General features: G+C 60.2%; 81 protein-coding genes and 6 pseudogenes (1 of these 87 cut by a window edge). 32 read left to right on the top strand and 55 right to left on the bottom strand.

Annotated elements, in window-relative coordinates:
* Window positions 1-18 precede the first annotated feature (18 nt).
* Together BN2476_RS35930 and BN2476_RS35925 are read right to left on the bottom strand one after the other, a co-directional pair.
* Entirely contained in the window at window positions 19-1,071 is a 1,053-nt protein-coding gene (locus BN2476_RS35930; protein WP_087738939.1) for an IS110 family RNA-guided transposase, read from the bottom strand.
* Between the two features lie 386 nt (window positions 1,072-1,457).
* Window positions 1,458-2,681 carry an RNA-guided endonuclease InsQ/TnpB family protein gene (locus BN2476_RS35925; protein ID WP_087738938.1) on the bottom strand — a complete coding sequence of 408 codons (1,224 nt, stop codon included), beginning with the start codon at window positions 2,679-2,681 and terminating at the stop codon, window positions 1,458-1,460.
* 301 nt (window positions 2,682-2,982) lie between these two features.
* Here BN2476_RS35925 and BN2476_RS35920 point away from each other — a divergent pair, with 301 nt between their 5' ends.
* From BN2476_RS35920 to BN2476_RS35910, 3 genes are all read left to right on the top strand, one after another.
* The gene (locus BN2476_RS35920) at window positions 2,983-4,434 is read left to right on the top strand and encodes a PQQ-dependent sugar dehydrogenase (RefSeq protein WP_087738937.1); all 1,452 of its coding nucleotides are present in this window, start codon (window positions 2,983-2,985) and stop codon (window positions 4,432-4,434) included.
* 326 nt (window positions 4,435-4,760) lie between these two features.
* On the top strand, window positions 4,761-4,973 hold the full coding sequence (locus BN2476_RS47780) for a hypothetical protein (protein ID WP_087738936.1): 213 nt from the start codon (window positions 4,761-4,763) through the stop codon (window positions 4,971-4,973).
* A 264-nt stretch (window positions 4,974-5,237) separates the two neighbouring features.
* The gene (locus BN2476_RS35910; RefSeq protein WP_087738935.1) at window positions 5,238-6,275 is read left to right on the top strand and encodes a GSU2403 family nucleotidyltransferase fold protein; all 1,038 of its coding nucleotides are present in this window, start codon (window positions 5,238-5,240) and stop codon (window positions 6,273-6,275) included.
* Between the two features lie 196 nt (window positions 6,276-6,471).
* Here BN2476_RS35910 and waaA read toward each other — a convergent pair whose 3' ends face one another.
* The 6 genes from waaA to BN2476_RS35880 all read right to left on the bottom strand — a co-directional run bounded on the left by waaA (window position 6,472) and on the right by BN2476_RS35880 (window position 15,261).
* Window positions 6,472-7,773 (bottom strand): lipid IV(A) 3-deoxy-D-manno-octulosonic acid transferase, encoded by a 1,302-nt coding sequence (gene waaA, locus BN2476_RS35905; protein WP_087738934.1) that lies wholly within the window; start codon window positions 7,771-7,773, stop codon window positions 6,472-6,474.
* A gap of 76 nt (window positions 7,774-7,849) precedes the next feature.
* A complete protein-coding gene (kdoO, locus tag BN2476_RS35900) occupies window positions 7,850-8,734 on the bottom strand; it encodes a Kdo hydroxylase KdoO (protein ID WP_087738933.1) in 885 nt (294 codons plus the stop codon).
* 181 nt (window positions 8,735-8,915) lie between these two features.
* Window positions 8,916-9,968: a lipopolysaccharide heptosyltransferase I gene (gene waaC / locus BN2476_RS35895; RefSeq protein WP_438942926.1), complete on the bottom strand. Its 1,053-nt coding sequence runs from the start codon at window positions 9,966-9,968 to the stop codon at window positions 8,916-8,918.
* Between the two features lie 827 nt (window positions 9,969-10,795).
* The gene (locus BN2476_RS35890; RefSeq protein ID WP_087738931.1) at window positions 10,796-11,641 is read right to left on the bottom strand and encodes a polysaccharide deacetylase family protein; all 846 of its coding nucleotides are present in this window, start codon (window positions 11,639-11,641) and stop codon (window positions 10,796-10,798) included.
* A complete protein-coding gene (locus BN2476_RS35885; protein ID WP_087738930.1) occupies window positions 11,638-12,747 on the bottom strand; it encodes a glycosyltransferase family 4 protein in 1,110 nt (369 codons plus the stop codon). The genes BN2476_RS35890 and BN2476_RS35885 overlap by 4 nt, the downstream gene beginning before the upstream one ends.
* A gap of 1,119 nt (window positions 12,748-13,866) precedes the next feature.
* Window positions 13,867-15,261, bottom strand: a complete 1,395-nt coding sequence (locus BN2476_RS35880; RefSeq protein ID WP_087738929.1) for a phosphomannomutase/phosphoglucomutase — start codon at window positions 15,259-15,261, stop codon at window positions 13,867-13,869.
* A 2,215-nt stretch (window positions 15,262-17,476) separates the two neighbouring features.
* On the opposite strand from BN2476_RS35880, the gene BN2476_RS35870 reads away from it, so the two are divergent.
* From BN2476_RS35870 to BN2476_RS35860, 3 genes are all read left to right on the top strand, one after another.
* Entirely contained in the window at window positions 17,477-18,535 is a 1,059-nt protein-coding gene (locus BN2476_RS35870) for an integrase domain-containing protein (RefSeq protein ID WP_235851110.1), read from the top strand.
* Between the two features lie 61 nt (window positions 18,536-18,596).
* Window positions 18,597-19,052: a hypothetical protein gene (locus tag BN2476_RS35865; RefSeq protein WP_087738926.1), complete on the top strand. Its 456-nt coding sequence runs from the start codon at window positions 18,597-18,599 to the stop codon at window positions 19,050-19,052.
* Between the two features lie 59 nt (window positions 19,053-19,111).
* Window positions 19,112-19,918, top strand: a complete 807-nt coding sequence (locus tag BN2476_RS35860) for a hypothetical protein (protein ID WP_087738925.1) — start codon at window positions 19,112-19,114, stop codon at window positions 19,916-19,918.
* Between the two features lie 1,296 nt (window positions 19,919-21,214).
* On the opposite strand, the gene BN2476_RS35850 is transcribed toward BN2476_RS35860, so the two are convergent.
* The gene (locus tag BN2476_RS35850; RefSeq protein ID WP_235851109.1) at window positions 21,215-21,538 is read right to left on the bottom strand and encodes a hypothetical protein; all 324 of its coding nucleotides are present in this window, start codon (window positions 21,536-21,538) and stop codon (window positions 21,215-21,217) included.
* Window positions 21,539-21,842: 304 nt separating this feature from the next.
* Between BN2476_RS35850 and BN2476_RS49980 the strand changes: the two are divergent.
* From BN2476_RS49980 to BN2476_RS35835, 3 genes and pseudogenes are all read left to right on the top strand, one after another.
* Window positions 21,843-22,213, top strand: a pseudogene (locus BN2476_RS49980) (transposase); the annotation flags it as partial.
* Window positions 22,214-22,266: 53 nt separating this feature from the next.
* Window positions 22,267-22,510, top strand: a pseudogene (locus tag BN2476_RS49975) (IS5/IS1182 family transposase); the annotation flags it as partial.
* Window positions 22,511-23,896: 1,386 nt separating this feature from the next.
* Window positions 23,897-25,636 (top strand): IS1634 family transposase, encoded by a 1,740-nt coding sequence (locus BN2476_RS35835; protein ID WP_087738922.1) that lies wholly within the window; start codon window positions 23,897-23,899, stop codon window positions 25,634-25,636.
* A 70-nt stretch (window positions 25,637-25,706) separates the two neighbouring features.
* On the opposite strand, the gene BN2476_RS46760 is transcribed toward BN2476_RS35835, so the two are convergent.
* On the bottom strand, window positions 25,707-25,850 hold the full coding sequence (locus BN2476_RS46760; RefSeq protein WP_160111820.1) for a hypothetical protein: 144 nt from the start codon (window positions 25,848-25,850) through the stop codon (window positions 25,707-25,709).
* 514 nt (window positions 25,851-26,364) lie between these two features.
* Between BN2476_RS46760 and BN2476_RS35825 the strand changes: the two genes are divergently transcribed.
* The 5 genes from BN2476_RS35825 (at window position 26,365) to BN2476_RS35805 (ending at window position 32,456) form a co-directional block, all read left to right on the top strand.
* Complete coding sequence (locus tag BN2476_RS35825) at window positions 26,365-27,639, top strand: lipopolysaccharide biosynthesis protein (RefSeq protein WP_087738921.1); 1,275 nt, start codon at window positions 26,365-26,367, stop codon at window positions 27,637-27,639.
* Window positions 27,636-28,469 carry a glycosyltransferase gene (locus tag BN2476_RS35820; RefSeq protein WP_087738920.1) on the top strand — a complete coding sequence of 278 codons (834 nt, stop codon included), beginning with the start codon at window positions 27,636-27,638 and terminating at the stop codon, window positions 28,467-28,469. Before BN2476_RS35825 ends, BN2476_RS35820 begins: the two co-directional genes overlap by 4 nt.
* A 33-nt stretch (window positions 28,470-28,502) precedes the next feature.
* On the top strand, window positions 28,503-29,675 hold the full coding sequence (locus tag BN2476_RS35815) for a glycosyltransferase family 4 protein (RefSeq protein WP_087738919.1): 1,173 nt from the start codon (window positions 28,503-28,505) through the stop codon (window positions 29,673-29,675).
* 11 nt (window positions 29,676-29,686) lie between these two features.
* Complete coding sequence (galE, locus tag BN2476_RS35810) at window positions 29,687-30,709, top strand: UDP-glucose 4-epimerase GalE (protein ID WP_087738918.1); 1,023 nt, start codon at window positions 29,687-29,689, stop codon at window positions 30,707-30,709.
* Window positions 30,710-30,914: 205 nt separating this feature from the next.
* Complete coding sequence (locus BN2476_RS35805) at window positions 30,915-32,456, top strand: mannose-1-phosphate guanylyltransferase/mannose-6-phosphate isomerase (RefSeq protein WP_087738917.1); 1,542 nt, start codon at window positions 30,915-30,917, stop codon at window positions 32,454-32,456.
* A 590-nt stretch (window positions 32,457-33,046) separates the two neighbouring features.
* Here BN2476_RS35805 and BN2476_RS35800 read toward each other — a convergent pair.
* Together BN2476_RS35800 and BN2476_RS35795 are read right to left on the bottom strand one after the other, a co-directional pair.
* Window positions 33,047-33,265 (bottom strand): hypothetical protein, encoded by a 219-nt coding sequence (locus BN2476_RS35800; protein WP_235851108.1) that lies wholly within the window; start codon window positions 33,263-33,265, stop codon window positions 33,047-33,049.
* Between the two features lie 503 nt (window positions 33,266-33,768).
* Window positions 33,769-33,966, bottom strand: a pseudogene (locus BN2476_RS35795) (methyl-accepting chemotaxis protein); the annotation flags it as partial.
* A 154-nt stretch (window positions 33,967-34,120) separates the two neighbouring features.
* Between BN2476_RS35795 and BN2476_RS35790 the strand changes: the two are divergent.
* The gene (locus BN2476_RS35790; protein ID WP_087738914.1) at window positions 34,121-34,501 is read left to right on the top strand and encodes a class I SAM-dependent methyltransferase; all 381 of its coding nucleotides are present in this window, start codon (window positions 34,121-34,123) and stop codon (window positions 34,499-34,501) included.
* On the opposite strand, the gene BN2476_RS35785 is transcribed toward BN2476_RS35790, so the two are convergent.
* The 22 genes and pseudogenes from BN2476_RS35785 to BN2476_RS35685 all read right to left on the bottom strand — a co-directional run bounded on the left by BN2476_RS35785 (window position 34,493) and on the right by BN2476_RS35685 (window position 55,809).
* Window positions 34,493-35,323: a glycosyltransferase gene (locus BN2476_RS35785; RefSeq protein ID WP_268957992.1), complete on the bottom strand. Its 831-nt coding sequence runs from the start codon at window positions 35,321-35,323 to the stop codon at window positions 34,493-34,495. The genes BN2476_RS35790 and BN2476_RS35785 overlap by 9 nt on opposite strands.
* 232 nt (window positions 35,324-35,555) lie before the next feature.
* Window positions 35,556-35,957 (bottom strand): GtrA family protein, encoded by a 402-nt coding sequence (locus BN2476_RS35780; protein WP_160111819.1) that lies wholly within the window; start codon window positions 35,955-35,957, stop codon window positions 35,556-35,558.
* 131 nt (window positions 35,958-36,088) lie between these two features.
* Window positions 36,089-37,537, bottom strand: coding sequence for a hypothetical protein (locus BN2476_RS35775; protein ID WP_143811119.1), 1,449 nt, complete (start codon window positions 37,535-37,537; stop codon window positions 36,089-36,091).
* 157 nt (window positions 37,538-37,694) lie between these two features.
* On the bottom strand, window positions 37,695-38,393 hold the full coding sequence (locus BN2476_RS35770; protein ID WP_087738911.1) for a methyltransferase family protein: 699 nt from the start codon (window positions 38,391-38,393) through the stop codon (window positions 37,695-37,697).
* A gap of 68 nt (window positions 38,394-38,461) precedes the next feature.
* Window positions 38,462-38,923 carry a MarR family winged helix-turn-helix transcriptional regulator gene (locus BN2476_RS35765; RefSeq protein ID WP_087738910.1) on the bottom strand — a complete coding sequence of 154 codons (462 nt, stop codon included), beginning with the start codon at window positions 38,921-38,923 and terminating at the stop codon, window positions 38,462-38,464.
* Between the two features lie 31 nt (window positions 38,924-38,954).
* Window positions 38,955-39,923 carry a type II secretion system F family protein gene (locus BN2476_RS35760; RefSeq protein WP_087738950.1) on the bottom strand — a complete coding sequence of 323 codons (969 nt, stop codon included), beginning with the start codon at window positions 39,921-39,923 and terminating at the stop codon, window positions 38,955-38,957.
* A 26-nt stretch (window positions 39,924-39,949) separates the two neighbouring features.
* Window positions 39,950-40,927, bottom strand: a complete 978-nt coding sequence (locus tag BN2476_RS35755) for a type II secretion system F family protein (protein ID WP_087738909.1) — start codon at window positions 40,925-40,927, stop codon at window positions 39,950-39,952.
* A gap of 66 nt (window positions 40,928-40,993) precedes the next feature.
* The gene (locus BN2476_RS35750; RefSeq protein ID WP_173819702.1) at window positions 40,994-42,349 is read right to left on the bottom strand and encodes a TadA family conjugal transfer-associated ATPase; all 1,356 of its coding nucleotides are present in this window, start codon (window positions 42,347-42,349) and stop codon (window positions 40,994-40,996) included.
* Window positions 42,350-42,402: 53 nt separating this feature from the next.
* Window positions 42,403-43,584, bottom strand: a complete 1,182-nt coding sequence (locus BN2476_RS35745) for a CpaE/TadZ family protein (RefSeq protein WP_087738907.1) — start codon at window positions 43,582-43,584, stop codon at window positions 42,403-42,405.
* Between the two features lie 27 nt (window positions 43,585-43,611).
* On the bottom strand, window positions 43,612-44,061 hold the full coding sequence (locus BN2476_RS35740) for a TadE/TadG family type IV pilus assembly protein (RefSeq protein WP_087738906.1): 450 nt from the start codon (window positions 44,059-44,061) through the stop codon (window positions 43,612-43,614).
* The gene (locus tag BN2476_RS35735; RefSeq protein ID WP_087738905.1) at window positions 44,058-44,576 is read right to left on the bottom strand and encodes a TadE/TadG family type IV pilus assembly protein; all 519 of its coding nucleotides are present in this window, start codon (window positions 44,574-44,576) and stop codon (window positions 44,058-44,060) included. The genes BN2476_RS35740 and BN2476_RS35735 overlap by 4 nt, the downstream gene beginning before the upstream one ends.
* Window positions 44,577-44,586: 10 nt before the next feature.
* Window positions 44,587-45,849 (bottom strand): TadE/TadG family type IV pilus assembly protein, encoded by a 1,263-nt coding sequence (locus BN2476_RS35730; RefSeq protein WP_087738904.1) that lies wholly within the window; start codon window positions 45,847-45,849, stop codon window positions 44,587-44,589.
* A gap of 27 nt (window positions 45,850-45,876) precedes the next feature.
* Entirely contained in the window at window positions 45,877-46,179 is a 303-nt protein-coding gene (locus tag BN2476_RS35725; RefSeq protein ID WP_087738903.1) for a hypothetical protein, read from the bottom strand.
* 21 nt (window positions 46,180-46,200) lie between these two features.
* Entirely contained in the window at window positions 46,201-48,153 is a 1,953-nt protein-coding gene (locus BN2476_RS35720; protein ID WP_087738902.1) for a type II and III secretion system protein family protein, read from the bottom strand.
* A 97-nt stretch (window positions 48,154-48,250) separates the two neighbouring features.
* On the bottom strand, window positions 48,251-49,099 hold the full coding sequence (gene cpaB / locus BN2476_RS35715; protein ID WP_087738901.1) for a Flp pilus assembly protein CpaB: 849 nt from the start codon (window positions 49,097-49,099) through the stop codon (window positions 48,251-48,253).
* 63 nt (window positions 49,100-49,162) lie between these two features.
* Window positions 49,163-50,593 (bottom strand): DUF8689 domain-containing protein, encoded by a 1,431-nt coding sequence (locus tag BN2476_RS35710; protein ID WP_087738900.1) that lies wholly within the window; start codon window positions 50,591-50,593, stop codon window positions 49,163-49,165.
* 136 nt (window positions 50,594-50,729) lie between these two features.
* Entirely contained in the window at window positions 50,730-51,260 is a 531-nt protein-coding gene (locus BN2476_RS35705) for an A24 family peptidase (protein WP_087738899.1), read from the bottom strand.
* A 163-nt stretch (window positions 51,261-51,423) separates the two neighbouring features.
* Window positions 51,424-51,621 (bottom strand): Flp family type IVb pilin, encoded by a 198-nt coding sequence (locus tag BN2476_RS35700; protein ID WP_087738898.1) that lies wholly within the window; start codon window positions 51,619-51,621, stop codon window positions 51,424-51,426.
* A gap of 121 nt (window positions 51,622-51,742) precedes the next feature.
* The gene (locus BN2476_RS35695) at window positions 51,743-51,937 is read right to left on the bottom strand and encodes a Flp family type IVb pilin (protein ID WP_087738897.1); all 195 of its coding nucleotides are present in this window, start codon (window positions 51,935-51,937) and stop codon (window positions 51,743-51,745) included.
* A gap of 1,127 nt (window positions 51,938-53,064) precedes the next feature.
* Window positions 53,065-53,250, bottom strand: a pseudogene (locus tag BN2476_RS48750) (IS5/IS1182 family transposase); the annotation flags it as partial.
* A pseudogene (locus BN2476_RS35690) lies at window positions 53,168-53,640 on the bottom strand (transposase); the annotation flags it as partial. The pseudogenes BN2476_RS48750 and BN2476_RS35690, both read right to left, overlap by 83 nt.
* A gap of 603 nt (window positions 53,641-54,243) precedes the next feature.
* Window positions 54,244-55,809, bottom strand: coding sequence for a methyl-accepting chemotaxis protein (locus BN2476_RS35685; RefSeq protein ID WP_087738896.1), 1,566 nt, complete (start codon window positions 55,807-55,809; stop codon window positions 54,244-54,246).
* A gap of 888 nt (window positions 55,810-56,697) precedes the next feature.
* Between BN2476_RS35685 and BN2476_RS35675 the strand changes: the two genes are divergently transcribed.
* Window positions 56,698-57,792: an MraY family glycosyltransferase gene (locus tag BN2476_RS35675; protein WP_087738895.1), complete on the top strand. Its 1,095-nt coding sequence runs from the start codon at window positions 56,698-56,700 to the stop codon at window positions 57,790-57,792.
* Between the two features lie 2,527 nt (window positions 57,793-60,319).
* On the opposite strand, the gene BN2476_RS35670 is transcribed toward BN2476_RS35675, so the two are convergent.
* A complete protein-coding gene (locus BN2476_RS35670) occupies window positions 60,320-61,291 on the bottom strand; it encodes a hypothetical protein (RefSeq protein WP_087738894.1) in 972 nt (323 codons plus the stop codon).
* Window positions 61,292-62,599: 1,308 nt separating this feature from the next.
* Window positions 62,600-63,247 carry a hypothetical protein gene (locus BN2476_RS35665; protein WP_143811117.1) on the bottom strand — a complete coding sequence of 216 codons (648 nt, stop codon included), beginning with the start codon at window positions 63,245-63,247 and terminating at the stop codon, window positions 62,600-62,602.
* 813 nt (window positions 63,248-64,060) lie between these two features.
* On the opposite strand from BN2476_RS35665, the pseudogene BN2476_RS35660 reads away from it, so the two are divergent.
* Window positions 64,061-64,826: pseudogene (locus BN2476_RS35660) on the top strand (MraY family glycosyltransferase); the annotation flags it as partial.
* A 367-nt stretch (window positions 64,827-65,193) separates the two neighbouring features.
* Here the strand turns inward: BN2476_RS35660 and BN2476_RS35655 are convergent.
* The 4 genes from BN2476_RS35655 to BN2476_RS35640 form a co-directional block, all read right to left on the bottom strand.
* Complete coding sequence (locus BN2476_RS35655) at window positions 65,194-66,177, bottom strand: MraY family glycosyltransferase (RefSeq protein ID WP_087738892.1); 984 nt, start codon at window positions 66,175-66,177, stop codon at window positions 65,194-65,196.
* Window positions 66,174-67,133 (bottom strand): NAD-dependent epimerase/dehydratase family protein, encoded by a 960-nt coding sequence (locus tag BN2476_RS35650; RefSeq protein ID WP_087738891.1) that lies wholly within the window; start codon window positions 67,131-67,133, stop codon window positions 66,174-66,176. Before BN2476_RS35650 ends, BN2476_RS35655 begins: the two co-directional genes overlap by 4 nt.
* 75 nt (window positions 67,134-67,208) lie before the next feature.
* Window positions 67,209-68,393, bottom strand: a complete 1,185-nt coding sequence (locus BN2476_RS35645; protein WP_160111818.1) for a glycosyltransferase family 4 protein — start codon at window positions 68,391-68,393, stop codon at window positions 67,209-67,211.
* 102 nt (window positions 68,394-68,495) lie between these two features.
* The gene (locus BN2476_RS35640; RefSeq protein ID WP_087738889.1) at window positions 68,496-70,385 is read right to left on the bottom strand and encodes a polysaccharide biosynthesis protein; all 1,890 of its coding nucleotides are present in this window, start codon (window positions 70,383-70,385) and stop codon (window positions 68,496-68,498) included.
* Window positions 70,386-70,873: 488 nt separating this feature from the next.
* On the opposite strand from BN2476_RS35640, the gene BN2476_RS35635 reads away from it, so the two are divergent.
* The 12 genes from BN2476_RS35635 (at window position 70,874) to BN2476_RS35580 (ending at window position 83,732) form a co-directional block, all read left to right on the top strand.
* Window positions 70,874-72,325 carry a mannose-1-phosphate guanylyltransferase/mannose-6-phosphate isomerase gene (locus BN2476_RS35635; RefSeq protein ID WP_087738888.1) on the top strand — a complete coding sequence of 484 codons (1,452 nt, stop codon included), beginning with the start codon at window positions 70,874-70,876 and terminating at the stop codon, window positions 72,323-72,325.
* Between the two features lie 168 nt (window positions 72,326-72,493).
* On the top strand, window positions 72,494-73,567 hold the full coding sequence (locus BN2476_RS35630) for a glycosyltransferase family 4 protein (protein ID WP_328590436.1): 1,074 nt from the start codon (window positions 72,494-72,496) through the stop codon (window positions 73,565-73,567).
* 189 nt (window positions 73,568-73,756) lie between these two features.
* Window positions 73,757-74,536 (top strand): glucose-1-phosphate cytidylyltransferase, encoded by a 780-nt coding sequence (gene rfbF, locus BN2476_RS35625; RefSeq protein WP_087738886.1) that lies wholly within the window; start codon window positions 73,757-73,759, stop codon window positions 74,534-74,536.
* Window positions 74,515-75,603 (top strand): CDP-glucose 4,6-dehydratase, encoded by a 1,089-nt coding sequence (gene rfbG, locus BN2476_RS35620; RefSeq protein WP_235851107.1) that lies wholly within the window; start codon window positions 74,515-74,517, stop codon window positions 75,601-75,603. The genes rfbF and rfbG overlap by 22 nt, the downstream gene beginning before the upstream one ends.
* A gap of 39 nt (window positions 75,604-75,642) precedes the next feature.
* Window positions 75,643-76,596 (top strand): sulfotransferase family protein, encoded by a 954-nt coding sequence (locus tag BN2476_RS35615; protein WP_087738884.1) that lies wholly within the window; start codon window positions 75,643-75,645, stop codon window positions 76,594-76,596.
* 73 nt (window positions 76,597-76,669) lie between these two features.
* A complete protein-coding gene (locus BN2476_RS35610; protein ID WP_160111817.1) occupies window positions 76,670-77,476 on the top strand; it encodes an aminoglycoside phosphotransferase family protein in 807 nt (268 codons plus the stop codon).
* Between the two features lie 29 nt (window positions 77,477-77,505).
* Window positions 77,506-78,540 carry an NAD-dependent epimerase/dehydratase family protein gene (locus BN2476_RS35605; protein ID WP_087738882.1) on the top strand — a complete coding sequence of 345 codons (1,035 nt, stop codon included), beginning with the start codon at window positions 77,506-77,508 and terminating at the stop codon, window positions 78,538-78,540.
* 14 nt (window positions 78,541-78,554) lie between these two features.
* On the top strand, window positions 78,555-79,364 hold the full coding sequence (locus BN2476_RS35600) for a transketolase (protein WP_218274572.1): 810 nt from the start codon (window positions 78,555-78,557) through the stop codon (window positions 79,362-79,364).
* Window positions 79,364-80,278 (top strand): transketolase family protein, encoded by a 915-nt coding sequence (locus BN2476_RS35595; RefSeq protein WP_087738880.1) that lies wholly within the window; start codon window positions 79,364-79,366, stop codon window positions 80,276-80,278. Before BN2476_RS35600 ends, BN2476_RS35595 begins: the two co-directional genes overlap by 1 nt.
* Complete coding sequence (locus BN2476_RS35590) at window positions 80,275-80,694, top strand: GtrA family protein (protein WP_087738879.1); 420 nt, start codon at window positions 80,275-80,277, stop codon at window positions 80,692-80,694. Before BN2476_RS35595 ends, BN2476_RS35590 begins: the two co-directional genes overlap by 4 nt.
* Window positions 80,691-81,617 (top strand): glycosyltransferase family 2 protein, encoded by a 927-nt coding sequence (locus BN2476_RS35585; protein WP_087738878.1) that lies wholly within the window; start codon window positions 80,691-80,693, stop codon window positions 81,615-81,617. Before BN2476_RS35590 ends, BN2476_RS35585 begins: the two co-directional genes overlap by 4 nt.
* Before the next feature lie 249 nt (window positions 81,618-81,866).
* Window positions 81,867-83,732: a hypothetical protein gene (locus BN2476_RS35580; protein WP_087738877.1), complete on the top strand. Its 1,866-nt coding sequence runs from the start codon at window positions 81,867-81,869 to the stop codon at window positions 83,730-83,732.
* Here BN2476_RS35580 and BN2476_RS45910 read toward each other — a convergent pair.
* Window positions 83,707-84,009 carry a hypothetical protein gene (locus tag BN2476_RS45910; protein ID WP_143811116.1) on the bottom strand — a complete coding sequence of 101 codons (303 nt, stop codon included), beginning with the start codon at window positions 84,007-84,009 and terminating at the stop codon, window positions 83,707-83,709. The genes BN2476_RS35580 and BN2476_RS45910 overlap by 26 nt on opposite strands.
* Window positions 84,010-84,123: 114 nt before the next feature.
* Between BN2476_RS45910 and BN2476_RS45905 the strand changes: the two genes are divergently transcribed.
* Window positions 84,124-84,516 (top strand): hypothetical protein, encoded by a 393-nt coding sequence (locus BN2476_RS45905; protein WP_143811115.1) that lies wholly within the window; start codon window positions 84,124-84,126, stop codon window positions 84,514-84,516.
* A 676-nt stretch (window positions 84,517-85,192) separates the two neighbouring features.
* Entirely contained in the window at window positions 85,193-86,260 is a 1,068-nt protein-coding gene (locus tag BN2476_RS48745) for a hypothetical protein (RefSeq protein ID WP_235851106.1), read from the top strand.
* A 54-nt stretch (window positions 86,261-86,314) separates the two neighbouring features.
* Here the strand turns inward: BN2476_RS48745 and BN2476_RS35555 are convergent, their stop codons facing one another.
* From BN2476_RS35555 to rfbB, 11 genes are all read right to left on the bottom strand, one after another.
* The gene (locus BN2476_RS35555; RefSeq protein WP_160111816.1) at window positions 86,315-87,274 is read right to left on the bottom strand and encodes a class I SAM-dependent methyltransferase; all 960 of its coding nucleotides are present in this window, start codon (window positions 87,272-87,274) and stop codon (window positions 86,315-86,317) included.
* Between the two features lie 153 nt (window positions 87,275-87,427).
* Window positions 87,428-89,947 (bottom strand): glycosyltransferase family 4 protein, encoded by a 2,520-nt coding sequence (locus BN2476_RS35550; protein WP_160111815.1) that lies wholly within the window; start codon window positions 89,945-89,947, stop codon window positions 87,428-87,430.
* Between the two features lie 94 nt (window positions 89,948-90,041).
* Window positions 90,042-91,331 (bottom strand): class I SAM-dependent methyltransferase, encoded by a 1,290-nt coding sequence (locus tag BN2476_RS35545; RefSeq protein WP_087738871.1) that lies wholly within the window; start codon window positions 91,329-91,331, stop codon window positions 90,042-90,044.
* Between the two features lie 21 nt (window positions 91,332-91,352).
* Entirely contained in the window at window positions 91,353-92,576 is a 1,224-nt protein-coding gene (locus tag BN2476_RS35540; RefSeq protein ID WP_087738870.1) for an ABC transporter ATP-binding protein, read from the bottom strand.
* 209 nt (window positions 92,577-92,785) lie between these two features.
* A complete protein-coding gene (locus BN2476_RS35535) occupies window positions 92,786-93,664 on the bottom strand; it encodes a GDP-mannose 4,6-dehydratase (protein ID WP_235851105.1) in 879 nt (292 codons plus the stop codon).
* Window positions 93,665-93,671: 7 nt separating this feature from the next.
* Window positions 93,672-94,712, bottom strand: a complete 1,041-nt coding sequence (gene gmd / locus BN2476_RS35530) for a GDP-mannose 4,6-dehydratase (RefSeq protein ID WP_173819700.1) — start codon at window positions 94,710-94,712, stop codon at window positions 93,672-93,674.
* 120 nt (window positions 94,713-94,832) lie between these two features.
* The gene (locus BN2476_RS35525; protein ID WP_087738868.1) at window positions 94,833-95,627 is read right to left on the bottom strand and encodes an ABC transporter permease; all 795 of its coding nucleotides are present in this window, start codon (window positions 95,625-95,627) and stop codon (window positions 94,833-94,835) included.
* Window positions 95,628-95,779: 152 nt separating this feature from the next.
* Window positions 95,780-96,700 (bottom strand): dTDP-4-dehydrorhamnose reductase, encoded by a 921-nt coding sequence (gene rfbD / locus BN2476_RS35520; RefSeq protein WP_087738867.1) that lies wholly within the window; start codon window positions 96,698-96,700, stop codon window positions 95,780-95,782.
* A 176-nt stretch (window positions 96,701-96,876) separates the two neighbouring features.
* Window positions 96,877-97,428: a dTDP-4-dehydrorhamnose 3,5-epimerase gene (gene rfbC / locus BN2476_RS35515; protein WP_087738866.1), complete on the bottom strand. Its 552-nt coding sequence runs from the start codon at window positions 97,426-97,428 to the stop codon at window positions 96,877-96,879.
* On the bottom strand, window positions 97,425-98,306 hold the full coding sequence (gene rfbA / locus BN2476_RS35510) for a glucose-1-phosphate thymidylyltransferase RfbA (protein WP_087738865.1): 882 nt from the start codon (window positions 98,304-98,306) through the stop codon (window positions 97,425-97,427). The genes rfbC and rfbA overlap by 4 nt, the downstream gene beginning before the upstream one ends.
* Window positions 98,307-98,315: 9 nt before the next feature.
* Window positions 98,316-99,380: a dTDP-glucose 4,6-dehydratase gene (gene rfbB / locus BN2476_RS35505; RefSeq protein WP_087738864.1), complete on the bottom strand. Its 1,065-nt coding sequence runs from the start codon at window positions 99,378-99,380 to the stop codon at window positions 98,316-98,318.
* A gap of 199 nt (window positions 99,381-99,579) precedes the next feature.
* Here rfbB and BN2476_RS35500 point away from each other — a divergent pair, with 199 nt between their 5' ends.
* Entirely contained in the window at window positions 99,580-100,428 is an 849-nt protein-coding gene (locus BN2476_RS35500) for a symmetrical bis(5'-nucleosyl)-tetraphosphatase (RefSeq protein WP_087738863.1), read from the top strand.
* Between the two features lie 16 nt (window positions 100,429-100,444).
* On the opposite strand, the gene BN2476_RS35495 is transcribed toward BN2476_RS35500, so the two are convergent.
* The 3 genes from BN2476_RS35495 to BN2476_RS35485 all read right to left on the bottom strand — a co-directional run.
* Window positions 100,445-101,296 (bottom strand): lysophospholipid acyltransferase family protein, encoded by an 852-nt coding sequence (locus tag BN2476_RS35495; RefSeq protein ID WP_087738862.1) that lies wholly within the window; start codon window positions 101,294-101,296, stop codon window positions 100,445-100,447.
* A gap of 61 nt (window positions 101,297-101,357) precedes the next feature.
* Window positions 101,358-102,635, bottom strand: coding sequence for a dihydroorotase (locus tag BN2476_RS35490; RefSeq protein WP_087738861.1), 1,278 nt, complete (start codon window positions 102,633-102,635; stop codon window positions 101,358-101,360).
* A 56-nt stretch (window positions 102,636-102,691) separates the two neighbouring features.
* Window positions 102,692-103,183, bottom strand: partial view of an aspartate carbamoyltransferase catalytic subunit gene (locus BN2476_RS35485; RefSeq protein ID WP_087738860.1) — the 3' portion only. 549 nt of this gene lie beyond the right edge of the window; the window shows 492 of its 1,041 coding nt (coding positions 550-1,041); the start codon falls outside the window, past its right edge; it ends in the stop codon at window positions 102,692-102,694.

Genomic DNA, 103,183 nt, shown 5'->3' with positions numbered 1-103,183 from the left:
GCAAGACTGTGGTTTGACTCAAATGCTCTCGACAGACTGTGGCCCGCTTGCGCAAGGTCGCACGCTGACGTGCTGCCGGTCATACGTCTGGCCGTGCGCGAGCAGTGCCCAGGCGGTGCGGGCCATCTTGTTGGCCAGTGCGACGATAACGACGTTCACCGGGCGCCGCTTCAGGAGCTCCTCGACCCACTCAGGGCGCTGTTTCGAACGGGTCACGACGATGCGCGCGCCGTGTATGAACAGCTTGCGCAGATAGGGGTCACCACGTTTGCTGATGTGGCCCAGGCGGATCTTGCCGCCGCTGCCAGTTTGCGCAGGCACCAGGCCCAGACTGGCAGCAAAGGTTCGTCCAGAGTGGAACGCGTCGGGCGAGCCCATCACGCCAACCGTCGCGGTGGCTGTCAAGGGGCCGATACCGTTGATGGTCGCGAGGGTCTGCGCGTCGGGATTGGCTTTCATCCAGTTGAGGTTTTCGCGCTCGGCCTCGGCGATGTCCGTCTCCAGTTGCCGTAGGTGCGCCATCTGGCGCTGCAGGGCGCGCCAGATGAGCGGCGGTACCGTCTGCTCAATCTCGGCGATGCGTGCGCGCAGTTCGTTCATCAGTGCCTTGCGGCCGTAGCGGAAGTGCAGGCCGTATTCGCCGAGCAGGCCGCGGATCTGGTTGACCTGGCGCGTGCGGGTGTCGACGAGTCCGGAGCGGATCCGGTGCAGACTCAGGATGGCCTGCTGCGCTTCGCTCTTGATCGCCACAGTGCGCATGCCCGGTTGCTGGGCGGCTGTCCAGATCGCCCGTGCATCTGCTGCATCGGTCTTGTTGGTCTGGACAAAGGGGCGCACGTATTTGGCGTGTAACAGGATGGCCTGGTGCCCGAGGCTGACGATCTTGCGGGCCCACCAGTGAGCACCGCTACATGCCTCCAGTGCCACACGGCCTGGCTCCCGCTTGCCCAGAAAGCGGATGAGCTGGTCGCGGCTGAAGCGGCGGTTGAAGACCTCGCCCGATTCCGGGTCCACCCAGTAAAGCTGGAACACGGACTTTGCAATGTCCAGCCCGTATGTCGTAGCATTCATTTGGGCTCTCCTTACCTCAAGTGACTGGCTGAACTTTCACTTTGGCACGTCGATGCCGTTGGTCAAGCGGGAGCCCCGCACCAACCCCCAAGACCCGGTTCAACGGATTTTGAGATCTGGCCACTCAGATATCGATGTCGTCGCGAGAATTTCCGTTAAGGGTTGCGTCGCAGGTTGTCCACGGGCGGGCGGCGGGTCGCCTCTCTCGACCATGACGACCGCCCGACGGTGGGCAACCCGCATGGCGGGGCTATAGCGCCGGGGTCAATCCAACCTGCGCAGTGGGGCGCTCAATGTTTCCCGAAGAGAGGGGACGTGTTCATTCCATCTCCCCCCCTCGACCTTCGGTCGCCGCTTGCGCGGAAAGGGGAAGGATTCCTACGGCGCTACGCATGAGAAACCTCACGCGCAATCGCTTTGGCGGGTTCCTGCTTCGTCGAGCGGCCCAAGTGCACCGGCTCTCCACAGGCTGCGGCGCTATGTCCTCGCGCCAGAATGTTGATCGCGCCGACGACGTCGGCATGATTCTCGTAGCCGCATTCGACACAGAGAAACTCCGCCTGCGTGGTGCGGTTGTCGGCCGAGACGTGGCCGCAGCACGGGCACGTCTGGCTTGTATGCTGCGGCGGCACGGCGATGAGCCAGCCGCCCTGCCAGTCGAGCTTGTAGTCCAGCTGCCGCCGGAACTCGCACCAGCCCTGGTCGAGGATCGACTTGTTCAGGCCGGATTTGGCCCGAACGTTCCTGCCCGGCAACTCGACGCTGCCCGCCGCCGACTTCGACATGTTGCGCACCTTCAGGTCTTCGATACTCACGAACGCGTGGTTTTTGCTGATCGTGGCCGTGGCCTTGTGAAGGTAGTCGCGGCGTGCATTGGCGATGTGGGCGTGAATACGCGCGATGCGCGCTTTCTGCTTTTTCCAGTTGCTGCTGAATTTGACCTTTCGGCTCATGGAGCGCCGGGCGCGCGCCAGACGTTTCTCGTGCCGCCTGAAACTGTTGAGCGCCTCAAGGTGCGAACCGTCGGAGAACGTGGCAAAACGCGCAATGCCCACGTCGATGCCGATGGCCGACGTCGCCCGCGGAACGGGCTGCGCGATCTCGCGCCGCGTCTGGATCGAAATGAACCACTTGCCGGCCGAGTGGCTGACGGTGACGTTGCGCAGTTCGCCCGGCACGACGCGGCTCTTGCGATAGCGTATCCAGCCGAGCTTGGGCAGGAAGATCCGGCCATTACCCTGATCGAGCCTGATCTGCTTCGGATCGGGGTAGCGAAAGCTGTCGTGCTGGCCGCGCCTCCTGAACTGCGGGAACGCCGCGCGCTTCTCGAAGAAGTTGCGATACGCGCGCTCCATGTCCTTGAGGGCATGTTGCAGCGGATGGACTGGGGCATCCCGGAGCCAGGGCGTTTCATCGCCGTTGCGCCACCCGGTCAGGTGCCTTGCCATCGTCACATAGCCGATGAATTTGCCACCTGCCTCGTAGTTCTCCTTTTGCACCGTCAGTGCCTTGTTGTAGACGAAACGACACGCACCGGCAGTCCGACGCATGAAGCGCAGGTGTTCACCGTTGGGCATCAGTTCGAATTTGAAGGCCTGGAGTCGTTGCATAGAAGTAATCGTATCAGCATTGACGTGTTGTCAAGGACGCCTTCGGCGTCCGCGCTATCCTTCCTCGCCGTAAACGACGAGGTTTGCCGCGCATTTGATCAACTACTTCTTTCTTGCCGCGCCAGGTCTGACGTGCGGGTGCTGCAAAAATTTGTTCATGTAAGGGGTAAGACCTATTATGGGTTTCGGTAGACCAACGCTGGTTTCCCTCATAGCGCGCTTCCTACCCGTGGTGGGTCGCCTGCGAACGCAGGTCCTTCAATGAGTCGACTCGTCGTTCAGTCGAGAGCGGGAGGACGAGATGGTGCGCCTCACAAGAAATTCGACCGATCAGATCCAGCGTCTGCTGGGCCTCGCAATATTGCTGGTGTCCTTGATCTTCGATGTAGCGCTTGCGACTACCCCCGGGAAATCGGAGGCGCAGGTCGTGTCCGGTCCCGGTCCGACGATATCATGCAAGCCTCCTTTTATCACTCGACCGCAGCCAACGCTTCCCAAAGGCTTCACCGAACAGATTCTCTTCAGCGGCTGCCTCAACCAGCCGACCGCGCTGAGCTTCAGTGCAGACATGACACTCGCGTTCGTTGCTGAAAAGGGTGGCAAGGTCTGGAAATGCGATCTGTCGGCGTCAACGTGCACGCAACTGGCCGACCTCAGCAGTGAAGTCTGCAACGACGCGGACCGAGGGCTTCTCGGGCTCGCGGTCGACCCGCTGAACGCACAAAACGTCTACGTGCTTTATACGACGCCTTCCCCGGGGGTGGTCTGTACCGGAAACGTTGTTGCTGTTACAGGCGGGCAGCTGTCCCGCTTGTCGTCGGCAAATGGGACGGTGACTGAAACCAAAATCCTTCCGTCCAGCACGGCGTCCAGTCAGCCATGGTGCTTTTACTACACGTCTCATAGCATCGGCGGGTTGGCTTTCGGCTCCGACAATACGACGTTGTATGTCAGCGCGGGCGATGGCGCGAGTTTCAACACGGTCGACTACGGTCAACTGGATACCGCTTGCGGTGACGGCATGAACCTCCCGCAGGGTGCGTTTCGCAGTCAGCAGCTCAATGGACAACCCTACGAAGATGGAGTGATTCTCGCCGTCACTAATTTGAGCGCTGCGACTCCGAGCATAGCGGTCGTGTCAAAAGGGTTGCGCAATCCTTTCCGGTTTGCGGTCAATCCCGTCAACCACGATTTGTACATTGGCAATGTAGGCTGGAACACGTGGGAGGCTATCGATCATCTGAGCAATGCCGGGCAAAACTTTGGCTGGCCGTGCTTCGAAGGATGGGATCCGGGGACCGGCGCGGCGGCACCACAGCCGGAATATCAGAACCCGGCGAACACGGGGAACACAAGCTACTGTGCGAATATCAGCGCGTCTGCACCGTTTTTCGCGTATGCGCATGGAAGTTACGTCACGCCAGCCGACAGCAAGGCGAAGACGTGTGGCGGCAGGCCGTCGGGCGGCGGCCCGGATCAGAACGGCAGTGTCATATCGGCCATCGGGTTCACGGACGACAGCAGCACGACCTATCCGGCCATCTATAAAAACGCGCTGTACTTCGGCGATTACCTGCGCAGATGCATCTGGATGATTCAGATGCCGCCGCCGAGCAATACGTCCCTGCCACAGCCACAGGCGTTTGCGAAAGGCCTTCAGGGCGGAGCGGTGGACTTGAAGGGCGGTCCGAATGGCGATCTCTTTTACGTGGACCTGGTCACGAGCACCATTCGCAGAATCACGCATCAGTAGTTCGCGGGTACTGGGAAAACTCAGATGGAGCAAGTATCCATACCCATCCGGAAGGACGTGTACACGAAGCCGGCGCGGGGATCGATCGACAGCCATTGAACATCGCGCCGGCAACCCATATAAGTGGGCTCGCAAATGAGCCGCGCCACGCATGCCAGGCAGTGTTCCGTTCGGCTGATTTCGCGAACAAAACCTGTGTAGCTGACGCCCAGATCGCACGGATCAAAGGGGCCAGGCGCCCACTGAGACCAGTGAGCCCGTACGCGCCGGGTGGCCCCGCGCCGTTGGAACGGCTGCAATACTCCGGAATCTGACGGACGAGCTACGTGCATGATCGGCCATATCTGTGCCGCAGCTTCGTCAACACCGGAACGCTGATCCACGTGACTGGCGTCGAAATGATAAGCACATGGGTATGGGAGCGCGATCGTGAACATGGTTTCGAGGGCATGCTCGCCAAACGACTCGATTCGACATACCAGCGCGGACGTTCCCGCGACTGGTTTGGGATCATAGATGCGGATTACGACCCGACCTGAGCATCTATCGGCGGAGGTATTTCATCAGTGAACCTTGCGCCACGTGCGGCCGGGATATGTATCTGGTTCAGCTGAACAACTCCTGGCCTGGCGTGAGCTCAACGAACAGCGCCCACGACGCCAGGCGTCGTGAACCATCCTCTTGTCGCCTGAGCGATCCCGACTTCCAGGCGCCAAGGCAGCAAGTGCCTTACGAGTTCATCGAGTTTGACACACCGGGTCTTATACCCTAGGATAAAATTATAAGGTATAGGGAGCGGTGATATGGCCAACTTCCATAACGAAGCACTGCAAGCCCTGTATTCCTCTGTCACCGAACGGGCCAGTGCGCAGCCGATTATTCCGTTGCATTCTCCCGGTTCGGCAGCTCAAAAGACCGTCGACGGAAAAACCTACACCTACTGGAGGGTGTATCTCGCTTCGGGAAAGCACAGGGAAACCTCACTGGGCCGTACTGGCGAGCCGGCTGCCGACGCGGCGCTTGAGGCGAAAATGCTTGAGAGCGCGCAGATGCGCTCGCTCGCCGCCGACGCCCAGATTTTGCGTAAGGCAGGATTCGCTGCTGCCGACAATTCAGCAGCGCTAACCATCGCAACGCTCTTTAATGCCGGCATCTTCAGCCACGGCGGGGTGCTTGTCGGCTCTCACGCGTTTGGCGCGCTCCTGAACGGTCTCGGCGTTCGTCTGCCCGCGAACTACAGGACCGAGGACATCGACATCGAAAGCAGGGGCTCTATTACGATGGCGATCCCGGAAGACCGCAGCTTTCTCGACATCCTGTGTGACATCGGCATTCCCTTTCTTGAGGTGCCGGAACTGGATTCACGAAAGCCATCAACCTCGTTCAAGGCGCGAGGACAGCCCCTAAAGGTCGACCTGCTCGTGCCGGGTACCGAGGCGTATGAGACGAAAGCCCTGCCCCAGTTGCGCGCACACGCGACTGGGCTCCCCTACTTCGGGTATCTGGTCTCGAATCCGGCGCGCGGCTTCATCCTCGGGAAGGAACATGTCGTCCCGGTCATGCTGCCGGACCCCGCGAGGTTTGCTCTCCACAAGCTTGTCGTGAGCACACTTCGCGACCCGTCGCGCGCCCTTAAGGCGGAGAAGGACCAACGGCAAGCCGCAACGCTGATTGATGCACTGACGGAGCGGTTTCCAGACTGGTTGACGGCCGCTGCCAATGAACTGGAGAAGGCCGCACGTATACGCGTCAGGGCGGCGGCGGCCCAAACCCTAACTCTTGTACCCAATTTGTCAGAGCGTGCTCGGGACTTTCTGGCTGATTTGAGCGCAGAGACGTAGAACCGAAGAGGGCTCGTCAATACGCCCGTGCCATTGCGCCGATTGGCGCGCCGGACTGTGCGCCGGACGGTTCGTCTGCGGGATTCGATTTTGCCCCAAGGCGATATCGCGATGTGGTGCGCGGGCGTCAATGCGGCGAATATCGATATCGATCAGGTTGATCACCCGCGCCGGAGAACGCCCACTGCGATAGCCATCACTCCGGCAACAACGTAGTCAACACATTAACCGTCCGCGCAGTCGCGCCGCGATGTCTCGCAGCAAACGCCGATGCCGCCGCGCCCATCGCCGCGCGGCGCGGCTTGTCTTCGAACAGTTCGCGCAGCACGCGCGCGAGACCGGCGGGATCGTCGACCTGCACGCATGCACCCGCCGCCACGGCATCGGCTGTCGCCTGCGTGAAGTTGAACACGTGCGGCCCGATCAGCACGGGCACGCCGACGCCGCAAGCCTCGATCAGATTCTGCCCGCCCAACGGCAACAGGCTGCCGCCGATGAACGCCACGTCGGACGCCGCGTAATAAGCGCCCAGTTCGCCCATCGAATCGCCGAGCAGCACCTTCACGTCGCGCGGCAAGTTTTTCGCAGCGCCTTGGCCCGCAGCCACCGCCCCCTCAGGCGCCCACTCCGAACGGCGCACGCAACGCAACCCTTTCCTCTCGACGAGCGCCGCCACTTCGTTGAAGCGCTGCGGATGACGCGGCACGAGTATCAGCAGCGCGTCGTCGACACCGAGCGCCTCGAGCGCCTGCAACACCAGTTCCTCTTCGCCCTCGCGCGTGCTCGCCGCGACCCACACGGGACGCGCGCCGATGGCCGCGCGCCACGCATGTCCGCGCGCCGCGAGTTCGGGCGGCGTGTTCATGTCGAACTTCAGATTGCCGAGCACGGCCACGTTGCGCGCGCCCAGGGCGGAGAGCCGCGTCGCATCCGACGGACTCTGCGCGAGCACGCGCGCGAAGCCGCCGAACACGCCGCGCGTCGCGTTGCCGAACTTCGCCGCGCGCCGGTACGAGCGCTCCGACATTCGCGCGTTCGTCAGCACGAGCGGCACGTCCGCGCGACGGCATTCGTCGATCAGCGTCGGCCACACTTCCGTTTCCATCACGAGACCGACGGAGGGCCGCCAGGCCTTCAGAAAACGCCGCACGGCATGCGGCATGTCATACGGCAGATAGCAGCGCAGCACGCGGTCGCCGAAGATCTGCTCGCCCGTCGCGCGGCCACTCGGCGTCATGTGCGTGAGCAGGATGCGCGCATCGGGCCGCGCCTTGATGAGCGCGTCGATCAGCGGCTGCGCCGCGCGTGTCTCGCCCACCGACACGGCATGCACCCAGATCAGCGGCGTGTCGTCCTCGGGCACGCGGCCGCGCGCATAGCCGAAGCGCTCGCCGATATGCTCGCGATAGCCGCGCTCCTTGCGCGAGCGGATGAAAAGCCGCAACACCGCCAGCGGCGCGATCAGCCACCACAGCGCGTTATAGACGACCCTCAGCATCGGGCTTCCACGCGCGGCATGAACATGGCCGCGCACGAAGCGCCCGGCATCGCGTGAACGGGAGCAGGCGCGCCGTTCAAACCAGTGCCCTGCCCTTCAGGCGTTCAAGAATGCCGAGCGGCGCGCATTCCGGCTGCGCCATCGACTTGACGGGCAGGAAGAATGTCTGCTCCATCATGAACTGGCCGGACATCACCGCATGCGACGTCTGGTCCGAGAAGCACACCCACACGCTGCCGGGCGGAAACGGCATCGTCTCTTGCGGCGACGACTTCTGATACTCAAGATCGGCCTTCATTCCGTCGTGCAGGTTCAGCATCAGATGGTCGTACTCGCTGCGCGGCGACTTCGTCACGTGCACCAGATTCATCAGCCACGCGGAGCCCGGCATCTGCGGGCTGATGCGCGGCAGAAAGCGCTTCGCCATGTCCTCGAAAGGCTCGCCCACGCGCCACACGCGCGGCGTGCCGTTCGGATTGACGTTCGTGAACACGCGCAGGATGCGCTCGCCATAGTTGGGACGCGACGGGAACGCATCGACGTGCAGGCGGCTATCGTCCTTGCGCCACGACGTCTGACGCGTCTCCACCTGATGCAGGCGCAGGCTCGTCGGCGCGACGCGCAGCTTGCCGATGTACTCGGGAAAGAGTCCGTCGACGAGCGTTCGCGCATTCGACTGATAGCGCGCAATCAGCGCGCGCACGGCCGACTGCGTGACGGCGTCGCCGAGCACGCCATGCAGCGCGCCGCCGTTCGGTTCGAGGCTGATGTTCTTGCGCTTCGGATCGGCGAGCGCGGGATCGAGCAACGCTCGCTCGCCGCCGTCGATCGCAAATGCGAGGTTCGAAAAATACAGCACCTTGCCGCGCTCGACGCCGGCGAGCAGCGCCTCGCGTGGCACGGACAGGTTCTTGCCGTGCCAGTCGGCGCTTGCTACTTCGATGATCTGGGATTCGTTCATGATCGCCTTTCAAAGCGGATGGAACCGGGCGCGCGCAACGGCTAGCCACCATTGGGGCCGCGCCGTGTGCCCATGCCCTTCCTGCTGCGCATCGCGGCATCCGGCTGCCGTGCGGGACGCCCGCATGGAACGCAGGACACAACGGAGACGGTACGCGGCCACCAGGCATCGCCGCGCCGCATCAGAGCAGGCCAAACCCGGCCAGCGCGGATTTCACCTGCTGCAGCGTCGGCGGCTGGCCCGCCGTGCCGAGATTCACGACGTTCGGCGACCAGTAGCCGCCCGTACGCCATGAAGTGGCGAAATTGTACAACTCGACCGTTGGCCGCTTCAGCGCGGCTGCGATGTGAACGAGACCTGTATCAACCCCGACGGTAGCCGCGGCGCCCTCGATCAGACCGACCACGGCCGGCAGCGACAGTTTCGGCGGCACGATCGCGGCCGCGCCGAATTCCTTCGCGAGACGCTCGCTCGTCGCGCGCTCGTCGTCGCTGCCCCACGGCAGCACGATCGACGCGCCGCGCCGCACCAGCGACTGCCCCAGCTCGATCCACGCGGCATCGGGCCACTGCTTGTCGGCGCGCGATGTCGCATGCACGAAAACCACATAAGGCACGGGCAGATTCAGTTGCGCTTCGGAGAGCGCGAGCGTCGCGCGGCGCGTGTCGAGGCCGAAGTCGATCTCGTCGGTGGGCTGCGGCGCGGGATCGCCGAGCGCCGCGGCCACCAGTTGGCGCGTGCGTTCGACGACATGCGTGCGCGGCTCGATGGGGACGCGCCGGTCGTAGAAGAAGCGCACGGGCCACTCGTAGCCCGCGCCGTCCGTGCGATTGCCCAGGCCGACGAGCGGCCCGCGCGCCATCTTCGCGACCCACGCGGTCTTGATGAGCCCCTGGCAGTCGATCACGAGATCGTAGTTTTCGGCCGCGAGCGCGCGGCGGAATGCGCCGATCTCGCGCCAGTTGTCGACGGAGAGGATGCGCTTGCGCCAGCGCCGCAGCGATACCGGGATCGCGCGCCGCACGCCGTGCACCAGTTCCACCAGCTTGACGAAGCTCTCTTCGACGAGCCAGTCGATCTGCGCGTCAGGATGGCGGCGGCGAATGTCGGCGATGACGGGCATGTTGTGAACGACGTCGCCCAGCGACGACACTCTCACGATCAGTATCTTTTGCGCGCTCAAGAAAGGGAGAACGCCGGCTGATCCGGCGTGAAGATGCTCGAAAGGACGCAATTTTAGCGCGCTCTATGGGGGCGCGCGGATTCTGGGTGCTGGTTTGCTTTTTGGGTCTGCGTCGCTGGTTTGCTTTGGTTACCCGCCTTCGCGTTGGCATCTGCAATGCGATTCGCTATCACTGGCATCCGCAGTGCGCCTACGGGCACCGGATTCGGGTGACAGGCGATCCGGCCGAAGCGCAGTTCGTTCAGGCGATCACGGTTTCGCGATGAAACCTTGAACACGCTCGATCAACCAGGCAGGGGGTTTCGAGCTCTGACCCGCACGGACCCGGCAGGTATGTGCGTGACTCGCAACACGACTCGCGAGCCCGCGCGGACCAGACATGGCGAGCGGGTTGTGCTCGTAAAAATTGAGGAGCTTGACTGCAGAACAACTCCACGCAAACCGATGGACAAATCCACCGTTGACGAGCTGAGAAGCGTGCTTTTGACGCTCCCGCGACCCGCGCAGCGCCGAGTACAGGGTAGGGTGCGCTCCATTTTGAGCCTGCGCTTGGGAGGATTCCCGATGACAAATCCCCTACAAACTCGGCACAGCACAGGCTGACGCGTATCTCGCCGGTCAGCACGAAGGGCATCGAATCTGGCACACGCTGCAGGGTGACCGCGAGGTTTGAATGGCCGCCGAGCAGATGGTGCGCCCCGGGAAAATGAAAGAGGCGGCTGACACCGGCTCCCGTATGACTGACGCGATATCGAATCAATCTCCCGCACGACCTTCACGAAGCCGCGCACCCCGGAGCTTTCGAATTTTTCTGTGCAGCGGCTCGGAGCGAACGTCGTTGCGGTGGCTGCAAAGACGGACCAGCTGCACGCCGGCTTTCAGCGCTTGATGGCGAGATAAGCTCGGCTAACTGCCGGACGGCAATGTACGCAGAGACGACTAGCAAGCCAAGCAGCCGGCCTGTCCCGCACTTCAAGCCGCCTTATCGATCGCCCTGATTCTTTTGACAGAGTTTGCCGCTGGACTGAGTTGGTGCCTCGGTCGCACGTATAAAAGTACCGGAACCCTGCAGCGAGCGCGATCTCGCAGTAGTCGTCGTCGTAATAGCCTTGCGGCCAGCAAAGATGGTCCGATACATCGCCGAGCCGCTGACGAAGCGTCGTACGTGCTTTCGCCAGATCGCCGCGCAGACGTTCCCGTTTTTCTTCACGATCTTCCGTCAGCCGATCCCAGCGAACATGCGTGTGCGTGTGGCTGTGGAACTCGAACGTACCAGCGCGCCGCATCGCCTCGATTTCGGACCAGCGCAGGATCGCGTCATCGGCGCGACCTTGCTCGATGGCTGATTCACCTTCCTCGTGACTAAGCAGGCGCGGCAGCGCGGTGATGTCGCTACCCCCCGCGTTAGGCCGCGGCGCGCCCCCGCCGGGCCACGCGCTTACAAGGAAGCACAACGCGTTGAAGCCATGCCGCTGCAAAATAGGATGCGCATGCACCCAGTTGTCGAGATACCCGTCGTCGAACGTGATGACGACCGACTTCGGCCGCACCGGCGCTCCCGCCAGGTAATCCGCGAACTGGCGTCCGCTCAACGTCCGGTAGCCAAGCTGCGCAAGGCATGCAATCTGGTCGGCGAAATGCTGGGGCGTAACCGTGATCATGCCGGGCGACGTACTGACGTGGTGATACATCAGCACCGGAACCGCGCGCGCAACGCGCTTCATGGCACCTGCTCCAGTCCAGCCAGTTTCGGATGGTAGTTTCGTTCGGTGAGGCATCGGCGGTAAAACGCGATCGTTTGATCTGCCATCTGCGCGACCGTAAAGCGCCCGATGATACGGCGCGCCTGCGCCCCAAGGCGCGCGCCCAGCGCGCGATCGTCGAGCAGCCGCACAATTGCCGCCCTTAGCGAGGCAGGATCTTTCGGAGGAACCAGCAACCCGTTGACGCTATCCTCGATCAGTTCCGGCACGCCGTCGACGCGCGTGCCGATCACGGGCAAGCCCCGCGACATGGCCTCAATGAACGACTGCCCGAGCGCTTCCTGATGAGTCGGCAGCACGAAAAAATCGCTGCCGCGCAGCACATTCGGCACGTCCGGACGCAAACCGAGCAGATGGATCCGGCCACTCAGGCCCAACGCTTCGATACGGCTTCGAATTCGGTCAAAGCTCGGTCCGTCGCCAGCCATGACCAGATGCAGATTGGGCCGGCTTGTCAACAGCGGCCGCGCCGCTTCAATCAGATCGTCGTGGCCTTTCTGGTCTCGCATCATCGCGACCATGCAGCCGATCACCGCGTCGGCACCAAGGCCGAGTTCGCTGCGCAACGTCGATTCGATCCGCTGCTCGGGCTCGGGAATGCCGTCATAAATGGTCGTAATCCGGTCATGATCGACACCGACCGAGACCAGATATTGGTGCACGTACGAACTGACGGCGATCACGCGGTGCGGAATCCACCGGTATGTCGCCAGCGACGTGACCGGCAACGCCAGATGCCGCGTCCTGACGACGAGCGGTGTACCGGCGGAGCGAGCCGCGAGCCCGGCGACGAGGGTGTCGTGACCGCTGTGCGTGTTGACCACGTCGAACGCACGGCGGTTCACCAGTGACCGGATCGCCATCATTGACGGGACGTCGCCTCCGGTTCTCATGGGAGCGTGGTGCACGGAAAAGCCGTCAGCCGCCGCGCGCCGGCCGATCTCCGCCCTTGCCGGGCAGACCAGTTCAACGGTATGCCCCCGTTCTCGCAGTGCGACCATCTCCTTTAGTGTGCGAATCTCCTGACCGCCCCATCCTGCTGAAGATTCGCTGTGCAAAACATTCATGCGCCGATCCGGCCTCGAAATATATTTGTAAGAAACTGAATTTGCGGGTAAAAGCTCTCGTAATATACATTAATAATTTTGTCAGATTCTGTAACTTTTTGACCTTCGTTGCTGGGGGAACACCCTGCCGCTGCAGACGGTAGAACCGGGATGCGAGCCGTCTGCCGCCAAGTGAATCACCGGAAGCCTTTGCACGGCTTATTCTGTTCCCCGCTGGCTTTCGAACACCCGCCCAGCGCAGGCATGATGATCGTATAAGTCCCGAAAGCTGCCGCTAAACTGGTCCTGCGAAGCGGATGCGGAGCGATGTGAAGGCAGCGATTTATTCGAGTACCGCGCTCGGCATGGGTTTGCTCACGGCCTCGCCCCCGGCCACTGATCGCACGCTGAACCGCCCCAAATTCTAGTGACGGCCGACGGCGTGCGTGATTCGCGAGGGACGTTCTAGGCTGACCCGACGTTCGAATGTTCCGTCCGTCGCGTCAACGAATGGCTTCAGGTGGCCCGACCTGCCTACCATTTCGGTAGTGAACGAACCCCAATCCGTCATCACCACAACCGGCCGCTGTGCTCTGCCATGGTTGCGTGCATACGTTCTCTGCCGTCGTCTCGCAGCTTATGTTCATGGCCAACGGACTGCTTAATGCCTCACCTGCTTCATACGGCCCGCGACATCGAATATCCCTGTGCCCTTTGCGGCAAACATATGTAGGCGTTCGCGCCGCACAGGACAACCTCGCTCCGCGACTTGCCTACACAGTGCGGACGTTACCCTGTGTGGTAAGGCAACCTACATTCTTTACCACAGGGGGCGGCGAAACGTTAGATACGGATAGCTGTCGTGGGGTGAAGCGGGTGAGATATTTAGCCGGTGCGTTCGCAACGGACATGGACCAGAAAGTTGCCGTGCGAAGTACGGGGACGTTGAGAGCCGGTGGTAGACGTCAAGCGCTGGCGGCGTGAGCCCGCTTTCTTTCCTTACTTTCTTTGCGGCGGCCGCAAAGAAATCAAGTGCCGCCCCGCACAGGCGTGACCTGGCGCCGGTAGGCGCAACGCGGATGCCAGCGATAAGCAAAGCAAACCGCAGCACACCCGCATCGCAGACAAACAAAAATAAAATCAGAACGGCAATTTCGCGTCCGCCTTCTCCGCGAGAATCACGCGGCGGAAATCTTCCTGGATGCGCTTGAGCGCCGCGTCGTTGTCGGCTTCGAAGCGCATCACGACCACAGGCGTCGTGTTCGACGAACGCGCGAGGCCAAAGCCGTCCGGATACTCGACACGCAGACCGTCGATCGTCACGACCTGATCGGCGTCCGGGAACTTTGCGCTCTTCTGCAGACGCGCGATCAGCTCGAAGTTTTCGCCTTCCTGCAGCTTCAGTTGCAGTTCCGGCGTCGAGTGCGAATTCGGCAGGCTGTTAAGCAGCGTGCTCGGGTCCTGCACGCGCGCAAGTATTTCCAGCAGACGCGCGCCCGTGTACAGGCCGTCGTCGAAGCCGTACCAGCGGTCCTTGAAGAACACGTGGCCGCTCATTTCGCCCGCGAGCGGCGCGCCCGTTTCACGCAGCTTGGCCTTCACGAGCGAGTGGCCCGTCTTCCACATCAGCGGCTCGCCGCCCTTGTCCTTCACCCACTTCGCGAGATTGCGCGTGCACTTCACGTCGTAGATGATCTGCGCGCCCTTGTTGCGCGAGAGCACTTCTTCGGCGAAAAGCATCAGCTGGCGGTCCGGATAGATGATCTGGCCATCCTTCGTGACGACGCCCAGGCGGTCGCCGTCGCCGTCGAACGCGAAGCCGATTTCGGCGTCCGTTTCCTTCAGCGCGCGGATCACGTCCTGCAGATTTTCCGGGTGTGCAGGGTCCGGATGGTGATTCGGGAAGTTGCCGTCGATATCCGTGAACAGCTCGACCAGTTCACAACCGAGCGCCTTGAAGAGGCGTGGCGCGAGACCGCCCGCGACGCCGTTGCCCGTATCGACGACGATCTTCAGCGGCCGCGCGAGCTTGATGTCGCTGACGATGCGCTCGACGTACGCATCGGCGATGTCGAAGTCCTGATAACTGCCGCTGCCGCTCTCGAAGCGGTTTTCGGTGATGCGCTTGTAGAGCGCCTGGATCTGGTCGCCGTAGATGGCAGCGCCGCGCAACACCATCTTGAAGCCGTTGTAGTCGGGCGGATTGTGGCTGCCCGTCACGACGATGCAGGAATCGACGCGGCGTTCGCCGCCCGCGAGCTTGAACGGAACGCTGGCCGCGAAGTAGCCGACGGGCGTGGGCACCATGCCGACGTTCACCACATCGACACCTGCCGCGCGCAGGCCATCGGACAGCGCCTGGATCAGTTCGGGCCCAGAGAGGCGGCCGTCACGCGCGACGACAACGGCATCGCCACCCTGCGCGCGCACTTCGCTGCCGAAGGCGCGGCCAATCGAACGGGCGGTCTCGGCATCGAGCGTCTTGCCGATCACTCCGCGGATGTCATATGCCTTGAATATGGATTGCGAGATCATGGATTGGCTCACTTACGTGCAATGGAAATATGTTCGACACGGCGTGGTCATGACGCTGTGCCTTGCCGGAAGCGGTCCGGATACGACTTATGATTGACGCTTTTCAGCGACGCGTCATTGCTCCATTCTAATGCCTGGATGCCCCGCGCTCACCAGGTTGCCGCATCGCACGATCGGCTGGGGACGCCAAAATACCGACAATTCGCACCATTCGTGCCCGCAGACGGACGCCATGACGGATGCCGGCGCTTAAGCGTTTCGCGGATTCCGACGTCACGCGCGCTGCCGTAAGTCTCTTTTCAGTTCGGTCTGCACGCGCCAGGCAAGCATCACCGCCTATTGGCATGTTTGGTGATCCGCTTCTGTGTGTTTGGGCACGGACAAATCACGTGCATCCTGCCAGCCGAATACTTCCGTCATCCCCGATGTCCTGCGGTAAGAGGTTCGCGTGCCTCGCGCGCAATACGTCGAGGAGCCCATCAAAAGCGCGACCCACGGTGTGCGATGTCGCGTGGCGGCGAAGGACCGGCAAGACCTGATCGATGCGGCGCGATAAGACGCGAAACGTCGAACTCCCCGCCATCGTACTCAGCGCATAGCGGTTGACCTGTCGCTCGGGGGACGGTTGAACAACGGTTACGCAATCGCCTGGACGACATTCACGCCGCGCCCGAAGATACCGCTTGACGTGCCCCATGCGATTGACATTTAATCAGCGCACCGTTCGCTCACGTGACGAGCATCGACCCATCCAGCCCCTTCTTGGGGGTTTGGGGGTGTATTTGCCAAAAAAAGTGAAATCCTGCTCAAGGCAGTCGGCATTCACTCTTGCCCGGTTCTCTTCAAGACAGACTTCATTCTTACCGTGCCTGCCTTCCGTTGGGATCGCTCAACCGGAATGGGCATTAGCTCGCACCGCTGAAATAGACGCAGCCGCCAACCGCAAAGAAGCAGCCGATGCTCGAGACAGTACCCAGGTGCTCGGCAGCATCATGCGGCCCCTCCCTGTAGATCCAGCCCGAGAACAGTCAGGGCAGGTTGTCACGGGGCGGCACTATGGAGCGATTTCGAGGGCGGCGTAATGGCGCCCCCACTTGCACCGTAAAGGAGCCACTTGATGGGCGGCGCATACGCGCCAGCAGCATCGGAGCCAGACCGCGATTCTAACTTTCCAGGTCGGGTCAGCAACGCGTCGAGAGGGACTAAACCGATTCAACATATGAAAAGAGACATGTTTTTGGGTAGCTTTCCGAGCGCCGATGCGTGAATGCGTGATTTAGTTTGCAACTACAAAACACTGTGCTAACGTACCGGCTGTTGTAGCGTCTCTGACGCATCGATAGAACGCCTCGGGCACGGCTCCCGTAGTCCGTCTGGCGAAAACATCTTCCTGGCTGCCACTCGCAGCACACCACCATGAAACGCACGCGGCTTAATCTGCGCGTGCCCCCTGCTTGCGCTCGCAACGAGCGCGGATCCTTCAAGCACGTTCTCTTCATCTGCTCAACGGTCGTGCGGCTTTTCGCGCGGAATGCACTTTTTCGCGCGAAAGCAGCACACGTCACTTCTGCCTGTGAGAAGGGGCCTATCCGAAGGCATGCGTTGCTTCCCGGTGCGACCGGGATCATCCGCATGCCCCGATTGTCCGCTTGCGGACGGTCGTAGGCTTTCTTTTCGTCTTGAACCGGTCGACCTCATCGATCGCTTCGGTCTGCGACGCGCCGCTCTGGCGCACATCAATCCTTTCACACGCCATCAAGCGCGATCCCGGTGTGACGTGCTCACCCGAGAATCCGCCCACCTCGTGCTCGCCCTCACGCGAGCCGTCATTGCCCACGTGCTGCATGCACGCAAATACGGTTGAACATCGAACGCGCCGCCATGCGACGCGCGGTCTTCAATCCGCTCCGGGCTCTCTCTCTCTTCCAAGTGCGCAGACCCTTCCACCGGTGCCATCCGGGGACCCACAGCTAAACCGCCTCTGCCCATCTCCTTGTACTCCCGCATGCCAGCAGATCAACGTCGCACCCTCGTTGAACCTGCCCGTTTCACTCACGTGTCCTCTTTGGACACACCGCCATCGCAACCGATGGCAACAGGGTGCCCTCATTCGCGCTCTCCGCCCGCGCATGAGGTCAGGTACAGGCGGAACAACCAGCCACAGGAAAGGAGTGCTATGGGTCGAAGATCAAGAGGCGTTAACCATGCCGCCCAGATGAGCCGCGAAGCCGGCGGAAGCAAAGACTCGCAGAAACATCGTCGCTTGCACTGGAGCGAGTTTTCGCGTTTCGCGGCCCGGATTGGTCACACGCTGGAAGCAGTCAACGAAGCGGAAGACTGGATGCTCGAGTTTTTTGTCTGGTTCCTGGTTGCCGGGGCGATGAAGCCTGGCACGCTCGCAAACTATCGAGCGTCGCTCTCAGTGATACAGGATACGGCCGGGCAGGATATGTCCGGCTCAACCCGCAGCCGGGCCCTCAAGCTTGAGCGACGAAACCGGCATGGCAAACATCGTGCTCGCACGCCGCAGGAGTTCAGCGAACTGCTCGCCGCGGCACAAAAGCTCGATGACGGTGTCGTGCACGTGATTCGCCTGATGCGTTGGCTGGGACTTCGCATGCGCGAAGCACTCATGTGCGGCAAGTCGCTGGAAACCTGGCGAGATCTGATCCTGCAGGGAAATCGACGCTTGCCCATCGAACGCGGCGCCAAGAACGGACGTCCGCGTCGTACCGAGGTGCTTGTGGATCACGTTGAGGAAACGCTCGACGCAATCAACGCAGCGCTGGCGTTCTGCCGCGGTCGCGACTTTGAACTGATCACCGGCTGCAACGATGACCTCAAAAGCGCAAAGGCCCGCCTGAAGTCTCGCTTTGACCAATTACCGATGCGCAAAGAGCTCGGAAGTCACAGCCTGAGATTTACCTATGCGGTCGATTTTGCCAATGCCGCACTCGATCGCGGGATGCCGCCCGTCGAGGTACTGACCGAACTATCGGACCGCCTTGGGCACGGTCCGTCACGCGGGAAGATGATCCTCGACGTTTACTGTTGGCAGATCCGGCACCGGTTTCCCGAAAAGATCCAGTTACCCAGCGACTTCGTACCTTTGAAGAAAACAGACGAAAGAAACCGCTCATTGCCTGCAATGGCCAGCGCGGGCGACCGGGTGGAGCTGGGAAATGGTGCCGAACATAGGCGTCGGCGGCCGGCGCGCCGACGCCGCGCCCAGACGAATTACGCGGGGTTTCAGCGTAAGCGCAATTTTCAATAATTAGCATTACACATCGACCAGCCGCCCACCACGATCCATCTGTCTAAAGGAGGTAAAAGAAGTGTTGGAATCCCGACTCTCAGAGGAAGCGCGCATTGCGCTATCCCGGTACAGCAGCGACAAAGCAGCCCAGACACTGCTGCCTTTATGGCTCCAGTTCGAAGCTTTTTTGCAATCGCGCGGCACGTTGCCATCTTCGATCTCTGACATTCCGGAGGAATCGCTGCGCGCGTACGCGACGTTTCTCGACTACCGGGATTGGCACGTCGATGATGCCCTGATCGCCCTGAGCGCCGTCCTTCTCGTGTGCCTGCACGCGAGCTACAACGTCAAGGTTTTGCGCTCCATCGTAATCCCGCGCATTCGTCGCCCCGTCCAGAATCGCCAATGGGATGCATTCCGCTTACGAACGTATCAACCACTCGAATACTCGCAACTCGCCCGAAGTCGCAGACGCCGGGCCAGGCACGAGGCGTCTGCCAGCGATCCAGCTCGCATCGAAGACTCCGTCACGTAAGAAGCAACGCGCTTGACCATTCCATACTCCACTAACTAATAACTCTTGCAGGAACAACAATGACTCATCTGATTGTGGCTCACTTTCAAAGCTCGAACAGCGCAGCGCAAGCATCGGCGGCGCAAATCCTTCACGCACAGACGGGAGGTTTGCTCCTGAAACCCGGCACGCTTGATGGACACGGTGAACACGTGAACAACAACCAGCGTCTGACAGAAAGCGAAAATGCGCTTCAGGATCATTACTGCACCATGATGACTTCCCCGCGCGGAGGCATCATAGACGTCTCGACCGAGCATCGGGCCGCCATGATTGCGTTTATCCAGTTGAGGCGTCACGTGCTTACCGAACTGAAAACGATCATTGTCTCAGTGTCCCCGGATACTGCGTCACAGCAGGCTGCCGTAGAAACGCTTACCGCGATTTGCGCGTCGGGCGTGGCGCCGGCCGGCATCCGGATTCTCGCTACCGACGTCCCGGCGGACGCTCGTGTTGACGATGTCTGCCCGTCAGTCGTTGAATACGCCCGTGAAGCCCAAATCACGGTAACGCCGGATGGAGTGCTGCCCGTGTCAACATCTTTCGCGAAGGCTCAACAATTCAGGATGCCGATTGCCGCTGTCCTGAACCGCGCGGTCGATTTCGAAACGGAATTGGTCTCGGCGCGGGTCAATGGTGCGCCCGAGAAAATCATGCATGCGCTCGCTCATAAGGTAATCGCCCAGCGCGATCTGCTGGGCACTGCGGATACGTTCAAACGCGTTGCCGGCACACTCGGACTTCCGTGCATTTCGCAGGACGAGTGGCGTGCCGAATGCGCGCCAACTACGAACCGTAAGCGCGCGAAGACAGTGACGTTCGATTAAGGGCTTTTAATACGCCTTCGGGTAACGAAGCCACTGCAAGGCGGGTGACGGCTCCCCGGCATGAATGCCGGGGCTTCCTCAAGGCCGAGGGGATCTTTTTCCTGCGTCACCGCAGACTGCCCGTTGAACCGCTTACGCAGCCAACAGGTCTTGTGTCCGCTCCATCCGATGTTCTGGACGAGGGCTTTCGCCCTCGCAGGCATGCGCCGACTGCGCGCCGGTCGAGTTCGATACCTTGCCGCCTGACCAGCGCGACACGTTTGCTGGTCCTCACAGCTTTGTACTCGCCGCGTCGCAGCCGCCCAATGCCTCTCGTCTGATGTTGCAGGTGGCATTGTCATAGGCGTGCACCTCGAAACCACAGCAAACAAACCGCGCACCGTCCCGATTGTCAGGATGAATTGTGCCCGCACCGCGACAATCAATCATGTTGATCCGCCGGCTGTGCTCCGTTGCTAACTCAATCAGTGACCGTCACGGTGGTGGAGACGGCGATTGATGTTTTCGAGTTGAGGTCCATTAATGTCGCAGATACCGAGTAATTCCCGGTGGGGTCATTCTTGGCAACTCTTATCGCCAAGCGAGAGTCTCCTAACTCCACAATGCCTGGTTTTGGCGCGACGCGCTGCCACACGTTGTATGGGCCTATGTCTTGAACGGTTCCATCGGGTCCGGCAAGTCGGTATCGGACACTTACGTTGCACGTGCCCGCCGCGTTTGGCGTGCACCCAGAGAACAAGAGCATGGCGCTCACAGATTTCCCTCTCTGCATACTCTTCGTGGTCTGCAGATTCGGGCGTTGCGCATGGCTGTTCCATGCTCGCATAAACGCTGCTTCGTCTGCGGTTAGTACGAGCATCACACCGAACGCAACGAAACTTTTGGCATCTTGCCTGTCCGCAATCGGTTTCCCGTTTTGATCTATCCATCCCGCCATTGACGGCACCGCGTATGAGACCAGAACCAATATATGCAGCCGTGTCAAATGTTTAAGCCAGACGCACCAACCGCTTCCGATGCGAATATACCAACGTGAATTTCTTGGATCTGCAGACATTGAGTTCCCCGTCCTTATCTGATACCGGGTGGCGCGCTAGATTAATAGCTTCGGCCTTGCCATTTTTTAATAGTTAGGCCCACGCCGCAGCAACGAAGACTCGCGCGAGGTGCGCTTCGCTTCATTCGCTGTGGTCAACTCATGGTGGGGTCAACTCATAGTGGGACTTGCGCCCACAAGATTGCGTCCATGCTGGGCGCACCCAAAGTAAAGATCCGGCGATTTACCGGATCTTTCGCTCAATTAGAACTACCGATCGTCCTGACACCACAGTTCTTTTGTGTACCTATAGCCCAAAGTTCTGTTTGCCGCGTCTTAGCGCTATCTCGTGCAGCGTTTTCTTCGAGGACGTTACCGATGCCGAAATCACCCAGAAAAGAAAGGATTGAACGTCCGTCAAACCCACTCTCATCATCGATATGCTGAACAAAGCCGTTCACTTTGGCTTGCTCAAGAGCGATTTCCCTGCAGTTCATTGTGGATTTCTCGAATTGGGTTAATTCACCCTCTCTTCCGTAATGCTTGGTCGCGCAGCCCGAAAGAACGACGCCAATCGTGAGCACTAGAACATATCGAATATTCACGTATCCCCCGTTCAAGTTGATATTCAATTCACACATGACTAAGACTTTGGTTTACTGTTTGCGCCTATGCGTACTGCCGACGATTAGGCCGGAGCCGATCGTATCTCAAGAACAAACTTCTCAATGTTAGGTAAAGCACATAAAGACAAACATGTGGCAGCGCTCCCAGCGACCGACTCAAGATTACCCCGATTCGACTGGCCGAAGAGGGTCGAGCCTGTGTGAAAACGCGTTGATCGCCTAGACTGGATCAACGCATTGAGACCGGGTGGCTCATCAAGCGATTCGCGAAGGTGATGACCGCAAGCAGGTTGCACTGCTCCCCGATGCGTCGATGACTACATCGGGGAGGACAATCCGGTCAGGGTCATAGATGTCTGCGTGGACGAGTTGGAGCTTGAGGATCTCGGTTTCGCCGGAACTCTACAGGTATCTCAACCGTGCTCAGTCCGACCGGCGCCTTGAGCGTGAATGCCAGGCAATGTCGGACTGATGTGGGCTGACGGGACGTCTCGTGCGGGACTTCAAGATGATCGCCGATTTCCGCCGCGACACAACGGCGCGGCCATTCGAAACGTATGCCGGCGTTTCGTCGAACTGTGTCGAGGACTCAAGCTGCTGTCCAGTGACATGGTGGCAATCGATGGCAGCAGGACAGCGGACCGGACGAGTCCAACAGGTTTCGACATGAAGACCGTGCGACTGTGCTAAAGGCCCGATGCTCGCTCAGCGACTATCGCCGTATCCGACGATGGGAGCACGAAGGAACACTGGAAGCCATGCAACGTCGGCCGGACCGGAAGCCCGATGCAATGACCGCCCGTCCGAAGCACTGTCGAGCATGTCTCCGGCACGCTCAAGCACTGGATGTGACTCGCACATTTCCTGACCAGGACACTTGCGCGAGTGAGCACAGAGATGAGCCTTCAGGTGCTGTTGGCTGGAAGCTAAGCCCCCGAGGGGCTTGCCGCCGTTCATGATGCCAGATTGGCGCCGGCTCCATCTGCTGAAGTCGCCTGAGCTGACCCGGACCAGACCACAACCAGGCCAGCCTCTCATACATACCAACCCGGTATTTCTCGCCAGCACCGGCCACAGCATGACAGCTTTGTCATCGATGCGGGCACGCGAGAGAGCGCAAGGCAATCGCAACGTCCTCGAGCGTAACGGTACTTGAGCCGTCACGCAGATACCGAAGGGCAGCAAGATCAAGGATTCGTTTCAATACCGCGTCCGTATCCGAGAGAAAACGGTCCTGCAATGCGTTGGCTATACAGTCAGTGGTGTGGCGAGAGATTGGGAAGGTGTCGCCTGACATCGTTCTCAGTTTCGTACGGACATAGGAAGCGATCCAGGTGTCCCGTCCGTCGGCGCATCCCACCACGCACGCGCGGCAATTGTAGCCACGCTCCGCTCGCCCGAACCCTTTCTCCTGGGATGCGGCAATCGTGTGTTTCCGGGCACATTGCTGTTCGCGTGGTTCGTGCGCAAGCGTCTCCATACTGCATTGGCATGCTGCACACATGGGACCCTGGCCACGCTGGCACGTCGGTGCTTCATCACTCGTCATCTCAGCTCTCCTGGTTAATGAGGTCAGCGATCGCCTCTTTCCGGAGGACATTCGCCAAACCAGTCTCCTCCCGAAATTGCAAAGTCAAGTCGCGCCAGTGGACATCGTCAGGGCGCCCATGGAGGTTCAAGTCAAAAGACTGCGAGCGTGACGCCCAGACAAGACGGACTACGCGCGGACGATCTCCAGTGACGGCCTACGGCCATCGAATTGAGAGACAAAGGTGCGCGTCGGGAACCCGCATCGCATTGAAGCGCGACGCGTTGCCTCCTCTCCTCCCCTCTCGCAGTAATGGCACGGCAACCGTTCCGTTCGCGGATAATGCGCTGCCGCTCGCCGGCTCCTTTCCGAGCGCACGCCATCCAGGACCCAGCGCGCTGTCACGACGCCAAACACACCCGTCGAAATCAAAGCACGGCAGTGAGCGAGCCGGCCACCAGACCGCTGAGGAGCGATAGCGTGCCGCGCTAGAGCTTGTCCCACTGCCGCCGCAGCAGCAAAGGAAGTGCAACCGTACAGGAAGTGGATGAACTGCGCGCCATCAGAAAAGGGGCGATAAGGCGTATTGGTGATCTTCAGCGCGGCGACGACGATCGCCACAGCGATCAGCACCCGGTTAGCCCGAACTTTGAGTAACTGAAACATTGCGGAGCTAGACATGGCGCGGTTTCGCGCCATTTTTTGTGTCTTAAATGTTCCCATGTAAATTGGCGATTTTTATCAATTTATGACTTGATTTGGTGACCTGATCTCCTATGCTTTAGCCCATGTATATCGAGACCGTCCCGAACCGAAACTCGCCGCCCGCGATCTTGCTGCGTGAGGGCTATCGCGAAGGTGGCAAGATCGTCAAACGCACCCTGGCCAATCTGTCGCATTGGGATCCGCAACTCGTCGAGCATTTCCGCATCCTGCTCAAGGGCGGTGTCGCCGTGGAATCTCCCCAGGCGCTGATGCACATTGAGCGCTCGCTGCCGCATGGCCATGTGGCTGCCGTGCTCGGCATCGCCCGGCGTTGCGGCCTGGCCAGGTTGGTCGACGCGGCACCGGCTCCCGTGCGCTCGCTGGTGCTGGCCCTGGTGGTGGCGCGGGTGCTGGAGCCCGGCTCCAAGCTCGCCACATGGCGCAGCTTGCAGCCCGAGTCAGCCACCCATTCGCTGTCGCAGGTGCTGGGGCTTGAGGCGTTCGAGGCCGAGCGCCTCTACGCGGCGCTGGACTGGCTCGGCGAGGCGCAACCGCGGATCGAGCGCACGCTGGCGACCAGACATCTGGGCGACGGCGTACTGGTGCTGTATGACCTCACCTCGACGTGGGTCACCGGTCGACACTGTGCGCTTGCCCACTACGGCTATTCGCGCGATGGCAAACGCGATGACCCGCAGATCGTGTTTGGCCTGCTGTGCGCAGCGGACGGGTGTCCGGTGGCGGTCGAAGTGTTTGCCGGTAACACCGCGGATCCGGCCACGCTTGGCGCACAGATCGACAAGCTCAAGAAGCGCTTTGGTCTGTCACAGGTGGTGTGGGTGGGCGATCGCGGCATGATCACCAGTGCGCGCATCGAGCAGGTGCTGCGCCCGGCCGGAATGAGCTGGATCACCGCACTGCGCTCGCCGCAGATTGCCGAGTTGATCGAGGAGCGCGGTCCGTGGCAGCCCTCGCTGTTCGATGAGCGCGGGCTCATCGCAGTGAACAGCGCCCGTTATCCGGGTGAGCGGCTCGTGGTGTGCCGCAACCCGGTGCTCGCTGAGGAGCGTGCCCGCAAGCGCGTCGAGTTGCTCGCGGCGACCGAAGCGGAACTGGCCGCGATTGCGCAGGCTACCGCACGCCCGCGTAATCGGCTGCGCGGCCAGGACAAGATTGGCTTGCGCGTGGGGCGCGTGATCGAGCGCTACCGGATGGCCAAGCACTTCGAGCTGAACATCACCGACACGAGTTTGACGTTCAGCCGCAAGCAGGCGCAGATCGATGCCGAGGCCGCGCTCGACGGTCTCTACGTGCTGCGCACCAACGTACCGGGTGATCAGCTCTCTGACGTCCAGACGGTCCTGGCCTACAAGCGGCTGGCGCATGTCGAGCGGGCCTTCCGCTCGATGAAGACGGTCGATCTGCACGTGCGACCGATCTATCACTTCAGCGAATCGCGCGTGCGCGCACACGTGTTTCTATGCATGCTGGCGTACTACGTCGAGTGGCATCTGCGCGAGGCACTCAAGCCGCTCCTGCACGACGACGAAGAACTGCAGGGGCGACGGGATCAGCGTGCTAACCCGGTGATGCCAACGCCGCGCTCGCAGACGGCCAATGCCAAAGCCGCGCGCCATCGTACTGATGACGACCTGCCGGTGCACAGCCTGCATTCATTGCTGCAAGATCTCGCCACGTTGACCTATAACGTCACGTCCACACCCGTCAATCCGCAGGCCAGGATCATCATCACCACTCGTCCCACGCCGTTGCAGGCCAAAGCCTTTGCGCTACTCGGCATCGATCCCGGCTGTTCCCAGTAGCGAACCCCTCTCGCTCGAAAATCTCCCAACGCTTCAAGGGGTTAGTTTGGCTGCCGGATCAAACTTCGGGTTAGCAATCGGATTGCGCTTCGCGCGCGTAAATTCTCAGCGCGATCAGATACGCCACGAGCACGACCGTGAGGCCGAAAAGCGGCGAGGCGGCAACGCAGATCCGGATCGCGTCCAATTTCGCGCACTGCAGGTGCGTATTCATCACGCGCCCGCCCCTGCGTTTTCGTGGCGGCGCTGACGCCGCAATAGCGCACGCGTGACGAGCGCTGTGACGGCGATGCCGAGCGTCGTGCTCATGATGAGGTTCGCGAACACGGCGAACGCCTCGCCGCGTACGCCTGCGCGGGAAGCATGATGCCTACGCCTGCGGGAATGAAAAACAGCGAATGGTGTGGTGCAGTGTTGAAGCGCAGCGGGTTCGACCGATTCGGGCGTACTGGTACGGTACATCGCGCGAGCGCGCAGAGCAGCAGCGAACTTTACTAGGTTCCTGTTGGCTCTGTTATCCGGGGGTAGGTCAAAGCATGCCCGGCGGGACCGGGAACGGGCAGCGAGAACTTATAATTGCGCTTTTCAGCGACGCCTTACCAGCGCCATTCCAATGCTTGAACGCCCCGCGCTCACAAAGTTGCCGCATCGTAAGATTGGCTGGGCACGCCAAAATACCGACAAGCTGCACCACGCGTGCCCGCAGACGGCAAACGGACACCATGCGAATGCTGGCGCTTAAGCGTTTCACGAATCCCGACGTCACGCGCGCCGTCGCGAACCTTGTCTGGCTTGGCCTCGAGCGCCTGACGCAGATCGGCGTGGCGATCGCGATCAGCGGCGTGCTGGCGCGCTATTTCGGTCCCGACGTGTTCGGCAAATGGCAATATGCCAATACGCTTTTGCTCGTCCTGTCGCCGATTACATGGGTTTGCGGCGCGGAAATCCTCGTGCCGACCATCGTCCATCGGCAGCAAGAACAGCTCGGGACCGTGCTTGGCAGCGCGTTCGCGTTGCGGCTGTTGGTGTCGGCCGTGGCGCTCCTGCTGACGTGGGCCGGAATTGCCGCGGGCTTCACCGATCCGCTCGTCGGCGCGATGCTGGCCGGGCTCGCTGTCACGATGCTGTTGCGCGAGCCGCTCGTCGGCGTGATCAACGCGTGGCTGCAGAGCATGACCTACAGCAAGCCGCAGCTAGTCACGAGCATGACCACGGCGATCGCGAAAGCGATCCTCGTCTGGCTGCTCGTGCGCGCGGCCGCCGCGCCCGCGCGCTTCGGCTGGTTGTGGGCGCTCGAATCGGCCGTCATCGGCTTCGTGCTGATCGTCTATTACGTTCGACGCGACGTGGGCAAACCCGGCGGCAAGCTCGGCTGGCATCTGGACCGCGCGCTCTTTCGTCACTTCGCGACGGCGGGCGCCGTGTTCTGGCTCGGGCTCATCTGCATGTACCTGTTCCTGAAGCTCGACCGGCTGATGCTCGAACGCGCGATCTCGTTCGCCGATCTCGGCCGCTATTCGGCCGCGCAGCAGCTGAACGAGAACTGGATCACGCTCGCGCTGATGCTCGCGCAGACGCTCGCGCCCGCGTTCGTCTACCGCATCCAGGATCTCGTGCAACTGCGTCGCAATATGTGGCGCCTCACGGCGATGACGGCCGTGCTGATGATCGCGGGCGCGTGCGTGCTCGATCTGCTTGCGGGCTTTATCATCCGCCGCGTGTTCGGGCCGAACTTCGAAGAGGCCGTCGATATCTTTCGCTGGGCCGTGTGGCTGTCCGTGCCGGCGGGCATCGAGGCGATCGGCAACCTGGTCGTGCTGAAGTATCAGGCGAAGTTCGTGTTGCTGTCGAAATGGCTGCTCGCGCTGGCCGTCGCGTGCGTCGTCAATCTGCTCGCGATCGCCCGCATGGGCGCGTATGGCGCGCTGGTCGGCCTCGCAGCCGGATATCTGGCCGCGGCGTCCGTCAATTTCTACTACATCCGTTTCAAGCTGCGTCCATGACGTCTTCTTTTCCGCCCAGGGGCGCGGCCTCGCTCGACGATGTCGCCGTGCTGATGCCCGCCTTCAACGGCCAGGCCGACGTCGAGCGCACGCTGGCCGCGTTCAGCGAGGACGCGCGCATCCATGTGCTGATCGTCGACGATGGCAGCACACCGCCCATCGTCGCGCCCGCATTGCCGAATATGTCGATCGAGGTGCTGCGCATGCCGAAGAACGGCGGCATAGAGCGCGCGTTGCAGGCGGGCATCGAAGCGCTCGCGGCGCGTGGCTTTCGCTACGCCGCGCGCATCGATGCGGGCGACCTGAGCACGCCGCAGCGTCTTGCGAAACAGCGTGCGTATCTCGAAGCGAATCCGCGAGTCGCGGGACTCGGCATGTGGACGCAGGTCGTTTCGCGCGACGGCACGCCGCTCTTCATGCTGACGCCGCCCACCGAGCCGCGCGCCATCCGACGCGTGCGCTTTCTGCGCACCTGCTTCGTGCATCCGTCGATGATGCTGCGTGTCGATGCCGTACTCGCTGTCGGCAACTATCGCGAGGCGTACAAGGCGGCGGAAGACCTCGATCTTTTTCTGCGCCTGATGGAACGCTACGACTGCGCGAATCTGCCGGAAACCGGCCTTTACTACGAACTGAACGAAGGCGGCATCAGCGCGACGAAACGGCGCCGCCAGATCGTATCGACGCTGCGTTTGCAGATGCGATACGTCAACGTGCTCAATCCGTGCGACTGGCTGGGCGTCGCGAAGACGCTGCTGCATTTCGTAACGCCGTACCAGACGCTTCAGCGCGTGAAGAAGCGTCTCTATGCGCCGCGCGCGAGCCTCTAATACCCTCACTATTTCCTGTCCCGCATCGCAAGCATGAAGCACCCGATCGAATCCGCCCGCGCGCTGCGCATCTGTCTCGTGTGCAATACCGCGTTTGCGATCTATACGTACCGGCAAGGGCTGATACGTATGCTCATCGAACGCGGCGTCGAAGTGACGGTGATCGCGCCGCGCGACCGTACGTTCGATCTGCTCAAAGAAATGGGCTGCCGCTGCATCGAGTTGCATGTCGCATCGAAAGGCACCAATCCGCGCGACGATCTGCGCACGACCTGGACGCTGTACAGGCTCTATCGGTCGATTCGTCCGCATATCGTGTTTCATTACACGATCAAGCCGAATATCTACGGCACGATTGCCGCGAAACTGGCAGGCGTCGTCTCGGTTGCCGTGACGACTGGCCTGGGCTATGTTTTCATCCAGAAGAGCCGTGCCGCGCAAATCGCAAAGTTTCTATACCGCTTTGCGTTTCGCTTTCCGCGCGAAGTATGGTTTTTGAACAAGGACGATCAGGCCGCCTTTCTCGATCAGAGACTGCTCGTGCATCCTGAGCGAGCGCGTCTGCTGCATGGCGAAGGCGTGGACATCGACCAGTTTTATTTCACGCCGTTGCCTAAGCGCCCAGGTGAGCGTGAAAATGCACACGAGACATTTTCTTTTGTGTTAATCGGGCGGCTGTTGTGGGATAAAGGCGTGGGCGAATATGTCGAGGCTGCGCGTCGATTGCGCGCGACTTATCCGCATGCACGCTTTCAGTTGCTCGGCCCCGTGGGCGTCGACAATCCGAGCGCGATCACGCGGGCCGAAGTGGACGCGTGGGTGCGCGAAGGCGTGATCGAGTATCTGGGCGAAGCGCACGACGTGCGTCCGCTGATCGAAGCCGCCGGCTGCGTCGTGTTGCCCTCGTATCGCGAAGGCGTGCCGCGCACGCTGATGGAAGCATCGGCGATGGGCCGGCCCATCATCGCGACCGACGTGCCCGGTTGCCGCGAATGCGTCGCCGACGGCGTCAACGGCCTGCTGTGCGAAGTACGCAATGTCGACAGCCTCGCGGCGAAGCTCGCGCAGATGCTCGACATGAGCGACGACGAACGGCGCGCGATGGGCGCGCGCGGCCGCGAGAAAGTGACGAAGGAGTTCGACGAACGCGGTGTCGTCGAGCGGTACAAGGATGTCATTCGGCAATTGACGGGCGTATCACTTTAAGGGAGTTCAGCATGACCACGAAGGGCACAATTCTGGTGACGGGTGGTGCAGGCTTTATCGGCTCGCATACGTGCGTGGAATTGCTCAATAGCGGTTACGAAGTGGTCTTGATCGACAATCTGGTGAACAGCAAGCGCGGATCGATCGCGCGCGTCGAGAAGATCACCGGCAAGAAGATCGCTTTCCACGAAGCAGACGTGCGCGACGAAGCCACGCTCAACACGATCTTCGACCAACACCCCATCACGGGCGCGATTCACTTTGCGGCGCTCAAGGCCGTCGGCGAATCGGTCGCAAAGCCGCTCGAGTATTACCGCAACAACATGGACGGTCTGCTCGTGCTGCTCGACGTGATGCGCGCACGCAATGTGAAGCAGTTCGTGTTCAGCTCATCGGCGACTGTGTACGGCGTGCCGGAAAGCTCGCCGATCGACGAAACGTTCCCGCTGTCGGCGACCAACCCGTATGGCCAGAGCAAGCTGATCGCCGAACAGATCCTGCGCGATCTCGAAGTGTCCGACCCGTCGTGGCGCATTGCGACGCTGCGCTACTTCAATCCGGTCGGCGCGCACGAAAGCGGGCTGATCGGCGAAGACCCCGGCGGCATTCCGAACAACCTGATGCCGTATGTCGCGCAGGTTGCAGTCGGCAAGCTCGACAAGCTGCGCGTGTTCGGCGGCGACTACGAGACGCCGGACGGCACGGGCGTGCGCGACTATATTCACGTCGTCGATCTGGCGCGCGGGCATATCGCGGCGCTCGATGCGCTCGTCAAACGCGATGCGAGCTTTGTCGTCAATCTCGGCACGGGCCAGGGCTATAGCGTGCTCGAAGTCGTGAAGGCCTTCGAGAAGGCGTCCGGCAAGCCGGTGCCGTACGAGATCGTCGCGCGCCGTCCGGGCGATGTCGCGCAGTGCTTCGCGAATCCGGCGAAGGCGCTCGACGTGATCGGCTGGAGCGCGCAATTCGGCATCGAGCGCATGTGCGCCGATCACTGGCGCTGGCAGGCGCAGAATCCGCGCGGGTTCGAGTAAGCGCGATCACACGCAGATTGCACCCATGAACGGATCGCTCCGCCGCGATCCGTTCCGCTTCCTTCCCGCTCTTTCCACCTCCTCTTCTTCTTTCCGCCTGCCGTTCTGTGCACCGACGCACAGAAATTCCCTCCCTCTGATGCTTCAATCCCGGACATGAGGGGCGCTGCGGCACCCGCTTCGTCCCGGCGTCTTCGGAGGGAAAATGAACGTCATCGCAGAAGCGTCCGTCAAGGACGCTCTCGGGCACGCGACGCAGCCCGCTTGCATCGTCCAGCCTGTCGTGCTGGCAGGAGGCTCGGGCACACGTCTGTGGCCGCTGTCGCGCGAGCAATGCCCGAAACAGCTGATCGGCCTGACGAGCGACGAATCGCTGCTCGAAGCGACGTTGCGCAGAACGGAAGCGCTGCGCGTGCCGACGCCTGGACTTCCGACCCAACATATCGCGAGAACGCAGCGGGCACTCGTCGTCTGCAGCGAAGAACTGCGGCTGCCGACGAAGGAACGGCTCGAGCGCTGCGTGTGCGAATCGCGTGTCGTGCTCGAACCCGCGCCGCGCAACACAGCGCCCGCGCTGACGGTCGCCGCGCTTGCCGCGCTCGCGGACGCGCCGCAAGCCGAAGACCCCGTTCTCGTCGTGATGCCCGCCGATCATCTGATCGTCGATGACGCCGCGTTCGCCGCCACGTTGCAGCAAGCCGTCCAGCATGCGCTGCACGATGCGATCGTCGCACTGGGCGTGCCGCCCGAGCGCGCGGAAACGGGCTATGGCTACATCAAGACGGGCCTGCCCGCCGACGCGCACGGCGCGCGTTCCATCGAGCGCTTTGTCGAAAAGCCCGCGCAGGAAACGGCCGAGTGCTATGTCGCGTCGGGCGAGTACTGGTGGAACAGCGGCATCTTCGTGATGCGCGCGTCGGTATGGCTCGCGGCCATCGCTTCGTGCCGGCCCGACATCGCGGCCGCATGCCGCGCGGCGTATGACAGCGCATGCACGGATCGCGACGGCGCGTTGATGATCAACCGCGCCGCGTTCACCGCATGCCCGAGCGACTCGATCGACTACGCGGTGATGGAACGCATCGGCGACGATCCAAAGCTGACGGGCATCATCGTGCCGCTGACGGCGGGTTGGTCCGATATCGGCGCATGGGACGCCGTCTGGAACATCAGCGCGAAGGATGCGGCAGGCAACGTCGCGCGCGGCCGCGTGCTGCTGGAGAGCGCGAGCGACACGTATGCGCATTCCGAAGGACGCCTCGTAGCGTGTGTCGGCGTGACCGGCGTCGTGGTGGTCGAGACGGCGGATGCCGTGCTCGTCGCCGCGAAAGACCGCGTGCAGGACGTCAAGGCGATCGTGAACCGGCTGAACGCCGCGAAGGACACGGAAGCGAAGGTGCACCGCAAAGTCGAGCGGCCGTGGGGCTGCTACGACTCGATCGATCGCGGCGACCGCTTCCAGGTGAAGCGAATCGTCGTGAAGCCGGGCGGGCGGCTATCGTTGCAGATGCATCATCATCGTGCAGAGCACTGGATCGTCGTGCGCGGCACGGCGCGCGTGACGCGCGGCGACGAAACGTTCCTGCTGACCGAAAACCAGTCGACCTACATTCCGCTCGGCGTGCAGCACCGGCTGGAAAATCCGGGCAAGACGCCGCTCGAGATCATCGAGGTGCAGTCGGGCGGTTATCTGGGTGAAGACGATATCGTGCGATTCGACGATCAGTACGGGCGCACCGGAGTCTAGCGGCAGGCCTGTCTGGTGAAATGCGGCGCAGGCACGCGCCAAGCGTTACTGCAACGCCGCACCTTCGGAAACACGGATGAAAACGAACGAGCGGGACGGAGCTGAATTGTCATCCCGAGCGTCGACCGAGGACACTGCATCCGTTTAAGTTACGACCTGTCAATCGAGAAATGAGATTGCCGCACGCGCAGGTGCGGCTTCAAGACGGGCCGACCAAAAACCGTTCCGCGCAGGAATTAGCGGGGTACGCGCGGGTGCCGACGTGCGCGATCCGCTTTGCGTCCCAGATTGCTCATGTGCACACCATATGCACAAATCGCAGCCGTCAGAACCAACGCAACAACACCGAAACCCATCGTCGTTCTCCGTTTCGAGAATTCAAGGTCAGGATAGCCCCAATTCTGCTTGAAATAAAGCTTCCCGGAAAGCCCATCTTGAGTATCGATCCCTCGCCTGCAGCATCCCGTTGACCGTGGCCACCATGCTGGACGAGAACCCATGTGCTTCAAGCCGATGCCGGAATCGCATAATGGTGCTCCCGCAAAAACGGCCCCCGGTATTAGGGAGCCGCTTTTTATGCTGCGCTTCGATTACTTCATGATCGCCAGACAGACCGCCACTACGATGGCGAACATCTTCCACATACGCCACAGTTCGCTGGACCAGATCGCGCCTGCCGCGCCTATGAGAAGCAACACAACGCACAGGTCGTTGTTCACATGCATGCTCGCGAGCATGGCGGCGAACCACCACAGCGCGAGCGATACGACAAAGATAATTGCCCTGCGCGCGAAGAAAGGCAGCGCCATGAACTTCACGTAGGACAACGTCAGCCAGTCCGCAGCGCGCATTTACTCCTCCGACTTGCTGTTCTTGAAATATTCGACGACATCGAAGCTGTACCAGCCTGCGACGCCAGACGCGGCAAGCGACGCGAGAAAGAGCCGCGAGATCTCGATCAGTTCCAGCATATTTCCACCTCGGTAGTGAAGGCTCCCATGCATCGCGCCTCGCGCCATGAACACCAGAGCCAGACCTATCGTCGCTTCTCCGTAGCGAAGTCAAGTCTCCATCCGAAAGAGACTGTGCTAGTGCTGATATGTGTTGCCCAGTTTTCTGGGCTCAAACAAAAATGCATGAGGTATTGTCGAATTTCTAACCAACAGCCCCTCCGCATCAGGCGGTCAAGCGAGTCGCTGCCTTCGGAGGTCACTCGTCGGGCCAATCCAAAAGCGTAGCGTGAAACGGGTCAGCTATTCCGGAGGGGACGACCTCGCAAGACTTGTAAGACTTATCCGGACGTCTGAGGCTTTTAGGTAACGCCAGCAGCGGCCTCCACGCGAAACACCGCCACCGCCTCGCGCAGTACTATCGCCTGCGCTTCGAGTGATTTCGCGGCGGCCGCCGCCTGTTGCACAAGCGCCGCATTCTGCTGCGTCACTTCGTCGATCTGGCCGATCGCGTTGTTGATCTGCTCGATGCCTTCGCTCTCGTCGTGCGCGGCGCCTTCGCGCCTGCGGGAACATCCTCAGGCATGCGCACCGTACAGAGGGGTCTTTAGAGAGCCGAGCTCTTAGTAACAAAGGTCACGATTTCGATGCATAGACGGCGTACTGAGCGCCCAGCGGGATGCCAGTCATATCTTCCCGCGGGCATTCGCCCGGATGCGTGTACCCTCAAGCGTTTTTCATCCGGTGCGCTGCAATCAACCGTGCGTTAACGTGTCCAGGCGCTCACTGGAAGTTGCCGCAAGGCGGTTCCCGGAGCACGCGAACTTTGCGCATTTCGATGGGCTGAATCTGCCGTTCGAGGAAGGGAAGTTTGATCTTGCGTACGCAATGTGCGTATTTCACCACATTGCTCATATAGAGCACGTGCCGCTATTACGCGAGATCGGACGAGTCCTCGAGCCCTCGGGAACACTCGCGATCTTCAAACACAATCCATACAATCCTCTGACCGTGAGGGCAGTCAATACCTGCGAATTCGACGTCAATGCGAGTATTCGTTCGCGAAACTGTCAAATTCCGTTTTATTCATTTTAAGAATTGCCCCCTGCGAAATTCACTGCAAGGCACAACTGACGTGCCGAAGCGTTTCGTCGCATCGCGCAGCAAAATGCTCAGCGCTTTCTCAACAATGAATCTCGGCCGTTGCTTGGTTTCCGAGTATATCTTCGCCACATAACCGCCGATCACGCCGAGAAAGAGCATTTGCAAACCACAGAGAAAACAAATCGGCATCACGGTTGACGCCCAACCCGGCACTGTCAGATCGGTGAACAATCGGGCGAAGAGCGCCCAAAGACCGATATGGCGACTGATGCCATCGACAGGGTCGCTCCAGCGTAGGTACTCAACTGCAGCGGCCTCGATGAAAACGACGCGATACCGTCGAACGCAAGCGCGAGCATCTTGATCAGCGGGTACTTGCTCTCGCCAGCAAAGCTGGGCATGGCGCTCATATTCGACGATCGCGGTCCGAAAGCCGAGCAGCGGAATGATCCCTCGAAGAAACAGGATGACTTCGCGGAAATCGCGCAGCGCCTCGAGTACGCGTCGGCTCATCAAGCGAAAGTCGGCGTGGTCCGGCAGCGCTTCGACGCCGAGCCGGCGCAGTAGGCGGTAATGGCTTTGGGCTGTAACGCGCTTGAAAAACGTATCGGTGTCGCGGCGCGACCGCACGCCGTACACGATCTCCGCGCCGCTGCGATGCGCGGCGAGCATGCGGGGAATCGCATCAAGGTCGACCTGCAGGTCCGCGTCGAGACTGACCAGCACGTCTCCTGGCGCGCTCAGCAGTCCGAGCCCGCAACGCGTTCTGATGTCCCTGATTGCGCGAAAGCTTGATGCCACGGATGCGCTCATCGACCGAATGCAATGCTTCGATCAGCGCCCACGTCCCGTCGCGGGAACCGTCATCAATGAAAGTGACTTCGCTATGCCTGTCGATAGCGCCATCGTCCCGAGCTTATCAAGCAACGTTAGCGCACGCACGCTTTGCCGTCTCCGGCAGAACGGCCTCTTCGTTGTAGCATGGAATCGTCAGAATCAGTGCCAGCATGACGCCCCCCGTCTTTGTTAGTGATGCAGCACTCTGTCATTCCGGAGTGGGTATCCGATCTGGCGGGAACGCATAAAGCCGTGATCCCGCGTATGCAAACACCGTGTACGTCAAGACTCCACAAATCTGCACGATCAGCTTGCCGTGCCCCAGTTGTCCGCCGAGCCACGCGACGATAAGCAGATTCGCGCCGTAAGCCAGAAGACACAGGACCGCGTACCTGAGCAAGCCACTCCCCGCCGGGCCGTGATGGCGAAACGTCCACGCGCGATTCAGCGCGAAGCTCCATAGAAAGCCCACCGCGTAGCCGCTGACATTGGCGGCGACGTCGTCAAGGCCGAACCCGCGCAGGGTTAGCCAGATCACGGCGAATCTGACCGCGGAGTTCGACACGCCTACCAGCGCATATCGCACCGACGAATGGCGAAACAGTTTCATTGGCCGTCGTGCCATGAAAGCGTTGCAGTACGAAGAATCGTCCAACGTGCCGATCCAGCGATCGTATCCTGAATACATTGGAACCGTCCATGAATTGTTCGAGTCCATGCCAGGAAACGATGCGCGACCAGCTATTGTCGCTTTTCATCGCGGACGTACACCACTGCAATACGATCCGCGTACAGACGCCGCCAGTGTGGAAGTGCATCTAACATGTCTAGCGTGGTACTCTTCGCGTTCAGGATCGCCCAGCGGATTCCGTATTTCTCTACGATCCGCTCAAAAGCAGCGCCATTCGGCGTCGTGGCTGCGACGTAATTTGCAAGGAATTCATCCCCGTATACGTCAGCGCGGCCATCGATGAATGGTTTGATATTCCTGAATATCAAATAGCCGCCGAATTCATAGCTGTTGAAAACAGGCTGCCGCAAAATCTCTGCCGGAACGTGATTGAGCGCAGTAGTTGGTGACGCGCCATCATCGGTGTGCACAACAGGATGCGCCACGCGGAATACGGTAAGCAGCATCACGTAAGCCAGCCCTAAGAAAGCCCAACGCACTGAAGGAAGGCAATCTGCGCTCTCATCTCGTCCGCCGCCGAGAGCACGACCAATCGGCTCCGCCAGAATCAGTGCACCCACGATGCCAGCGATCATCTGATTACGCCCATGCTGAAGCGCGAGATGGAGCAGTCCAATGAGCAGGATCAGCCGAGGGATCGGAAGGCGAATCTGGCGGGTGAACGCGAAATAGAGCAACGCCATCAAAATCCCTTCCAAAGGCTGAAATTTCCCGAAATCGGTCGGCGCAAACTCCCCAATAAACGAGAGATGCGGCATGCTCAACACTTCGAACGGGTACAGCAGGCCATGCAAGCCGTTCGGAGTCAAGAGCGATACCGCGGTTGCCGCGACGAAGAATATGCCCCAACTGCGTACAACCCGGCCCCGGTCCGCCTTCGTCTCGACCAATGCTTCGAGTGCAATCGGCAACGTAAGCACAAGGCCAAACACGAAGCTGGCATGCAGATTCGCCCAGAGCAGCATGAGTGGAAGCAGAAGCAGCGATGGCGACGTGCCCTTGTCCTTCGCCAGAATCAAACCGGCCGACCAAAGCACCAGGATCGGCAACACGAGAATGTGCGGACGCGTAAGCAGGCTCGGCGCAACACATGCAGCTGCGAGTATAAACAGGACCATCGCGGCCGGTTGAGTCAACCAGCGTCGAAGGAAATGCGCCAACAGTCCAAATGCCAACGCGGTTACGGCGCCGAATAGCATGACGATGGCGTCCCAGGCGCCAGCCTTGTAGGCGAGCGCCATAGTGACCTCAGACAGCCACTCCTGCGCTACCCACGGCGCTCCCGCGGCAGAAAACGAAAACGGGTCCGCGTGCGGGACGAAGCCGTTCCGAAGTATCCAGTCGCCCGCTGCAATGTGCCAGTAGGTGTCGCCGTCATTTAGCACCTGCCTTGCGAACAGGACGATGCCGTAGCCGATCAATGCGACCAACATCGCAAAGGGTGGTCTGCCCCATGATTCGGAAATCGTTGTTCTTTCGATAATGAATGTATTTTTCACCTAAGCCCCCAATCAGTTTCTCTGTTTTTTCACTCAACAACGTACGCAAATCGCCGTACCCGCGCCACGGTCATCCCTTTCATCCGCTAAGTGCTATCCAAGCCGCATCTCGTCGCGCGCCGGTCGTGGCCGCAGCGGAGGCGTACGGCTCACCGGGTCAAAACACCCTGGGGATAATCCGAAAGCGCACTTTGCCTTTATAACGACGGTAGCTCTCATCGGAGGACAGGAGCTGTTCCTCACGCATGATGCGCACACCCTGCAGCGCGAACTGAAAACCGTACACGAGAACGTTCTGCAAACCAAAGGTCGTCAGCAGAAAACCCATATCCGCGATGAAATAGCCGAGATACATCGGATGCCGTATAAAACGGTACGCACCTGTGGAAATGACACCGCGGTTTGCCGGTAGAAGTCCGAATGAACGGCGGAGCGACGCCTTGGCAAAAATCTGCCAGCAGATCCCGGCAACCTGAAGTGCCCCCCCCACCGACTCCGGCACGAGCCGCACGCCCGGCGCGAGTTGAACCGCGAGAAAGTAGTACGTCGCCCCCATCGAGCAGAACCAGGCGAACGGTGACCAGTCGCGCCGCACAGGCACGCGCGCAAACAGCGACAGGCCCACCGTGAAGCATTCCGTGACGACGAGCAGCAGCAGCGTGATGCGCCCCGGATCGGCACGCCAGTGAAGGATCGCCATATAGCTGAAGATGCTCAGCATCAGCGCCGCGCACACCCGCGACATGACTTCGAGAAGCACATCCCCGACCCGCGGCGAAGCCGGGGCTCCGACCTCGCTCAAACATGGCTCCTGTTGCGCGGCAGGAGTCCCCTCTTGATCGATGATTGTGCCCATGTCTTTCCCCGATTCACGCCTGTCTCTTCGTTATCCTCTGGCGGCCCGTATGTGATCGTGCGTGACCGTCAGTCCGTCTGGTTTTCCGCGAGGTAGCCGTCCACGATTTGCACGAGACCGGAAAGGTAGTTCCTGATGCTCTCCAGTTCCGTGCTATCGAGTCTGCTGTCGAATTCGGCGAGGCTGCGATTTATCTGCTCATAGCACACATTGATCAGCGTTCGACGCCCGGCGACGAAACGCAGCAGAATGCGCCTCCCGTCAGTAGGGTCCGTTTCCCGTTTGATCAATCCGGCCTTTTCCAGACGTTTGAGCGACGTCGTGATACTGCTTGGGGACAACCGCATGAGTTTCGACAGCCTTCCGGGCGTGACGGGCTGAACCTCGTCGTAACAGGCAACTTCCAGGCACTTGAGGTCGGTGACGTTCAGCCCCAGACGCTCGGCCACGAACTGGTTGAAGGCCGCCAGCTTGACGCCCAGCATGAACCGCAGCTTGACGACCTCCGCGTTTTTTTCTGCGTCTGTCATGACATCTCTCCCGTCATCGCGTGAATGCGATTCATCCGCCAATCCGTTCAGCGATAGTCGGAAGCAACACCCGCATCACCCGGATGAATGCCGGTCCCAACAGCACCAGCATCAGCGTGGGGAAGATGCAGAACATCAGCGGGAACAGCAGTTTCACGGCGATCTTTCCAGCAGCCTCCTCCGCACGCAACCTGCGCTTCAGGCGGAGGTTTTCCGAATGCACGCGCAACGAGTCGCCCACACTGGTGCCGAAGCGTTCGGCCTGAATCAGCATCGCGACCAGCACATCGAGGTCTTCCACGCCGGTGCGCATCGCGAGATTCTTGAGCGCCGTCTCCTTGCTCATTCCCGCCCTGAGTTCGAGCAGAAGCAGCTGCAGCTCGCTGCTCAGGGTGCGGCTCTTGATGTGCATTTCGTCCGCGACCTTCATGAGCGCAGCATCGAGTCCCAGCCCGGCTTCCACACAGACCGTGAGCAGATCCAGCGCGTCCGGGAAATCCTCGAAGATGGTCTGCTGACGACGGCGCACCTGGCGCGCCAGCACGACATTCGGCAGGTAGTAGCCGATCGCGGCGAGCATCAGCAGGACCAACACAAAGACGTGGTTAGTATCTTTCGCGACATAGGGCGCCGCGGCCACCAGACTGATCAGCGGCAGTCCGATGACGAGCACTGTCTTCGCGGCGAAGTAAAGCGCCGGCGCCGATGTGCTACGCCATCCGGCGTGCATGAAGCGGGTCCGGAGCGCCGAATTCTCCCAACCTTCCTTCGGAATCGACAGGCGTGCAATGGGTTTCGATACTTCCGCGATCTTCTTGACCCATTGCGCATCGAGATCGTTCGATGCGTCCTGTTGCGGACTATCGCCATCCGAAATGGTCTTGAGTCGCCGGTGCACCGAGTTGGGCATGAGCAACGCGATCGCGCCGAAGGTGACGACGGCAACAATCACAAAGACGATGACCAGCAATACAATCTGCTCTGTTTTCATCGCAGGCATGGGCGAACCCATCTCCATTCAAAAATTCACACATGAATCCGGATGATCTTGCGCATCCACACCACGCCAGACACCATCGAGACGAGCGCAACACCGACCAATTTGGGGCCTGCGGTGTCGGTCCACAGCACGTTCAAAAACCCGGGGTTGATCAGCGAGATGATCAGTGCTACCGCAAAAGGCAGGATGCCGAGTATCCAGGCCGACAGCCGCCCCTCCGCCGAGAGCGCCCTCACCTTGCCAAGCAGCGCGAGCCGGTTTCGGATCAGCTGGCTGATGTTGCCGAGAATCTCAGCCAGATTGCCACCGCTCTCCCGCTGGATCAGCACGGCGATCACGAAGTAGCGCAGGTCGCTGATCGGGATGCGGTTCGCGAGCGCGCCCAGCGCTTCGTTGAGCGGAATACCGAAGTTGATCTCGTCGAACGCCGCGCGAAACTCGCCGCCGATCGGCTCCGGCATTTCGTCGCCGACGATCCCGAGCGCGGTCGCAAACGAATGGCCCGCGCGCAACGAGCGGCTCATCATGTCTGCGGCTTCCGGCAATTGCGCCTCGAGCTTCTTCAGGCGCTTCTTCATGGCACGGTTGACCTTGAACGGCGCATACAGGGCCCCCACCAGCGCGAGCGCGACGACAGCCGGCGCCGGAATGGGAAGCAGCTGGCCAATCAGCCCGAGCACGATGGGCGTGCAGACCGTCAGCATCAGGAACTTGCCGACCGACCAGCCGAGGCCCGACTGAACCAGCCAGCCGTCAAGTGCATGAACCCGCGGCAGCTTCAGCAGCAGCCGGGTCATCAGCGCCGAGGTGCTCAACTCGCGCTGCTTGAGAATCGACTCGGTTTGAGCGTTGCCGTGGCCGCCCGCGGACATCATGCGGATGCGGTTTTCGACGCGCTTCGCCTCGCTGCTGTGCCGGCTTTGCCACCAGAGGTAGCCGGATTCGATCAGCAGGATGATCGAGAAGAACACCAGGATGACGAATCCATAGAATTGAAAGTTCATGTCCAGATCCCTCGCAGTGGCGCAGCCGTGGCCGCCTCCCCTTGGTGGTTCCCCGTCATGCGGGGTTTATACGGGGTAGTGCTTCGATGGGTCGTACAGCGAATCGGGCACGGCGACGCCGAATGCCTGCAAGCGGTCGGAGAATTTCGGCCGCACGCCCGTTGCGCAAAAATGCCCGCACACTTTTCCGTCCCGGTCGATGCCCTCGCGCTTGAACGTGAAAACCTCCTGCATGTTGATGATGTCGCCTTCCATGCCGGTGATTTCCTGAATGCTCGTGATCTTCCTTCGTCCATCCGTCAACCGCGCGACCTGAACGATCACGCTGATCGCGGAACTGATCTGATGGCGCGCGGATTTGGGCGGCAGGTTCAGCCCCGCCATGCCGATCATGTTTTCGAGCCGCGTCAGCGCATCGCGCGGGGTGTTCGCGTGCAACGTCGCAAGCGATCCTTCGTGGCCCGTGTTCATCGCCTGCAGCATGTCGAGCGCCTCCGCGCCGCGCACTTCGCCGAGGATGATGCGGTCCGGCCGCATCCGCAGCGCATTGCGCACCAGCGAACGCTGCGTGATCTCGCCGCGCCCCTCGATGTTGGGCGGCCGCGTTTCGAGGCGCAGCACGTGCATCTGGCGCAACTGAAGCTCGGCGGCGTCTTCGATCGTGACGATCCGCTCGTCGGCCGGAATGAAGCCCGACAGCACGTTGAGCAGCGTCGTCTTGCCGCTGCCCGTGCCGCCCGAGATCAGGACGTTCATCTTCGCGGCCGACATCGCTTCGAGCACCTGAAGCATCGGCGGCGTCATGCTCTGTTTCTCGATCAGGTCTTTAGTCGTGAGCGGGTTCACGGAGAAACGGCGAATCGACAGCAGCGGCCCGTCGATGGCGGACGGCGGAATGATCGCGTTCATCCGCGAGCCGTCGGGAAGACGGGCATCCACCATCGGATTCGACTCGTCGATGCGCCGGCCGACGCGTGACACAATCTTCTCGATCACTTTCATCAGGTGCGCATCGTCATAGAACGTGATGTCCGTCAGCTCGAGCTTGCCGCGCCGCTCGACATAGACATGCTTGTGCGTATTGACCAGAATGTCCGAAACCGTCGGATCGGCCAGCAACGGTTCGAGCGGCCCGAAGCCAAGCATCTCGTCGCGCACGTCGCGCACCAGATGCCGACGCTCGACCTCGTTGATTGGGACGTTGTCTTCTTCGATGATCCGCTCGACGAGGTGCGCGAGCTCTTGCTGGATCTGCTCGTTCGACAGACGCTGCAACTTTTCCAGTTCGACGCGGTCGATAATCGCCTGATGGACGTTTCTCTTGAGTTCCTGATAGGCCTTCTTCGCCATTGTCGTGCGATGCTGGCCCGGGTCACGCACCGATGCATCGGGCTGCTGGAAAAACTGCTCGCGCAGTGTCATTACGTTGTCCATTCTGGTTCTCCTTGTATTTCTCGCTTGCCCTATCCCGCGCTTCAGGCCCTGCTCAACGCCGGCCGCGCAAAGAACTTCTGCAGGATGCTGCCGCTGCGTGCATCGGCCGGCGGAGGCGAAAGACTGCGCACCAGTTCGCTGATTCCTTTTGCGACGCCGCTCGATCGGGCCAGACGCAGGATCGGCACGCCCTGGTTGATCGACGCCGACACGGCAGCTTCGTCTTCGGGGATCACGCTCGTCACGCGCAGGCCCAATGCTTTCTCGAGTTCCGGCAACCCCACAGGCCCTTTCTTTTCATAGCGGTTGACCAGCACGCGGACCTTGTCGCTGCGATAGCCGAGCGAACGGAAAATTTCCAACAGCCTGCGGCCTGCCCGCAGATACGGCAGGCTCAGTTGCAGCACGGAGAAGATGCATTCGCTCTGGTCCAGCACGGCGATCGACACGTTGCTGATGTTCTGACCGACATCGAAGATGACGAGGTCGTATTGAGGACGCGCAAGATTCAGAATGCGCTGCAGATGCTCGGGCTTGATCTCCTTCGCGCGTGCCGGGTCGGGCGCACCGGCGAGCACGTCGAACGAGTCGCACACGTGCGTCATGCATGCGTCGAGGAATGCGGGATCGAGCCGTTCGATTTGCGCGCTGACATCAGCGAGCGTGGCGGGCGGCGTCATCTCGGACACGAGGAATGCCGCTTCGCCAAACTGCTGGTTCAGGTCGATCAGCAGCGCGCGCTTGCCTGCCGTCGATGCTGCAAACGCGAGGTTCGCCGCGAGAAACGACGTGCCGCTTCCGCCCTTGCACGACACGAATGAAATCACCCGGCCCTCGCGCCGCGTGCGGTTCGTCTTGCTGGCGATGCGTTCGACCGCATGCCGAAAATCTTTCGGATCGACGGGCCACTGCTGGACATCCCGCACGCCCGCGCGCATCGCGCGAATGACCAGGTCCGCGGACGGCGACGGCGTCAGCAGCATGCAGGTCAGTTCGGCATGCCGGGTTGCAATGGCCAGCAGCGCATCGAAGTCCTGCTGTGTCAGTTGCGCGCCGTCGAATATCAGCAGGTCGACGCCATCGAGCGCTTCCTTATCCGTGCAGAGATGGAGCAGGGTTGCCGTCGAGGCCCTGACGCGATGGTGGGAATCGCCCGCCTCGACGATCCGCGCGATCGCGTTGGCGTGCGCCGGATCGGATGAAATCGTGAGAATGTCGATCATTTGATTCGTCCTGTCATGAGCGATGGTCTAGCTGCAGGTTGGATTGGTGCCGCCCACGCTGTTGAGGCTTTCGCGCGGCAAGGTCGTCGAGAACGGCGGCATCGTCACGTCGAACGGCACGAACGGCACCACGGTATTGACCGTGACGTTCGTAATGGCCACCGTCACCGCCGTGCACGATGTCGCATCGCATCCAGCCGGCGTGTACGTCACCGTGATGTTGGCGGGCTGCAGGATCGGCAGCATCTGCTGCATGTTTCTGACCACGGAGCTGCTGTTGACATCGCAGACGACGGCCACGCGCGCGCCCAGCCTGGTCGCTTCGGCTGCCGTGTTCCAGTAGAAGAGCACGCGCCCCATTTCCATCACGCCGATTAGCAGCGTGAAAAAGAGCGTCGAGACGAGAGCGAACTCGATGGCCGCTACACCTCTTTGGCGCCGCGCGCCCGGCAGACGGCGGATTGCGGTTCTGTTCATAGCACCTGCCTCATCACGCAGCTGATATCCCCGAAGACCAAGCCGCGCAGGGGGAAGTACCCGGTAATCTGCGAGTACGGGTAGCCCGTGACCGTGACCTGCACGAGGTTGATCGTCTCGGCAGCGGGCGTGGTTTGCACGTTCTTGTACTGCCCGTTGCAGCCCGTCGTGTTGACCTGATCGCACACCACGACCATGTTCAACTGCAGCCCGTCTACCAATGGAGTGCCATTGGGGTCGGGTCCAGTGGCCGGCGGTGGGACGCAATTCCTTTTGCCGTAGACGACGAGACAACGCGCGTCATCGATCGGATAGTCGGCGGTGTCGGTCGGGTCAAAGGTCGACAGGAGGCGCGTCGCATCCCTCACCGACTTGACGACCGTGTTGTACTGATAGAACGCGTGGCCGAACTCGGCGATGCCGAGCAGCAGCGTGATCAGCGGGACTGCGAGCAGCGCGAACTCGACGGCTACGGCGCCCTGCATCCTGCGCATCGATTGTCTGTGCGAGCGCATGACAGTTCTCCTATTGAACCAGCACTGGCACCATCGGCCCGATGCCGGCGGTGGTGTTGCCCGGGATGCCCTGGGTGGCGCAAGGCGTGGCCGGATCGGTCGCATCGCCGCGATATTCGAGGTAGAGGTAGCCCTTCATCGTGCCGTTGTTGTTCTTCTCCATCGGGTGCAGCATCAGGATGCAGGACCATGACAGGATCGGCGCCTGCTGGCTGCCGCCCGTTAGCGAGGCACAGTCGACCATGGGCACCAGGGCGAGCCTCCGGTCTGCACCACTGGCGTAATCGGTCTGGGATTGAGTCGTTCCCTGCACGGTCAGGCCTCCCTGGTAGGGCGTGTGATTCGCGCGCTGGTTGTCGCGGAAGTCCGGGAAGACGTTCTTGCCTCGAATGATGGTGCCGAGAAGCGCCGGGTCAGTCGGCCAGTAGGAGTAGCCGGTAAAATCCGATACGCCCGATGGGTTCGGCGGACCGTTGTACGGATTCTGGTAGATGCCGAAGCGGGTGTTCCACGCGCCGTCCATGCTCTGGACGTTACCGGGCTTGCCGACCTGGGTGCCGAGCGTCGGCAACGTGCATTGTCCCGCACCCGTGAGCATGGCTTTCATGTCGGGCACGGTGCCGGCGCCCGGGTACGCGACCCACATGAAACTGCCCGACATCTGGCCGTTTTGGCCCCCGCCCACCTTGCTGGGAATCCAGTCACCCACGTTGTAGGGACTGCCCGCTGCCGGTTTGCAAACGGCGACGGGCAACGCGCACGTCGTCTGCGATTGCGTGGTCGACGCAACCGCCGTTGCCGCGACGGCCGACTGGCCGAGTGCCGCGTTGACCACCTGCATGAACCAGTTGGCGATACCCGTGCGGCTCACCGTGCAACGCACAAAGCCGATGTTCGGCACGTCCGCCGCCGTGAACTGGTCCTTGGTCTGGTACGGTCCCGCGAACTGCCTGCTGAACGTGACGTTGCTGTTGACCGAGAGCGCCACGTTCTCGCTTTGCAGCAGCACGCGGTTGCTCGCGCCCACTGTCATGCCCGCCGCCTCGGGCGCGTCGAGCGACACCGCGTGCGTCAGATCGCGTGCCGCCGCCAGCGCGCACGCGTCGGCGGCATTCGACAGTTCGCTCTTCGCGATATACAGCTTGCCCAGATCGAGTGCGATGCCGGCGAAGCCGATCAGCACCGCGAGCGTGAGCGCGACAATGATCGCCACGACGCCGCGCTCGCCACGACGAGCGGCACCATATCCACGAGGTTGATTAACGCGACGCATGACGATCTCCCGTGCCTGTTTCCGTTCCTACTGCCCCGAGCTTCCGCTGCCAATGCCGATGACGTACGGGTTCGCCGTCTGCGGGGGTTTGCGGAAGTTCCTGTCATAGTTGTCCATTGCGGCAGTGGCGGCCACGCCGTCGATGCTCTGCGTGGCGGGCGCGTGCTCGCCAGCGTGCGGATCGATGATCTGCGCCTGTTTGACGGCTTTGAGCGCCTGGCCGAAATGCGCATCCCAGATCGGCGTGCTGGTCATGCATCCGTTCAGCGCGAGACAGGCGGGCAAGACGAGCGCTGCGCGACGCGCGAAGACAATGAGTTCGAGTTTCATGAGATTCCCCTTGGCATCAGATCAGCGGCCCAGCGCATGGCTTGACGCATCGGCATTCGCGACATCCTGTCGACCTTCGCGCGCGGCGATTCTTCTGGCGGTGGCTTCGATGCGCGCCGCCCTGTCGTCCGTGTTCCCGTCCTTCATCGAGGTCTGGGCAGCAGGCTGTGCGGATGTCCGCGTATCGGCCGGCGGCCCCTCGGTGCCCGTCGTGGACGGCTGTGCCGGCGTGCCCGACGTTGCCTGCGTGTCGTGCGGTGGCAGGGCCATCGTGGCAGGTGCCGCGGGCGCCTGAGGCGTGGGAGCGGGCGCCGGAGCAGGACCAGGCATCGGCTGCGTGTCCGGCGGCGTGCCCACGGGCGCCACGGAAGTCCTGCCATGACGGCCTTCCATGTTGCCCGTCGCATAGACGTCGGCGACATTCGGCTGTGAGAAGCTGTCCGTCGGCAGCGGATAGTTCGCCGTCTGCATCGGCTTCACGAGGTGCGGAGTGATGATGAACACGAGTTCCGTCAGGTCCTGCTGGAAGTTTGTGCTCCGAAGCAACGCGCCGAGAACGGGCACTTCGCCGAGTCCGGGAACGGCTTTCAGTGCGCCCGTCACGTTGCTGCTCAACAGGCCGCCGATCGCGAACGACTCGCCATCGTGCATCTGGACAACCGTCGATGCGCGGCGCGTGTTGATGAGCGGCAGGATGGAAATACCCGCCGAGCCGGACGCCGAGACCGTCACACCCGTGGGCGACAGTTCGGACACTTCAGGCGCCACCCTCAGGTTGATCTGGCCGCCCGCCAGCACGGTGGGCGTGAACCTGAGCCCGACACCGAACTCTTCTTCCTGCAGCGTGATGCTCGACACGCCGTTGCCGCTGCTCTGGGGAATGGGAATGAAGATCTTGCCGCCTGAGAGAAACGTCGCTTCCTGGCCGCTGACCGTGACGAGGTTCGGTTCCGCAAGAATCTTGACCAGATTGTCAGTCTTCTGCGCATCGACGGCGAGATTGAACGGACGGTTGTTGGCCTTGCTGACGGCGAGCGCGCTCGTCACGCCGGCCAGCAGGTTGCTCACCAGCGCCCCCGTCCACGAGCCGAAGCCACCCTGGATGTTGATGGCTGAGCCCAACTGGTTGATCAGCGTCTTCGCCACCTCCGCGACCTTGACTTCGAGCATCACCTGCTGCGGCGAATCGACGGACATCATATTGATGACTTCGGTCGCCTTGCTGGTGCTGGAGCTTTGCTGGCCCATGCTCGTCGCCCCGTTGCCGGAATTCGACGACGCGGACTGCTGTTGCTGCGTGGGTTGAGAGTCCGCGAAGGCCTGTGCGATCTTCATCGCCTGCTGCGCCGCGGGCGCACTCGACACGCGGCCAGCCAGCACCAGGTTGCCGGCCGCCGTCGATACGCGGATGCCCCGCTCTTCCGGCATCAGCTGGCCGAGTGCCCGCTGCAGCCCCTCGGCGTCGACATTGACGATCACGTTGATCATCTGGCACGCGCCGCTCTTGCCCTGCACGATCATGTTGGTCGTGCCGACCGTCATCCCGACGACGTAAAGCGTACGAGGCGACACCAGCGCGGCCTGCACGACGACGGGGTTGCCGAGCGTGCGATTGCGCGCAGGCTCGGCAAGCGGGACGAGGACCGATTTGCCGACAGGTACGGTGACGCTGGTTTCGTCACGGATTTCTCCCGTGCAGCTCGGGCCGCGCAACGGAATCGGCCCGTTCATCGCAGCGGCGCCGGCCTGTGCCTGCATCGGCGCCATCGCGACCATCATCGGCGCTGCGCCGCGCGCGGACGGCAGCGGCGGATTCGCACCGCGCTTCGCAAGCGTCGGGTATTCGATCGCTTCCTGCGCCTCACTGGTCTGCGCTGCCACGAGCCCAAAGCAAAGCGCCGCGACGAGCGCCGTGCTGCGCAGTGAGCGGCCGTGCATCTGACAGCCGCCCGAAACCCCCTGTTTCGTCTTCATTTTTCAATGCCCCCGTTACCCGATGTCTTTCGATCGCGACGTGTGGTCCTTGCGGCGCCTGATGTCGGGCGCTCGCTCACGTCCTGTCCAGTTCCGCCTAGAAACACTCGACGCTGCCCAGCACCCCTGACAGAACGCCGACGCAGTCGCGCGGCGCGGCGGCACGCGGCGCATAGTGCGCACGCACGTGGCGCACGGGCGCCGGAGCGGGCGCCGAGGCGGCCACGGGCGCCTGCGTACCGAGCAAGGTGAATTTCGTTGCGCCCGCCGTCGGCAGCGTGACGGTGTCGACCTGGTTGCGCAGCACGAGCGACAGCGTGCCTACGCTGCGCGCCAGATCGAGCTTCTCCGCCTGTTCGGGCGTGACTTCGAGCGTGACGGCATTGACGACCTTCGGCTTGGTCTCGTCGCGCCCGACTTCCTGCGCGACGGCCAGCACCAGGATCTTTTCGAGCACGATCTTGGAGATGCTTTCGTCCTTGTTCGCACCCTTGTCGTTGCCCTTGTCCTGCTGCGTGCTGACGATGATGTCGACGTAGTTGCCGGGCAACGCGAATCCCGCCACGCCGATCACGTCGTTCACCCGCACGGTGATTGCGCGGCGTCCTTCCGCGATAACGGCCGAGAGACCGCCCTGCGTGCCTTCGGGCGAGAGCTTGCCGTCGAGAATCGGCTCGCCGCGCAGCACGCTGTTCTTCATCACGCGTCCGTCGAGCTTCTGCACGTCGTTGAACGCGCCGGGCGGCACGCTGCCCGACGGCCAGTCGATCATCTTGATGAATTCCGGATTGAGCCGCTGTCCGAGATTGATGTCGACGGCCGCGACGGCGACCTTCGTCGTCATGCCCGACGACCTGTCCATCAGCCAGCGCGATGCCATTGCCACGGCGCCGAGTCCGGCCACGGCAGCTATCACCAACATCACTAGGGCGCGTACGTTCTTCATGGTGAACCTCCCTGATTCCTGACCTGTTTCCTGGTTAGGGTTTGCGGCCGTTTAACCGGTCCATTAACCGGCCGCTGATTTTTTTGCGCCCCGCTCCGAGGCGCCCTGCTGTTGCGTCGGCGGCGGGGCGTCGTGCTCGCCGGCGACCGCGAAATAGCTGTTCCAAGCGCGCAGCAGATTCAGCGCATCCGCAACGGGCGGCTGATCCAGATACTTTGCGTTCGCAAGCACGATGCGCAGAAGGTCGCCCGGATAGCAGGCGAGCAACGGCCGGCCCGACGTCATGTGCAGGTGATGGACGAGGTATTCGAAGGCGTCGTCGTCCGATCCCACGCGCAGCTCTTCGCAGCGGCGCTCGTACACGGCCCGGTACTCGGCGACGTCGAGTGCGCCGACGTACAGCTTGCAGCCGAGGCGCCGGAAGAAGGCCTCGTCGCCCAGATCCCCCGGCGCGAAGTTGCTTGAAAATGCCACCCAGACATCGAACGGAAGCGAGAAGCGCAAGCCCGTATGCAAGGTCAGCATGTCGCGGCCGCGGTCGAACGGCACGATCCAGCGATTGAGCAGTTCAGCCGGCTCGACACGCTGACGGCCGAGGTCGTCGACCACGTACAGGCCGCCGTTGGCCTTCACATGCGGCGGCGCCTGGTAGAAGCCGCTTGCTACGTCGTAGCGCAGCTCGAGCATGTCGAGCGTCAGTTCGCCGCCCGACACCACCGTCGGCCGGCGGCAAAGCTGCCAGCGCGCATCGGCGGGCGCGCCTGATGCCGGGTCGTGCGCGGCGCCAGTGACTGGCTCGTGAATCAGCGGGTCGAAAATCTGGATTATTTCGTTCTCGACCGCGATCGCATGGGGCACGGCGACGCGGCCCGGCAATAGCTTGCCCAGTCGTTCGGCTAACGAAGTTTTTCCGCTTCCCGGCGGGCCGAAGAAGATCACCGGCTTGCCGCTGTTGACCGCGCCGCCGATGTCGTCGAGCAATGTCTGCCTGACGACCAGGCCCGCGAAGGCCGCGCGCACCTGATGGCATGTGACGTGCATCCGGCGCACCGATTGCCGTTCCAGAATCGCCTCATACGACGCGAGCGAGACGGGCGCCGGGCCGACGTAACGGCAGCGGCTCATGAACTCGGACGCGCGCTGGCGCCCGCCTTCCGTCAGCTGCATGTCGACGTCGAGGTCGCTTGCGCCACGCCGGACGATTTCGAGAATCCGTTCCCGCACGCCGAACGATACGACGCTGTCGAGTACACTGGCGCCGAGCTTGAGCCGCTGCACGAGCTGCGACAGCGACACCTTGCCCATCACGAATGCAGACTTGGCGATGAGCTCAAGAAGCAGGTTCTGGTCGAGACCCGTCTCGGCGATGGTTCGCGGCGCGCGCGCCAGCAGGCTCGCGTCGGCATGATCCCCGTCGGCGCGTGAGCGGCTTGCATCATGCAGGCGCGTCACGTCGGCCGATACTTGTGGCCCCGTCTGTTTTTCGTCTTTCACGTTGTATCCCCGATAGATCCTGCGCGTTGTGCGAAAGGTCTCTTGCCTGCTTCGTGTCGCCACTCGACGTTGGCTCTTTTCGTAGTGCGAATCTGATGTGCGAAACTTTCTTCGCAAATCTTCTGTTTCGTGCTCGTCAGACGATACTCTGTCCCGCGCGCAGGATCATGATGCTCAACGTCCCGATCGCAATGGCCACGCCATAAGGCAGCGATCCGACGGACGATGCCGCGCCCTTTCCTGCTTCAACATGGCCCTTCGAAAGTACGATCGCGAGCATGTTGGTCCCTGCCGACTTCAACGCACGCTTGAACACGACGACTGCAAGCGCCCAGATGCCACCGATCGTGCAAGTCACCAGCACGATCTCAAACGCCAGTTCCGGCCCGACGAACGCACCGACCATCGCCATCAGCTTCACATCGCCTGCGCCCATGCCGCGCAGCAGATAAAGCGGGAGAAACAGGCATCCGCCCGTCAGTACACCGAGCCCCCAGGACGCGTACCCCTGAGCTGCACCGTGTTGCCACCACTGCGCCGCAAGCGCCAGCGTCAGCCCCGCCAACACCAGCCAGTTGGGAATGCGGCGCGAATGCAGATCCGTACCTGCTGCCGTCGCCAGCAAAACCAGCAGACAGATGCCGATCGGAAATTCGAAAGCGTTCATGGCGTTCCCCCGTTTGTGCTGCTGCAAATTCAGACCGACGCGCGATGCGCCTTTTCGGTTCTGCTTTTCAAGGACTCTCCGTGTGTTCCTCAATTCATTTCGCGTCGTCCATCGCGGAACTGCCCGGCGAAGGCCCGGGAGCTTCGCTCGCGCCGGTTGTCGCTTACCCCCCCGTGCCGGCCGCCACGTCGGATATCTTGTTAGCGATGTACGCGTACATGGTGTTCAAGCTGGTACCGGCCGTGGTCGCGCCACCGATAACCATCACCGAGATCAACGCGGCCAGCAGAGCATATTCGATCGCCGTCACACCATCTTCGTCGCGGGCAAAGGCACGGATGAGGTTGAGAGTTTTTTGCATCTCAAGCTCCCTGGTTTGAAGGTTTGTTTCAGGACTCTTCGTGTTCCTCAACTCACTTCGCGTCGCCTGTCGCGGAGCTGCCCAGCGAAGGACCGGCAGCTCCGCTCACGCCGGTTGTCGCTTAACCCTTGTTCCCGTTTGCGGTGTTCAGCTCGGTACCGATGTAGGTGAAGATCGAGTTCAGACTAGTACCGGCCACCGTGGCGCCACCGATAACCATCACCGCGATCAACGCGGCCAGCAGACCATATTCGATCGCCGTCACACCATCTTCGTCGCGGGCAAAGGCGCGGATGAGGTCGAGAGTTTTTTGCATTTTCAAGCTCCTTGGTTTGAAGGTTTGTACTCAGGTACTCAGGTACTCAAACATGCCCGCTGCGGGACCGAGCATTGGTGAAAAGCTGCAGACTGCACAGCCGGAAGTTGGCCTGGACTACCGGGTCGGTGCCGGAACGCATCGTTGTTCTGCTGCACTCCAGACCCTCCCCCTCCCCAACGCCAGTTGTTCGGGAACTGCATCAACGCTCCAGGTTCGTCGTTGTTGTTCCCTTGACCTCGCCACCGCCCGCTGTGAGGGCCGGCAAGTGCCGAAGCTTTCCGACGCCGCAGAACCGAACCCCCCGTCAGCTGTTCCGTGGCGCCTGAAACCGGGACGCGCTGCAACTGCTGAGACATACGCGTCACCGTCGCGGCACATAGAGCGAGAACGGTGCCATGCATGCCGAAAGGCTTGCCACAATTGGTTCATTTAGCAAAAAGAACGATGTCTTGATGCGTCCGTGACGGCGAATGTTTCACAAGTGAAAATTGGAAGAATCGGGGCGTGCGTAGTTCACGCAGGCACTAATGTGAGGAGGCGAACAGAAAAAGTCAGAGGAAACCATCAGGGAGAATTGCACGTGATGGCTCGCCGCTCCGACAATTCAAGCATTTGCAACGCACGGCCGAACTATTGGTAAGAAGATCGATTGCGACAAAATCCCATTCGCAGAAGATCGTGAGAAGAATGCTCACGTCACAAATTGTTACAGCCGTGAAACGAGAATTTCGCTCTCAGCGGGCGCTCCGGACCGGCATTAGTTCTGATTTTTAGGTAATTGTTGCCAGTAAATCGTCGTGAGATGCTTCTATTCGGTGAGAATATTGGGAATTACACTGATGAATGTGTACTTCTTTGACCGGATCCGCCACGCCGAACGCACCTCGTCACATTTTGTTACATAGCCGATACGCGAGAGGTAATCATTGCTCGTCCGGGTCGAAGCTCACGTCGGAACGCGGCGAGATTACTGGAGCGTTCGTTCAACCGTCCGCCGATTCGCCGGGCGGCATTCGGAAGAGACCGATGGCTCGGACCGATAAAGCGCGAGCGGGTAACGCTGTGCAGGTCCTGGTGCAATTTCGATTGAACGAGTGGAGACTTGCCGAAAATGCTTGATACCGTTGAAGAAGCGCTCGACCACACGGGATGTCGTGGACTCGCCCTTCGGTCACGATCAGTCGCAACGGCCTTCCTTGTGCATCCACCGCCTGATGCAGCTTGCTACTCAGCCCAACTCGCGAACGCCGAGCGCTTGCGGGCCGCTTTTCTAATGCGCCAGCCGAATTCTGGTGTGTACGCACAATGCTCTTTAAGCCATGAACTGTAGGTGGGAAGAAAATGCATGTGCCAGCGGGGGCGGGCCGCCAGCCGCGCCTTGACCTTCGGATGCTTGTGGCTGCTGTATTTGTCGACGATGCAGTGCGCGTCGAGTTCAGCCGGTACGGCCTTGTCGATTTCGCGCATGAACGACATTCAGCGCGGCGAACAACGTAGTGGGGCCATGACGAACGTAGTCGTGCGTGACGCCTTCGACGTAGCCGAAACCCATCGGCAGCATGGGTTGCGTGCGTTCGAGCGCCTGACACTGGTACCAGGGCGTTCTCTGGTGGGCTCAGGTACAGACCAACCACATCGCGCAATTTCTCGATGAGGAATTGATCGGTTGGGCTTGAAACACAAAGTTTACTTCTTTCGGGTGCATGCGATTCGTACGCGCGAGTTAAAACTCACACTGGCAGGGACATCCGTTTTGAGAATGGGAATCCCGGAAGTCGATACCCGCGTTTTGCAATGACCGATGGGCCCGGTCAACAATCGTCGAGCCGCGTTTGCACTTCGTCGCCCGTTTGCCGCGGAAGTTGCCGCAAAGCGTCTCGCTCGTCGAGCTATTGATGGCCAACGAGCGCCTAGACCTGAGCGCGCCGCCACGATGGCTCCACATGCGAACCATCACGCAGAACGTCTCTTCGCATCATCATGCGAAGTCTGTAAATCGGCCGAGCGGCCTGCCGCGGAAGTATGCCCGGCCCGTTGTTCGCTGATAACGCGCGGCATTTCCGTTCTCTTGCAAAGACCTCGGGGTCCCCTGACGATAAAGCCAACATGTGACCATTCCGGGCCAGCAGATGTGCCGAAGAACAGAAACCGAGGGGTTCGTGCATCAATTCGGCGACGCCTGGATAGCAGGCAGTCGCAAGGATGGCACACGTGATATTGGATTTTTCGAAGCGACGCTGCATTTGCGTTTTGATGAAGGCTGCCCATGCTGGACCATCTGCGTCATGGGCACAGCCAGCCTTTCACGCACCGCCCGCGGTCTCATCAACCCGAAACACCGCGACCGCCTCGCGCAACAAAACAGCCTGCGCTTCAAGCGTCTTCGCCTCAGCAGCAGCCTGCTCGACGAGCGCTGCGTTCTGCTGCGTCACTTCGTCGATCTGGCCGATCGCCTTGTTGATCTGCTCGATGCCTTCGCTCTGCTCGTGCGCGGCGCCTTCGATCTCCGTCATGATGCCCGTCACGCGCTCGACGGACGTCATCGCTTCCTGCATCGTCTTCCGGGCATCAGCAACAAGCGACGCGCCCTGCTCGACCTGCGCCGTCGAATCGCCGATCAGATCGCAAATCTCCTTCGCTGCGGCGGCCGAGCGCTGCGCGAGCGCGCGCACTTCCGATGCGACGACGGCAAAGCCGCGCCCCTGCTCGCCCGCTCGTGCCGCCTCGACCGCTGCGTTCAGCGCGAGGATGTTGGTCTGAAACGCGATGCCCTCGATGATGCCGATAATCTCGCCGACCTTGCGCGACGATTCGGTGATGCCGTCCATCGTTTCCGTCACACGCGTGACCACATCGCTGCCGCGCACGACCGTCTGCAACGCGCCTTGCGCGAGACGGTTCGCCAGCTTCGCGTTGTCGGTGTTCTGCTTGACGGTCGCCGACAGCTCTTCCATGCTCGCCGCCGTCTGCTGCAAAGCGGCCGCCTGCTGCTCTGTGCGGCTCGACAGATCGGCGTTGCCGGCGGCGATTTCATTCGCGCCGATCGTGATCGACTGCGTACTGCCGCGCACTTTCGACACGGTTTCGACGAGCCCGTCGCGCATCTGCGCGAGCGCCTGCAGCAACTGGCCCATCTCGTTGCGCGAGCGCACCTTGACCGTCGAGGTCAAATCGCCCTCGGCCATGCTGCGGAAGTGGCGGATCGTCTGGTTCACGGGCTTTACGACGGCGGCGGAAAGACCCGCGCGCGCCAGCGCGCCCACCACGACGGCTGCCACACCGACCGCGAAGAAAACGCCCGTCGAGATCCTGAAGCGCTGGTTCAGCTGGTCGGCCTGATGCTGACGGTTGTCGGCCTGCGCGCGCTTGAGCGCGTCGATCGCCTTCGCGTAGATGCCGTAGTAGTGGTCGCCCGTTTCGCCCTGGATCGTGCGGAACGTATTGAAGTCGTTGTCGACGAGCGCCTTGTGCTCCGGCTCGATCGCCTGGTTGACGAGCGCGGTGCGTGCGTCCGCGACCGTCTGTGCGAGCTTGCGCTCTTCGTCACTGCCGAACGGGCCGGCCATGTAGACCCGGAACTCGTCGTTCGACGCTTCGAGCACCTTGTGCGCGGCCGCGAGCAGCCCATCCGTGTCTTTGCCGACGCTGAAGAGCGTCTCGTAGCTGCCCAGCGACAGACGGACCTGCAACAGCTTCTCCGAGCTCGACGAAAGCGCGTTCATCGCAGCCGAAGTCTGTTGCACGTTCTGCAGACCGTCGTTGCTGAATTTCAGCGCGCCCCAACCGACGCCGATCACCGCCAAAAGAAGCGCTGCAAATACGCAGATGACGAGCGTCAGTCCTTGTCGGATAGTGAGGTTGTTAAGCATGGAGAGTCCGTGACATGCAATGGGCAGCCGGGATGGCGGCCCCATCGATGGCTAACGGCGACGGTTCGCGTGCTCTGGATAGGGAAAATCCATGACGCAGGATTTGGGATGGCGCGCGTGCTCGAGCATGCGTGACGCGCGCGGACTGGCTAGTGCAAAGCGCGAGTCTTTACCCGGACGGACTGCGCGTCAGTCCGATTGATACGCCAAAGGATGGAGAAGCTGGTGCCGCCGATCGTTGGGTAACCATCAGCGTGGCAGTTGTCGGACAATGGATCGCAGGCGATTGTCATTGTCTGCCTGTCGTTGAACTTAATCTTGACGATTGGACTTTCGAGAGCGCCCTTCTGGATCGGTTCAAGTTCATACGAACACGCGATGGATTTTGGAGGGAACCCCGTTCTGTCGCCTTTTATTAGAATCGTTGCGGATTTCGAGGGCGAACTGTCAATGTGAAGCTCAACGGTATCGCCGTTGTCGGCGACGCCCGTCATCGAAAACGGAGCGGTTGATTGGGCTGCGATGGATGATAGCGGCGAGGCGAGCAACGCCGCAGTCAGGCACGCGAGAACTCTGAGTCGCATCTTCGAAGAACGAAATCAGTAGTTGCGGCGCATTATCGTCGAAAACAACGCCACGTACCGGTGCGATGGAACTCACGCGCGGACTCGCGCAAATCCGCGTCATCTGCCCGAGCGCTTTGCCCGCCATATAGTTTCTTCGCACCTGCTCAAGACGGTTATAGACGATCTGCGCCCGGGGCCCCAACCGCATAGCATGGGATCGGCATCACCGCTTAAGGTGATGCGCCGAAGTGCCCGTCAACCCGTCTGGGCGGGCTGCGTTTCATTTGTATAATCCTCCGTTTGCTTTCCGGCCCCCACTTTCATGCTTAGTTTCGCGCTCGGCTTCATCGTTTCACTACTGGTCACGCTCGTGATCGTGCGTTATGCGCATCTGCATGAAACGTTCGCGGACACCGATCTGGGCGGCGTGCAGAAATTCCACGCGCGGCCCGTGCCGCGTATCGGCGGAACGGGGATTCTGGTGGGGCTCGTCGCGTCCGCGATCCAGCTGCATGGCGCGTATCCGGGCGTGTCGGCGGGCATTCTGGGCGTTGTCGCGTGCGGGATGCCGGCGTTCGCTTCCGGCCTGATCGAAGATCTGACGAAGAAGGTCTCGCCGCTCGTGCGCCTGATCTGCACGATGGTCGCGGCGGCGCTTGCGTACTTCGTGCTCGGGATCGCCGTCACACGCATCAGCGTGCCGCCGCTCGATTTTCTGCTGTCGTATGCGGCGATTTCGTGCGCCGTGACCGTGCTGGCCGTTGCCGCGCTGGCGAATGCGATCAATATAATCGATGGCTTCAACGGGCTCGCGTCGATGGTCGCGTTCATGATGTTCGCATCGCTCGCATATGTCGCGTTCCAGGTACATGATCCGATCGTGCTGTCGGCGTCCTTGATCATGATGGGCGCGGTGATGGGCTTCTTCATCTGGAACTTCCCCGCCGGCCTGATCTTTCTCGGCGACGGCGGCGCCTACTTCATCGGCTTCATGCTCGGCGAACTGTCGATCATGCTCGTGATGCGCAACCGCGACGTGTCAGCGTGGTATCCCGTGCTGCTGTTCATGTATCCGATCTTCGAGACCTGCTTTTCGATCTATCGGAAGAAGTTCATTCGCGGGATGTCGCCGGGGATTCCCGATGGCGTACATCTGCACATGCTCGTCTACAAGCGTCTGATGCGCTGGGCCGTTGGCGCGCGCACGGCGCGCGAACTGACACGGCGCAATTCGCTGACGTCGCCTTATCTGTGGCTGCTTTGCCTGATCGCTGTGATTCCCGCGACGCTGTTCTGGCGGCATACGCTGCATCTGTTCTGTTTCGTCATCGTGTTTGCCGCGACATACGTGTGGCTCTACGTGAGCATCGTCCGATTCAGGGCGCCGCGCTGGCTGGTGGTCCGCAAGCACCGGTGAAGCGCTCGCCAGGAGGGACACCAGGGCGCCTGTTCCCATAACAGGAGCCACCATCCGTTATGGTCATGCGACGCAATAGCGGTAGCGGTCGGGCAACAACAATCAAAATCGAGGTTAAGCGCAAGCTTGCATTCAAACGGCGCGCTGGCATGCATGTCCGAAGGCGAGAAGCTCCGACACAGGAATCAGAAAATGAAAAAGGCCGCACCCGAAGCTGCAGCCTTCCTGTGTCTGTCTGCTGTCTGCCCGGCGATAACCCTGCAACGGCGTTATGACATGCGCCGACGAGCGCGGTCCGCCTTGCGGCCGTTACGGTCCATGACCAGACCAAGTACAGACAAGGCCACAGCCACGCCAAGCGCAAAAAAAACTGAAGCCCATGTGATTCTCCGTTTTGTGGAAACCGCAGGCGTTCCAACCGTGGCGACGCCGAAAAACTTGAGACCCGCGTTAGAACAGTCACGACACGCCGAAGATCCGGCGCACGTCGGGTCCGCGGTTCGGTGCGCGTCGTCTTGCCGCCGGACTGCTCGTCGCTGCCTATCGAGGAATGCGCGGACGACGGCGTTGCCGCGTGACCTTGCGTGCGTTGTGATCCATCAGCGAGCCAAGTCCACACATGACAAGTGCGGCGCCGAGTACCAGAAAACTGATATCCATGCGCCCTCTCCTTCGCACGAACACTCCGTGAATGAACGTTAGCACGAAACTCTCGACAAGACCCTGTCTTTATTTCTGACACGGTCCAAGCCCGCGTCAAATGGCGCACATGCGCGGCCCTCAGGTAAAAATACCAGCAGGACGTGTGTGGCAGAAACGGCCCTACCTACTGGCGGCGCTCTTTCCGTCTGGTCGTGCACGGCACTCAACAAAAAAGCGACGCACGACGAACGCGTGCCTCTAGACAGGTAGAAACACGGCAACTTTAGTTCAGTTCATCAATCAGCGCGCGATACGCCGGTGCCGCCGTTGCCGATCGTGCTTGCGACCGCGACTGCTCATGTAAGCACCGTAGCCCAGAATCGGCGCTAAGAGAAACAGGACGAACAAACCGAGATTCATGGTCAATCTCCGTTCATGGAATTCATGCCTTGAAGAAAGGGTACCACAGCGACGAGGACGCCCACGGCCTCGTTCAAGAGCTTGCTCCGTGTCGGGGCGGCCCGTGCCCACCGGGACGACAACGACAATTAGCGGAAGGCAAGGTCTCCTCAGACTGCCCGCCTCCCCCCAAATCTTCCGTCGGCTCTCACCCCAGTCGGCACGGCGCGCCATTGCATCTGGGCGGCGATCGCCGCAGAACAACGTTTTTCGCCAACAACCGACGCATACGCCTTCGGCGCTCGTTTCTGCCAGCGTCGTTGCAGGCCTTTCGCATGTCCCGCCAGTACTCCCGTCAGACCTGGCGCTATCAAAGCAAGTCTGTCGATCAGGGAGCGCGGCAGGTTATGACTTTTTTGTTTTGCTACTTTCGTCGAGCAAGTGGGCGTGGACGCGCTGCGTTTATTGCATCAACCAATCCGTCGTGCGAGATCACCTGATGGCATGAAGAACAATCTCTGAGGAAAGAGGTTCGTTATCCCGATTTACTCCGACACTCCCCAGAGTCAGGGCGAAGACAGGATGTACCCGCCGGTTCGAATGTCCGGTCGTTCAGCTCACATCCGCTAGCATCTTTCGCAGCAGCGCCAGCCGTCGGAGCTGCGGCGGGACCAAATAAAATCTCTGTTCAATCTCTGCAATCCGGCTAAGCCAGTAAGACACGCCGAGACTAAGTTTCGCATCAAGGACGTCCGTATTGCAGAGATGGCGTACTACCGTTTCAAGGTGTTGCAATTCGGCGTCGGCTAGTGCCGCCGGTGATTTGGGCGCTTGGCGTACTGGGATCGCTGATGATCTGCGCTTCATCGCATACCCCATGAACGACCAAGGACGTCCAGCACCAGATTGCAAAAACCCGTTCGTTGTAAAGTACAGACGCACGAAAGCAATGACGCCAGCGCGATGAATGCGATGTCCGGTTTTCTTTTGACCACATGGCGGTGAAGCCGCGTTATGCATTGCATGGCACGTTGAAGTAACTTTCGTTAATTCATCATGCCCACGCCACGCCAAAGTCAAGGGAGCGGCGCCGGGCAGAGCGGCGCATGCATGGCAGGACGTTCGACGCAGTCAGGTGCTCACAGCGGCACGAGCTGTGCCCACGGCACCCGTGAGTCCGCTGTCAGAGCGAACGCTATCTGCAGGTCGGGAGGACAACGAAGAACTGGCTTCCCGTCTGCTGGAGAAAGGGCAGATGGGTGTGCGGGACGAGCGCAGACCGTCTTGCCGGTCGTATTGGCCGGCAACCTGAGAAAGGTTGTAGCGCGTCTGCCGTGATTACGCCGTTCAATAGCAACAGGGCGAACGGGCCGAGCTGGCAAGAAATTTAGCGCCGGATGCAGAGTGATGTCTCATTGAAGTGGACGCCGCTCATGTAGCTTGAGGCGCTCTGCCGGGAGGCAACGCCGCGGCACAACGGCTCGCCCTAGCCGCCGGAGCGAGGACGCTGCGATGGCTCGACCAGCTGAAATAGCGTGGAATGCTTCTCTCTTTCCTGAGCCACGGCGATTTTGCTCACGACCTTGTTAAGCGCGATTTCCATTTCGCGACGATAACGGAGCAGAAAATCCGGATGATCGCACTCGATAATGAGTCGCCCTGCGCCTCTACCCTTTTTGATGCGTAGGCGCGAGAACGGCCCTGGCGGGACGTTCTCGCCATTCAGCTCACGCAGGACTTGCCCGGCCGTATACTTGTCCGCGATGTAGCGGATCTTGTTCGCACGCGCATCTAGCTCCCGGGCGCCCACCCTTCTTTCGACTGCAAGCAGTTTGCGTCCCACCGCGAACGTCAGCTGGCTTTCCCAGAAAAGCGATCTGACGCCAGGCGGTAGCTGTCCGATAGCGACGGCATCGCCTATGTTCCTTCGGGAAATGCGTAGCGCGCGGGAGCAGGCGCTGTAACTCGTCCATTCCCCGTCGACGATTCCACGATGGTATCGATCGAACAGAGCCATGGGTAAGTCCTGTGACCGGGGAATGGGTCTGTCCTGCTCCCTGCCAGCCGACGCTGCCACTTTCCTTGCTTCAGACATCCGGCCTTTTACCAGCGCGAGCACCGCCTTCGCGGGCAACTGGATGCCAACAGTAACATGCTGCCGGATTCGCTCACGTACCGTCTCAAGACCGTCACGCGCCATGACTTCGCGTATGACGCGCACGGTATGACTGCTGATCTCGGTGCGATCCGCAAAGATCGAGAGCAGCTCCTCTGGCAGTGAGCCCATTCGCAGCGCCATCGACAGCTCCGCCTGACTCACGTTGAGCGCGCGCGACGCGCCAGCCTGCGTGGTCCATTCCCCGCTCTCGAGTCCTCGTTGATATAAATAGGTAACCAGGAAGCAACGGCGCAGGGCATTCCCCCGACGCGGTTCACTACGGCTTATGTGTTTTTTCACTTCTCCCCCATTTCGGTCGGCCAGTTCAGCGACGAAGCATTAAAATACGCGAACTGTCTGCAAGATGGCAGCGCTATGAGGTGCAAAAAACAGCGTCTTTCGGCGATACGCTGCTCAGCACCCAGCAAGCCCTCCGCCAGCGCAGCTGAAAAGACAGGATCGGTGAGTTCGTGACATCCGCGCCTGCCCTGCACGCTGCCTCGGGACGGACGCGCGACGTGGCCATATGTTCACATTGCATTGCCCTGCCCGTGACCGCCCGGCGGCACGTCGCGGGCTGCCAAAGCGACGTCGCAACGGCCGTTGATCACGAAGGGCGATCAGTCGTACATGACCTTTGCCGGATCAGGTCTCTGTTTTTTTGGACATATTGCCCCAAGTGCCTGGTTTCACTAAGGAAACGGCCTGATTTGCGAAAAACCATTGGCCGCACAGGCGGCCCGCTTTCGCAAAACTGCGCCGTCAAGGAAGGCCGAGCAGACATCAGAGACCGGAGCCAGATCACGGTGCTGATTTTTTGGGCATATGGCTCCAAGCGCCTGATCTTGCGAAGGAAGCGACTCAATTTGCGAAAAACCACCGACCTCACAGCCGCCCCGTTTTCGCATAACTGCGCCATGAAAACGGCCCGTGAGCATCCAAAGGCATAATGCGGATTTCGGGCATCATTGCGTTCCAACTGCGGGCAGAGCTGCGATTTACTTGCCGCGGACTTGCGAGAACCGCTGCGGATGGCTTAAGAAGCGCCGTTGTGGCACATTGCTTCAGGTCCCGTACGCTCATAACAGTCTGCAAAAAAGTCGTGTATCAATGCGTGAGATTGCCGGGCAAGCGTCGCCGGCGCAAGGGCCCGAAAAGTCACGCCGCGGCCGCCGTGGTCGGCATGATTTCCACCCTTCGGCTCTGCGTCCAGCACTGCCACAAGCGTTGCCTAGAACCAGTCTGGTAGCCCAACGGATGAAACAAGCGGTGATCGCTCCCGTCTTTTCGAAGCTACGAATTGGCCATTCGCCGGTCTTGGACAGAGAAAGCGGCCGGCACCCGTCACGTTTAGAAAGCACTCGCCTTGACCGAACATCCAAGTCACTTGAAGCTAAGATGTTTTTCTACCGCACGAACTGTCGGCAGATAACCACACGCGCTAACAGAACGCCAGCGCCTGCTAAAGACGCACCGCCGTGCGCCGTCGAAGCGGCGCATATTGCGAAGATGCCCACGAATCCGCATCGGCAGCAACTCAGGGGCCTGGTAATTGCATGATCCAAGCTCGAGAACTTCTACCATCTCCCAAGCTGGCTCGAACGCGCGTCACGTCTTCAGTACGCGCATGCATCCGATGAGCAATCGCTCCTGCATTACCTCGATATCGACGAAACGGGCTTCACTGCGACGATAGTGTTCCCGCTTCACTCGAAAGAAATAATGCAAGTCGCTTAACTTGATAAATGAGGTTGATATGCCCAGTCCAAACTCGCATGTTTCATTGTCGGACACTGCGATGCTCTCTATTGGGCAGTCAACGTCATCAAGGATAGCTCCTAGATAGTGAACGACCGGCGCGGTGTATCGAAGCGGGCACGGATGTACTTCGGTCATCGCTCCAGCGGTACTGACCTGCAGCTTATCCTTATCAATGCTCCTATCCACCTTTCCTGCCCAGTCGATCTGACTGATCACGAATACTCCGATGTCGGTAATGGCTAAACAGTCGACGTGGACAGCAGGGCCGGCCAGACCGACCGACGTCAACACCGTCAGGCCCTCAAGCAAGCGGTATTTCGACCCAAGCGTGGGACCCAGGACCGCATGCAGCTTCTGCGAAAAATCGATATATCTCAGGCGACGCTCCGCAGCTGTGGGATCATTTACTATTCCATCTGCATATCCGAGGATTGCGTGGGCGGGCATGAAAAAGTTTGTGCGGATTCGCCCGCATTCCGGGTAATGTTTAGTCATCTTGAGCCTTCCTGTCGTCCCATTGTCATCTGGTTTGACACACTGATGTCCGGTCGCGCCAGCAATGATGATCGTAGCGCTGCCTAAGGACTAGCGGCATCCGGAATGGTGACGCTTTTGGTAGATCTTTTAACCTGAGCTGTGCTGGCGACAGTGTGCCCCGCCTCCTGTCCCGTATATTTCGATAGGTGGCTCAACGCTGGCTTCCCGTCGCGCTCTGTCTTCCAGTCGCCCGTTTCCGCTGAGGCTTGCATACAGCGCGTGGCCCATGCCTGGAACACGGACGGGCAGGCAGTACTCGGGACTGTCGCGGCCTGGACTGGTAAGCCATTCCTATCGAGGAGAGGCCATGAAGAGGCCAAGCATTCCACCAGTCCTTACACGGGTTTTTACGAAAAAGAACCCGTTCGCCGCTCGTCGGCGAGCAAGAGCGACGTGCAGCCCCGTGGACATCGCTCAATGAACCCTGCTGCAAGGACAAACGGCGACTTTCCGACTATCAGAAAGAGCACAGTGTCTCCTGACACCCGACGTTTGGACGAGCCGGCTCACGCTCTTAACCCGAAAAGCTCCGCAATATCGCATAGCTTTTCCTCCAGCTCTGCGCTAAATCTGACGCTGGTTTCAACCTCCGGGCTTTTCGGTCGGGGCTCGAGCCGTCCTGTGTCGCCGAAGCTTCCAGTAGAGCGCTACTCGGACCTCCAGGGAAAATTCATCGGATGCGGCAAGCACGGGCGGTCCGTAAATTTCTGGAAGGGAATGGTTCTGGCCATGGATGCGGTGGGGTGGATGCGGAATCGCGCAGCAGATGTCTGCACGATCGTCGCGGCGGCGCTTGCGTACTTCGTGCTTGAGATCGCCGTCACGCGCATCAGCGTGCCGCCGCTCGATTTTCTGCTGTCGTATGCGGCGATTTCGTGTGCCGTTGACCGTGCTGGCCGTTGCCGCGCTGGCGAATGCGATCAATATCATCGACGGCTTCAACGGGCTCGCGTCGATGGTTGCATTCATGATATTCGCATCGCTCGCGTATGTCGTCGCGTTTCAGGTGCATGACCCGATCGTGCTGTCGGCGTCGCTCATCATGATGGGCGCCGTCATGGGCTTTTTTATCTGGAACTTCCTTGCCGGACGGATCTTTCTCGGAGACGGCGGCTCCTATTTCATCGGCTTCATGCTCGACGAACTATCGATCATGTAGTCATGCGCAATCGCGATGTGTCGCCGTGGTACCCGGTGTTGCTGTTCACGTATCCAATCTTCGAGACCTGCTTCTCGATCTACCGCAAGAAGTTCATCCGCGGGATGTCGCCGGGCATCCCCGATGGCGCGCATCTGCATATGTTCGTTTATAAGCGCTTGGTGCGGTGGGCCGTGGGCGCGCGGACTGCGCGGGGGTTGACGCGGCGGAATTCGCTGACCTCGCCTTACCTGTGGTTGCTCTGTCTCATTGCAGTCATCCCTGCGACGCTATTCCGGCGCCATACGCTGCGCCTGTTCTGCTTTGTCGTGGTCTTCGCGCTGACCTACGTGTGGCTCGAGCATCGTCCGGTTCAAATCGCCGAAATGGCTGGTGATGATATCTGAGGCACCTCTTTCGCAGGAACCCGGCGGCGCGATCCAATCTCGGAGAAGCGGATATGCGTATGCAGGAACATCGTTGCACTTCGCGCGCTCGCTGCCGTTCAACACGCTATCCCCAGTATATCGGCGGACAATGTCACCTGGAGCGTGACGCATGTCGCCACCCAACCCGCGGCTGAGTGCACAGCCTAGACGGAACGGCGAATCGCGCATACCACGCGTCCATCGATCCCGTCGCGACCGGCTGAAGGTGTTGGGTACCGTCGCCGCAGAGGCGGCGCTTTCGACGGTCGGGCATAGCAACGGAAGTGTGCCCAACCCATGCAAGCCAGGCTTCTGAAAACGCAACAGCTTGCAGCCGATCAGCGCTCGCGCGCAGTCCAACGTTGATCGATCCGCCATCCGATAAGAGCCAGCATCAGATACCAGCATGCCACCATCGCCCATTGCGCTACGACGGGCAGTTTCAATGCGAGCAGCGCAATGGCGGACCCGACGAGCATTAACCAGTAGTAAATCAGCGCAACACGAACATGCGTCGCCCCCATCTGCACCAGCCGCTGATAGTAGTGCTGACGATGCGCTTCCCAGACCTTCTCTCCGCGGGACAGGCGACGCAGCAGCGTAGTCGTTGAATCTGCAATGAACGGAGCGAAAGCGAGTGCGGGAAACCAGAGCGGCCACGCGCCGTGTTGCCAACCCCAGTAGCCCAGCGCACCGGCCAGAAAGCCCAGTGGAATCGAGCCCACATCACCGAGAAAAATGCGCGCAGGCTCGAAGTTCAACAGCAGAAAACCGATCGCCGCGCCGGCGATCGCCATCGCGCAGACGGCAAGCCCCGGCTGCGCTCCCGCCGCCGCGAGCGCGTAAGTCCCGAATCCGAACACGGCCATGCCGCCGGCCAAACCGTTGGAGCCATCCATGAAGTTGTAGAGGTTCACCAGCCACACAATCGCAATGCAAGCCAGCACACCCAGCCACCAGGGGAGATCAACGGCCGTCCCGATGACCACGGCGGCCGTGACCACGGTATGCGCGAGAAAACGCACGCGCGCCGGCAAGCCGCGCCGGTCGTCAATCTGCGAAACGACGGCGAGTATGGCCGCTCCCAGCAGCACGACGCGAAGCGACGGCGCCGCCAATGCGCCGATGATGAGCGCGCTCGGCAAGATACCCCATCCGCCGACGCGCGGCACAGGTCGGTGATGGAGCGAACGTTGGTTGGGGATGTCTACCGCGATGTCCCATGCCCAGCCCGTTTTAAGCAGCGTCACAAGAATCGCAAAAGAGATGACGGCCGCGATCAGCAGAACTGCTGCGAGCGGTGCATTGGAAAATGGCGTCATTGCATCTGGCTCGCATTGAAATCACGCGCCGTTTCTGCGAGCCCTTGCGCGACGGTCCACGGCGGCGTCCAGTCCAGTTCGGCGCGCATGCGAACGCCGCTAACGCGCAACGGGCTCGTGAGACGATCGACTTGCGCCACCTTGCCCGTCACGCGCCCCACGCCGCGCAACAGGCCGACGGGCACAGGGAGCAGTCTGGCCGGTCGGTCAAGCGCGACGCCGATCGCGCGAGCCATGCCGGCAACCGTCAGGTCGTCGTCATCGGTGACGTGGTAAACGCCGTGAACGGGACGCGACGACGTCGCAAGCGCTCGCAGCGCATCGGCGAGATTGTCGACATACACCATGCTGCGACGCGCCTCGACGCTGCCTATCGGCAGAGGGATACCACGCGCGATCGCGCGCATCAGACCCAGGAAATTCGCACGCACGCCGGGGCCGTAGACAAGTGGTGGCCGCACGATGGCCACTTCCAGCCCGCGTGCCTGCCCGAACGCCAGCAGCGCCTGCTCGGCTTCGAACTTCGAAATGCCATAGGGGTCCGTCGGCGCCGGCTTGTCGTCTTCGCGCCAGGGGCGTCCCGGCTCTCCCTCGCCTAGCGCCTTGACGCTGCTGACGAACACGAAGCGTCGCGCGCCTGCCTGAAGGGCCGCCGATGCGGCATCCAGCGTTCCCTTAACATTGACAGCGCGATATTCGGCAAGCGGATCAGTCGCAGCGTCCTGCATTACATGCACGCGCGCCGCGAGATGCACGAACGCATCGATGGGGCCGATCGCAGGGTTTCCGCGCGCAACGCTTGCGAAATGGTCATCGGGGATCACGCGTTCGAGCACGCCTTCTTCCATGCACGACGGGCGGCGCACGAGCGCGGTCACGCCATGCCCGGCATTCTTCAAGATCCGGCATAACGCGCGCCCAACGAAACCATTTGCGCCGCTAACAGCGATCTGCATGACTCTGTTCCTCTCTGGCCAACCTGCCGATCTTGTACAGATCTGCGTCAAATTGCATGCGCCGACGGAATTCGCCTATGCGGCAATCGATCGATACACGTCATACGTTCGGCGTACCGTCGTGTCCCACGTGAGCTGAGACGCGCGCGCCAATCCCTTCGCGATCAAAGTAGCGCGCAGCGCTTCATTGTTCAGCAGACGTTCGAGTCCCGCTTCGATGTCGTCAATTGAGTGCGGGTCGACTTCGAGCGCGGCACCCGCGGCGACTTCCGGCAACGAAGTCGTATTGGAAGTCAGCACGGCAACGCCGCTCGCCATCGCCTCGGCAACGGGCAAGCCAAAACCTTCGAACAGCGATGGATAGGCGAACACTGCAGCCGACGCGTACAGCTTCAGCAGCGTTTCCCGCGGCACGTACCCCGGCAAGATGGCCTGCTTCGCCTGCGCCAGCCGCTCGATATCGCGCAGCAGCGCGGTATTCATCCAGCCGTCGGCGCCGATCAGCACAAGCGGAAAGGCGTCCCGCATATCGGCGGGCAACTTCGAAAACGCGCTCACGAGTCGCGGCAGATTCTTGCGCGGCTGCAGCGTGCACACCGACAGGATGAATCCCCGATACCGCAGCCCCAAGTCGGCCAGCACCGACTCGCACTCCTCTTCGCGATGCGGCTGGAAACAGGGCTCGACGCCGAGAGGAATTGCCACGACCTTGTCTTCAGGCAGACCATACACCTCGATCGTGTCACGTCGCGTGTATTCGCTGACCGCAATGACCTTGCACACCTGCTTCAGCGTGTCGGGCAGGTTCCTGTCCAGATAGTCAACGGCGGCTTGCGGATGAAATTTGGGAAAATGATGATGGGAGAGGTCGTGGATCGTCACGACGCTTGGGCCCGCATACGGTGACGCGACGAAGTTCGTCTCGTGATAGATGAAGCCGCGGCGTGCGTACTCGGCGCGCAAGCTCGCCGACTTGATCCGCCGCCACACTGTGCGGCCGTGATAGACGCCCGGCAAGCTGCGGGCTGCACGCAGCAGGCTCGCCTTCAATCCCTCGCTGAATTGCGCGCCTGCTTCCAGCGCGTCATGCCCGGAAATCAGGTCCGTCACACCGCTGCGGTCGTAGTAGTTGGAGCCTATCCATCCGCCCAGTTCTTCGACATCGTCCCGATCGAAGAGCCCCTCAAGAAGATGCTGTGTGTAATAGCCGACGCCGCTTCGCGGAGGTCGCAGGGAATTCAGGTCGTAAAGCAGTTTCATTCGAATTGGTAGAGGGCCAGTGAACGCGAACCCGTCGCGCATAACGCGACGCTGCTCACCAGACGAAATTTCGGGAAAAACCAAACGACCATCGGCGGTACTTCAACTGCCCGCCACACGTGCCTCGTTGATCGACGTGACACTCTGCAGCACAGGCGCGGTCGTCGGCTGATATTCCGCCACCCAGCGGCGCAAGTCGCGCCTGACTTCATCGTCGCCAGGGACACGATGCTGCATGAGCCATGGCAACAACTCGTCCACCAGGCTATCTGGGACTTCCCTTGCCTTCGCGATCCGCAGTTTCGGGTGCGGTGTACGCGTGGTGGTCTCGTCATCGGCCAGAAGCTCTTCGTAGAGTTTCTCGCCAGGCCGCAGTCCAGTGAACACGATCCGGATCTGTTCTTCGGTAAAACCGTAGATGCGGATCAGATCGCGCGCCAGATCGACGATGCGCACAGGCTGGCCCATATCCAGAATAAAGATCTCGCCGCCCTGGCCCATGCTGGATGCCTGCAACACGAGTTGCGAAGCTTCAGGAATCGTCATGAAAAAGCGCGTGATCTCGGGATGGGTGACGGTTACGGGTCCACCCTTCGCGATTTGCTGCTGAAACTTGGGTATGACGCTGCCTGCACTACCCAGCACATTACCGAAGCGGACCGTTTCAAACTGGGTGCGTTGCGTGGTTTGCTGCAGCGCTTGGCACGTCATTTCCGCGAGTCGCTTGCTCGCACCCATGACGTTGGTCGGGTTCACAGCCTTGTCGGTCGAGATCAGCACGAAATGACGTATATCGTGACGAATGGCGGCGCGTGCAACGCGATAGGTGCCCAGCACGTTGTTGCGCACGGCCTGCCATGAATTCAGTTCCTCCATCAGCGGAACGTGCTTGTAGGCGGCCGCGTGAAAGAGAATGTGCGGGGTATAGCGGGACAGCACCTGATCGAGCAGCAACGAGTCTTTGGCATCGCCGACGATGGGAACGACCGAGACGCCCGGAAAACGGTCACGCAGTTCCTCCGTCAAACGGTACATGGCGAACTCGGAGATATCGAACGCGACGAGTTGTGCGGGTTCGAACCGCAGGATTTGCCGACAAAGCTCCGAACCGATGGACCCGCCCGCTCCCGTCACCATGACAGTCCGCGCGCGCAGCAGCGCTTCCACATGTGGCGTGTCGATCCGCACAGGCTCGCGTCCAAGCAGATCTTCGAGATTGATCTGGCGCACGCGCGACATGAACGCCTGGCCTTCAGAGACCGTCGTCAGTGCCGGCAGTACCATTGCGCGTACGCCGGCGCGCACGCAGAGCGTGGCTACACGACGCTGCGCATCGACCGTGGCAGACGGCATGGCGATAATGACGTGTTCAGCGCGCAGCTCGGTCGCCCAATGTTCCAGGTCCGACGTCGCGCCAAGCACCTTGTAGCCGTAGATTTCGCGGCCCTGCTTCGAGCGATCGTCGTCCAGAAGTCCCACCAGCCGCCATTCGCCTGACCTGGACAACTCCCGGGCAATGCTCGCCCCAGCCGTCCCGGCACCAAGCACGATGACCGGTTTGCCTTGTCCGACAAGGCCGCCGTATCGGTAAAACTCCTTGGTCGCACGATAAAGCGCGCGCGAGCCGCCCATCGCCAGAAACAGCAGCAGCGGCGAAACCACGAGCACCGAACGCGGAATGATGGGCACTGGCTGGAACATCACGGCGCACGTCATGACGAGCAACGCGCCGGAAGCGACTGCCTTCGAAATCCGCATCAGGTCGGGCAGACTTGCGAAGACCCACATGCCGCGGTAAAGGCCGAATACGCGAAACATCGCCGCGTACACGACGACAACCCACAAAAGTGCATGCAGGCCGCCATGCAGAAAATCATGCGGCACGCTGCCATTGAAGCGAATCGCGTAAGCCACGAGCCATGCGACTGTCACGGCGCAGATATCGAATCCGAACGCACAAAACGACAGCCACTTGGACTTGAATCGAAGCATTCCCGTTAAATCCCAGGTTGTTCAGAACGGTTGGATGAGATGAGGTCGCCCGTGCCGCTTCGTATGGAACACCTGCGAGTTCATCTTCTACCAGCTTCTCTCCGGGCCCAATCTCTTTTTATCAATAGATACCGTACGCCGATCAAGGACGACGTTATATCTAAGGACGCCATTATGCCGCACCGCCACAAGCAATTACCATGCATGCCAGCACGAATGCGTACCATTACACCGTCCGGCAAAGGCAGAGACGAGGCCAGACACCGCCTCACGCGCACTGCGCAAGGCCGCGGCAGAGCAATTTAACAGGAGTCTGGGCGTTACCGTTGCAACTTTACAACGATATCGCATTCGACGCCGGTTCGCGACCCATAATCACACGCTGCGCTGCAACAGCGGTAACCAAATGTAGATAACGAGGCGACCGCACTTGCCGTTTCCGCTAGAATCCGGTACGCATAGCCATCAAGATGCTCCAGAGCAATTCAATGAACATAATCCCTGTCATTATCTGCGGCGGCGCGGGCACGCGTCTGTGGCCGGTATCTCGCGAAGCATTTCCCAAGCCGCTCCTGAAACTGGCAGATGGGCAAAGCCTCCTCCAGAAAACGTTCCTGCGAGCATTGAATGTCAGCAAGTCGGATGAAGTTGTCATTGTTACAAATCGTGACACTTATTTCCTGACGAAGGACGAATGCGTCGAAGTCGAGTCGAACGTGTCCCGGCTGGGTTTCGTGCTGGAACCGATGGCCCGCAACACGGCGGCCGCGATCGGGGTGGCGGCGGAAGTCGTACGGGAGCAGCACGGCCCGGATGCCATTATGCTGGTCATGCCTGCCGACCATCTGATCGAAGACGAAGATGCGTTCGGCGCTGCGGTGCAGCATGCAGCACGCTCTGCGCAGGAAGGACGGCTTGTGACATTCGGTATTCGGCCAACCGCGCCGGAAACGGGCTTTGGTTACATCGAATACGATCAGGCGCCTATCGAGGGTGCCGAGGCCGTTCACAAGGTGATGCGGTTTGTTGAAAAGCCGGAGCTGAATGTCGCACGCGAGCTGGTCGCGGACGGACGCCATTTGTGGAATGCCGGCATGTTCTGCTTCACCGCAGAAACCCTGTTGGCCGAACTGGAGCAGTATGCGCCCGGCGTTGCTGGCCCGGCAGCGGATGCGGTGCGCACGTCGAAGCGCAGTACGTCGGACGACGGTTATGCAGTTGAACTGGACGCTGCGCAATTTCGCAATGCCGAAGACATCTCCATCGATTATGCCGTCATGGAGCGCTCGGACAATGTCAATGTCGTACCCTGCCAGATGGGCTGGAGCGACATCGGCTCGTGGCAGTCGATCAGCGATCTGACACCTGCAGACAACCGTGGCAACCGCATTCATGGGGAGGCGGAGCTGCATGACGTCGATGGCTGCTTCGTGCGCAGCGACGAGCGTGTCATTGGCATGGTCGGCGTTCGCGATCTGCTCGTCGTGGATACGGCCGATGCACTGCTGATTGCCGCTCGCGACCGCGCGCAGGACGTCAAGCAGATCGTCGCGAAGCTCAAGAAGGCCAATCACGATGCATACCGGTTGCATCGGACGGTGCATCGCCCGTGGGGAACCTACACCGTGCTCGAAGAAGGCGTGCGCTTCAAGATGAAGCGGATCGTCGTGAAGCCGGGTGCGTCACTCTCGCTTCAGATGCATCATCATCGCAGCGAACACTGGATCGTGGTCAGCGGCTGCGCGGATATCGTCAATGGCGATAAGCTGATTTCGTTGCAACCAAACGAGTCGACTTACATTCCGGCCGGACATAAGCATCGTCTCATCAATCCGGGGGTGATGGATCTGGTGCTGATCGAGGTTCAGTGCGGTGAATATCTGGGCGAAGACGACATCGTCCGCTTCGAAGACGTCTACGGCCGCGCGCCGGCTGCCTGATTCGGCCTTGTGCGGGGATCGTCCGGCGCCTCCCGCCCTATCCGTTCCTTCTACCACACAGGGCGACCCGTAGCCCTGCGCCGCCAGCCATCGAAGCTGGCGGAAGACACCAATCCAGCCGGGTCCATGCGCGTACTACATTTTTATAAAACCTATAAGCCAGACTCGATGGGCGGCGTCGAAGAACTGATCGGCCAGATCTGTTCCGGCGCGGCTAAACGGGGTGTGTCTAGTGACGTGCTCACGGTCAGCGACGATACCTCGACGGTTGATTTCGGCGATCACAAGCACTATCGCGCGAAGCTCGACGTGATGGTTGCTTCGTCGGCGTTCTCCGTGGCGGCGCTCCGGCGTTTTGCGCAGCTGGCCCGGAATGCGGATGTGATTCACTATCACTTTCCGTGGCCCTTTGCGGATGTCGTACACTTCGCGACGCGTGTGCGCAAGCCTACGATCGTCACGTATCACTCGGATATCGTGCGACAGAAGTTCCTGCTGCAGTTTTACCGGCCACTTCGCGACCGATTTCTGTCGAGCGTCGACCGGATAGTTGCGACGTCGCCCAATTATCTGGCGACGAGCGACGTTCTGCAGCGCTACAAGGACAAGGTCGAAATTATTCCGATCGGGCTCGACGAGCGCGCTTACCCGGCCGCGTCTACAGAAAAACTGAAGTATTGGCGCGAGAGAATTGGCCCAAAGTTTTTCCTGTTCGTTGGAAATCTGCGCTACTACAAGGGGTTGCATATTTTACTGGACGCGCTGCGCGGAACGGAATTCAAGACCGTCATAGTTGGAGCTGGGCCCGCCGAAGGCGCGTTGCGAGCGCAAGCGGCAAGCTTGAAGCTTAAAAACGTCGAGTTTGTAGGCCCTGTAGATGACGAAGACAAGATCGCGTTGCTCACGCTATGCCATGCGCTCACCTTCCCGTCGCATCTGCGTTCCGAAGCGTTCGGGATTTCGCTCCTCGAAGGAGCGATGTTTGGCAAAGCGCTGGTGTCGGCGGAAATCGGGACTGGAACTTCATATGTCAATATTGCCGGCGTAACAGGCCTCGTGATACCGCCGAATGATGCGCAAGCATTACGGGAGGCAATGACGCAGCTGTGGACGGACGAAGCACGGACCGCAAACATGGGCGCTGCGGCCCGTCAACGTTTTGAGCACTTTTTCACCGCCGACAGAATGGCGGAATCGTATGTCGCTCTGTACATGCAGCTAGCCGGCAAACGGGCACGATAGAGATCCAAAACCGCACTGGTGGCGGATTTGGACCGATCCGGATTTGTTATAATAGCCGCCGCCTTCGACACTGCAACACAAATCAAGCGTCGTTGAGTCAACCCAATCATTACAATCTACCGTGCCAGGTAATAACACTTTGCGTTTGCATGCGCAACGGCCGGACAAACGAAATTGCCGAGGAAGCGAATGAAAGCGGTCATTCTCGCGGGCGGTTTGGGAACACGTATCTCCGAAGAGACACACCTGCGACCGAAGCCGATGATCGAGATCGGAGGCAAGCCGATCCTGTGGCATATTATGAAAATCTACTCCCAGCACGGAATTAATGACTTCGTGATCTGCTGCGGATACAAGGGCTACATCATTAAGGAGTATTTTGCCAATTACTTCCTTCATATGTCTGATGTCACGTTTGACATGGCGGACAACCGCATGGACGTCCATCAACGCAACGCCGAACCATGGCGCGTGACGCTGATCGATACGGGCGAAGACACGATGACGGGTGGACGTCTCAAACGTGTCGCACGATACGTGCGCGATGAAGAGGCCTTCTGTTTCACGTATGGCGACGGCATCAGCGATGTCAACATTACCGAACTCATCGCGTTTCATCGCTCGCAAGGCTCGCTTGCCACGCTGACTGCGACCTATCCGCCCGGTCGCTTTGGCGCGCTCGACATCCAGGCCGATCATCGAGTTATGACGTTCCAGGAAAAACCGCGCGGTGACGGGGGCATGATCAACGGCGGCTTTTTCGTTCTTTCTCCAAAGGTCCTTGACCTGTTGGTCGACGACAGCACGATCTGGGAACGGGAACCGCTCGAAACGCTGGCGAAACAGGGCCAATTATCTGCGTATCAACATCACGGTTTCTGGCAGCCGATGGATACATTGCGCGACAAGAACCTGCTTGAAGATCTTTGGCAGACAGGTAAGGCTCCATGGAAGATTTGGCAAAAATGAATGCGCAATTTTGGCGCGGCAAGCGCGTTCTTCTGACGGGACATACCGGCTTCAAAGGCACATGGCTTTCGCTATGGCTGCATTACCTCGGCGCGGAAGTCACAGGGTTCGCCTTATCGCCAAGCACCGAACCCAGCATGTTCCACCTGACGAACGCCGCCGACGGTATGCGCTCGGTGCTGGCGGACATCCGCGATGCCGCTGCGATTGCCTCGCTCGTCGAGGATGTTCAGCCGGAAATCGTGATCCACATGGCGGCTCAGCCGTTGGTTCGCTACTCCTACGAAAACCCGATCGAGACGTACCACACCAATGTTCTCGGTACAGTTCATTTGCTTGACGCCGTGCGGCACGTGTCGAGCGTACGCGCAGTTGTGAATGTCACAAGCGATAAGTGCTACGAAAATCGCGAGTGGGTGTGGGGATACCGTGAACAGGATCCGATGGGCGGGTTCGATCCCTACAGCAGCAGCAAGGGTTGCGCGGAACTCGTCACTTCGGCGTTCCGGAACTCGTATTTCTCGCCCGACGATTTCGACAAGCACCGCTGCGCTGTCGCGACTGCCCGGGCGGGGAATGTAATAGGCGGCGGCGACTGGTCAGAGGCCAGGCTCATTCCGGATGTCCTGCGCGCGGTCACCGCAAAAGAACCAGTGAAGATTCGCTATCCGAAGGCGATTCGACCTTGGCAACACGTGCTTGAACCGCTGGCAGGATACCTGCTGCTTGCACAGCGGTTGTGCTCGGACGGAATTGCATATGCAGAAGGTTGGAACTTCGGCCCTTCCGACACGGACGTTCGGCCGGTCGAATGGATCGTCGAACAGATTACCCGTCAGTGGGGAGCAGGTGCGACATGGGTCGTCGATGGCGGAGATCATCCGCACGAGGCGGCTCATCTGAAGCTGGATTCTTCCAAGGCGCGACAGGTGCTTAGTTGGAGAACACGATGGTCGCTTGCGGACTCGCTTGAACGCATCGTTGCGTGGCATCAGGCTTACGTTGGCGGTAAAGATATGCGTGCCTGCACGCTCGCACAAATTGAGAATTACATGCAAAGCGCCTGATGTTCTGGCGTGCATTTCGACTTCACAGGAACCATTGATATGAGCAAGTTCAACTTCGTCATGATCTCCGCTGGCTTCGAGCACGGTGGCAACGTTACGCACCGTCACCTTGACGGCCATTCGCAACTGCTCGTCTACCCGTTCGAGTCGCAACTGGGAAATCGCCGGTTCAACGACTTTCTGGCGTCTGTGGAGCGAGTCCAATATCGCTATCCCGAGTTTCCAGAAGGGCTGACGGCTGCCGAACTCTACGAACAGTTGATTGACGAGGAAATGAAAACGTTCCTGCGCAAACGCAACGGCTCGAAGTTCAAGGACGCGGATCTGGCTCTCAACGAAGCTGATCGTATTGCGGATTTCAAGAAGCTGCTCGGCGAGGGCCCTTACACGCGTCGTCAGGTCATCGAGGCATTCTTCCGCTCGACGTTCTCAGCATGGAAGAACTACTACACGACGCCCGCTGAAGGCATGACGTACGTTGGCTACTCGCCCGCTATCGGCATCGATGCGGACCGTATCGTGCGCGACTTCCCCTACGCAAAGATCATGCATATTGTGCGCAATCCGTTTTCGGCTTACCGTGATACGAAGCGTCGTCCGTTCCCGCAGCCGCTCAGCATGTACCTGATCACGTGGAACATCTATCACTCCACGGTCGAAATGTACGCACGCATGTATCCGCGCAACGTGAAAATCTTCCGCTACGAAGATCTGGTCGCCGACAAAGAAGCGTTCATGAATGACGTCTCTCGGTTCATCGGTGTTGATTTCGAAAAGTCGATGCTCTACCCGAGCTGGAACGGCGTTGAGATCAAGGACAATATCGCTCCGTGGGGCACGGTCCTGAAGAGCACTGCTGCCTACAACGAGGAGATCATCGACGAACTCAGCGAAGCAGAAAAGGCACAGATCGCTCAGGGTACCGCCGCGCTTGCTCGTCACTTCAAATACGATCAGGTGCCGTACCTGTCCAAGTTCTATCGTGCTGAGTAAGCTCCGTCATTTTACTAACGACGAGACGAACGATCTGGCGAGACTACGGTCTCGCGTTGACGTGCGGTCGGTATTGGGCGCACTAGGCGCGCCCAATACCCCGTTTCTGGCGGTGAAAGGCGGCACATTAGGCGTTGGCTTCATAGCACAGGTCGATGGACGTGACCGATTTCTCAAATCGTATGCGTCCGCCGAAGGCAAGCCGAATCTCGAGAAAGAGTTTCGGATTCTGACGCACCTGTATGGCGAGAGGCTGGACATCAGGCGCATTGAAGTTCCGGGTGACCAAGGACTTACGCGCGTTTGGCTGTTTATGGATGTGCTTCGCCCGCTGGATGCGCCGCTTACTCCGGGCGAAACGCGGTCCCTCATTGAAACGTATCGCGCGCAGCTAGCTTCCCTGCCCGCCAACGCTCTCCAGACGGCCGACACGCTCGGAACGCTCATTACTGACGCGAAGCGAGGGCTATCGAATCTCGCGTCGGCTGGGCAGATCGGCGTAGACATGCACCACGCCTTGAGTGCGCGCCTCGAGCAGCTCACGAAGAAATGGCAATCCTTCTCGCCTTGCATCTGCCATGGCGATCTGGGACCGCGTAACATCATGACCGTCGATGGCCGCCCTGTCGTCATCGACTGGGAAGACGCGTTCTGGGGTGTTGATGGTTACGACTATCTTTACTGGCTAACGTTTTTCGAGAACCGCCGGCATTACAACAAGGACATCCTCGGCCATACACAGCTAGGTACAGAGGTTGAAGTGACGCTGCTTGCGATGATTCTGCTCCTCAAGAGCGACCTGTCGTTGCGCGCCAATACCCTTGTCGGCAATCAGATTACCGTTGAGCAACGGATTGGTGAAGTCGTTGCCCTCGCCTGAGGGCAGGACTATCGGGATAGGTGCAGTCGATGCATGTTAGTCAAAGTGATCTAGATGAAGTGCTGCTCGCCGCGCGCGAGGACTTGGATGGGTTGCGCAATGCTCGCATATTCCTGACAGGCGGGACCGGATATATCGGCTGTTGGGTGCTGACGAGTCTGCTTCACGCGGACACCAACCTGCAGCTGGGTCTCGACGTAACGATACTGTCGCGAGATCCGCAGCGATTCGCCAAACAATACGCGCACCTGGCCGGGCACAAATCAGTTGAACTCGTCCAAGGCGATATCCGCGACTTCGCCTTCCCGTCCGGCTCGTTCACACATGTGATTCACGGCGCGACCGACGTCATCGCCCAACATACGCCCCTGCAGACTTTCGATGTCACCGTTGCTGGCACGCGCAGGGTACTCGATTTCGCCCAACGGTGTGGTGCAAAACGTGTGTTGCTGATGAGTTCCGGCGCGGTGTATGGGAAGTTTCCGCCTGGAGTCCAGAGTATTCGCGAGGACTACACGGGCTCTCCATCGACCGACTCGCCGGCGTCGGCGTACGGCATAGGCAAACTCGCCAGCGAATGGCTGGGTACAGCGTATGGTGATTCGGGTGCCATGTCCTGCTCGTCAGCGCGTATCTTCGCGCAGATCGGGCCGACGCTCGCACTCGACAAGCAGTTCGCGGCAGGCAACTTCCTGCTCAACGCACTGCGCGACGAACCGTTCGTGATCAAAGGGGACGGTACGGCAGTGCGTTCATATATGTATTCCACCGATCTCGTCTCGTGGCTGCTCGCAATTCTTGTTCGGGGAAAAACAGCCCGTGCATACAATGTCGGCTCTGATCATGGGGTCTCCATCCGCGAACTGGCTGCGGCCATCGCACACGAGACGGGCCGATCGGAAGACTCAATTCAGGTACTCGGCCAAGCCGCACCTGGCGCCGCACCGAATCAATACCTGCCGGACATCAGCCGGGCGACCGATGAACTCGGTCTACGACTCACCGTGCCGCTCGACGAAGCGATCCGCCGGACCTACAAGTGGTACCGCAAACAACCAAGCTAATGCGATCAACTACCATGGATACTGCTTCATTTGCGAACGCGATGCGTTTGAGAGCACTCGAACTTTGCCACCTCAAGCGCACCTCTCATATCGGCGGCGCGTTCTCCGTAGCCGATATTCTCGCGGTGCTCTATAACGAGGTGCTCGACGTTGCTCCGGCGACGCGACAGGCACCCTCGCGAGACCGCCTTTATTACAGTAAAGGGCACGCGTGCACGGCACTGTACGCCGCATTGGAGTTGCGCGGATTCTTCACGCCTGCCGAACTGACAGAGGGTTTTGCCACCGACGGAAGCTATTTCACGTCCCACGTGAATCATCGCGTGCCAGGCATCGAGCTTTCCACGGGAAGTCTCGGCCATGCCTTGGGCGTGTCGTGCGGGACCGCTCTTGCTGGCTTGCGCCGCAACTTGCCGTACACGGTCTTTACCGTGGTGAGCGATGGCGAACTGGACGAAGGCTCCAACTGGGAAGCGATTCTGTTCGCGGCTCACCAGAAACTGGACAACCTCGTGACGATCGTCGACTACAACAAAATCCAGAGCTTCGGATCAGTGGCGGAGGTGATGAACCTCGAGCCGCTCGTCGACAAGTTTCGCGCGTTCAACTGGACTGTGCATGAAGTCGATGGACACAATCTCGAGCAGCTTTCAAACACGTTGCGCGCACTCAAGGCCGACCGTTCCGGTAAGCCCAAGTGCATCGTTGCGCACACCGTGAAGGGCAAGGGCGTGAGCTTCATGGAGCAGCAACTCGCCTGGCACTACCGCTCGCCGAGCGAAGATGACTACAGGAACGCTCGCATTGAGCTGGGGGTGAAGTAATGCGTAACACATTCATCAATACCCTGTGTTCCCTTGCGGACGCGCACGATGACGTGTTCCTGCTTTGCGGAGACCTTGGATATTCTGTGTTGGAGCCGTTCGCGACTGCGTTTCCTGACCGTTTTCTCAATGTCGGCGTCTCCGAACAGAACATGACGCAAGTCGCCGCCGGGCTTGCGCGTGAGGGCTATAACGTATTTACCTATTCGATCGGCAACTTTCCGACACTCCGTTGCATGGAGCAGATCCGGTATGACGTCTGTTACCACGAGTCCAGCGTCAAGGTGGTGGCTGTCGGCGCTGGGTACGCCTACGGGCCGCAAGGCGTGTCGCACCACACTACAGAAGACATTGCGATGCTGCGCGCCATCCCGAACATGACGGTTTGCGCGCCCGCCGACGCGATCGAAGCGCGCGCGGCCGCAGAGTTCATGGTAAAGCATCGTGGGCCAGGATATGTTCGCATCAACAAGTCGGGAGAGCCGGCTGTGCACGCGGCGGAAACCGCACTCACGCTGACGCCAGGAGAATTCATCCAGGTTCGCGCTGGACGTGGCGCCGCCGTGCTTGTGACTGGCGCGATGCTGGGCAATGTCGTGAATGAAGTGCGCGATGGCGGACTCGACCATGCCGTCTATAGCGTGCCGTTTATCGGAAATTACTCACATAGTGCACTGACCTCGCTTGCGCAGTCGTTCAATACGTTGATCACAGTGGAAGAGCATCAATTGAATGGTGGATTCGGCGGTTCCATCGTCGAGGCGCTGAGCGACCTATATAGTGCAGGCGGCATCGGACGCATGCCGAAGGTGCGCCGGATTGCGATTCCCAATCGTTTCATCGGCGTCTCAGGTAGCCAGGAGTATCTGCGCGCGCGGGCTCAACTCACACTCAAAGCTCTCGATCAGCAATGAACGAGACGCGCACCCAGCCGAACCGCCTGTGGTCGCTCGCAAAAGCGCTGGTACGTGGCGAGGTGCGGTTTTTTAACTATCTGATAGTCGGCGGTCTGAATACGCTGTTTGGATATGGCGTATTCACGCTGATGATCTATGCCGGATGCCACTATAGTGTGGCAATTGCAGGCTCGACGATACTTGGCACCCTGTTCAACTTTAAGAGCACGGGTGCGCTTGTATTTAAGTCTCACGACAACTCAAAGATTGTGCGATTCTTGCTCGTCTATGTCGTTGTCTATTGTGTGAACGTGCTTGGTGTCGGCATGCTGATGCGGCTGGGAATGAATGCCTATTACAGCGGCATGGTCATGATCTTGCCCCTTGCGCTGCTTGCGTACCGTTTAAATAGCCAGTTTGTGTTCAAGACATGAAAAAAATCAGTGTGGTCACGCCGCTGTTTAACGAGCAAGCTAATGTGGCCGAGCTCTGCCGGCGCATTGCGGAAGTCATGCAGTCGATCCCCTATGACTACGAGCATCTGTGCATCGACAACTGCTCTACAGACGATACTGTCCCGCTGCTTCGCCAGATTACGGCATCTGATCCGCATGTCAAAGTAATTGTCAACGCGCGGAATTTCGGGTATATCCGATCTTCATACCATGCCCTGCTGCAAGCGGACGGTGATGCAGTAGTGTTAATCGCGTCAGATCTGCAGGATCCGCCAGAAATGATTCTTGAATTCGTCCAGAAGTGGGAGGAGGGCTTCAAGGCGGTCATGGCAGTTAAACCGGTCAGCGAAGAATCGAAGATAATGTTCCGGCTGCGCAGGCTCTACTACAGGATCGTCACGCGCATTTCCGAGGTGCCGCTAGTACAGAACGCGACCGGGTCCGGTTTGTTTGATCGCGCCGTGCTTGATGTACTGCGTTCGATTCAGGACCCGTACCCGTACTTTCGCGGCCTCGTGTGCGAAGTCGGTTTTCCGATCGCGACGGTTCCATTCAAGCAGCCACGTCGAGTTCGCGGCGTAAGCAGCCAGAACTTCTACTCACTGTATGATATGGCAATGCTCGGAATAACCAAGCATTCCAAGGTCCCGCTTCGGTTGATGACTATCGCGGGTTTCTTGCTGGCATTCGTGAGTCTGATCATCGCATTTGGCTATCTTGTGGCCAAATTGCTGTTCTGGAATGCTTTCGTGTTAGGGACGGCGCCGATTCTCATTGGCATATTCTTCTTTGGCGCACTGCAAATGATGTTCCTCGGTCTCCTTGGCGAATACATTGGCGCGATTCAAACTCAGGTGCGCAATTTGCCTCACGTTATCGAGGCGGAGCGGATCAATTTTTAGCGACCGATTGCGGCATGCAATAACCTTCCCGAAGGAAAGATCGTCGCTACTGTCGCTCACCCGCTGAACGCTTTCGGCTGATGTAATATCCAGCAGAAACCTATATAGGAGGCTCAATGTCACCCGCGCTTCGCTCCGGCCTTAAAGAAGCTATCCTGCTCGCTGGCGTCGTTCTGATGATCGCCGCGTGGAGCTGGCTCCTCAATCACATCAATCTCTACCGGTAATCGTCCGGCAGCACCCCGTCCCATGACCCGAACGCATTCCCGCCTTGTCGTGGCGGCTGTAGCCGCCTGCGCGCTCGTTTTCCTTCTCGTCCGATTCGGCCCTTACTTCCAGACCAGCAGCTTCGACCTCGTGCAGCATTACATGCTGGTCGACGAGATTATGAAGTATGGAGAGATCAGGCCGGATGCAGTTGATCGCATGCGCATCATGGCGTTCTACCCACCAGCGACGCACTGGATGGCCGCCGTCATCGGCTGGATCGGCGGATCGGGCCTCGTCGGCATCAACCTGATCACGATCGCATCGGCGTTTCTGGTCTACGCCCTCATCATAGGTCTGGTTGGAGAAGGGTCGATTGTCCGCATCGTCCTGTTCGCAGCGGCTTTCTATGCCTTCAAGTTCACGAAAGCGATGGTCGGCTATGAGGTCGTGCTGAACTTCTTCTACCCGCAGCTCGTCGGCGATGTGATCTATTTCGGCATTCTCATGTGGCTCGCGCGGTCGGGCGATCTGCTGGAACGCGTGATCGTGCTGACTGTTGCTGGTGGCCTGACGATGTGGGTACAGCCGCTGGCGTCCGTTCATATCTTCGGCGCCGGGCTCGCGCTGCTGGCGTTCGACGGCCTGCACCGCTGGGTACGCGAGAAGCAGCTCCCGCTGAGGTATTTCGCCTACGTGCTGCTTGCCGCCATCGCATCGGCCGTCATCGTGGTCGAGCATCCTGTGTTCAAGATCATGCGCCGCATCTCGGCGAACGACGGCGCGTTGAACTTCGGCTACACGCACATCATGTCCGTCGCGATCCTGTGCGGCGCAATCGGTGTGCTCAATCTTGTGCTGCGTTTGCGCAACAGGGGCACATACGTCGATTCGGTTCTGGGCTGCGCAGTGGTGGCCGCGACGGCGCTGGCGGTCGTGCAGTTCGCCGCTCTCAAGTTTCATGGCGACGGCTCAGCCTATGCCATCAAAAAGCACATGTTCCTGATTGTCACACTTGGCATCATGAATGCGGTGCGCATCGTCACGCTGCCGATCAGGATGAAGCCCGTCGAGGATATCGCCGGCGCGGCGACTATGGCCTGCGCGACCGCGATCGCGTGCGTCGTCCTTCATGGATTTACCGAGCCCGTGCGCCCGCTCGTGCGCGTCTTGTCGTACGCCAACAGTGCGACGAACATCGGCTTTCCGCCGTTCGCGCCGGGGAACACGGCGTCGGACGATAGCGCACTCCCCGTGATCGCCAACGTGATGGTGTCTCTGACCGCCTTCCAGTATCCGTTCAATGACAAGTCCATCGCATGGCAGGGTGGCGCAAGCATCCGACACGACGTGAAATACGTGATGGTCGCCAGCTCGCCGGACGTCGACCATAAGTGCGAGCAGCGGTACGCAGAAGGCACAGACTTCGTGATAGTGCCATCGTCATGTCTAAGCCTGTACACGATGGATGGCCCGCTGAACTTCTCAACGGCCGGAAATGGGCGGCAGTATTCAGGCGATGGATGGAATACCCCTGAATCATGGGGAACATGGACGGACGGGAAAGCCGACGCCGAGCTGAGTTTCAACCTGCCGAAGGACAAGCGCGGACCGTTCGATCTGGACGCCGACGTGATGGCGTACATCACGCCCACGCACAAGGCGCAGACCGTAATCGTCTCGGTCAACGGAAAGGACGTTGCGACGTGGTATTTCGACGCTGACAAGGAGGGACCCGCCGGTCACCGGACTGCGGTGATACCGGCTGATCTCGTGAAGGAGGAAAAGGTGTCGATCGTCTTCAGAACGCCGGGCGCCGTCTCCCCGATGCAGGATGGCGGCCCGGCTGACGAGCGCGTGCTGGGTCTTGGCGTGAAGGCGATTAACGTACGCGCCGCGCGCGAATGAATCCGCTGGCTGTGACTGTGCCGCCCGAGAAATTGCCTTGCCCCACCAGATAGACCGTCGTCGTGGAGGCGATGCTGATCCGGGTAATGGGTGCCGCTACATTGGTTCCAATCGTCATCGAACTGATTTGCGCCTGCGAGTTCTGAACGCCCGTTGCCGCGTTCTGGAACGTCGCCGCAGTGGTGCTGATCCCTGCGATAGCAACTGACATCGTCGAACTCGACAGCGTAAAGCTCACTATCCCGGTCACATCCCAGTCACCGGCGGTCAGGAACATGCTTGTTACTGTGAGAGGCGTGCCACTGGTAACCTGGTAACGGAGACACCAGTTGCCGATCCCGGCGTCGGATATTCGCCAATACTCCCGGCCTGCGCGCTGTCGTGCGTCGCCGTGCCCTTGATCCCGATCGGGCTGGATGGTGTGATCGGCGCGCTTGCGTTCAGCGTCGTGAATGAGCCTACGGCCGCCGCCGTTCCTCCTATGGCGGGAGGCGATGCCCAGATAGTCGTGCTGCAAGTAAAGCCGGTATTGCTCGTGTATTGCAGGATGCTCGATGACGTGCTGCAGCTCGGCATCGCAAATGCCGTCGGCGCCGCTGAAGAGCTGGTCGCGTTCGCGAGCACTGTGTTTGCGACGATCACGGCAATACCGTTCAGCCCCGCCCCTCCCCACGCCGGTGCGCTCGACGCTCCCGTCGAGACGATGGTCTGGCCGCTCGATGAACCCGAAGGATTCAGCCGCTGGATCGGTGCGAGACTCGCGCCGAAAGCGATCTACGCATAGAGCGATACGAGAGCGAGAAGGATCCGTTTTATTCTTCTGTTCCTTGATGTGGACTCGTATGAGAGCGTCACATTCACTTTCGTGGCGCTGCTCACCAGACGAGAGCCACCGGTGAAAACCTTGATCGCTGCAGAGTTGCCATTTGCGGTGCCGTCGACGGCTGCGCGGTAAGCTGCACGGCTCCCGCGTTCTGCACGGACGGCTGGATGATAGTTGGGGTCGCGCCGAGGTTGTACGTTGCAACGATGTTGCCGCTTGCATCGGTGTTTCCGACCACCTGCATGCGGTAATCGAATCAGCCGAAATGGCCGGTTCCAAGCGGTTTTCCACCCGCTCCCGGAGCGACGCAATACGGGATCTTTCCGTCGAAGTAGATGCTGTTGTTCGGCTCTGCATTGAATGCTGAAAAACCGAAGCCAGACTGATTCCACGTCTGAACCTTCGCATTGCATGTATTCTAACGGCGTCTCATTAGCTCAGACAGACGTCACAGCACCCACAAAGGCATCTCCGGACCGATCCAGTCGGGACACTATCTCAGAATTGGCAAAATAGACGTTACACCGTAGACTCTCTGATGTCCTCGAGGCAGTAAGGCACCTCGCACGGAGAACATTCTATCGCGGGGCCAGCATGAACTGGCTCCTTTACATCGTCGCTGTAACCGCACAGAAGCATGATGGCCATTAGACAAATTACTCCGTTTCGCCAGCTGGCCCGCGCCTATTCCGCGCTATTGAATATCAATCACACGATCACCCAGCTTCCTCAGTCGCAGAAAGAGGCATTGGGCGAAATCAGGGATGCGATCTCTTTGCCGTCGCTGCGACAAGAGATCGATGGCCTTCGTCACCAGGTCGCTACGCTCGAAGCATCGTTCGACGCGCGCGTCTCAAAAGCCCTTCGCGACCACTTGTATTTGCCGAAACCATCGCACTGGTCCGCGGAAAAACCGTTCCTACCCTTCTCCACATGCAGCGCAGCGGACTTTCTTCATCCACGTTACGAGGAGATTTGCGGCATCCTTGCTCACGGCTTGCAATTCCATCGCAAACTGTGGGAATGGATTTTCGTGTTCCACCATCTCGAACAAGCAGGCGTGCTCAAGGAAGGAAACCGCGGGATCGGGTTCGGCGTCGGTCAGGAACGACTGCCTGCCGTTTTCGCGAACCGCGGGGTGACCGTGCTCGCAACCGACGCTCCACCGGAAATCGGCGTGTCGAGCGGCTGGACCGAAACGGGACAACATAGCGACAGCCTCGCAGAGCTCAAATTTCCGGAGATCGTCTCGGACGCGGTGTTCGATGCAAAAGTGGCGCATCGCTTTTGCGACATGAACGCAATCAGCGATGATCTCACAAGCTTCGATTTTACCTGGTCCTGTTGCAGTTTCGAGCATCTCGGCTCGCTGGAGGCAGGCATGCAGTTTGTGATAAACAGCGTTGAGAAGTCGTTGAAACCAGGCGGCGTCGCGGTGCATACGACAGAATTCAATCTGTCATCCAATGACGAGACGATCAAAGAGGGTCACACGGTACTTTATCGTCGCCGCGATCTGGAAGAACTTGTCGAGCGTCTCAGAACGGCCGGTCACGAAGTTCAGCGATTTATCGTCGCGCCAGATTCGCACTTCCTCGACTTCCATGTCGATCTTCCACCCTACGCTGACGCTCCGCATCTGAAGATCAAATTCGGCCAGCACGTGACGACGTCCGCGGGCATCGTCGTACGGAAGAAGAGTTGATCGCGAAACGAAGAAGCCAACTCCTGGTCGGCTTTCTTCACTTGCTTCCGGCGCTCAGTCCGTCTCCGACGGATCGTAGGATCGATAGAGCCAGCCTGGACGCTTCCCACCGTCGGGCCCGGTCTTTCGCGCACGAATAAAAATGTATTGCCCGAGATCGTGTTTGCGGTAGTCGATCAGATGACCGAACAGCGCCGTGTCGAGGTGCGCATCGGCCTGATTGAGATGAACATCCGCAGAAAAAATTTCGTCGACCGTAAAGCCCAGATAGTTCAGCAGCGTGTATAGCTCGTGTTTGTTGTACTCACGGTTATGTCGCCCGTACGGACCATATGCGCTGTAGCCGTCGTTGATATTTGAACCCACGATCATCCGCGCGACATTCTCGATGCGGGCGACGTTCGGTGTAGTCAATACCAATGTCCCGTTTGGTTTGAGGATCCGCTTGATCTCTCGCAGGACGCGAATCGGATCGTTCAGTAGGTGTTCGATGATCTCGCAGAACAGCACGATCCCAAGCGACTCTGACTCGAAAGGAAATGCGTCCTCTTCGATATTGAAGTGAGCGTACTCAAGTTGAACGTCCGCCTTGATCGACGCATTGCTGAACTCATTGAAGAACACGCGTTGCGTCGCATTGCCGTTTGCGTACGTTGGGCCGAAATAGTTCGCGAGGCGCCAGTCCACCGGAGTGAACTGGCGCAAAAGCATGGTCGTGAAGTAGGGATTGGCACCGAGTTCAAGCCCGGTTACGGATTCGCTCGAACCGGCAATCGCGCGTTGCACTAAGCCGAACGTGTGCAGGAAGCGCTCGAAATCCTGCTCGCAATAGCTCGCGATCGTATCCGGCGCATCTTCGACATGGACATGTCGCAACCACTCGAACAGATCGTCCCGACCCACACCCTCAGGCAGCGGCAAGGGCGGCCGCAACGGAAAGCTTTCCAGTGAATACAGCTGCCTTGTATCCGTCCCGCTTTCCTGCATCACCGGTGCGACGCTGGAGCTCTCCACAGGAATTTCCTGCGCCACAGTCGAACTACGCCTTTTCAGGAACATCATCGCCCTCGCAATGTAAGAGTCAAGTCGGTTCAGATTGTCACTTCAATCGCGGCGTTTCAAGTCGGATGAGGAGCCGCGCCTCCATCGCGATCACGCGCCGAACCCTCAGTGGTGCGCCTCCACCGGCAACCACGTCCCATACCACTCTTCTCGCAGCAGTACGTTCTTGATCTGATCGGCGCTTTGCGCCCACGTGAGCCACGGCATGCCCGTCGACACAGGCGCATTGCCCTCGTGATTCGCCAAAAGCCAAGCATTCACGGCATCGGCCAGCGCCCCGGACGAATCACCATTGAAATAGAAAGCATGCTCGCCCGCGACTTCGCGGAAAACAGGCAAGTCGCGCGTGATGATCGGTAAGCCCTTCTGCGCGGCCTCGATCAGCGGCAAGCCGAAGCCTTCGCCATTGGACGCCGTCAGCAGCACAGCGGATGCCTCGTAAACCTGCTCGAGGAATTCGTCGCTCGCGCCCTGCAGCCAGAACAGACGCCTGTTCCGCTCGGGATGTTGCTCAAGCTTCTGTGCGAACTCGGCCAATCCCCAACCCGCTTTGCCGACAATGGCAAGGTTGACGTCGACGTTTTCCGCCCACAGCTTCTCGAATGCGGCAACGACCTGAATGTGCCCCTTGCGCGGCTCGACCGTGCCCACCATCAGGACGGTCGGTCGCGAACGCAGCGCATGAAGGGTCCCGGTGGCATCGGGCGGCAAGCCCTTCGACGGTTGACTGCTTTCGATGTCGGCGCCCAGGTGAAAGTAACCCAGCTTCAGATCGTGCAGCCGGTCAACGGGACCGGTGTCGAGCCATACGCGCAGATCGTCGGCCACCGCGCGAGAAATACCAATCAGGCCGTCGGACACGTGCGAAATCGTCTTCAGCCACGGCGGGAAGCACAGCGCGATGACTTCCGGGAACCAGTCCGGATGCATGACGGGAAGCAGATCGTAAACCACGAAATAGATCTTCACGCCGCGCCGGCGCTGACGCACGAACCACTGCTCGGCCGGCGGCACGCAATCGGCCACGAGATCGAGGCCGAGGTAGATGTCGCCCTGCTGCGTATCGAGCCACTCGTCTGCGTCGTCAACCGGCTTCTCGCCTACGCCGATCGTGCGCCAGAACTCGTTGGCATAGCGATAGGCCATGACGCTTCGATCCAGCCTGACGGGGCGAACCTGCAAGCCTGGCGGCGGCGATTTCAGCAACTGAAGCAGTATGGAGCGCGTGACTCGTTGAATACCTGATTTTGCATCGACATGGCAAAGCACGGACACATCGACGAACAGTTGCCGGGCGCGTCCCACTCTCTGATTTGCGGCGATCGAGTCCGCGCTCGAAAGAAAATCACCATCCGTAGTCGGCAGGTCGATCTTGCTGAGCGCGTCAACCAACCGGCGATAACGTTGCGACGCGAGTGCCTGCGACTCCGATGAGGAACCGGGCTCTGTCTCATGCCGAGCAGCGACTTCCGCGCGCCGCAATGCGTGCGCTTCTTCGAATGCCTTCAGTGCGCGCTGCCCCGTCGCATCCCAGGAGAACTTACCGGCGCGCTCGATCGCGTTTTCTCGGAGCGACTGCCAGTACGTATGGTCGCCCAGCGCGCGCTCCATCATTGCCGCCATTTGGTTCAGGTCGAGTGGATCGAAGAGCGCGTCGTCGCGGCAGATCACTTCCGGAATGCTCGTGGTGCAGGATCCGATCACTGCCGAGCCGCATGCCATGGCTTCGAGCGCCGGAAGGCCAAATCCTTCGTGCAATGAGGGGAAAACAAACAGATGACAAAGGTTGTACAGGGCGACGAGATCTTTGTCCGACACGTAGGCAGCAAGTACGAGTTCATTCTCTAAAAGGCCATTCGACTTGGCCAGTTGATACAGCTTTGCCGAATTCGACTCCGTCGCCTGGCACACCATGAACAATTGGTATTGCTTGCGCAATTCGGCCGGCAACTTCGAGTACGCGACAATCAGACCTTCCAGGTTTTTCCGTGGTTCCACGATACCTGTCGTCATCACAAAAGGACGTGTGATGCCGAACTTACCGAATAACGCATCTCGTTGAGACGCGGAGAGATCGATCGGTTTGAACGCATCGGAAACAGCGGTTGAAATATTGGTGATCCGTTGGCGCGGAATGCCAAGTTCGGTGGCAGCTTCTTCGCCGCAATAGGCCGATATGCCGAGAAGAATATCAGCGCGTTTGAGCGCCTCGATCTTGCCCATGTAGTGCTGCTTGAAGCCGGCATCGACCAGATACTTGTCCGGATTCAGATACGGAATCAGATCGTACAGCGTCACTGCCGTGAGCATCTCCGGATACAGCCTCTTGATTGACGTAACCGAATTATCGACATAGCCTTCGAAGAGACTGCTGATGTGAACCACATCAGGTTCTAGCTCGGCAATCGCATGTTCGCGGATCATTTCGGCTGCCGAAGTACGCCAATCGTCGACGCCTCGATACAACGTCAGCGGCGGCAACGAGAAAACTGCAATGCGTTCCGCCGGCAACAAGTCGACAAACGCATGTCGAATCACTTCGACCGTTTCGGGAAACAGGTCGTTAAGGACGATCCATACTTCGTGCTCGCCTGAATTGCGTACGATGGCCCTCGCCAAGGCCATGCTATAGCGTCCAATTCCTCGCAGTCTGCTAACAGACTGGCAACCCTGTAAATCCAAAACGATGCGCATAGTTATTCTGGCGAGTAGTTATCGGTTACCGATGGTTTGACTTCTTTGACTGCAACAGATCCTGATAGACGGTCCGAGCTCGTGCCGTTAATTGCTCGACGGACTCAACTGCGGGCGCAGCGGGCGCCGTACCGAGCGCCTCATTGCCGGCGATGCCGACTAGCCTCGACCGCAGCGCGGGGAAGCGCCGCAATGTCCACGCAACACGATCTTTCAGCTTCGGGTGCGCGTGCAAGAAAGCCGCGCCTCGAACAAGCACCGGTTTCGCGACACGCTTCGCACCCGCACGCGAAAAGCCAACTGTCTTCAGGACCTGCACGGCGCCTCGAACAGGACCCATCATCCGCCACGTGGTACTGTTAACCAACGCTACAACCTGTTGCTTCGCACTGTTGGCGTCGGCTTCGGCAGCGGCCGCACGCGACTGCGCATCGACGGCAGCTTGCTCGGCCCGGCGCAACGACTCCGCCGTCTGCGCCGCTTTCTCGCGCCACAGCACAGCTTCCTTCTCAGCCTCAAGCACTCTTTCAATCAATGCATTCACGTCTTCCTCCTCTTCCTTCGAGGTCGAGAGTGGAGAAGCGCTCACGAGTGACTCAGCGATCCTGATCAGATCAGCATCCTGTTTCTTGAAAGCAATGATCGCGTAGTCCGGCGCCTGCATCAGATTTTGATCCAGAGCCGAAACCACTTTGTTTATAACTGTCGCACCCGTCAACTCACCCGGCATGAGTTGAAGGTCGTTATGCAATTCACCCCGATTGACGGGAACCACCACTACGCGCTCGAACCCAGAATACTCCGCTGCAAAGCTGAGCAAAATAGATGGAATGGGGCGTTCATGCGTCGGATCCAGATAGAAGTTGCACGCGCCGACGACGAGATTGGCCGGGTTAGGCGTTTCCAGCAAAATCGCGCCACCGTCATCGACGACACGATGAGCTTCCTTCAAAAACGCAAGAAGATTGTTGAAGCCCAGGTGCTCGACCACATGAAACGCGCTGATGAACGCATATGCCCCGTCCGCCTGTGCTCGCAGATGTTCCATCGCGTCAGCCCTGAACACCGACAGCCCCATTTCCTGACCGGCCCGCACGAAATCTTCGTTCAGATCCAGCCCTTCAGACTCGATCCCGCGTTCCTTTAGCAATTCAAGCCATTCAGCGCGCCCGCATCCCACGTCGAGCATCTTCTTGCCGATGCGGGTCGACAGTGCTTCCACGAACGGCATATAGACACTTTGCCGCCGTTTGATGACATCACGACTACCGCGGAAGCGATCTTCCAGCGCACGATAAAAATCATCCGATACCATATAATTCCCCGCGTTCCGACCTTAGCGACGTTCGACGTTCAACTCGGGCTCGATCCACGTGCAGCCGACGAACTTTCTTTTAGACATATTCAATACCTGGAAAACAACGGCCAGGTCCCGCCATTCGTAGTTCGCGCCGACGTGCGAATGCCCTGCATGAAGCGCGGTCGCAATCGAGTAGGTACCTTCGCCGAGGTTCATGGGGAAGGTGAACTGATATCGAATGCGGTCCCCTGCAATTACCGATTTCGCCGACTGCTCAAGGTGATGCGTGTTCGTGCCGAAAATGGTTTGGCCAAGGCGATCCTTGATCATGTAACCAAGCACGAGTTCTTCAACCGCGGCATGGACCGCGACCTCGATCTCGAGCACGGCAGGAGCGCCGACATCGAGAATCTCGCTCGCATTGCCCTCGGAATCGATCAAACGGATGTCCGCTATGGTTGCCTCGCCGGAACCCGACACGATCTGCGTCTTGCCTTCGCGCGTAACCGATTGCGTTACCGACGCCGCCTCCTTGTCGGCCAGCAGCGCATTGTAGTAATCGAATATCTCCTCGGGCGGTCCTTCCTTGACCAGACTCCCGCCATTCAACAGGATGGCCCGGTCGCATATCGCCTGGATCGCGGACTTGTCGTGTGAGACGATCAGCAGCGTCGTCCCTTCTTCCCGGTACGAACGGATGCGGTCAAAGCTCTTGTGCTGAAAATAGGCATCACCAACCGACAACGCTTCGTCGACGATCAGAATATCGGGCCGGTGAAACGTGGCGACGCTGAACGCAAGTCGCATCTGCATACCGCTCGAATACACGCGCACGGGCTGGTCGATGGCATCGCCGATTTCTGCGAAGTCTTCGATCTTGCGCATGTTCGCGTTGATCTCGTCGATGCTATAGCCGAGCAACTGACCCGCCATCAGGACGTTCTGACGCCCCGTGAAGTCGGGGTGAAAGCCCATGCCAAGCTCCAGCATCGCGGCCACGCGGCCCGTCATCGTGATGTTGCCACTCGTCGGCTGGGTGGTTCCCGTAATCATCTTGAGCAGCGTGCTCTTGCCCGCGCCGTTGATGCCGACAATGCCGATCGCCTCGCCCTGCTTAACTTCAAAGCTGATGTCGCGCAGCACCCATTTCACGTTGTGACGAGTGACCGCGACGGGCGAAACCCATTCGATGAGGCGCCCGAAGCGAGACGGGTATTGCTTGTACGCCTTACTGACCTTCTGTACTGAGATACTGCCCATGAATATTTGATCCGCTTATCGAGTTGCTGGCTCGAAAGACTGGAACTCGACCCATGCATACGCATCGGTCAACTGCATCGTCCACATGTGCAGCGGCGGCGCGCCGTTGCTCCTGACCGAATCTCAGGATCAACGCTTCGCGCCGCCATCTGTTCCAACCTTCCAGACCGGTCGACAACATTTCCCGCCCCGCGTGGGCCTGCTGCAGTTCAGCCCTTGACCATCCAGTTGATCGTAGCCCGCATATCGATCGGCTCAATACCCGGGGCCAGTGCGTGCAGTTTGTCGGGCGAGCCGACCAGCGTCTTGACTTCGTTTTGTCGCACGAATGCTGGATTGACCTGGACTTTCAGATCGTGGCCAGAAGCCACTCGCACCATTTCCAGCACTTCTTCCAGCGTATAAGGCTTGCCGCTGCAAATATTGACCACTTCCGATTGCGCGTCCGACTCGAGCAACGCGCGATAGAGCTTCGCCACCGTCCGGACATCGGAGAAGTCTCGCGCAACGTCCAGATTGCCCAGTTCGATGACCGGGCGGTGATTGACGAAGTGCCACACGATCTTCGGAATCAGAAAGCGGGCAGCCTGCCCACGCCCCGTGTAGTTGAAAGGACGCACCATCACGATCGGCAACCGGTCGAACCATGTTCTGACCAAGTTTTCCATCGCGAGCTTGCTCGCCGCGTAGTGATTCACTGGCGCTGGCGTGATGCTTTCCTCGATCACACCGCCAGCGTTGCCATAGACGTTCGCGCTACTGACGATGAGAATCTTGTCCGGCCGGTGGCCGACATCCGCGCAGGCCTGCAACAGATTCAACGTGCCAAGCACGTTGACCTGGTACATGTCGAGCGGCACTTCATGCGCGACAAAGCTGATCGCGGCCAGATGAACAATGAAGTCCGGGCGGACCGTTTCGATCACGTGCCGGCAATCGTTGAGCGAAGTAATATCGAGCCGCAACTCGCCTTCGCGCGGAAGACCGCCGACACACGTGCCTGTGACCTGATAACCGGCGCTGACCAGTTCGTCTCGAACATACGAGCCCGTGAAGCCATGGGCACCTGTAATCAAAACACGGCGCATAGGCATCTCAGAACGAGAAGCCGATCTTGTTACGCTGCAGATCCGACTCGACCATCAGTTTGCACAGTTCCTCGAGCGTGGTCTTCGGCTCCCAGCCCAGCTTCTCTTTCGCCTTTGCAGCGTTGCCGATCAGCAGATCGACTTCCGCCGGACGATGGAACTTCGGATTCACGCGGACGAGCACTTTGCCGCTGGACGCGTCGAGACCTTCTTCCTGCTCAGCCTTGCCGCGCCACTCGATGTCCTTACCGACAGCACGGAACGCCATCGAAACGAAATCGCGCACAGTCTCCGTACGGTTCGTCGCGAGCACGAACGTATCCGGCTCGTCGGCCTGAAGCATGCGGTACATGCCTTCGACGTATTCCTTGGCGAAGCCCCAATCGCGCTTGGCATCGAGGTTGCCGAGTTCGAGCACATCGAGCTTGCCGAGCGAGATCTTCGCGACGGAATCGGTGATCTTGCGGGTTACGAACTCACGGCCGCGCAGCGGTGATTCGTGATTGAAAAGAATGCCGCTCGAACCGAAGATGTTGTACGACTCGCGATAGTTGACCGTGATCCAGTGGGCGTACAGCTTTGCGACACCGTAGGGGCTGCGCGGATAAAACGGTGTGTCTTCCTTTTGCGGAATGGCCTGCACCTTGCCGAACATTTCCGACGTCGATGCCTGGTAGAAACGGATCGAGCGATCGATGATGCGAATCGCCTCGAGCACATTCAGTGCGCCGACGCCCGTGATCTCAGCCGTCGTTGCCGGCTGTTCAAACGACACACCCACGAAACTCTGCGCCGCGAGGTTATAGACCTCGCGCGGCTTTGCCATCTCGAGCAGGCGAATGGTCGCGCCGAGGTCAGTCAGATCGTGCTCGACCAGATGAAGATTCGGGTGACCCAGCACACCCACTTCCTGGAGACGCCAGAAGTTGACCGAACTCGTGCGCCGATAGGTACCATAGACCACGTAGCCGCGCTCAAGCAGCAATTGGGTAAGGTACGCCCCGTCCTGTCCGGTGATACCAGTCACTACTGCGCTCGTCAATTCCATCTCCTCGAGAAAGCCCTTCGCGTGATATTCGCGGCAAAGGCAACAATACCAATAACTAACGGATTATAGCCGACGGACCTCCCGCATCCGCCCGCCGGAAGATAGCCAACGGCGTGGACCCTACAGTTCGTCGACCATTTCCGCCGCGTGCCGGCGGAACAGATAAAGGCCAAATGCGCACAGCAGCAGACCGGCCACAAGCACGGGCCAGACAACGCTCCAGTCTGGCCATTCGCGGTTCACGAGAATGGCCTGATAGCCCATGATGAGGTCGGCCATTGGATTGAACTTCACGAGCGCCTTGGCCTCGTCGGGCAGCGCATGCCACGGATAGACGACCGGTGTGAACCAGAACCAGAACTGCAGAAAAATCGTCATAAACTGCCCGACGTCGCGAAAGAAAACGTTGAGGACGCCAAGCGAGATGCCAAGACCAATTGCGAAGATGGTCTGAACGACCAGGAGCGGGATCAGTGCGACGAAAGGAATTCCGGGGAAGTTGCCGCTCAATATCAGGAATATCGTGAACAGCGAAAAGATAATTCCAAAGTTCACCAAGGCGGATACGGTCACGATCACAGGTAGCGCGATCCGCGGAAAACTGAGCTTCTTTAACAAATTTGCGTTTTCAACGAACACATTCTGCGCACGCGAGACGATCTCGGCAAAGAGGCCCCAGGTCAGAATGCCGGCGCACAGGTAAATGCTGTAGCCGAACGTGCTTTGGACGCCCGGCATCCGTGACTTCATCACACCCGCGAAAATCACGGTGTACACGAGAATCATGGCGAGTGGCTGCAGCACCAGCCACGCCGCACCCAGCATGCTCGTGCGATAGCGTGTCTGAAATTCACGCTTTACGCTTCCGATAATGAAGCCCCTGTACCGTAAGACGGCACTCAACAAAGCACTCAAGTCTTGCCCTCAATCAATTGTCGCGAGGGGAATGGGACGCCATTCCGCAGATGACGCCGACCTGCAGCAGCCATAGGGCAGATCGGACGCACGCTATTGTCCGTTATCGTCTGGTCGGGAGGCAACCTGCCAGGTTCCGAAGGGCCGGATCGTTATCTTCCCTCGCGAGCCGCGCGCAGCACCGTCAGGCAGCGGCCCAGTTCATCGTCCCACTGCGGCGGCCGGATTCCGAAAACCTCGGTCAACTTCGCATTCGATAACCGCGAGTTGTGTGGGCGCCGCGCAGGCGTCGGGTACTGATCCGTCGAAATCGGCAGCACGGTCGGCGGCGCACTTAATCCAGCGTGAGCGAAAATCGCCTGCGCGAATCCCGCCCAGCTCGTTGCACCCGCAGTTGTCAGGTGATAGACACCGCTGCGGTCTATCCACGCTTCCCGTGCCGCCGCCAGTCCACCGGACGGCTGCTCAAGCATGCGTGCCGTCATTTCGGCTATTGTTCGCGACCAGGTGGGCGCACCGAACTGGTCTGCGACTACGGAAAGCTCAGACTTTTGCTGTGCAAGACGCAGCATGGTCAAGAGAAAGTTCTTGCCGTGCATGCCGTACACCCAGCTGGTCCGCAGTACAGCCCACGCACCACCTACCTGCGCAATGGCACGTTCGCCAGCGAGCTTCGTCGCCCCGTACACATTCAGCGGGTTCGGAAGATCGGTTTCGTCATAGGCACCGTCCTTCGTACCGTCGAATACATAGTCTGTCGAATAGTGAACAAGCAGTGCGCCGATCCGACGTGCTTCCTCGGCCAGCACACCCGGAGCCTCGCCATTGATGCGCATCGCCTTGCTCTGGTCGCTTTCAGCCTGATCGACGGCCGTATAGGCAGCGGCGTTCAGAATGATCGAAGGACAGACGTCCGAGATCACACGTCGAATTTGCCCCAAATCCGACAAATCGAGCTGATTCCGGTCGACCCCAACCGCCCGTATGTCATTGCGCAGACGCAATAGCAATTCAGCGCCAACCTGCCCGGTCACGCCGGTCACTAGAACGACAGGTTCACGGCGATCAGTCATGAGTAAAAAATACCAATTGGCGCTCGGCGCGTCGTTCTTACCGAATCGAGATCTGCGTCAAGCCGCAAATTATAGATTCGCCCGGCCGGCGGCCGAAGCGGTCGTAACGAACTGATACAATCCCGCCCCTAATTCAGGGCGCAAACGCATCGCCTGCGTGTCCCTCTTCCGGACGGTCAGTCGTAGGCCTCGGCGTCGGCAAAGCGTTTGCCTGCCGCGTCCTTCGTCGCCAGAATCGGCGGGGCATCCAAGGGCCAGTCGATCCCGATCTCCGGATCGTTCCACGCGACGCAGCGCTCGTGTTCCGCAAACCAGTAATCAGTCGTCTTGTAAAGGAAGTCGGCGGCTTCGGACAAGACAAAGAAGCCATGTGCGAAGCCCGGCGGGATCCACATCTGGCGCTTATTGTCGGCACTCAGACGATGCCCCGTCCACCTGCCGAAATTCGGTGACGATCTGCGCATGTCGACGGCCACATCGAAGACCTCACCGGCGATCACGCGCACGAGCTTGCCTTGCGCTCGCTGAATCTGATAATGCAGGCCCCTCAGTACGTTCTTCGTGGAGCGCGAGTGGTTGTCCTGCACGAATTTGACCTGCTCACCTATCGCTTGAGCGAATTCCTGCTCGTTGAAGCTCTCGAAAAAAAAGCCTCTCTCGTCCCCGAACACTTTTGGCTCGACGATTTTCACTTCCGGCAACGAAGTGGCAATAATGGAAATTTTCATGCGGCGGGCTCGGTCAACAGCTTCAAAAGGTACTTGCCGTAAGCGTTTTTGGTCAGCGGCGCGGCGAGCCTTGCGACATCTTCCGCCGCGATCCACCCGTTGCGGAAGGCGATTTCTTCCGGACAGGCAACCACGAGGCCCTGACGCTTCTGCAAGGTCGCGATGAACGTGGCCGCGTCGATCAGCGAATCGTGCGTTCCCGTGTCGAGCCACGCGTAGCCACGCCCCATGATCTCAACTCGCAGCTTGCCGGCGTTCAGATAATGGGAGTTGACGTCGGTAATTTCCAGCTCGCCGCGGGCTGAAGGCTTGATACTCGCAGCGATCTCACAGACGTCGTTGTCGTAAAAATATAGGCCCGTGACGGCGTAGTTCGATCTCGGCTGCGCGGGCTTCTCTTCGATCGAGAGCGCGCGGAACTGCGCATCGAATTCGACGACACCGTATCGCTCAGGATCATTGACGTGATAGGCAAAGACCGTCGCGCCATTGACGTGCGCGTTCGCGGTGACGAGCTGCCGCGCAAGATCGTGCCCATAGAAAACGTTGTCGCCGAGAATCAGCGCGCAAACGTCGTTGCCAATGAAGTGGCGCCCGATGAGAAATGCCTGCGCGAGGCCATCCGGAGATGGCTGCACGGCGTACTGGATCTGCATGCCCCACCGGCTGCCGTCGCCCAGCATCGCCTGGAAGCGCGGCGTATCGTCGGGCGTCGAGATGATAAGCACATCGCGTACGCCGGACAGCATCAGTGTCGACAGCGGATAGTAGATCATCGGCTTGTCGTACACGGGCAGCAGCTGCTTCGACACCGCGTGCGTGATAGGGTAAAGGCGAGTCCCCGACCCGCCCGCGAGAATGATTCCCTTACGTGCCATATCGTGCCCTCAGTTCGACCGCGCGTAGTGCGTGTCCAACCAGTCTCGATAGCTTCCGCTCGTTACACCATCGACCCACCCGGCATTGTCCAGATACCAGGCCACCGTTTTCCGGATGCCCGTTTCGAAGGTCTCGGCGGGCCGCCAGCCCAGTTCGCGCTCGATCAGCGACGCATCGATCGCATAGCGCCGGTCGTGTCCGGGGCGGTCCTTGACGAACTCGATCTGTTCTGCGTAACAACCACCCGATGTTGCCGGGCGCAACTCGTCGAGCACATCGCAGATCGTGCGCACGACGTCGATGTTCGTCTTCTCGTTCCAGCCGCCGATATTGTAGGTACGTCCGACGACTCCCCTTTCCAGCACGGTGCGGATCGCGGCGCAGTGGTCGCCGACGTACAGCCAGTCGCGCACGTTCTTGCCGTCGCCGTACACCGGCAGCTTCTCGCCCTGGATAGCCCGCGTGATCGACAGCGGGATCAGCTTCTCGGGAAACTGATAAGGACCGTAGTTGTTCGAACAATTGGTCGTGAGAGTAGGAAGACCGTACGTGTGGTGATAGGCGCGGACGAAGTGGTCCGATGCAGCCTTGCTCGCCGAATAGGGGCTGTTGGGCGCATACGCCGTTCGCTCGTTGAACGGCGGGTCGTCCGGTTCGAGCGAGCCGAAGACCTCATCCGTTGAAATGTGCAAAAACCGGAACGCAGCTTTCTCACCTGCGTCGAGTTCGTTCCAATAGGCCCGCGCGGCTTCGAGCAACATAAAAGTGCCGACGACGTTCGTCTGCACGAATTCGCCCGGCCCACGGATGGAGCGGTCAACGTGGCTCTCTGCTGCAAAATGGACGACGGCGCGCGGCCGATGCCTGGCGAACAACGCGGCGAGCGCAGCGGCGTCGCAAATGTCGATGTGCGCAAAAATGTGGCGCTCATCAGCAGACAACGGCGCCAGGGTGGTGGCGTTGCCTGCGTATGTCAGCTTGTCGACGTTGACGACAGGCTCGCTGCCTTGGCGAAACCAGTCCAGCACAAAGTTTGCACCGATGAAGCCGGCGCCCCCCGTAACCAGAATCATATTTTCCTCTCAGTTGCACCAGCAGCGACCGGCGGTACGGGCATACCCCACCCGGTAACGCGTTATTATGGCACGCTGTCATGCGCTCGCTGCCGGCCCGCAGTGACGCCGTGACGCCATTGTGAGGACGCCGCGGCGACACTTCTGCTAGCAACCGCACAATATTTCCGACAATCGGACACACTGGAATATCGACACGATGACAGCATTCCTGAAGCCCCCTGCACTCGCTTTTGGCGATCTGCAAGGTTGCCGCACACAGTTTCAGCAGCTTCTCGCCAAAGCGGCGCCGCCTGCCGACGCTCCACTGTGGTTCGCTGGGGACCTGATCAACCGTGGCGGCGAATCGCTTGCAACGCTGCGCGACATCATCGAGATGGGCGATCGCGCCGTTCCCGTGCTCGGCAATCACGACCTGCACCTTCTCGCCGTGTACGCGGGCATCCGCAGGTCCAAGAAAGGGGACACGATCGACGATATTCTGGCTGCGCCCGATGCGGAAGACCTGATCGACTGGGTTCGCCACCGGCCGCTCGCTCACTACGAAAACGACATTCTGCTCGTGCACGCTGGCGTGCTGCCGCAGTGGGATGTCGATCTGACGATGGAGCTCGCCGACGACCTGCAACGCGCGTTGCGCGCACCGAGCTGGAAAGAGACGCTCGCGGGGCTGTACGGCAACGAGCCGAACCAGTGGACGCCGGGCCTCAAAGGCCTCGACCGGCTGCGCATCACCTGTACCGCGCTCACGCGCATGCGCTTTTGCAATGTCGATGGCGTAATGGATTTTTCGTCGAGCGGCGGCATCAACTCTGCGCCGAAGGGCTTCATGCCGTGGTTCGACGTGCCTGGGCGCAAGACGGAGAACATCACGATCGTCTGCGGACACTGGGCCGCGCTCGGCCTGATGATGCGCGACAACCTGATCGGACTCGATTCGGGTTGTGTATGGGGCGAACAACTGACGGCCGTCCGGCTGGCGCAGTCGCCCGCCGAACGCACGGTCACACAGGTGGAATGCGAAGGCTGCCGCGCCGTCGTCGACTGATTGGCGCCCTGAACCGTTACGCGTGGCGCGTCAGGTCAACGTCCGAACCACCCAGCGGTTCCTTTGATTGAACCACGCTCGCATCGATGAACTCCTGAGTCCGATCGGCGATCTGTCCGGCGCGGCGAGCTTCCGGGTCTTGCAACGCGGCGAGCGCCGCTCGCACGGAAGCCTGCGCCTCGGCCGCCAGCAAGCGCCGGTCGGCGCCCGGCGCGAGCGGCGCGCCGACATACACATGCGCGGTCAGCGGGCCGCCGCGCAACAGCGCATCGAGCGATTCACCCAACGACATCTCGCCGATATACGCAGGCGCCGTCGATTGCCGCCCCTGCGCATCCTCGTACATCAGGCAAAGGGGCTGCACGGGGCGTGACGCCGATACGGGCGCCTGGAACATGTTCGCGTGAAACGGCAGCAGTTGAGTGCCGTCGGACGTGGTGCCTTCCGGAAACACGCACATCAGCTCGCCCGCGTTCAGCCGGTCGGCGAGTTCGTGCATGATGCGCTTCGCGTCGCTGCGCTTCTCGCGCTGAATGAACACGGTGCCCAGTTGCTGCGCGCACCAGCCGACGATCGGCCACCTGCGGATCTCCGCCTTCGATACGAACGGCGTCGGCCGCCACGCGTTGATCACGTAGATGTCGATCCACGAAATGTGATTCGCGACGACCAGCACGCCTTCATCGAGCCGCACGCCATCGTTGTGCACGACGAGGCGCATGCCGCACAGCTGCAACATACGCACCGACCAGGCGCGATTCAGTTCCAGACGCTGCTGCGCAGTCGCACGAGGAAAACGCGTCCAGACGGTCCACATGCCGCACAGCAGATGCACGACCAGCCGAACCTTGCGAAATGCGAGCTTCATGATTGGAGTCTTCCGCTTACCTTCCGTTTCTTTTCCGCTTCTCTGCCAACGCCCGGCTTTGTCAGCGCTGCTCGAACGCAACCTGCCCGCCGACAACCGTCGCACGCACGCGCGCCGGCAGCTCGTAGCCGAGGAACGGCGTGTTGTGCCCCTGGCTCTTCAGTGCGCGAGGCTCGACGCGCCAATGCGCGCCGCGGTCGAACACGCACAGGTCGGCGGTTGCGCCGGCTTCGATGCGGCCAGCGGGCAGCTTCAACACGTCGGCAGGCGCGGCCGTGATGCGATTCAGCGCCTTCGCGAGCGAAACGCCCGCCTCATCCGCCCACTTGACCGTCAGCGACAGCAGCAGTTCGAGCCCCGTTGCGCCCGGCGTCGCCTCTGCGAACGGCAGCAGCTTTTCGTCGTCGTCGACGGGCGTATGGTCCGAACAGATCGCGTCGATTGTGCCGTCGAGCAGACCCGCGCGAATCGCCTCGCGGTCGCGTTGCGAGCGCAGCGGCGGATCGAGCCGGAATTGCGAATCGAAATAACCGATGTCGATGTCGATCAGATGCACGTGATTGATCGTGACGTCGCAGGTGACGGGCAGGCCTTCAGCCTTCGCCGCGCTCATGAGCGCGACGCCCGCGCCCGAGGACACGTGCGACAGATGCACGCGCGCGCCCGTCACGCGGACGAGTTCGAAAATCGTATGCAGCGCGATCGTTTCCGCCGATACGGGCACGCCCGACAGACCGAGGCGTGACGCGAGCGGTCCGCTCGCCGCGACGCCGCCCTTCGCGAGATAGGCATCCTGCGGACGCAGCCACGCGGTATAGCCATACGTGTTCGCGTACTGCAGCGCCCGCAGGAGCACCTGCGTATCGACGATCGGCGTGTCGGCCTGCGAGAAGCCGACGCAGCCGGCTTCCGTCAGCTCGACCATCTCGGTGATCACCTGTCCCTTGAGGCCGACCGTCAGCGCGCCCAGCGGATACACATGCGCGCGATTAAGATTGCGCGCGCGGAACTTGAGCATTTCGACGAGGCCCGGCTCGTCGAGTACGGGATCGGTGTCGGGCGGACACACAAGGGTCGTCACGCCACCCGCGAGCGCCGCGGCCATTTCCGATTCGAGCGTCGCCTTGTGCTCATAGCCGGGTTCGCGCAGCCGAGCCGACAGATCGACGAAACCGGGCGCCACATAAAGGCCCTTTGCGTCGATCGTCTTTGCCGCGTTGAAATCGGCAGGCGCGCTGCCGAGCGCGACGATCTTGGCCGCCGCGATGAATACGTCCTGTTGCTGTTCGGTGCCCGCGACCGGATCGATCAGTGTGCCGCCTTGAATATGGATCTTCATGCGCTGCCTTTTGTTACCTGCCTGTGCCTGATGTGGTTGTGCGAACTGTCCGCGGATCAGTCGTTGTTGCCCGCGACGATGCCCATCACCGCCATGCGCACCGCGATGCCGAACGTCACCTGATTGAGGATCACCGATTGAGGCCCGTCGGCGACCTGCGAATCGATTTCGACACCGCGATTCATCGGGCCCGGGTGCATCACGATCGCATCGGGCTTCGCGAGCGCGAGACGCTCGGGCGTCAGCCCCCAGCTCTTGAAGTACTCCTGCGCCGACGGCAGCAGCGCGCCGCTCATCCGCTCGTTCTGCAAACGCAGCATGATGACGACGTCGACGTCCTTCAGGCCTTCGTCGAGGTTATGGAACACGCGCACGCCCATCTGCTCGAGACCGCCCGGCAACAGCGTGCGCGGACCGATCGCGCGCACTTCGGGCACGCCGAGCGTGGTGAGCGCGTGAATATCGGAGCGCGCAACGCGCGAATGCAGAATGTCGCCGACGATCGCCACGCGCAGATTCGTGAAGTCGCGCTTGTAATGGCGGATCGT

It is taken from the genome of Paraburkholderia piptadeniae (assembly GCF_900007165.1).
Taxonomy (GTDB): Bacteria; Pseudomonadota; Gammaproteobacteria; order Burkholderiales; family Burkholderiaceae; genus Paraburkholderia; species Paraburkholderia piptadeniae.
This window is presented reverse-complemented; position numbering and strand designations above follow the sequence as displayed.

Coding starts and splice junctions, on each gene's coding strand:
- BN2476_RS35930 (WP_087738939.1), bottom strand. CDS start 1,071: ATGAATGCTACGACATACGGGCTGGACATTGCAAAGTCCGTGTTCCAG.
- BN2476_RS35925 (WP_087738938.1), bottom strand. CDS start 2,681: ATGCAACGACTCCAGGCCTTCAAATTCGAACTGATGCCCAACGGTGAA.
- BN2476_RS35920 (WP_087738937.1), top strand. CDS start 2,983: ATGGTGCGCCTCACAAGAAATTCGACCGATCAGATCCAGCGTCTGCTG.
- BN2476_RS35910 (WP_087738935.1), top strand. CDS start 5,238: ATGGCCAACTTCCATAACGAAGCACTGCAAGCCCTGTATTCCTCTGTC.
- waaA (WP_087738934.1), bottom strand. CDS start 7,773: ATGCTGAGGGTCGTCTATAACGCGCTGTGGTGGCTGATCGCGCCGCTG.
- kdoO (WP_087738933.1), bottom strand. CDS start 8,734: ATGAACGAATCCCAGATCATCGAAGTAGCAAGCGCCGACTGGCACGGC.
- BN2476_RS35890 (WP_087738931.1), bottom strand. CDS start 11,641: ATGAAGCGCGTTGCGCGCGCGGTTCCGGTGCTGATGTATCACCACGTC.
- BN2476_RS35885 (WP_087738930.1), bottom strand. CDS start 12,747: ATGAATGTTTTGCACAGCGAATCTTCAGCAGGATGGGGCGGTCAGGAG.
- BN2476_RS35880 (WP_087738929.1), bottom strand. CDS start 15,261: ATGATCTCGCAATCCATATTCAAGGCATATGACATCCGCGGAGTGATC.
- BN2476_RS35870 (WP_235851110.1), top strand. CDS start 17,477: ATGAGCCGCGAAGCCGGCGGAAGCAAAGACTCGCAGAAACATCGTCGC.
- BN2476_RS35860 (WP_087738925.1), top strand. CDS start 19,112: ATGACTCATCTGATTGTGGCTCACTTTCAAAGCTCGAACAGCGCAGCG.
- BN2476_RS35835 (WP_087738922.1), top strand. CDS start 23,897: ATGTATATCGAGACCGTCCCGAACCGAAACTCGCCGCCCGCGATCTTG.
- BN2476_RS46760 (WP_160111820.1), bottom strand. CDS start 25,850: ATGAATACGCACCTGCAGTGCGCGAAATTGGACGCGATCCGGATCTGC.
- BN2476_RS35825 (WP_087738921.1), top strand. CDS start 26,365: ATGCTGGCGCTTAAGCGTTTCACGAATCCCGACGTCACGCGCGCCGTC.
- BN2476_RS35820 (WP_087738920.1), top strand. CDS start 27,636: ATGACGTCTTCTTTTCCGCCCAGGGGCGCGGCCTCGCTCGACGATGTC.
- BN2476_RS35815 (WP_087738919.1), top strand. CDS start 28,503: ATGAAGCACCCGATCGAATCCGCCCGCGCGCTGCGCATCTGTCTCGTG.
- galE (WP_087738918.1), top strand. CDS start 29,687: ATGACCACGAAGGGCACAATTCTGGTGACGGGTGGTGCAGGCTTTATC.
- BN2476_RS35805 (WP_087738917.1), top strand. CDS start 30,915: ATGAACGTCATCGCAGAAGCGTCCGTCAAGGACGCTCTCGGGCACGCG.
- BN2476_RS35800 (WP_235851108.1), bottom strand. CDS start 33,265: ATGGCGCTGCCTTTCTTCGCGCGCAGGGCAATTATCTTTGTCGTATCG.
- BN2476_RS35790 (WP_087738914.1), top strand. CDS start 34,121: ATGCGTGTACCCTCAAGCGTTTTTCATCCGGTGCGCTGCAATCAACCG.
- BN2476_RS35785 (WP_268957992.1), bottom strand. CDS start 35,323: ATGAGCGCATCCGTGGCATCAAGCTTTCGCGCAATCAGGGACATCAGA.
- BN2476_RS35780 (WP_160111819.1), bottom strand. CDS start 35,957: ATGAAACTGTTTCGCCATTCGTCGGTGCGATATGCGCTGGTAGGCGTG.
- BN2476_RS35770 (WP_087738911.1), bottom strand. CDS start 38,393: ATGGGCACAATCATCGATCAAGAGGGGACTCCTGCCGCGCAACAGGAG.
- BN2476_RS35765 (WP_087738910.1), bottom strand. CDS start 38,923: ATGACAGACGCAGAAAAAAACGCGGAGGTCGTCAAGCTGCGGTTCATG.
- BN2476_RS35760 (WP_087738950.1), bottom strand. CDS start 39,923: ATGCCTGCGATGAAAACAGAGCAGATTGTATTGCTGGTCATCGTCTTT.
- BN2476_RS35755 (WP_087738909.1), bottom strand. CDS start 40,927: ATGAACTTTCAATTCTATGGATTCGTCATCCTGGTGTTCTTCTCGATC.
- BN2476_RS35750 (WP_173819702.1), bottom strand. CDS start 42,349: ATGACACTGCGCGAGCAGTTTTTCCAGCAGCCCGATGCATCGGTGCGT.
- BN2476_RS35745 (WP_087738907.1), bottom strand. CDS start 43,584: ATGATCGACATTCTCACGATTTCATCCGATCCGGCGCACGCCAACGCG.
- BN2476_RS35740 (WP_087738906.1), bottom strand. CDS start 44,061: ATGAACAGAACCGCAATCCGCCGTCTGCCGGGCGCGCGGCGCCAAAGA.
- BN2476_RS35735 (WP_087738905.1), bottom strand. CDS start 44,576: ATGCGCTCGCACAGACAATCGATGCGCAGGATGCAGGGCGCCGTAGCC.
- BN2476_RS35730 (WP_087738904.1), bottom strand. CDS start 45,849: ATGCGTCGCGTTAATCAACCTCGTGGATATGGTGCCGCTCGTCGTGGC.
- BN2476_RS35725 (WP_087738903.1), bottom strand. CDS start 46,179: ATGAAACTCGAACTCATTGTCTTCGCGCGTCGCGCAGCGCTCGTCTTG.
- BN2476_RS35720 (WP_087738902.1), bottom strand. CDS start 48,153: ATGAAGACGAAACAGGGGGTTTCGGGCGGCTGTCAGATGCACGGCCGC.
- cpaB (WP_087738901.1), bottom strand. CDS start 49,099: ATGAAGAACGTACGCGCCCTAGTGATGTTGGTGATAGCTGCCGTGGCC.
- BN2476_RS35705 (WP_087738899.1), bottom strand. CDS start 51,260: ATGAACGCTTTCGAATTTCCGATCGGCATCTGTCTGCTGGTTTTGCTG.
- BN2476_RS35700 (WP_087738898.1), bottom strand. CDS start 51,621: ATGCAAAAAACTCTCAACCTCATCCGTGCCTTTGCCCGCGACGAAGAT.
- BN2476_RS35695 (WP_087738897.1), bottom strand. CDS start 51,937: ATGCAAAAAACTCTCGACCTCATCCGCGCCTTTGCCCGCGACGAAGAT.
- BN2476_RS35685 (WP_087738896.1), bottom strand. CDS start 55,809: ATGCTTAACAACCTCACTATCCGACAAGGACTGACGCTCGTCATCTGC.
- BN2476_RS35675 (WP_087738895.1), top strand. CDS start 56,698: ATGCTTAGTTTCGCGCTCGGCTTCATCGTTTCACTACTGGTCACGCTC.
- BN2476_RS35665 (WP_143811117.1), bottom strand. CDS start 63,247: ATGACTAAACATTACCCGGAATGCGGGCGAATCCGCACAAACTTTTTC.
- BN2476_RS35655 (WP_087738892.1), bottom strand. CDS start 66,177: ATGACGCCATTTTCCAATGCACCGCTCGCAGCAGTTCTGCTGATCGCG.
- BN2476_RS35650 (WP_087738891.1), bottom strand. CDS start 67,133: ATGCAGATCGCTGTTAGCGGCGCAAATGGTTTCGTTGGGCGCGCGTTA.
- BN2476_RS35645 (WP_160111818.1), bottom strand. CDS start 68,393: ATGAAACTGCTTTACGACCTGAATTCCCTGCGACCTCCGCGAAGCGGC.
- BN2476_RS35640 (WP_087738889.1), bottom strand. CDS start 70,385: ATGCTTCGATTCAAGTCCAAGTGGCTGTCGTTTTGTGCGTTCGGATTC.
- BN2476_RS35635 (WP_087738888.1), top strand. CDS start 70,874: ATGAACATAATCCCTGTCATTATCTGCGGCGGCGCGGGCACGCGTCTG.
- BN2476_RS35630 (WP_328590436.1), top strand. CDS start 72,494: ATGGGCGGCGTCGAAGAACTGATCGGCCAGATCTGTTCCGGCGCGGCT.
- rfbF (WP_087738886.1), top strand. CDS start 73,757: ATGAAAGCGGTCATTCTCGCGGGCGGTTTGGGAACACGTATCTCCGAA.
- rfbG (WP_235851107.1), top strand. CDS start 74,515: ATGGAAGATTTGGCAAAAATGAATGCGCAATTTTGGCGCGGCAAGCGC.
- BN2476_RS35615 (WP_087738884.1), top strand. CDS start 75,643: ATGAGCAAGTTCAACTTCGTCATGATCTCCGCTGGCTTCGAGCACGGT.
- BN2476_RS35605 (WP_087738882.1), top strand. CDS start 77,506: ATGCATGTTAGTCAAAGTGATCTAGATGAAGTGCTGCTCGCCGCGCGC.
- BN2476_RS35600 (WP_218274572.1), top strand. CDS start 78,555: ATGGATACTGCTTCATTTGCGAACGCGATGCGTTTGAGAGCACTCGAA.
- BN2476_RS35595 (WP_087738880.1), top strand. CDS start 79,364: ATGCGTAACACATTCATCAATACCCTGTGTTCCCTTGCGGACGCGCAC.
- BN2476_RS35590 (WP_087738879.1), top strand. CDS start 80,275: ATGAACGAGACGCGCACCCAGCCGAACCGCCTGTGGTCGCTCGCAAAA.
- BN2476_RS35585 (WP_087738878.1), top strand. CDS start 80,691: ATGAAAAAAATCAGTGTGGTCACGCCGCTGTTTAACGAGCAAGCTAAT.
- BN2476_RS35580 (WP_087738877.1), top strand. CDS start 81,867: ATGACCCGAACGCATTCCCGCCTTGTCGTGGCGGCTGTAGCCGCCTGC.
- BN2476_RS45910 (WP_143811116.1), bottom strand. CDS start 84,009: ATGTTCCTGACCGCCGGTGACTGGGATGTGACCGGGATAGTGAGCTTT.
- BN2476_RS48745 (WP_235851106.1), top strand. CDS start 85,193: ATGATGGCCATTAGACAAATTACTCCGTTTCGCCAGCTGGCCCGCGCC.
- BN2476_RS35550 (WP_160111815.1), bottom strand. CDS start 89,947: ATGGCCTTGGCGAGGGCCATCGTACGCAATTCAGGCGAGCACGAAGTA.
- BN2476_RS35545 (WP_087738871.1), bottom strand. CDS start 91,331: ATGGTATCGGATGATTTTTATCGTGCGCTGGAAGATCGCTTCCGCGGT.
- BN2476_RS35540 (WP_087738870.1), bottom strand. CDS start 92,576: ATGGGCAGTATCTCAGTACAGAAGGTCAGTAAGGCGTACAAGCAATAC.
- BN2476_RS35535 (WP_235851105.1), bottom strand. CDS start 93,664: ATGCGCCGTGTTTTGATTACAGGTGCCCATGGCTTCACGGGCTCGTAT.
- gmd (WP_173819700.1), bottom strand. CDS start 94,712: ATGGAATTGACGAGCGCAGTAGTGACTGGTATCACCGGACAGGACGGG.
- rfbD (WP_087738867.1), bottom strand. CDS start 96,700: ATGACTGATCGCCGTGAACCTGTCGTTCTAGTGACCGGCGTGACCGGG.
- rfbC (WP_087738866.1), bottom strand. CDS start 97,428: ATGAAAATTTCCATTATTGCCACTTCGTTGCCGGAAGTGAAAATCGTC.
- rfbA (WP_087738865.1), bottom strand. CDS start 98,306: ATGGCACGTAAGGGAATCATTCTCGCGGGCGGGTCGGGGACTCGCCTT.
- rfbB (WP_087738864.1), bottom strand. CDS start 99,380: ATGATTCTGGTTACGGGGGGCGCCGGCTTCATCGGTGCAAACTTTGTG.
- BN2476_RS35500 (WP_087738863.1), top strand. CDS start 99,580: ATGACAGCATTCCTGAAGCCCCCTGCACTCGCTTTTGGCGATCTGCAA.
- BN2476_RS35495 (WP_087738862.1), bottom strand. CDS start 101,296: ATGAAGCTCGCATTTCGCAAGGTTCGGCTGGTCGTGCATCTGCTGTGC.
- BN2476_RS35490 (WP_087738861.1), bottom strand. CDS start 102,635: ATGAAGATCCATATTCAAGGCGGCACACTGATCGATCCGGTCGCGGGC.